At 44.6% G+C, this 115,343-nt stretch carries 101 protein-coding genes and 1 other annotated feature; of the genes, 76 read left to right on the forward strand and 25 right to left on the reverse strand.

The genetic code is table 11. The features are described 5' to 3' along the window. From dnaA to IGK85_RS00070, 14 genes are all read left to right on the forward strand, one after another. Positions 1-1,338, forward strand: coding sequence for a chromosomal replication initiator protein DnaA (gene dnaA, locus IGK85_RS00005; RefSeq protein ID WP_008376784.1), 1,338 nt, complete (start codon positions 1-3; stop codon positions 1,336-1,338). A 159-nt stretch (positions 1,339-1,497) separates the two neighbouring features. Next, positions 1,498-2,628: a DNA polymerase III subunit beta gene (gene dnaN, locus IGK85_RS00010; protein ID WP_005226354.1), complete on the forward strand. Its 1,131-nt coding sequence runs from the start codon at positions 1,498-1,500 to the stop codon at positions 2,626-2,628. Positions 2,629-2,850: 222 nt separating this feature from the next. After that, complete coding sequence (gene yaaA, locus IGK85_RS00015; RefSeq protein WP_008376781.1) at positions 2,851-3,090, forward strand: S4 domain-containing protein YaaA; 240 nt, start codon at positions 2,851-2,853, stop codon at positions 3,088-3,090. Then, positions 3,077-4,189 carry a DNA replication/repair protein RecF gene (gene recF / locus IGK85_RS00020; RefSeq protein WP_005232923.1) on the forward strand — a complete coding sequence of 371 codons (1,113 nt, stop codon included), beginning with the start codon at positions 3,077-3,079 and terminating at the stop codon, positions 4,187-4,189. Before yaaA ends, recF begins: the two co-directional genes overlap by 14 nt. 5 nt (positions 4,190-4,194) lie before the next feature. Beyond that, entirely contained in the window at positions 4,195-6,144 is a 1,950-nt protein-coding gene (gene gyrB, locus IGK85_RS00025) for a DNA topoisomerase (ATP-hydrolyzing) subunit B (protein WP_005232922.1), read from the forward strand. Positions 6,145-6,167: 23 nt separating this feature from the next. After that, the gene (gyrA, locus tag IGK85_RS00030; RefSeq protein ID WP_008376777.1) at positions 6,168-8,693 is read left to right on the forward strand and encodes a DNA gyrase subunit A; all 2,526 of its coding nucleotides are present in this window, start codon (positions 6,168-6,170) and stop codon (positions 8,691-8,693) included. Positions 8,694-8,956: 263 nt separating this feature from the next. Further along, the gene (gene rpsF, locus IGK85_RS00035) at positions 8,957-9,256 is read left to right on the forward strand and encodes a 30S ribosomal protein S6 (RefSeq protein WP_005226363.1); all 300 of its coding nucleotides are present in this window, start codon (positions 8,957-8,959) and stop codon (positions 9,254-9,256) included. 43 nt (positions 9,257-9,299) lie between these two features. Beyond that, complete coding sequence (gene ssb, locus IGK85_RS00040) at positions 9,300-9,824, forward strand: single-stranded DNA-binding protein (protein WP_005232920.1); 525 nt, start codon at positions 9,300-9,302, stop codon at positions 9,822-9,824. A 23-nt stretch (positions 9,825-9,847) separates the two neighbouring features. Further along, positions 9,848-10,084: a 30S ribosomal protein S18 gene (rpsR, locus tag IGK85_RS00045; protein ID WP_005226367.1), complete on the forward strand. Its 237-nt coding sequence runs from the start codon at positions 9,848-9,850 to the stop codon at positions 10,082-10,084. A gap of 239 nt (positions 10,085-10,323) precedes the next feature. Continuing rightward, positions 10,324-11,772 (forward strand): DHH family phosphoesterase, encoded by a 1,449-nt coding sequence (locus IGK85_RS00050; protein ID WP_005232918.1) that lies wholly within the window; start codon positions 10,324-10,326, stop codon positions 11,770-11,772. Between the two features lie 15 nt (positions 11,773-11,787). Beyond that, positions 11,788-12,240, forward strand: a complete 453-nt coding sequence (gene rplI / locus IGK85_RS00055; RefSeq protein ID WP_005226371.1) for a 50S ribosomal protein L9 — start codon at positions 11,788-11,790, stop codon at positions 12,238-12,240. 108 nt (positions 12,241-12,348) lie between these two features. Continuing rightward, the gene (dnaB, locus tag IGK85_RS00060; protein WP_005226374.1) at positions 12,349-13,719 is read left to right on the forward strand and encodes a replicative DNA helicase; all 1,371 of its coding nucleotides are present in this window, start codon (positions 12,349-12,351) and stop codon (positions 13,717-13,719) included. Between the two features lie 247 nt (positions 13,720-13,966). Then, the gene (locus tag IGK85_RS00065; RefSeq protein ID WP_005232916.1) at positions 13,967-15,259 is read left to right on the forward strand and encodes an adenylosuccinate synthase; all 1,293 of its coding nucleotides are present in this window, start codon (positions 13,967-13,969) and stop codon (positions 15,257-15,259) included. Positions 15,260-15,399: 140 nt separating this feature from the next. Then, complete coding sequence (locus tag IGK85_RS00070) at positions 15,400-16,275, forward strand: DegV family protein (protein ID WP_008376769.1); 876 nt, start codon at positions 15,400-15,402, stop codon at positions 16,273-16,275. 99 nt (positions 16,276-16,374) lie between these two features. Here the strand turns inward: IGK85_RS00070 and IGK85_RS00075 are convergent, their stop codons facing one another. Then, complete coding sequence (locus tag IGK85_RS00075; RefSeq protein ID WP_005226380.1) at positions 16,375-17,997, reverse strand: ABC-F family ATP-binding cassette domain-containing protein; 1,623 nt, start codon at positions 17,995-17,997, stop codon at positions 16,375-16,377. A gap of 208 nt (positions 17,998-18,205) precedes the next feature. On the opposite strand from IGK85_RS00075, the gene IGK85_RS00080 reads away from it, so the two are divergent. Then, positions 18,206-19,024 carry a ZIP family metal transporter gene (locus tag IGK85_RS00080; RefSeq protein ID WP_005232914.1) on the forward strand — a complete coding sequence of 273 codons (819 nt, stop codon included), beginning with the start codon at positions 18,206-18,208 and terminating at the stop codon, positions 19,022-19,024. Between the two features lie 57 nt (positions 19,025-19,081). On the opposite strand, the gene IGK85_RS00085 is transcribed toward IGK85_RS00080, so the two are convergent. After that, a complete protein-coding gene (locus tag IGK85_RS00085; RefSeq protein ID WP_008376766.1) occupies positions 19,082-19,285 on the reverse strand; it encodes a hypothetical protein in 204 nt (67 codons plus the stop codon). Between the two features lie 149 nt (positions 19,286-19,434). Here IGK85_RS00085 and IGK85_RS00090 point away from each other — a divergent pair, with 149 nt between their 5' ends. Then, positions 19,435-19,836 (forward strand): DUF4809 family protein, encoded by a 402-nt coding sequence (locus IGK85_RS00090; RefSeq protein WP_008376764.1) that lies wholly within the window; start codon positions 19,435-19,437, stop codon positions 19,834-19,836. A 106-nt stretch (positions 19,837-19,942) separates the two neighbouring features. Here the strand turns inward: IGK85_RS00090 and IGK85_RS00095 are convergent, their stop codons facing one another. Both IGK85_RS00095 and proB read right to left on the reverse strand, forming a co-directional pair. Then, on the reverse strand, positions 19,943-21,187 hold the full coding sequence (locus IGK85_RS00095) for a glutamate-5-semialdehyde dehydrogenase (RefSeq protein ID WP_008376763.1): 1,245 nt from the start codon (positions 21,185-21,187) through the stop codon (positions 19,943-19,945). Then, positions 21,184-21,999: a glutamate 5-kinase gene (proB, locus tag IGK85_RS00100; protein WP_008376761.1), complete on the reverse strand. Its 816-nt coding sequence runs from the start codon at positions 21,997-21,999 to the stop codon at positions 21,184-21,186. The genes IGK85_RS00095 and proB overlap by 4 nt, the downstream gene beginning before the upstream one ends. Before the next feature lie 188 nt (positions 22,000-22,187). On the opposite strand from proB, the gene IGK85_RS00105 reads away from it, so the two are divergent. From IGK85_RS00105 to IGK85_RS00160, 12 genes are all read left to right on the forward strand, one after another. Further along, on the forward strand, positions 22,188-22,697 hold the full coding sequence (locus IGK85_RS00105; protein WP_005232909.1) for a dUTP diphosphatase: 510 nt from the start codon (positions 22,188-22,190) through the stop codon (positions 22,695-22,697). Between the two features lie 44 nt (positions 22,698-22,741). Then, positions 22,742-24,112, forward strand: coding sequence for a DNA repair protein RadA (gene radA, locus IGK85_RS00110; protein ID WP_005226394.1), 1,371 nt, complete (start codon positions 22,742-22,744; stop codon positions 24,110-24,112). 163 nt (positions 24,113-24,275) lie between these two features. Then, the gene (locus IGK85_RS00115) at positions 24,276-25,415 is read left to right on the forward strand and encodes a PIN/TRAM domain-containing protein (RefSeq protein ID WP_005232908.1); all 1,140 of its coding nucleotides are present in this window, start codon (positions 24,276-24,278) and stop codon (positions 25,413-25,415) included. 169 nt (positions 25,416-25,584) lie between these two features. Next, positions 25,585-27,042 carry a glutamate--tRNA ligase gene (gene gltX, locus IGK85_RS00120; RefSeq protein ID WP_005232907.1) on the forward strand — a complete coding sequence of 486 codons (1,458 nt, stop codon included), beginning with the start codon at positions 25,585-25,587 and terminating at the stop codon, positions 27,040-27,042. Then, positions 27,039-27,237: a binding site (T-box leader), on the forward strand. Its footprint overlaps the gene before it by 4 nt. Before the next feature lie 65 nt (positions 27,238-27,302). Next, positions 27,303-27,839: a serine O-acetyltransferase EpsC gene (epsC, locus tag IGK85_RS00125; protein ID WP_034872105.1), complete on the forward strand. Its 537-nt coding sequence runs from the start codon at positions 27,303-27,305 to the stop codon at positions 27,837-27,839. After that, positions 27,832-29,244, forward strand: coding sequence for a cysteine--tRNA ligase (gene cysS / locus IGK85_RS00130; protein WP_008376755.1), 1,413 nt, complete (start codon positions 27,832-27,834; stop codon positions 29,242-29,244). Before epsC ends, cysS begins: the two co-directional genes overlap by 8 nt. Then, entirely contained in the window at positions 29,241-29,663 is a 423-nt protein-coding gene (locus IGK85_RS00135) for a Mini-ribonuclease 3 (RefSeq protein WP_008376753.1), read from the forward strand. Before cysS ends, IGK85_RS00135 begins: the two co-directional genes overlap by 4 nt. Continuing rightward, complete coding sequence (gene rlmB, locus IGK85_RS00140) at positions 29,629-30,468, forward strand: 23S rRNA (guanosine(2251)-2'-O)-methyltransferase RlmB (protein ID WP_005232903.1); 840 nt, start codon at positions 29,629-29,631, stop codon at positions 30,466-30,468. Before IGK85_RS00135 ends, rlmB begins: the two co-directional genes overlap by 35 nt. After that, positions 30,465-30,983, forward strand: a complete 519-nt coding sequence (locus tag IGK85_RS00145; protein WP_005232902.1) for an NYN domain-containing protein — start codon at positions 30,465-30,467, stop codon at positions 30,981-30,983. The genes rlmB and IGK85_RS00145 overlap by 4 nt, the downstream gene beginning before the upstream one ends. Positions 30,984-31,078: 95 nt before the next feature. Next, positions 31,079-31,642, forward strand: coding sequence for a sigma-70 family RNA polymerase sigma factor (locus tag IGK85_RS00150; protein ID WP_005232901.1), 564 nt, complete (start codon positions 31,079-31,081; stop codon positions 31,640-31,642). An 87-nt stretch (positions 31,643-31,729) separates the two neighbouring features. Continuing rightward, the gene (locus tag IGK85_RS00155; RefSeq protein ID WP_005226417.1) at positions 31,730-31,975 is read left to right on the forward strand and encodes a Veg family protein; all 246 of its coding nucleotides are present in this window, start codon (positions 31,730-31,732) and stop codon (positions 31,973-31,975) included. 61 nt (positions 31,976-32,036) lie between these two features. After that, positions 32,037-32,489, forward strand: coding sequence for a GNAT family N-acetyltransferase (locus IGK85_RS00160; RefSeq protein ID WP_005232899.1), 453 nt, complete (start codon positions 32,037-32,039; stop codon positions 32,487-32,489). A 96-nt stretch (positions 32,490-32,585) separates the two neighbouring features. On the opposite strand, the gene mscL is transcribed toward IGK85_RS00160, so the two are convergent. After that, positions 32,586-33,032, reverse strand: a complete 447-nt coding sequence (gene mscL / locus IGK85_RS00165) for a large conductance mechanosensitive channel protein MscL (protein WP_005232898.1) — start codon at positions 33,030-33,032, stop codon at positions 32,586-32,588. Positions 33,033-33,193: 161 nt separating this feature from the next. Between mscL and yfmF the strand changes: the two genes are divergently transcribed. From yfmF to rny, 7 genes are all read left to right on the forward strand, one after another. After that, positions 33,194-34,462 (forward strand): EF-P 5-aminopentanol modification-associated protein YfmF, encoded by a 1,269-nt coding sequence (gene yfmF, locus IGK85_RS00170; RefSeq protein ID WP_005232897.1) that lies wholly within the window; start codon positions 33,194-33,196, stop codon positions 34,460-34,462. Next, positions 34,455-35,753: an EF-P 5-aminopentanol modification-associated protein YfmH gene (gene yfmH / locus IGK85_RS00175; RefSeq protein ID WP_008376744.1), complete on the forward strand. Its 1,299-nt coding sequence runs from the start codon at positions 34,455-34,457 to the stop codon at positions 35,751-35,753. Before yfmF ends, yfmH begins: the two co-directional genes overlap by 8 nt. A 464-nt stretch (positions 35,754-36,217) precedes the next feature. After that, complete coding sequence (locus tag IGK85_RS00180) at positions 36,218-37,120, forward strand: helix-turn-helix domain-containing protein (protein ID WP_005232895.1); 903 nt, start codon at positions 36,218-36,220, stop codon at positions 37,118-37,120. 132 nt (positions 37,121-37,252) lie between these two features. Then, on the forward strand, positions 37,253-37,834 hold the full coding sequence (gene pgsA, locus IGK85_RS00185; RefSeq protein ID WP_008376742.1) for a CDP-diacylglycerol--glycerol-3-phosphate 3-phosphatidyltransferase: 582 nt from the start codon (positions 37,253-37,255) through the stop codon (positions 37,832-37,834). Positions 37,835-37,961: 127 nt separating this feature from the next. Beyond that, complete coding sequence (locus IGK85_RS00190) at positions 37,962-39,200, forward strand: competence/damage-inducible protein A (RefSeq protein ID WP_008376739.1); 1,239 nt, start codon at positions 37,962-37,964, stop codon at positions 39,198-39,200. Between the two features lie 102 nt (positions 39,201-39,302). Then, on the forward strand, positions 39,303-40,346 hold the full coding sequence (gene recA, locus IGK85_RS00195) for a recombinase RecA (protein ID WP_008376737.1): 1,044 nt from the start codon (positions 39,303-39,305) through the stop codon (positions 40,344-40,346). A gap of 243 nt (positions 40,347-40,589) precedes the next feature. Next, the gene (gene rny, locus IGK85_RS00200) at positions 40,590-42,164 is read left to right on the forward strand and encodes a ribonuclease Y (RefSeq protein ID WP_005232891.1); all 1,575 of its coding nucleotides are present in this window, start codon (positions 40,590-40,592) and stop codon (positions 42,162-42,164) included. Between the two features lie 302 nt (positions 42,165-42,466). On the opposite strand, the gene treR is transcribed toward rny, so the two are convergent. The 3 genes from treR to IGK85_RS00215 are packed head-to-tail and all read right to left on the reverse strand — an operon-like array spanning position 42,467 to position 46,530. Next, positions 42,467-43,183 carry a trehalose operon repressor gene (gene treR, locus IGK85_RS00205; RefSeq protein ID WP_005226457.1) on the reverse strand — a complete coding sequence of 239 codons (717 nt, stop codon included), beginning with the start codon at positions 43,181-43,183 and terminating at the stop codon, positions 42,467-42,469. Between the two features lie 54 nt (positions 43,184-43,237). Continuing rightward, the gene (gene pgmB, locus IGK85_RS00210) at positions 43,238-43,888 is read right to left on the reverse strand and encodes a beta-phosphoglucomutase (protein WP_005232889.1); all 651 of its coding nucleotides are present in this window, start codon (positions 43,886-43,888) and stop codon (positions 43,238-43,240) included. A gap of 14 nt (positions 43,889-43,902) precedes the next feature. Further along, complete coding sequence (locus IGK85_RS00215) at positions 43,903-46,530, reverse strand: glycoside hydrolase family 65 protein (RefSeq protein ID WP_008376731.1); 2,628 nt, start codon at positions 46,528-46,530, stop codon at positions 43,903-43,905. Between the two features lie 336 nt (positions 46,531-46,866). On the opposite strand from IGK85_RS00215, the gene treP reads away from it, so the two are divergent. Continuing rightward, positions 46,867-48,846: a PTS system trehalose-specific EIIBC component gene (gene treP, locus IGK85_RS00220; RefSeq protein WP_008376729.1), complete on the forward strand. Its 1,980-nt coding sequence runs from the start codon at positions 46,867-46,869 to the stop codon at positions 48,844-48,846. Positions 48,847-48,970: 124 nt separating this feature from the next. On the opposite strand, the gene IGK85_RS00225 is transcribed toward treP, so the two are convergent. Next, positions 48,971-50,344, reverse strand: a complete 1,374-nt coding sequence (locus tag IGK85_RS00225; RefSeq protein ID WP_008376728.1) for an MFS transporter — start codon at positions 50,342-50,344, stop codon at positions 48,971-48,973. Between the two features lie 259 nt (positions 50,345-50,603). Here IGK85_RS00225 and IGK85_RS00230 point away from each other — a divergent pair, with 259 nt between their 5' ends. Continuing rightward, the gene (locus IGK85_RS00230; RefSeq protein WP_005226468.1) at positions 50,604-51,089 is read left to right on the forward strand and encodes a hypothetical protein; all 486 of its coding nucleotides are present in this window, start codon (positions 50,604-50,606) and stop codon (positions 51,087-51,089) included. Positions 51,090-51,381: 292 nt separating this feature from the next. Here the strand turns inward: IGK85_RS00230 and IGK85_RS00235 are convergent, their stop codons facing one another. From IGK85_RS00235 to IGK85_RS00245, 3 genes are read right to left on the reverse strand one after another with little or no spacing between them, the layout of a single operon-like run. Beyond that, entirely contained in the window at positions 51,382-51,546 is a 165-nt protein-coding gene (locus tag IGK85_RS00235) for a hypothetical protein (protein WP_005232885.1), read from the reverse strand. Further along, positions 51,543-52,133, reverse strand: a complete 591-nt coding sequence (locus IGK85_RS00240; RefSeq protein ID WP_005232884.1) for a DUF1700 domain-containing protein — start codon at positions 52,131-52,133, stop codon at positions 51,543-51,545. The genes IGK85_RS00235 and IGK85_RS00240 overlap by 4 nt, the downstream gene beginning before the upstream one ends. After that, positions 52,120-52,446: a PadR family transcriptional regulator gene (locus tag IGK85_RS00245; protein ID WP_005232883.1), complete on the reverse strand. Its 327-nt coding sequence runs from the start codon at positions 52,444-52,446 to the stop codon at positions 52,120-52,122. Before IGK85_RS00245 ends, IGK85_RS00240 begins: the two co-directional genes overlap by 14 nt. Positions 52,447-52,670: 224 nt before the next feature. On the opposite strand from IGK85_RS00245, the gene IGK85_RS00250 reads away from it, so the two are divergent. Continuing rightward, positions 52,671-53,372, forward strand: coding sequence for a TetR/AcrR family transcriptional regulator (locus tag IGK85_RS00250; protein ID WP_035006404.1), 702 nt, complete (start codon positions 52,671-52,673; stop codon positions 53,370-53,372). A gap of 74 nt (positions 53,373-53,446) precedes the next feature. Here IGK85_RS00250 and IGK85_RS00255 read toward each other — a convergent pair whose 3' ends face one another. Beyond that, the gene (locus IGK85_RS00255) at positions 53,447-55,150 is read right to left on the reverse strand and encodes a sensor histidine kinase (RefSeq protein WP_101698727.1); all 1,704 of its coding nucleotides are present in this window, start codon (positions 55,148-55,150) and stop codon (positions 53,447-53,449) included. Beyond that, positions 55,144-56,649: a response regulator transcription factor gene (locus IGK85_RS00260; RefSeq protein ID WP_008376719.1), complete on the reverse strand. Its 1,506-nt coding sequence runs from the start codon at positions 56,647-56,649 to the stop codon at positions 55,144-55,146. The genes IGK85_RS00255 and IGK85_RS00260 overlap by 7 nt, the downstream gene beginning before the upstream one ends. Before the next feature lie 205 nt (positions 56,650-56,854). On the opposite strand from IGK85_RS00260, the gene IGK85_RS00265 reads away from it, so the two are divergent. The 15 genes from IGK85_RS00265 to IGK85_RS00335 all read left to right on the forward strand — a co-directional run bounded on the left by IGK85_RS00265 (position 56,855) and on the right by IGK85_RS00335 (position 74,626). Then, entirely contained in the window at positions 56,855-58,525 is a 1,671-nt protein-coding gene (locus tag IGK85_RS00265; RefSeq protein ID WP_008376717.1) for an extracellular solute-binding protein, read from the forward strand. A 148-nt stretch (positions 58,526-58,673) separates the two neighbouring features. Then, positions 58,674-59,606, forward strand: coding sequence for an ABC transporter permease (locus tag IGK85_RS00270; protein WP_008376715.1), 933 nt, complete (start codon positions 58,674-58,676; stop codon positions 59,604-59,606). Between the two features lie 16 nt (positions 59,607-59,622). Beyond that, positions 59,623-60,510 (forward strand): carbohydrate ABC transporter permease, encoded by an 888-nt coding sequence (locus tag IGK85_RS00275; protein ID WP_005232877.1) that lies wholly within the window; start codon positions 59,623-59,625, stop codon positions 60,508-60,510. A gap of 6 nt (positions 60,511-60,516) precedes the next feature. Continuing rightward, the gene (locus tag IGK85_RS00280; RefSeq protein ID WP_008376711.1) at positions 60,517-61,155 is read left to right on the forward strand and encodes a DUF624 domain-containing protein; all 639 of its coding nucleotides are present in this window, start codon (positions 60,517-60,519) and stop codon (positions 61,153-61,155) included. A gap of 40 nt (positions 61,156-61,195) precedes the next feature. Continuing rightward, on the forward strand, positions 61,196-63,217 hold the full coding sequence (gene pulA, locus IGK85_RS00285; protein WP_008376710.1) for a type I pullulanase: 2,022 nt from the start codon (positions 61,196-61,198) through the stop codon (positions 63,215-63,217). A 117-nt stretch (positions 63,218-63,334) separates the two neighbouring features. Then, complete coding sequence (locus tag IGK85_RS00290) at positions 63,335-64,342, forward strand: LacI family DNA-binding transcriptional regulator (RefSeq protein ID WP_016611647.1); 1,008 nt, start codon at positions 63,335-63,337, stop codon at positions 64,340-64,342. Between the two features lie 154 nt (positions 64,343-64,496). Next, positions 64,497-64,784, forward strand: coding sequence for a PTS family beta-glucoside porter (locus tag IGK85_RS00295; RefSeq protein WP_005232868.1), 288 nt, complete (start codon positions 64,497-64,499; stop codon positions 64,782-64,784). A 31-nt stretch (positions 64,785-64,815) separates the two neighbouring features. Beyond that, positions 64,816-66,234, forward strand: coding sequence for an L-fucose/L-arabinose isomerase family protein (locus IGK85_RS00300; protein ID WP_008376704.1), 1,419 nt, complete (start codon positions 64,816-64,818; stop codon positions 66,232-66,234). Next, positions 66,225-67,061, forward strand: a complete 837-nt coding sequence (locus IGK85_RS00305) for a transketolase (protein WP_008376701.1) — start codon at positions 66,225-66,227, stop codon at positions 67,059-67,061. Before IGK85_RS00300 ends, IGK85_RS00305 begins: the two co-directional genes overlap by 10 nt. Further along, entirely contained in the window at positions 67,048-67,989 is a 942-nt protein-coding gene (locus tag IGK85_RS00310) for a transketolase family protein (protein ID WP_008376699.1), read from the forward strand. Before IGK85_RS00305 ends, IGK85_RS00310 begins: the two co-directional genes overlap by 14 nt. 1 nt (position 67,990) lies before the next feature. Continuing rightward, entirely contained in the window at positions 67,991-69,439 is a 1,449-nt protein-coding gene (locus tag IGK85_RS00315) for an FGGY-family carbohydrate kinase (protein WP_008376697.1), read from the forward strand. A 12-nt stretch (positions 69,440-69,451) separates the two neighbouring features. Then, the gene (locus IGK85_RS00320) at positions 69,452-70,309 is read left to right on the forward strand and encodes an alpha/beta hydrolase (protein WP_008376693.1); all 858 of its coding nucleotides are present in this window, start codon (positions 69,452-69,454) and stop codon (positions 70,307-70,309) included. A 45-nt stretch (positions 70,310-70,354) separates the two neighbouring features. Further along, positions 70,355-71,635 (forward strand): DUF4038 domain-containing protein, encoded by a 1,281-nt coding sequence (locus tag IGK85_RS00325; RefSeq protein WP_005232856.1) that lies wholly within the window; start codon positions 70,355-70,357, stop codon positions 71,633-71,635. A 7-nt stretch (positions 71,636-71,642) separates the two neighbouring features. After that, positions 71,643-72,962, forward strand: a complete 1,320-nt coding sequence (locus tag IGK85_RS00330; RefSeq protein ID WP_008376690.1) for a PTS sugar transporter subunit IIC — start codon at positions 71,643-71,645, stop codon at positions 72,960-72,962. A 221-nt stretch (positions 72,963-73,183) separates the two neighbouring features. After that, positions 73,184-74,626, forward strand: a complete 1,443-nt coding sequence (locus IGK85_RS00335) for a glycoside hydrolase family 1 protein (RefSeq protein WP_005226517.1) — start codon at positions 73,184-73,186, stop codon at positions 74,624-74,626. 107 nt (positions 74,627-74,733) lie between these two features. Here IGK85_RS00335 and IGK85_RS00340 read toward each other — a convergent pair whose 3' ends face one another. Then, positions 74,734-75,090, reverse strand: a complete 357-nt coding sequence (locus tag IGK85_RS00340; protein ID WP_008376686.1) for an MmcQ/YjbR family DNA-binding protein — start codon at positions 75,088-75,090, stop codon at positions 74,734-74,736. A gap of 255 nt (positions 75,091-75,345) precedes the next feature. Between IGK85_RS00340 and IGK85_RS00345 the strand changes: the two genes are divergently transcribed. The 5 genes from IGK85_RS00345 to IGK85_RS00365 all read left to right on the forward strand — a co-directional run bounded on the left by IGK85_RS00345 (position 75,346) and on the right by IGK85_RS00365 (position 79,772). Then, on the forward strand, positions 75,346-75,675 hold the full coding sequence (locus IGK85_RS00345; protein ID WP_008376683.1) for an AbrB/MazE/SpoVT family DNA-binding domain-containing protein: 330 nt from the start codon (positions 75,346-75,348) through the stop codon (positions 75,673-75,675). Then, positions 75,665-75,955, forward strand: a complete 291-nt coding sequence (locus tag IGK85_RS00350) for a type II toxin-antitoxin system RelE/ParE family toxin (protein WP_008376682.1) — start codon at positions 75,665-75,667, stop codon at positions 75,953-75,955. Before IGK85_RS00345 ends, IGK85_RS00350 begins: the two co-directional genes overlap by 11 nt. A 150-nt stretch (positions 75,956-76,105) precedes the next feature. Next, positions 76,106-76,912 (forward strand): MurR/RpiR family transcriptional regulator, encoded by an 807-nt coding sequence (locus IGK85_RS00355; protein ID WP_008376679.1) that lies wholly within the window; start codon positions 76,106-76,108, stop codon positions 76,910-76,912. Positions 76,913-77,022: 110 nt separating this feature from the next. Then, complete coding sequence (locus tag IGK85_RS00360) at positions 77,023-78,288, forward strand: PTS sugar transporter subunit IIC (RefSeq protein ID WP_008376678.1); 1,266 nt, start codon at positions 77,023-77,025, stop codon at positions 78,286-78,288. 44 nt (positions 78,289-78,332) lie between these two features. Next, positions 78,333-79,772, forward strand: coding sequence for a glycoside hydrolase family 1 protein (locus tag IGK85_RS00365; protein WP_008376676.1), 1,440 nt, complete (start codon positions 78,333-78,335; stop codon positions 79,770-79,772). An 81-nt stretch (positions 79,773-79,853) separates the two neighbouring features. Here the strand turns inward: IGK85_RS00365 and IGK85_RS00370 are convergent, their stop codons facing one another. Next, entirely contained in the window at positions 79,854-80,606 is a 753-nt protein-coding gene (locus IGK85_RS00370) for an ABC transporter permease (RefSeq protein WP_008376673.1), read from the reverse strand. Next, a complete protein-coding gene (locus tag IGK85_RS00375; RefSeq protein WP_008376670.1) occupies positions 80,603-81,544 on the reverse strand; it encodes an ABC transporter ATP-binding protein in 942 nt (313 codons plus the stop codon). The genes IGK85_RS00370 and IGK85_RS00375 overlap by 4 nt, the downstream gene beginning before the upstream one ends. Positions 81,545-81,639: 95 nt before the next feature. Here IGK85_RS00375 and IGK85_RS00380 point away from each other — a divergent pair, with 95 nt between their 5' ends. From IGK85_RS00380 to cydC, 5 genes are all read left to right on the forward strand, one after another. After that, the gene (locus IGK85_RS00380) at positions 81,640-82,605 is read left to right on the forward strand and encodes an Rgg/GadR/MutR family transcriptional regulator (RefSeq protein ID WP_008376669.1); all 966 of its coding nucleotides are present in this window, start codon (positions 81,640-81,642) and stop codon (positions 82,603-82,605) included. A 182-nt stretch (positions 82,606-82,787) separates the two neighbouring features. Further along, on the forward strand, positions 82,788-84,218 hold the full coding sequence (locus tag IGK85_RS00385) for a cytochrome ubiquinol oxidase subunit I (protein ID WP_429968618.1): 1,431 nt from the start codon (positions 82,788-82,790) through the stop codon (positions 84,216-84,218). Beyond that, the gene (cydB, locus tag IGK85_RS00390) at positions 84,215-85,234 is read left to right on the forward strand and encodes a cytochrome d ubiquinol oxidase subunit II (RefSeq protein ID WP_005232836.1); all 1,020 of its coding nucleotides are present in this window, start codon (positions 84,215-84,217) and stop codon (positions 85,232-85,234) included. The genes IGK85_RS00385 and cydB overlap by 4 nt, the downstream gene beginning before the upstream one ends. Further along, positions 85,231-86,952, forward strand: coding sequence for a thiol reductant ABC exporter subunit CydD (gene cydD / locus IGK85_RS00395; RefSeq protein WP_008376663.1), 1,722 nt, complete (start codon positions 85,231-85,233; stop codon positions 86,950-86,952). Before cydB ends, cydD begins: the two co-directional genes overlap by 4 nt. After that, a complete protein-coding gene (cydC, locus tag IGK85_RS00400; RefSeq protein ID WP_008376661.1) occupies positions 86,945-88,705 on the forward strand; it encodes a thiol reductant ABC exporter subunit CydC in 1,761 nt (586 codons plus the stop codon). Before cydD ends, cydC begins: the two co-directional genes overlap by 8 nt. 54 nt (positions 88,706-88,759) lie before the next feature. On the opposite strand, the gene IGK85_RS00405 is transcribed toward cydC, so the two are convergent. Then, positions 88,760-89,740: a polyprenyl synthetase family protein gene (locus IGK85_RS00405; RefSeq protein WP_005226544.1), complete on the reverse strand. Its 981-nt coding sequence runs from the start codon at positions 89,738-89,740 to the stop codon at positions 88,760-88,762. Between the two features lie 93 nt (positions 89,741-89,833). Between IGK85_RS00405 and IGK85_RS00410 the strand changes: the two genes are divergently transcribed. The 3 genes from IGK85_RS00410 to IGK85_RS00420 all read left to right on the forward strand — a co-directional run bounded on the left by IGK85_RS00410 (position 89,834) and on the right by IGK85_RS00420 (position 93,054). After that, positions 89,834-90,736 (forward strand): prenyltransferase, encoded by a 903-nt coding sequence (locus tag IGK85_RS00410; RefSeq protein ID WP_008376658.1) that lies wholly within the window; start codon positions 89,834-89,836, stop codon positions 90,734-90,736. Positions 90,737-90,767: 31 nt separating this feature from the next. Further along, positions 90,768-91,976 carry an NAD(P)/FAD-dependent oxidoreductase gene (locus IGK85_RS00415; RefSeq protein WP_005232831.1) on the forward strand — a complete coding sequence of 403 codons (1,209 nt, stop codon included), beginning with the start codon at positions 90,768-90,770 and terminating at the stop codon, positions 91,974-91,976. Positions 91,977-92,112: 136 nt separating this feature from the next. After that, on the forward strand, positions 92,113-93,054 hold the full coding sequence (locus IGK85_RS00420; RefSeq protein WP_005232830.1) for an FAD:protein FMN transferase: 942 nt from the start codon (positions 92,113-92,115) through the stop codon (positions 93,052-93,054). Between the two features lie 65 nt (positions 93,055-93,119). On the opposite strand, the gene IGK85_RS00425 is transcribed toward IGK85_RS00420, so the two are convergent. Beyond that, entirely contained in the window at positions 93,120-94,034 is a 915-nt protein-coding gene (locus IGK85_RS00425) for a LysR family transcriptional regulator (RefSeq protein WP_008376654.1), read from the reverse strand. 263 nt (positions 94,035-94,297) lie between these two features. Between IGK85_RS00425 and IGK85_RS00430 the strand changes: the two genes are divergently transcribed. From IGK85_RS00430 to IGK85_RS00460, 7 genes are all read left to right on the forward strand, one after another. After that, complete coding sequence (locus IGK85_RS00430; protein ID WP_008376652.1) at positions 94,298-94,903, forward strand: NADPH-dependent FMN reductase; 606 nt, start codon at positions 94,298-94,300, stop codon at positions 94,901-94,903. An 18-nt stretch (positions 94,904-94,921) separates the two neighbouring features. Then, the gene (locus IGK85_RS00435) at positions 94,922-97,348 is read left to right on the forward strand and encodes a flavocytochrome c (protein WP_008376650.1); all 2,427 of its coding nucleotides are present in this window, start codon (positions 94,922-94,924) and stop codon (positions 97,346-97,348) included. A gap of 90 nt (positions 97,349-97,438) precedes the next feature. After that, entirely contained in the window at positions 97,439-98,668 is a 1,230-nt protein-coding gene (locus IGK85_RS00440; protein ID WP_008376648.1) for an L-lactate MFS transporter, read from the forward strand. A gap of 221 nt (positions 98,669-98,889) precedes the next feature. Then, positions 98,890-100,992: an SH3 domain-containing protein gene (locus IGK85_RS00445; protein WP_008376646.1), complete on the forward strand. Its 2,103-nt coding sequence runs from the start codon at positions 98,890-98,892 to the stop codon at positions 100,990-100,992. A gap of 242 nt (positions 100,993-101,234) precedes the next feature. Next, a complete protein-coding gene (locus IGK85_RS00450; RefSeq protein WP_008376644.1) occupies positions 101,235-101,738 on the forward strand; it encodes a general stress protein in 504 nt (167 codons plus the stop codon). A 266-nt stretch (positions 101,739-102,004) separates the two neighbouring features. Further along, a complete protein-coding gene (locus tag IGK85_RS00455; protein ID WP_008376641.1) occupies positions 102,005-102,571 on the forward strand; it encodes a hypothetical protein in 567 nt (188 codons plus the stop codon). A 297-nt stretch (positions 102,572-102,868) separates the two neighbouring features. Then, a complete protein-coding gene (locus IGK85_RS00460) occupies positions 102,869-103,282 on the forward strand; it encodes a phosphate-starvation-inducible PsiE family protein (protein ID WP_005232820.1) in 414 nt (137 codons plus the stop codon). A 33-nt stretch (positions 103,283-103,315) separates the two neighbouring features. On the opposite strand, the gene IGK85_RS00465 is transcribed toward IGK85_RS00460, so the two are convergent. From IGK85_RS00465 to IGK85_RS00475, 3 genes are read right to left on the reverse strand one after another with little or no spacing between them, the layout of a single operon-like run. Then, positions 103,316-105,187, reverse strand: a complete 1,872-nt coding sequence (locus IGK85_RS00465; protein ID WP_008376638.1) for a fructose-bisphosphatase class III — start codon at positions 105,185-105,187, stop codon at positions 103,316-103,318. Further along, positions 105,177-105,995 (reverse strand): pyruvate, water dikinase regulatory protein, encoded by an 819-nt coding sequence (locus IGK85_RS00470; protein ID WP_005232818.1) that lies wholly within the window; start codon positions 105,993-105,995, stop codon positions 105,177-105,179. Before IGK85_RS00470 ends, IGK85_RS00465 begins: the two co-directional genes overlap by 11 nt. 12 nt (positions 105,996-106,007) lie before the next feature. Further along, on the reverse strand, positions 106,008-106,643 hold the full coding sequence (locus tag IGK85_RS00475; RefSeq protein ID WP_005232817.1) for a helix-turn-helix transcriptional regulator: 636 nt from the start codon (positions 106,641-106,643) through the stop codon (positions 106,008-106,010). Positions 106,644-106,833: 190 nt separating this feature from the next. Here IGK85_RS00475 and ppdK point away from each other — a divergent pair, with 190 nt between their 5' ends. Then, positions 106,834-109,467 carry a pyruvate, phosphate dikinase gene (gene ppdK, locus IGK85_RS00480; protein ID WP_008376633.1) on the forward strand — a complete coding sequence of 878 codons (2,634 nt, stop codon included), beginning with the start codon at positions 106,834-106,836 and terminating at the stop codon, positions 109,465-109,467. Between the two features lie 82 nt (positions 109,468-109,549). On the opposite strand, the gene IGK85_RS00485 is transcribed toward ppdK, so the two are convergent. Then, positions 109,550-109,942, reverse strand: coding sequence for a YbaN family protein (locus IGK85_RS00485; protein ID WP_008376632.1), 393 nt, complete (start codon positions 109,940-109,942; stop codon positions 109,550-109,552). 172 nt (positions 109,943-110,114) lie between these two features. On the opposite strand from IGK85_RS00485, the gene IGK85_RS00490 reads away from it, so the two are divergent. Further along, positions 110,115-110,924 carry an aldo/keto reductase family protein gene (locus IGK85_RS00490; protein ID WP_008376631.1) on the forward strand — a complete coding sequence of 270 codons (810 nt, stop codon included), beginning with the start codon at positions 110,115-110,117 and terminating at the stop codon, positions 110,922-110,924. A gap of 283 nt (positions 110,925-111,207) precedes the next feature. After that, the gene (locus IGK85_RS00495) at positions 111,208-113,253 is read left to right on the forward strand and encodes a methyl-accepting chemotaxis protein (RefSeq protein WP_008376630.1); all 2,046 of its coding nucleotides are present in this window, start codon (positions 111,208-111,210) and stop codon (positions 113,251-113,253) included. Between the two features lie 146 nt (positions 113,254-113,399). Here the strand turns inward: IGK85_RS00495 and IGK85_RS00500 are convergent, their stop codons facing one another. Together IGK85_RS00500 and motA are read right to left on the reverse strand one after the other, a co-directional pair. Beyond that, positions 113,400-114,164, reverse strand: coding sequence for an OmpA/MotB family protein (locus tag IGK85_RS00500; protein WP_008376629.1), 765 nt, complete (start codon positions 114,162-114,164; stop codon positions 113,400-113,402). Positions 114,165-114,177: 13 nt separating this feature from the next. Further along, entirely contained in the window at positions 114,178-114,942 is a 765-nt protein-coding gene (gene motA / locus IGK85_RS00505) for a flagellar motor stator protein MotA (RefSeq protein WP_005232810.1), read from the reverse strand. Between the last annotated feature and the right edge of the window lie 401 nt (positions 114,943-115,343).

Here is a 115,343-nt window from a genome sequence, read left to right on the forward strand (position 1 = left end):
ATGCCATCTGCTGATTCTATTTGGCAAGATCTTCAACGTTCCTTTAAAGAAGAGCTGAATCCGGCCAGTTATAGTGCTTGGATCGAGACTGCCAATGTCTTGTCGTTTGAAAAAAATCAGCTGCTGATCGAAGTACCCAGCGATCTTCATAAATCTTATTGGGAAAAAAATCTAGCTGCCAAAATTGTTGAAATGGGATTTATGAAAACTGGTGAAGAATTGATTCCTAGTTTTGTGACTGTCGAAGAAGCAGAAGCTTTAAAAACAGCCCCTTCTACTATTCAAACAGCTGCAAAAGAAAACGAGCGGCCGCCGAAATCGATCTTAAATGAAAAATACACATTTGATACCTTTGTCATCGGGAAAGGCAATCAGATGGCCCACGCTGCTGCTTTAGTTGTTGCAGAAGATCCTGGGTCTATTTATAATCCGCTGTTCTTCTATGGTGGCGTTGGTTTAGGGAAAACCCACTTGATGCATGCGATCGGTCATCAAATGTTGCTGAAACGTCCCACTGCCAAAATCAAGTATGTTAGTAGTGAAAATTTCACCAATGATTTCATTACTTCTATTCAAAAGAACAAAATGGAAGATTTTCGAAACGAATACCGCAATGTTGATCTTTTGCTAGTGGATGATATTCAATTCTTAGTCAATAAAGAAGGAACCCAAGAAGAATTCTTTAATACCTTCGAAGAACTGTATCGCAATAATAAACAGATCGTCCTCACAAGTGATCGTTTGCCAAATGAGATCCCGACTTTGCCGGAACGTTTGGTTTCCCGTTTTGCTTGGGGCTTATCCGTTGATATCACCCCGCCGGATCTAGAGACGCGGACTGCGATTTTGCGGAAAAAAGCCGAAGCCGAACGCTTGGAGATCCCCGACGATACGTTAAGTTATATCGCTGGGCAGATCGATTCGAATATCCGAGAACTTGAAGGAGCACTCGTGCGGGTGCAAGCTTTTGCTACGATGCAAAACTCAGACATTACAACGAGCTTGGCAGCTGAAGCCATCAAAGCCTTGAAATCAAGCCATGGCTCGACCCAAGTTTCGATTTTGCAGATCCAAGAAGAAGTCGCAAAATACTATCACATTCATGTCAATGATCTAAAAGGGAAAAAACGGGTCAAAGGCATCGTTGTCCCACGGCAGATCGCGATGTATCTCTCTCGAGAATTGACCGATAGTTCTTTACCAAAAATCGGTGGCGAATTTGGTGGCAAAGACCATACCACGGTCATTCATGCCCATGAAAAAATTCAGCATTTAGTCGAAACAGATCCCACGATCAAAAATGAGATCGCTGAAATCAAACAAATTCTCTTCAGCTGATCTGTGGATAAGAAAAGAAGAACCAAAAAAGTTGTCCACAAGTTATTCACAGGCATTTTCGTTAGTCTAATCACTCTTTTCTCGAGTTATCCACATTACTAACAAGCCTATTACTACTATTACTTTTATTTAATAACTATAAATTAAAGGAGTATCGCTATGAAGCTAACTTTAAACCGAACAGAGTTCATGCAAGAATTACAAACTGTCCAACGGGCGATTTCAACCAAAACCACCATCCCGATCTTAACCGGAGTAAAATTGTCCCTTTCAGAAAAAGGATTGACCATGACTGGGAGCAATGCCGATATTTCCATTGAAACTTTTTTAAGTGTGGAAAACGAAAAAGCGCAAATGCAAATCGAAAAAACAGGAGCAATCGTTTTACAAGCACGTTTCTTCAGCGAAATCGTTCGTCGTTTGCCTGAAAGTACCTTAACGTTAGAAGTTTTAGACAATAATCAAGTAGCGATCACTTCTGGAAAAGCTAACTTTACCGTCAACGGCTTGGATGCCGATAGTTATCCACATTTACCAGTTGTCGAAAGTCAAGATTCGATCGAGATTCCAGCGCACGTGTTGAATAAGGTTGTTAGTGAAACGGTCTTTGCGGTTTCGCAACACGAAAGCCGTCCAATCTTAACTGGGGTCCACTTTGTCTTAGAAAATCAAAAATTATTAGCTGTTGCGACGGACTCACACCGTTTGAGTCAACGGGTGATTCCCTTGGAAAGCGGGGAAACAGCCTTCAATATCGTGATTCCCGGCAAAAGCCTAACGGAACTTTCTCGTTCCTTAACAGATGAAGAAGAAGCGATCCAAATCAGCATTATGGATAACCAAGTATTGTTCCAAACGAAAACTATGAAATTCTATTCTCGTTTATTGGAAGGAACTTACCCAGATACCAACCGTCTGATCCCTTCAAGCTTCAATACTGAAATTGAATTTTCTGTGCCAGAATTGTTACAGGCTATCGAACGGGCGTCATTGCTTTCCCATGAAGGCCGTAACAACATCGTTCGTTTGGCAATCTCCGAGGAAGCTGTTGTCTTATATGGAAACTCACCAGAAATCGGGAAAGTGGAAGAAGACCTTTCTTTTGAAAAAGTGACCGGCGACCCATTAGAGATCTCTTTCAATCCTGATTATATGAAAGCTGCACTACGAGCATTTGGTGACACCAGCATCGTGATCCGCTTTATCTCAGCGATCCGTCCCTTTACGTTGGAGCCAACAGAGAGCAAAGGCAGCTTTATCCAGCTGATCACACCGGTGCGCACCAACTAGTTTTTCATGTCTTTTGAAAAAAGTTGAAACAATCATCTGAAAATGAATAAATGAGTTAAAAGGGCTTAAAATCGTTTTTAAGCCCTTTTTTCTATTTTGGCTTCTTTTTTGTCTAAAAGCAGTAAGTCTTCTGAGAATGAAAAATATGCCGATGAATTTGTTTTCTTGGCAAAAAAAGAGTATAATAGAGCTAAACGCTCTTTGATAGAATTGAGGGGAATTATGAAAATGCAAATACCGTTAGAAACGGAATATATGACACTTGGACAAATGCTCAAAGAAGTCAGTGTGATCAGCAGCGGCGGCCAAGCGAAATGGTACCTTGCAGAGCACACCGTTTTTGTCGACGGCGAGCCGGAAAATCGACGAGGGCGCAAATTGTATGCGGGAATGCGTGTTGAGCTACCTGATGAAGGTACTTTTTTTATGGTGAAGAAGGAAGACGCAGATGCGGCTGAATGAGTTGCATTTAAGCAATTATCGGAACTATGATTCGCTGACACTGACTTTTGAGAAAGGTCTGGTCATTTTTTTAGGCGAAAATGCGCAAGGAAAAACCAATATTTTAGAAAGTATCTATGTATTGGCGATGACCAAAAGCCACCGCACCTCCAGCGAGCAAGAACTTATCCGTTGGGACACGGAAGGTGCGCGGATCTCTGGCAGTGTCAGTCGGGGACGCTCAACGATCCCGTTAGAACTGTTTTTGTCAAAAAAAGGACGAAAAACGAAAGTAAACCACATTGAGCAAAAAAAGCTCAGTAGTTACATAGGGCAGCTGAATGTCATTTTATTTGCTCCAGAAGACCTCTCCCTTGTAAAAGGAAGTCCCCAAGTACGCCGCAAATTTCTCGATATGGAAATTGGGCAGATCGATCCAATTTATCTCTATGATCTCGTTCAATACCAATCCGTTTTGAAACAGCGCAATCAATACTTAAAACAGCTGAATGAAAAAAAACAGACCGATGAGATCTATTTAGATGTTTTGACGGAACAGCTGGTGGCTTTCGGCAGTAAAATCATTTTAGCCAGACAACGGTTTGTTCAGCGCTTGGCGTATTGGGCAAATCAGCTGCACCAAAAGATCAGCCAAGGAAAAGAAACCTTGCAGATCGACTATTTATCAAATGTGCCCGGTGAGGCGACCTCGCTGGAGGAGATCCAACAGCAATTTGTCAAAGCCTTGGCACAAGTCAAAGACCGTGAACGATTTCGGCAAGTCACGTTGGCAGGCCCCCATCGAGACGATCTGGATTTTTTGATCAATGAGAAAAATGTTCAGACCTTTGGTTCGCAAGGACAGCAGCGAACAACGGCCCTAAGTGTCAAATTGGCAGAAATCGATTTGATGAAAGAAGAAACAGGGGAATATCCCGTCCTTTTATTAGATGATGTCATGAGTGAGCTGGATGATTCCCGACAACTGCATTTATTGGAAACCATTGAAGGAAAAGTTCAGACCTTTCTGACAACAACGACATTAGAACATGTAAAAGACAAAATGTCTGTGGAAGCAGAGATTTTTTATGTAGAGCAAGGACATATTAAAGGAGAATAGACTGAATGACAGAAGAAGAAAAAAGCTTAGTTGAACGTGCGAAAGCCTATGATGCCAGTCAGATCCAAGTGCTGGAAGGACTAGAAGCCGTCCGCAAACGACCTGGGATGTACATTGGTTCTACCAGTTCAGAAGGTTTGCACCACTTAGTATGGGAAATCGTCGATAACTCGATCGACGAAGCACTAGCAGGCTTTGCCTCAAGTATTCAAGTGATCATTGAACCAGATAATAGTATTACGGTCGTCGATGACGGTCGGGGGATCCCCGTTGATATCCAAGCCAAGACAGGCCGTCCAGCGGTAGAAACCGTCTTTACGATCCTGCATGCCGGCGGGAAATTTGGTGGCGGCGGCTACAAGGTTTCCGGCGGACTTCATGGGGTAGGTTCCTCCGTCGTTAATGCGTTGTCCACGACTTTAGACGTAAAAGTCTATAAAGAAGGCAAAGTGTATTATCAAGAATACCATCGTGGAGCAGTCGTTGATGACTTAAAAGTGATCGATGAAACCGACCGCCACGGAACGACCGTCCACTTTGTTCCAGATCCAGAGATCTTTACGGAAACAACGGAATTCAATTTTGATAAATTAGCGACGCGGGTTCGGGAATTAGCCTTCTTGAACCGTGGTTTAAAAATCTCGATCGAAGACAAACGGGAAGAAAAACCCGTTTTGAAAGAATATCATTACGACGGCGGGATCAAGAGCTATGTGGAGCATTTGAATGCGAGTAAAACAGTGATTTTCCCAGATCCGATCTATTTAGAAGGAGAACAACAAGGAATCACGGTTGAAGTCTCCATGCAATATACCGATAGCTACCATAGCAACCTGCTAAGTTTTGCCAACAACATCCATACCTATGAAGGCGGAACCCATGAATTCGGGTTTAAGACTGCCTTGACCCGGGTGATCAATGATTACGCCCGCAAGTCAAAATTGATGAAAGAAAACGACGAAAACCTGACCGGAGAAGATGTTCGGGAAGGCTTGACGGCGGTTATCTCCATCAAGCATCCAGATCCTCAGTTTGAGGGACAAACGAAAACCAAATTAGGAAATTCCGAAGTGCGGACAGTCACCGATCGTCTCTTTTCCGAACATTTCACGAAATTCTTGATGGAAAACCCGAATGTGGGTCGTCAAGTCGTGGAAAAAGGACTTTTGGCATCAAAAGCCCGTCAAGCAGCCAAACGTGCCCGGGAAATGACTCGCCGAAAAGGTGCGTTAGAAATCAGTAACTTACCTGGGAAATTAGCCGACTGTTCCAGTAATGATCCAGAAAAATGCGAATTGTTTATCGTCGAAGGAGATTCTGCCGGCGGTTCAGCAAAACAAGGCCGCAGTCGGGAATTCCAAGCGATCTTACCGATCCGTGGGAAGATTTTAAATGTCGAAAAAGCCAGCATGGACAAAATCTTAGCAAACGAAGAGATCCGTTCATTGTTTACGGCAATGGGTACCGGGTTTGGTGCTGATTTTGATGTAGCAAAAGCCCGTTACCACAAGCTAGTCATCATGACCGATGCCGATGTCGATGGTGCCCATATCCGGACCCTACTCTTGACGCTGTTCTATCGTTATATGCGTCCCATCGTTGAAGCCGGTTATGTCTATATCGCACAACCGCCATTGTACGGTGTCAAACAAGGGAAAAATATCCATTATATCCAACCCGGCAAGAATGCCGAACAAGATTTGAAAAATACGATTGAATCACTACCTGCGACACCAAAACCAACAGTTCAACGATACAAAGGTCTAGGGGAAATGGATGACCACCAGTTATGGGAAACCACGATGGATCCTGACAATCGGATGATGCTGCGGGTCAGCGTAGATGATGCCATTGAAGCCGATCAAATTTTTGAAATGCTGATGGGGGATCGCGTCGAACCAAGACGGGCCTTTATCGAAGAAAACGCGCACTACGTGAAAAATCTTGACATCTAGCCAATCGTAGAGGAGGAAACAGCTTGAGTGAAGAAGCAAAACAAAATATTCATGACGTCAATCTGACCAGTGAAATGCGCGAGTCCTTTATCGATTATGCAATGAGTGTAATTGTTGCTAGGGCTTTACCAGATGTGCGGGATGGCTTAAAGCCGGTTCACCGCCGAATTTTATATGGAATGAATGAATTAGGGGTCACACCAGACAAGCCCCATAAAAAATCAGCCCGGATCGTCGGCGATGTCATGGGGAAATACCATCCCCATGGTGACAGTGCGATCTATGAATCAATGGTGCGGATGGCACAGCCCTTCAGCTATCGCTACATGTTAGTCGATGGCCACGGAAACTTTGGCTCAGTCGATGGTGACGGTGCCGCTGCGATGCGGTATACCGAAGCCCGCATGAGCAAACTGGCGATGGAGATGCTGCGGGACATCAACAAAGATACTGTTGATTTCCAAAGCAATTATGATGATACAGAACGAGAACCAGCGGTATTACCAGCACGCTTCCCGAACCTTTTGGTCAACGGGACGACGGGGATCGCTGTTGGGATGGCGACCAATATCCCGCCTCATAACTTGAATGAAGTTATTGCAGCCATCGATCTATTGATGGAAAATCCAGAAGTCACGACAAGTGAATTGATGGAAGTCCTGCCGGGACCAGATTTCCCAACCGGCGGGATCGTCATGGGAAAATCCGGTATTCGCCGTGCCTATGAAACAGGGAAAGGTTCGATCACTGTTCGCGGAAAAGTCGAAGTGACTGAAATGCCCAACGGTAAAGAACGGATCTTAGTGACTGAATTGCCGTATATGGTCAATAAAGCGAAGTTGATCGAGCGGATCTCTGAGCTGCACCGTGACAAACGGATCGAAGGAATCACCGATCTGCGGGATGAATCGTCTCGTGAAGGCATGCGGATCGTTATCGACGTTCGTCGCGACGTCAGTGCGTCGGTGATCTTAAACAATCTCTACAAAATGACTGCACTGCAATCTTCTTTTGGCTTTAATATGTTAGCCATTGAAAAAGGCGTGCCGAAGATTTTGAGTTTGAAACGAATTTTAGAAAATTACATCGAGCATCAACAAGAAGTGGTAACTCGTCGGACACAGTTTGATAAAAACAAAGCAGAAGCCCGTGCCCACATCTTAGAAGGGTTACGGATCGCATTGGATCATATCGATGAGATCATTGCTTTGATCCGGGCATCAAATTCTGATGATGAAGCAAAAAATAGCATGATGGAGCGCTTCAAATTGTCCGATCGCCAAGCGCAAGCAATTTTAGATATGCGTTTGCGTCGCTTGACCGGTTTGGAACGCGACAAGATCGAAAACGAGTACCAAGGTTTGTTAGAATTTATCGCTGATTTGACAGACATTTTAGCAAATCCACAACGAGTCCTAGAGATCATCCAAACGGAGTTGCAAGAATTAGGCCAACGCTTTGGCGATGATCGCCGGACTGAATTATTGGTTGGGGAAGTCTTAAGTCTTGAAGATGAAGACTTGATCGAAGAAGAAGAAATCGTCATTACTTTGACGAACAATGGATACATCAAACGAGTAGCTAAGTCTGAATTCCGTGCACAACGTCGCGGCGGACGTGGCGTTCAAGGAATGGGGATCCACGATGAAGACTTCGTGAAGACGTTGATTTCTTGTTCGACTCACGACACATTACTGTTCTTCACCAATAAAGGGAAAGTTTACAAAGCCAAAGGCTATGAAATTCCTGAGTATGGTCGGGCAGCCAAAGGTATCCCTGTGATCAATCTGCTAGGGATCGATTCTAGCGAACGGATCGAAGCGATCATTTCGGCTTCTGGTGGGCCTCAAGAAGGACGCTACTTGTTCTTCACGACGCGTCTAGGTGTGGTCAAACGGACCTCAGTGACGGCCTTTTCAAATATCCGTGCCAATGGTCTGATTGCGATCGGTCTTCGGGAAAATGATGAGTTGGTTAACGTGATCGAAACCCATGGCGAAGATGTCGTGATCATCGGCACCCACGATGGCTACTCTGTGACTTTCAAAGAAGCCCTTGTTCGGGATATGGGCCGAACAGCTGCTGGTGTGCGAGGCATTCGTCTAAGAGATGGAGACTACGTCGTAGGTGCCGCTGTGATCACAGAAGACAGTGAAGTCTTGGTCATCACTGAGAACGGCTATGGCAAACGCACCAAAGGCTCTGAATACCCAATCAAAGGTCGTGGCGGAAAAGGGATCAAAACAGCCAACATTACGGCGAAAAACGGTCCATTAGCCGGCTTGACGACGGTCAGCGGTGAGGAAGACATCATGGTGATCACCAATAAAGGCGTCTTGATTCGTTTCAATGTAGCGACTGTTTCCCAAACTGGTCGGGCAACCTTAGGGGTTCGTTTGATGAAGATGGAAAACAATGCCAAAGTAGTGACGATGGCAACGGTTGAACCGGAAGTCGAAGAAGAACTAACGACTGCCGAAGAAACAGCGGGACAAGACGTGCCAGTTGTGGAAGAAACAACGGAAGACACCACGGATACACAAGAATAAGCAATACATTTTCTAGGAAGACAGCAACCTGCGAACCTGCAGCTTGCTGTCTTTTTACTCTTTTTCAAAAAATCGGCAGCAGCTGACGTATTTATCAGTGTAAGCGATTGTTTGCAGTGATGGGTAGATGCAGGGACGCAAAAAAATAGCTTGCAGTAGGGACGAAAAAAGTGTATAATAATTATTTGTGAGTAGTCTAATTAGACCACTCTCTCTGCTCCTAGAAAACTAGGGGCCAAAGTCCACAGGGAGGTGAAAAATCAATGGAAAACACGAAATATGAGATCTTATATATCATTCGTCCAAACATTGATGAAGAAGCAAAAGCCGCATTGATCGCTCGTTTTGACTCAATCTTAACTGATAACGGCGCTGAAGTTATCGAATCAAAAGATTGGCAAAAACGCCGTCTAGCGTATGAAATGGATGGATTCCGTGAGGGTATCTATCACATCGTTAAAGTTTCTTCTTCAACAACTGCAAGTGCAATCAACGAGTTTGACCGTCTTGCGAAAATCAATGATGACATTATCCGTCACATGATTGTCAAAGAAGAAGCATAATATTGTTTCACATGAAACAAAAGCGATGAGGAGATGATGAACTTTGATTAATAATGTTGTACTAGTAGGAAGACTAACCAAAGATCCTGATTTACGTTACACTTCTAATGGCACTGGTGTCGCAACCTTTACCTTGGCGGTAAATCGCAATTTTACCAACCAAAGTGGAGAGCGCGAAGCTGATTTCATCAACTGTGTTATTTGGAGAAAACCAGCGGAAACATTAGCAAACTATGCACGCAAAGGAACTTTATTAGGGGTTACTGGACGTATTCAAACCCGTTCATACGACAACCAACAAGGCCAACGTGTTTATGTAACAGAAGTCGTTGCTGACAACTTCCAATTATTAGAATCGCGAAATGCTTCCGAGCAAAGACGCACAACTGATAGCGGATCTGGCAGCAGCAATACGTATAACTCAAATAGTTCTTCTGGATTTGGTAACAATAACTCAAATCAAACTCAATCCTCTCAACCATCAGGAATGCCTAATTTTGATCGAGACAACTCCGATCCATTCGGAAACTCATCAATCGACATTTCAGACGATGATTTACCATTCTAAGAAATTGATAGGAGGGAAATAGGATGGCACAACAAAGAAGAGGCGGACGCAAACGTCGTAAAGTAGACTACATTGCTGCAAACCATATTGAACATATCGATTATAAAGATATTGAATTACTAAAACGTTTCATTTCAGAACGCGGTAAAATTTTACCACGTCGTGTAACTGGTACTGGTGCGAAAAACCAACGCAAACTTACCATTGCAATCAAACGTGCGCGTATTATGGGATTACTTCCATTCGTAGGCGAAGAATAAATCGAATGATTTTCATTGACAAGTTTCTTTTGAAGCTTGTCAATTTTTTTATCTACTGAAGAAATACTTGTTATTTTATATACAGATAAAATGACGAGTGACAGAAATTTTTCCATGATTATCTCACCAAAAAAGTTTCACGTGGAACTTTTTGCATCAATCGCCTATTTGATTGTTTTGTGGTAAAATAAGGAACAAAGCTTCAAAAAAATGGGATGATACATTGAGGGGTAAAAAAGATGGCAGCAATTGGGTTGATTTCAATTGATAATTACGATGATTTGATTGAGAAAAAAGACGACAAACAAGTTTCTTATTTGAACTCGCTGATCACGACACTGATTTCTGATTGGGCAAGTGAGAATCATGTTTTTTACAAACGAATCAATTCCGAGCGGTTTCTTTTCGTCGCGAAGTATTCAGATATTGAGCGGATGAAGGAAGAAAAATTCCAATTTTTGACTAGAGTACGGCAAGTTGCGGAAAAAAATGATCTGGCATTAACGATCAGTATGGGAATCTCCTATGGGGAAGAGTCTTTTGAAGAGATTGGTGAAGTGGCACAAAACAATCTCGACATTGCGTTAGTTCGTGGCGGCGATCAAGTCGTTTTAAAAGAAGCCAAAGAAGAAGCAAAACCGCAATTCTTTGGCGGTAATACGGATGGTACGCCGAAGAGAACGCGTGTTCGTTCTCGTGCCATGAGTACGGCGTTGAGAAAGATTTTTGCTGAAAACCAGCGGATCTTTATCATGGGTCATCGTTACCCGGACATGGATGCTTTAGGTTCGGCTTTTGGGGTGGCTTACATGGCGATGATGAGCGACAAAGAATGCTACATCATTTTAAATCCGAAAGAGATCACCGCCGACATTCAGCGGGCATTGGAAGAATTGAAAAAATACCCCGAGCTGGAACGATTTGTGATCACTGGGGAAGAAGCAGTCAATTTATCAAATGAAGAAAGTGTCTTAGTGATGGTAGATTACCATAAGCCGTCGATGTCGATCTCGCAAGCGGTCTATGATGAATTTGACAAAATCGCAGTGATCGATCACCATCGTCGCGGGGATGAGTTTCCCGATAAGCCATTATTGACGTATATTGAATCTTCCGCGTCTTCAGCATCGGAACTGGTAGCAGAATTGATCCAGTATCGCGCTTCTCGCAGATCGCAAGTCCCTAAATTTATTACGACTTCTTTATTAGCGGGAATCTACGTGGATACGAAGAACTTCACGGTGCGAACCACTGGTCGGACCTTTGATATTGCTGGCTATTTGAAAAATCAAGGCGCAGATACGTCATTGGTTCAATACATGTTGAGTACGGATTTAGATTCCTATTTGATGATCAGTGAACTGGTTTCTCGCAGCCAGCATTTCCGAGAAGATATCGTGATTGCTGCAGCGGATGAAGATCGGGTGTACGATAGTGTCACCGTTGCAAAAGCGGCCGATACTCTGCTATCGATCAATGGGATCCATGCCGCGTTTGTCATTACGAAACAGCCAGGAGATTTGATCGGTATCAGTGCTAGAAGTACCGGAAAAGTCAATGTACAAACCTTGATGGAGGCATTAGGCGGCGGCGGACATTTTACCAACGCAGCCACGCAAATAAAGAACAGCAGCATTGGCGATGTAGAAAACCAGTTGCGAGCGGAATTAACGAAAAATGAACAATAACAAGGAGTGACCAAGATGAAAGTTATTTTCTTACAAGATGTCAAAGGCAAAGGCAAAAAAGGCGATATCAAGGAAGTCCCTAATGGCTACGCACAAAACTTCCTGATCAAAAACAACTTAGCCAAACCTGCCAACAATGAAAGCATGGCAGAATTAAAAGGCAAACAAAAAGCCAAAGAAAAACAAGATGCGGAAGTCTTAGCAGAAGCGAAAGAGTTAAAAGCACTTCTTGAAAAAGAAGAAACCGTCGTGAAGATCAATGCCAAAGCAGGGGAAGATGGCCGCTTGTTCGGTTCGATCCCATCAAAACAAATTGCCGATGCCTTGAACAAGCAATACAAAATTAAGATCGACAAACGCAAAATCGAATTGGATCAGCCGATTCGTGCATTAGGGTTTACGCAAGTACCTGTAAAATTGCACCCACAAGTAACAGCAACGATCAATGTTCATACCATTCAAGAATAAGCATTACTCCCAACAGTCACATGTTGGGGTTTTTTTCGGCAAACGTCCAAGCAATCTTGTACTTTGGATGGGAATCTTGTAGAATGAATGGACGAAGGAGCGAATGGCATGAATGAAGTTTGGCAAAATCAAGTTCCCCCACAAGATATTGAAGCGGAACAAGCGGTCCTAGGGGCAGTCTTTTTAGATGCCGATGCGATCATCGATGCAATGGAAGTAATCGCCCCAGAAGATTTTTATCGCCGCAGCCATCAAATAATTTTTCAAGCAATGATCCAGTTGAACGACCGGAGTGAATCGATCGACTTGATCACGTTGAAAGCAGAAATTGAAAAAAGCAACAGTCTTGAAGATGTTGGCGGTCTGACGTATCTGACTGAACTGAGTCAAGCTTCACCATCAGCAGCAAGTATTGCTTATTATGCGAAGATCGTTGACGACAAAGCCACGCTGCGCAATCTAATCCAAACAGCGAGCCGTATCGTAACCAAAGGCTTTGAACAAGATGAAGATGTGCAGTCGATCATTGATCAAGCAGAAAAAAGTATTTTAGAAGTATCCGAAAAGCGCAACAGTAATGGCTTCCAATCGATAGCGGAAGTCTTGAATCGGACGATCGAAACGATCGATCAATTGGCGCAAAACAATGAAGAAATCACCGGATTACCTACGGGTTATGCGGCTTTAGACAAAATGACGGCGGGGCTGCAAAAAGAAGAGCTGATTATTCTGGCTGCCCGCCCCGCGGTAGGGAAAACCGCATTTGCCTTGAATATCGCACAAAATGTCGGAACGAAAACCGATCGTTCCGTGGCGATCTTTAGTCTGGAAATGGGGGCTGAATCATTGGTCAACCGGATGCTTTGTGCGGAAGGCTCGATTGAGGCCAGTCACTTGCGGACGGGGCAGCTCTCAGAAGAAGAGTGGCGGAATTTGATCGTTGCCATGGGCAGTCTTTCTAACGCCAATATCTATATCGATGATACCCCCGGGATCAAGATCTCTGAGATCCGGGCACGTTGTCGGAAACTCGCGCAAGAAAAAGGCAATCTCGGCTTGATTTTGATCGACTATTTGCAGTTGATTGAAGGAACGGGTCGCGAAAACCGCCAACAAGAAGTCTCTGAGATCTCTCGCCAATTAAAGAAACTGGCGAAGGAATTGAAAGTGCCGGTGATTGCACTGTCTCAGCTTTCTCGGGGTGTGGAACAGCGACAAGACAAACGTCCTGTTTTAAGTGATATCCGGGAATCAGGGTCGATCGAGCAGGATGCCGATATCGTTGCTTTCTTGTATCGGGATGACTACTACCGCAGTGAAGGCGACGATGACGATGAACCAGAAGAACAACAAAACAACAATGTGATCGAAGTCATTATTGAAAAAAACCGGAGTGGTGCCCGGGGGACGGTCGAACTTCTATTCATCAAAGAATACAATAAATTCTCCTCGGTCTCGCCACGAGAAGAGTTCGGGTAAGACACCAATTATTTGAAAAACAATGGCTCCTGCTGCCGTCTGCATCGCGCTGATGGTAGTAGGGCTTTCTTTATGTGCCGACTTTATTCGTTTTTACGTGTATAAATAATTATTCCAAAGAAAATAGTTCGTTTTTTACCCCTGAAAAATGAGAATTTAAAACGATTATTCGATTTTAGATTGAAAGAGCTTGCGAATCTTGTTACAATACTTAAGGAATGCACTAATTAAAGAAAGAGGTCATTATATGTCATCTGTAGTAGTAGTAGGTACACAATGGGGCGATGAAGGTAAAGGAAAGATTACGGACTTTTTGAGTGAAAACGCGGAAGTCATTGCACGTTATCAAGGTGGAGACAATGCCGGCCATACGATTAAATTTGACGGTGTGACCTATAAACTGCATTTGATTCCTTCAGGGATCTTTTATGCAGATAAAATCAGTGTCATTGGAAACGGGGTCGTTGTGAACCCGAAATCATTAGTTAAAGAATTAGCATACTTGAAAGAAAACAATATAATAACAGAAAACTTGAAGATCTCTGATCGTGCACATGTTATTTTACCTTACCATATCCATTTGGATCAGCTGCAAGAAGATGCCAAAGGTGACAACAAGATCGGTACGACAATCAAAGGGATCGGACCAGCCTATATGGATAAAGCAGCCAGAGTCGGCATTCGGATCGCTGATCTTTTAGACAAAGAAATTTTTGAAGAACGTCTGCGTATCAACTTAGAAGAAAAAAATCGTCAATTCGTGAAAATGTTTGATGCAGAGCCAATCGCCTTTGAAGATATTTTTGAAGAGTATTACGAATATGGCCAACAAATCAAAAAATATGTGACGGATACTTCGGTGATCCTTAACGATGCCTTAGATGAAGGCAAACGAGTTTTATTTGAAGGGGCACAAGGCGTGATGCTGGATATCGACCAAGGAACCTATCCTTTCGTAACGTCATCCAACCCCGTTGCTGGAGGTGTCACCATCGGTAGTGGTGTGGGCCCTTCAAAAATCAACAAAGTCGTTGGTGTCTGCAAAGCCTACACCTCTCGGGTAGGAGATGGTCCATTCCCAACGGAACTGTTTGATGAAACAGGTGAACAAATTCGTAAGATAGGTCGTGAATACGGGACAACGACAGGACGACCTCGTCGTGTGGGCTGGTTTGATACCGTCGTGATGCGCCATTCAAAACGGGTCTCAGGGATCACGAACCTATCCCTTAACTCGATCGATGTCTTGAGCGGTTTAGAAACCGTGAAAATCTGTACCGCTTATGAACTAGACGGCGAATTGATCTATCATTATCCAGCAAGCTTGAAAGAGTTGAACCGCTGCAAACCAGTCTACGAAGAACTTCCTGGCTGGTCTGAAGACATTACTGGCTGCAAAACATTGGCAGATCTGCCAGAAAATGCACGCAATTACGTTCACCGCATCTCTGAATTAGTCGGTGTCCGCATTTCGACCTTCTCGGTAGGGCCAGACCGCAGCCAAACCAACATCTTAGAAAGTGTTTGGGCGCAAATTTAACCTGACGCGAAAGCATCAGAACAAGACAAAGAACTTCTGTGTCAGAAGCGGTCAACGATAAGTTTGGCTGCTTTTGATGAGAATTTCTTCTGTCTTGTTCTTTTTTTGCTATAATAGGGGGTAACGAGAGGGGTGAAACCATGTTTCAAATCATGACAGATTCCTGCTGTGATTTACCAGCAGCAAGATTAGCGGAGCTAGATGTCGCCTATATTCCAATGCTGATTGAATTAGATGGCAAAGAATATATCGATGATATGGGCAAAGAATTTGATACGGAATGGTTTTTAGGAAAACTAAAAGAGCATGCGCAACCGACGACTTCTCAAATCAATGTCGGACGTTATATGGAATATTTTCGGCCATATGTCGAAGCGGGCACACCGGTCCTTTATTTAGGTTTTTCTTCAGGAATGAGCGGCTCATTCCAAAGTGCCGTCCAAGCCGTAGCCTTACTAAAAGAAGAATACAAAGAAGTCGCGATCACCTTGATCGATACGCGCTCTGCTAGTTTAGGCGAAGGCTTCTTAGTGGCTGAAGCAGCCCAACAAAAAGCCCAAGGGCGTTCGTTGCTGGAAGTCAGCCAATGGGTAGAAGAAAATAAACTGCGTTTAGATTCATGGGTCACCGTCGATGATTTAAAACAATTGGAACGCGGCGGCAGAATCTCTAAAACAGCCGCAGCGATCGGTGGATTGTTGAATGTGAAACCAATCATTACCGTAGATACCGCGGGAAAATTACGTAGCGTTGATCGAGTGCGGGGACGCAACAAAGCGATCCAAAAAATCGTGGATCAAACCATCGCCAATCTTCACGAATCAAAAACCAATACGGTTTATTTTGCCAATGCTGGCGATGCCGAAGCAGCGGAGAAACTCATCAAGCGTTTGACCGAAAAAGTTCCTGACATTATTATTCATCATTATCCATTAGGTCCAACGATCTCCAGTCATACCGGCTACGGCTGCTTGGCGCTGTTTTCATTCGGCAAAGCCCGTTTAGAACAAGCGTAACCTGCCCAACATGCCCGAAGTATTAGACAAAATAAAAAGAACGCTCCAGTTGCAGCCTTGGTGGCAGGCAACTGGAGCGTTCTTTTTTGTAGAAGCAGATTATTGATTCATTTCTGCTACGCGTTTTTGGACATCTTTGTTTTCTAAGAATTCATCGTAGGTCGTTTCGGCACGATCCACCACGCCTTTGCTAGAGACCGCAATGATACGGTTCGCAAGGGTTTGAATAAATTGGTGGTCATGAGAAGCAAACAACAATGAGCCGGTGAAGGCCATCAAACCATCGTTTAATGCGGTGATCGATTCTAAGTCCAAGTGATTGGTTGGATCATCCAACACCAATACGTTGGCTTTTGAAAGCATCATTTTCGACAACATACAGCGAACTTTTTCGCCCCCGGAAAGAACGTTGACGGGTTTTAATACTTCATCACCAGAGAATAACATGCGACCTAGGAAGCTGCGCAAGAAGGTATTGTCGTCTTCTTCTTTGCTTGCGTATTGACGCAGCCAATCAACGATCGGGGTATCCGTATCGAATTCGCTGGTCGTATCTTTTGGCAAGTAGGCATGCTGCGTGGTGACGCCCCAACGAACACTACCTGTATCAGGAGTGATTTCCCCCATGATGACTTTGAATAGCGTCGTGGTGGTGATATCGCTATTGGCAACAAAAGCGACTTTGTCGTCTTTATTCAAGGTGAAAGAGATATTGTCTAAAATCTTTTTGCCGTCGATCGTCACACTGACATTGTCGACTTGCAGCAAGTCATTCCCGATTTCACGTTCTGGTTTAAAACCAACAAACGGATAACGGCGGGACGAAGGTTGAATATCATCAAGGGTGATTTTATCCAACATTTTTTTCCGAGACGTTGCTTGTTTGGATTTTGATGCATTGGCACTAAAGCGTGCGATAAAGTCTTGCAGTTCTTTGATCTGCTCTTCTTTTTTGGCATTTGATTGTGATTGTAATTTCGCCGCTAATTGGCTTGATTCCAACCAGAAATCATAGTTGCCGACAAACAATTTGATTTTGCCGAAGTCTAGATCGGCCATATGGGTACAAACTTTATTTAAGAAGTGGCGGTCATGGGAAACAACGATGACAGTGTTGTCAAAGTTGATTAGAAATTCTTCTAACCAGTTGATAGATTGGATATCCAATCCGTTGGTAGGCTCATCTAGGAGCAAGACGTCTGGCTTACCGAAAAGGGCTTGTGCGAGTAAGACTTTTACCCGTTGACCAGCAGTTAGATCTTTCATCAAGACATGATGCAATTCATCGGGAATGTTCAGGCCTTGCAAAAGAACGGCTGCTTCTGGCTCTGCTTCCCAACCATCAAGTTCCGCAAATTCGCCTTCTAGTTCGGCGGCACGAATCCCATCTTCATCAGAAAAGTCTTCCTTCATGTAGATCGCGTCTTTTTCTTTCATCACTTCGTAGAGACGTTTATGGCCCATGATGACCGTTTCGATCACTGGAAACTCTTCGTAATCATAGTGGTTCTGTTTCAAGACAGCCATCCGTTCATCAGGACCTAAAGAAACGTTCCCGGTCGAAGGTTGGATCTCACCAGATAAAATTTTTAAAAAAGTTGATTTACCAGCACCATTTGCACCAATCAAACCATAACAATTACCAGGCGTAAACTTAATATTAACATCATCAAACAGTTTGCGGTCTGAAAAATGCAAACTTACATCACTTACTGTAATCAATTCTTTTCCTCACTTTATATAAATTGACATGGAGTCTCCTAGCATTATAGCGATGAATGTTGAAACTTTCAAGTAAAGCCGAGGATTTCGTCAGGAAAGGCATAGGCCTGGTGAAAGAAAAATTATGGTTGCTGCTGCCTTCCTAGTAGAACCTGACGGCTTCCTATGCTAGAGTATTGGTAGAATAGTTAGACAAAGGAGCAGACGAATGGTGGATTGGTTGGTTGGATTGTCGCCATGGCAGCAAGCGCTGGCGGGGACAATCTTTACGTATGGTATGACGGCGCTTGGGGCAGCGCTAGTCTTTTTCTTCAAAGAAATCAATAAAAATGTCCTGAATACAATGCTGGGATTTGCCTCTGGAGTGATGATCGCCGCTAGTTTCTGGTCGTTATTAGATCCTGCGATCGCACGAGCCGAAGAAAATGGCGATATTCCGTGGCTGGTGGTCAGTATCGGGTTTGGTTTGGGCGGTTTGTTTCTTTATGCAGCAGATAAGACGCTCCCGCATATGCATTTTGGTCCGAATCATGAAACAGAAGGATTGCCCAGTCATTTGAAGCGAACGATCTTGCTGGTTTTTTCCATCACACTACATAATATCCCAGAAGGCTTGGCGGTAGGGGTAGCGTTTGGGGCGGCGGCTAGTGCTGATGATCCACGAGCTGCGATCTTAGCAGCACTTTCGGTAGCAATCGGGATCGGGATCCAGAATTTTCCAGAAGGCGCAGCCGTTTCGATCCCCTTGCGCCAAGAAGGGTTAAGCCGAACCAAAGCCTTTATGTATGGGCAAGCATCTGGGATCGTTGAACCGATCGCGGGTGTGATCGGGGCTTTGTTGGTAACGAGTATGTCCGCTGTCTTGCCGTATGCGTTGGCTTTTGCAGCGGGTGCTATGATTTATGTGGTGGTGGAAGAATTGATTCCAGAAGCGCAGCAAACCTTGACGAGTCGCCGCCATTTTGCGGTTTTTGGCGTCATGTTAGGCTTTATCTTAATGATGGTTCTAGATGTCGCATTAGGCTGATGGGTAGAAAAAACCACCTGACTGTTGGAAAGTCAGGTGGTTTTGGTTTTCCTGCAATTAACGATAATATTTTCTTGGTTTTTGGCGAATCGAGGTTAACCAGCGAACGATCAAAACGGCCAGCAGTAAAGGAATCCCGAAACGGAAGATCAATCCGATCAACCCACCAACAATGCCTAATACGACAGATAAAACAAGAGATGCTGCGATTAAAACTGCCACGACAGTAACGATTCTTCCTAATAAACTTTCTGTATTCATAGCGACTCCTCCTAGACTTTTTTCTTATCCTTAGCATAGCAAGAAGGAAGAAGAAAAACATCCAACTTAAGGCGGAATAATTGCTCCGCCGTGGGCCATAGGTTTGTGATAAACTAAACATGAATGAATCATGAAAGGAGTCAAAAAGAATGAATGCAGAAATTCTCACGAGCCAAGTCATCACAGAAGGAGGGTGCAATGCTTGTTTGCCTTATGAACTCAATACCTTCATGCTGCAGCTGCCAGATGGTCGTTGTTTTTCGCTAGAAAACTTGGATGTTGCTTCCTTGGTGATGCCCATCGCCCAAATCAATCAGTGGCAAACTCGCTTATTATTGGAAGAAGACGAAGGGCTGATCTATCGCAAAGGAACACAAGAAGTGATTTTCATAGAAGGCAGCCGCCAGGATATGTTTTCCAGCAAAGGACAGACGATTGCTTGTCCGAAAAAGAGTTGTGAAGCAGACGTTTTTGCCACAACCAATCGGGTGCTGACAGAATTGTTTGGCATCGACCCGCTTTCCTTCGTTTTGCGGGCTGCACAAGCATAAGAAGACGCAAAAACAACCCCTTGCACGGGTGTACCGACCTCCAAAAGTTCGCTTTTGATCGAACTTTTTTGGGGACACTACAGCAGGGGGCTGTTTTTGCATATCGTTACTTACGGATCTGTCCTTCGCCATAAATAATGTATTTGGTGGAAGTCAGTGCTTCTAACCCCATTGGCCCACGGGCATGTAGTTTTTGCGTCGAGATGCCGATCTCGGCACCAAAGCCAAACATAAAGCCATCCGTGAAACGGGTCGAGGCATTGACGTAAACCGCCGCCGCATCAACTTCTTTCAAGAAGCGTTGGGAAGCGAAATAATCATCGGTGATGATCGCTTCAGAGTGCTTCGTATTGTAGCGATTGATGTGAGCAATGGCTTCTTCTAGCGAAGCCACCACTTTGATCGCTAAGATATAGTCTAAAAACTCGGTTGCCCAGTCCTCTTCAGTGGCAAGCTGTGCATTGTTCAAAAACGCCAACGCTTTTTCATCTCCTCGCAATTCGACTTGATCGGCAAATTGCTGTTCTACCATTGGCAAAAATTCCGCTGCCACTGCTTCATGGACGAGGATCGTTTCGATGGCATTGCAGACAGAAGGGCGTTGCGTTTTTGCATTCGTGACGATCGCCAGTGCCATCGGCAGCTGGGCGGCTTGATCGATGTAGATATGATTGTTGCCGGTGCCGGTTTCGATCACTGGTACTGTGGCGGTCTCTTTGACGCGACGAATCAAGCCGGCGCCCCCACGGGGGATCAAAACATCCAAGTAATCCGTCAGACGCATTAGTTCAGCCGCTGTTTCGTGGCTCGTGTCTTCGATAAACTGGATCGCATGGCGGGAGTGTCCATTGGCAGCTAATGCCTCTTGTAAAATAGTCACGAGGACTTGATTGGAGTGGAAGGCTTCTTTTCCACCACGCAAAATCACGGCATTTCCTGATTTGAAACACAGACTAGCGGCGTCAGTGGTGACATTAGGACGAGCTTCGTAGATGATGCCGATGACCCCTAAAGGCACCCGCTGTTGACCAATCAAAAGATCGTCAGCATTGCGCCACATTTTATCCACGGCACCGATTGGATCGGGCAATTGGGCGACTTCTCGGATGCCGTTAGCCATCTCTGTGATCCGTTGTTCTGTCAGCAACAGTCGATCCAGCATCGTTTGGCTGGTTCCTTTGGCTTTTGCGGCAGCTAGGTCTTGTTGATTAGCAGCTAAAATCGTCTCAGTAGCTTTTTCTAAAGCATCGGCCATCGCTGCCAGTAGGTGATTTTTTTCACTGGCATTCAGTAAGCTTAATGTCTGGGCGCTTGCTTGAGCTTGTTGACCGATCGTTTGCAAGTTGCTCATTGCTCATCCTCCGTTCGTTGATAAAAGTGGGTGCCGACAGGTTCCCCTGCGAGCAAGTCAAAAATAATTTTCGGCTGCTTGCCGTTAGCGAGCAGCATGTGACTGTTCAAGTCTAAGATGCGTTGGGCGGCTTTTAGTTTACTGGTCATACCGCCGGTTCCATAAGGACTGCCTTTTCCCGTAGCTTGTTCTAAAAGTTCCGGGGTGATTTCATTGATCTCGGAATACAAAACGGCATCAGGATCATTCAGCGGATTGGCGGAATAAAAGCCATCGATATCAGAAAGCATGATCAAAAGCTCGGCTTTCGTCAACTGAGCGACGATCGCTGACAACTGATCATTGTCGCCAAATTTGGTGAGATGGTCCAATTCATCTACTGCCACCGTGTCGTTTTCATTAATGATCGGGATGATCCCCATCGTAAGTAGTTGCTCTAAGGTGTTGCTAACGTTTTGACGGCTTTGGGGAAATTCGATGATGTCTCTGGTCAGCAGGATTTGTGCAGTCTGCTGGCTATAGCTTTGAAAACGCTGGTTGTAGATCGTCATCAGTTCCGATTGGCCAACGGCTGCCACGGCTTGCTGCTGTGGGATCTCCACGGGTCGTTCTTTCAAATTTAACTTGTTCATGCCAACACCGATCGCCCCGGAAGAAACTAAGATGATTTCTTTGCCTTGGTTTTGCAAAGCTGCTAAGACAAAGGCTAATTCATCGATGCCAGCTAGATTGATGGCACCATTGGGATAAATCAACGAGCTGGTGCCGATTTTTACAACGATTCGGTTTTTGTTTGAAAGATCTGCGCGCATATGCCACCGCCTATTTTTTGATATTTTTTCTATTGTACTCGCAAACGGGCGTTTCGTCATGCTCTTTTTTCTTTTTGAGCTATTTTAAACGAAGAAATTGTAAAGACTTTTCGATAATTGTGTTTTCCATGAAGAAAATAGTTCTTCCTATGCTAAAATAGCTATATGTTTTATTATTGGAGGAACCCATGAAATTACGAGGATTTGAAATTATTACATCATATAAAGAAAAAAGCATCACCTTGCCTCAACGTGCCACCCATCATGCGGCTGGTTATGACTTTGAAGCCGCGGAAGAAATCGTGGTGCCAAGCATTTGGAAAGCGGGCGTGATCGATGGGGTCAAAGCGCTTTTTGCGAAAGAGACCGCAAAACAGTTGAAGCCAACCTTGATTCCCACTGGGATCAAAGCCTATATGGGGGAAGACGAGTATTTGCAGCTGACAAATCGTTCCAGCAATCCTTTGAAACGTTTCTTAGTCTTGACGAATGGTGTCGGCGTCATCGACAGCGATTACTATGACAATCCAGATAATGAAGGGCATATTATGTTCCAGTTTACTAATTTCGGCCCCACAGATGTCGTCATTAAAAAAGGCGAGCGGATCGGCCAAGGAATTTTCTTGCCGTTCTTAAAAGCTGATCAAGATACAACCACTGCCAGCCGAACCGGCGGCTTTGGCTCCTCGAATCAGTAAATCCTGCCTGGGGGTCTGTTTGATAGAAGTAGTGGAGGAGATCAATGGCAAAAAAAGCAAAAAGTCAATTTGTCTGTCAAAATTGCGGGTATAGTTCCCCTAAATATTTAGGAAAATGCCCCAATTGCGGCAGCTGGAATTCAATGGTAGAAGAAGTGATCCAAGAAACCGCTGATCGTCGTGTACGTACGACATTGACGGGGCAAAAGATGCAGCCGACGAAAATTGCCGATGTCGTACCGAAAAAAGAACCGCGGGTCCAAACGAAACTCGCTGAGTTGAATCGCGTCTTAGGCGGCGGCGTGGTCCCAGGTTCCTTAATTTTGATCGGTGGGGATCCCGGGATCGGAAAATCGACGCTGCTCTTGCAAGTTTCCCAGCAATTAGCAGCGATCGGCGGAACGGTCTTGTATGTGTCAGGAGAAGAAAGTGCCGAGCAGATCAAAATGCGGGCGCAGCGCTTAGGCGCCATCGACACGGAATTTTATCTCTATGGGGAAACGGACATGTCAGAGATCAGTAAGGCGATCGAAAACATCCGCCCAGATTATGTGATCATCGATTCGATCCAAACCATGACCCAACCGGATATCACCAGTGTGGCAGGCAGTGTCAGCCAAGTGCGAGAAACGACCGCAGAATTGCTGAAAATCGCTAAAACCAATGGCATCGCCATCTTTATCGTTGGCCACGTGACGAAGGAAGGCTCGATCGCAGGACCGCGGATGCTGGAGCACATGGTGGATACCGTCTTGTATTTCGAAGGCGAAAAGCACCACAGCTTTCGGATTTTGCGGGCCGTCAAAAACCGCTTTGGGTCCACTAATGAGATCGGGATTTTTGAAATGGAAGAAGGCGGGTTGAAAGAAGTCGCTAATCCGTCACAAGTCTTTTTGGAAGAACGCTTAGAAGGCGCAACCGGATCGGCGATCGTAGTGGCAATGGAAGGCAGTCGGCCAATCTTGGTGGAGATCCAAGCACTGGTCACGCCAACGATGTTCGGCAATGCCAAACGCACGACGACGGGGCTAGACTTCAACCGGGTCTCGCTGATCATGGCGGTTTTAGAAAAACGGGCAGGTTTGCTGCTGCAAAATCAAGATGCCTACTTAAAAGCAGCCGGCGGGGTCAAATTAAATGAACCCGCGATCGATCTAGCGATCGCTGTTAGTATCGCCTCCAGCTATAAAGAAAAAGGCACCAGCCCGACGGAGTGTTTTATCGGTGAAATTGGCTTGACGGGTGAGATTCGCCGAGTCAATGCGATCGAACAACGGGTCAAAGAGGTGCAGAAACTGGGCTTTACAAAAGTTTATTTGCCTAAAAACAATCTGACTGGTTGGCAGCCGCCAAAAGGCATCGAAGTCGAAGGCGTGTCTACCTTAGCCGAAACCTTACGGAAAGTCTTCCGTTAAAGTGGAGTCACTGCAAGAGCAAGGGGCAATCTCCCTTCCTCTTGCCCTGACGCTGCTGGTTCATTCATTGAACCAACCGACAGCCGCTGACTGGTGGAAGGAGTCAGTTTGGCAGCACGGATTTTTGAACAAAAGAAACCTACTGGAGTATGGAGGAACATGTATGCAGAAACGAGTCATTACCGCACTAATGGTACTTGCCGGAGCAAGTCTAGGGATCTCACTGATGCCCATCGCATGGCAAGCCATTGGGCAAACCCAAAATGAATGGCTGAATAATAACATCACTAATAGTTTGCTTGGAGCCCTTATTTTCTTTTTATTATCTTTACTATTAGCGAAATATATTGCAGCCGGTATTCGCAAAATTGAAGAAAAACTAAGTGAATTGAGCTTAACCTATCTCTTGTTTGGCGCAATTGGTTCGATCATCGGTCTGATGATCGGTGTGATCGTGTCGATTCCTTTTTACAATTGGGATATTCCTTTTATCAACGGGATCGCCCCAATCTTAGTGATGGTCCTGTTAGGGTATCTCGGTTTTCAGATCGGGACGACACGGATCGATGAATGGAAAAAAGTCTTTGCCCCGAAAAACAAAAAGGCAGAGCCTCAAGAGCAAGATGAACAGCAGATGCTAGAAAGAAAAATCGCGGACCATTTCCACAAATACAAAATTTTGGATACCAGCGTGATCATTGATGGCCGGATCTATGATATTGCCAAAACCGGCTTTTTGGAAGGCGTCCTGCTGATCCCGAATTTCGTTTTGTATGAATTGCAATACATCGCAGATTCTGGCGATAGTTTGAAACGGGTCCGGGGCCGTCGCGGCTTGGATATTTTGAATGCTTTGCAAAAAGAAGAAGGCATCGCAGTTGAGATGTACGAAGGCGATTTTGAAGACATTTCCGAAGTCGACAGCAAGCTGATCAAGTTAGCGAAATTGCTGGATGGTGTCGTTGTGACTAATGACTACAACTTAAACAAAGTTTCTGAATTTCAAAATGTGCCGGTCTTGAATATCAATGCGTTGGCCAATGCGGTCAAACCAGTGGTGATTCCAGGAGAAAGCATGCACGTCTTAGTAGTGAAAGCTGGCACGGAGCGGCAGCAAGGGGTCGCTTATCTAGATGACGGGACGATGGTCGTGGTGGAAGATGGCCAGCATTACATGAACGAACACATCGAAGTGATCGTCACCAGCGCCTTGCAAACGGCAGCTGGGCGGATGATTTTTGCCAAACCAGCCCATTCTGGTCGCGGCATCGACAACAAAGAAGGATCAAAATCAGAGAAATAATCCTCGGCAGCTGGCGTAAAATATGCCAGCTGCCTTTACTAATTGGGTTATTGATTGTACAATTCAACTTGAGGGTTCTGTTTTTTACGCGGGTCTTTCCCACTAAACTGAACAATAAGCCCCAAGCAGCTTGGCTGGCTTGGAAATCAGATGAAGGAAGAGGAAAACAATGACAAAAGTACGTGTACGTTACGCGCCAAGTCCAACAGGACATTTACACATCGGGAATGCTCGGACGGCTTTATTCAATTATTTGTTTGCTCGTCACAATGACGGTGAATTTATTATCCGAATCGAAGACACCGATCAAAAAAGAAACATTGAAGATGGTGAAAAAAGCCAGCTTGAAAACTTGCAATGGTTAGGGATGGATTGGGACGAATCACCTGAAAATCCAGGGGAATATGGGCCGTATCGTCAATCAGAACGCGGCGATATCTACCAACCACTGATCGATCAATTGCTCGCAAGCAATCGTGCGTATAAGTGTTATTGTACGGAAGAAGAGTTGGAAGCCGAACGCGAAGGCCAAAGAACGCGTGGCGAAATGCCTCATTATGCAGGGAAATGTGCCAACTTAACACCGGAAGAGCAAGCCGAAAAAGAAGCACAAGGCTTGAAACCAGTGATTCGTTTCCGTGTCTCTCGCAATACTGAATACAAATTCCATGACATGGTCAAAGGCGAGATCGTTTTTGAATCAGATAATGTCGGTGGCGATTTTGTCATCCAAAAACGTGATGGCATGCCGACCTACAACTTTGCAGTAGCAGTGGATGACCATCATATGAAAATCACCCATGTGTTGCGTGGAGATGACCACATCGCCAACACACCAAAACAGTTGATGATCTATGAAGCATTTGGCTGGCAAGCACCGGAATTCGGGCATATGACGTTGATCATCAATAGCGAAACTGGGAAAAAATTAAGCAAACGGGACGAATCGATTCTGCAATTCATCGAGCAATACCGTGAATTGGGTTATTTGCCAGATGCTATGTTCAACTTTATTGCACTTTTAGGCTGGTCACCAGTTGGGGAGGAAGAAATTTTCTCTCAAGAAGAATTGATCAAAATCTTTGATCCTGAACGGTTGAGCAAATCACCAGCTGCTTTCGATGCCAAGAAATTGGAATGGGTCAATAACCAATACATGAAACAAATGGATTTGGATGAATTGACGGCAATGTGCGTTCCTTACTTGGTAAAAGCTGGCCGCATCGAAGAAACATTGACCGAAGAAAAAGCTGCTTGGTTGAAAAAAATCGTTTCCTTGTATCAACCACAAATGAGTTTTGCGGCTCAAATCGTCGATCTTTCGGAATTGTTCTTCGAAGAACATCCTGAATTAGATGATGCAGCCAAAGAAGTCTTGGCAGGGGAAACCGTACCGACGGTTTTAACAGCCTTTAAAGAAAAATTGCTGGCGATGCCAGTTGTTGAAGCTGCAGCAGTCAAAGCAGCTATCAAGGAGATCCAAAAAGAAACAGGCATCAAAGGCAAGAATTTATTCATGCCGATCCGAGTGGCAGTCTCAGGCCAAACCCATGGACCAGAACTACCGGATACCGTTGAATTATTAGGGAAAGAAAAAGCCCTTGATCATTTGAATAACGTGTTATAAACACAGCGAATAGACGAAGTACTAGCCGATTTTTTTCAGAGAGGCCACGGAAGGTGAGAGTGGTCAAAAAAGGCTAGGAAATGCACCTAGGAGTGGCTTTGGCGCAAGTCAAAGACGAAGCAGCGGACGTTACCCGCTTGAAGGCAGTGCCGAACTGCGAACAAAAGTGGGACCACGCAAAAAAGCGTCTTTTGAATAAGGAAACTTATTTGAAAGACGCTTTTTTCGTATCAAGAAGTTTGGATAAAGCAGGTGAGAAGATGACTTGGTTCAAAAAAGCAATTGCGGCAACAAAAAAACACGATCCGTCGGTGCGATCAACGTTGGAGATCATCATCACGTATCCGGGATTCCATGCCTTATTTTGGCATCGTTGGGCGCACTTTTTGTTTCAGCATCGCTGGTATTTTTTGGCAAAACTGACGGCCCAGTTTTGGCGTTTCTTGACCGGGATCGAGATTCATCCTGGTGCCCAGATCGGCCAAGGGGTCTTTATCGATCATGGGATGGGGGTCGTGATTGGGGAAACGGCGATCATTGAAGATGATGTCGTCTTGTTTCACGGAGTCACCCTGGGGGGAACCGGCAAAGAGCGGGGCAAGCGTCATCCCACGGTTAAAACCGGTGCGTTTCTCTCAGCCCATGCGCAGATCTTAGGTCCTGTCACGATCGGTGAATATGCAAAGATCGGCGCCAATGCAGTGGTTTTGAAGGATATCCCCGCAGAAGCAACTGCTGTCGGCATCCCGGCAAAGATCGTTCGAATCAAAGGAAAGAAGGTTACCCACGATGATTAAAATCTATAATACGCTGACACGAGAAAAAGAAGTGTTTCAGCCATTGGAAGAAAAGAAAGTAAAAATGTATGTTTGCGGACCCACCGTCTATAACTATATCCATATCGGGAATGGCCGCAGTACTGTTTCATTTGATACCGTACGTCGTTATTTCGAATACCGCGGCTATACAGTGGACTATTTGATGAATTTTACTGATGTCGATGATAAAATCATTCGTGCAGCAAAAGAATTAGGTACGACGGCCCCAGAAGTGGCAGAGCGTTTTATCAACGCCTTCAATGAAGATACTTCAGCGCTGAATGTCAAACCTGCTACGATGAATCCTCGTGTGATGGATCATATTGAAGACATCATTGCCTTTATTGCTGCTCTTGTAGAAAAAGGCTATGCCTATCCAGTCAATGGCGATGTTTATTACCGTACCCGTAAATTTGCTCACTATGGGCAATTAAGCGACCAATCCATCGACGAGCTGGAAGTCGGCGCAAGCCAGCGAACCGGTGAAGAACAAAAAATCAAGGAAGATCCGTTGGATTTTGCTTTGTGGAAAGCGGCAAAAGGCGATGAGATCGCTTGGGAATCTCCTTGGGGAGCCGGCCGTCCCGGCTGGCATATCGAATGCTCGGTGATGGCGACCAAACACCTAGGCGAGACCATCGATATTCATGGAGGCGGACAAGACTTGACCTTCCCTCATCATGAAAATGAGATCGCCCAAAGCGAGGCAAAAACCGGCAAGACCTTTGCCAACTATTGGATGCATAATGGCTATGTGACGATCGGTGAAGACGAAGAAAAAATGAGTAAGTCGCTGGGCAACTTCGTCACGGTGCATGAGATGGTCAAAAAAGTTGATCCACAGGTGCTGCGTTTCTTTTTGGCAACGACTCAGTACCGCCGACCAATCAAATACAGCGAAACTACCTTGCATGAAGCACAAACCAATCTGCAAAAATTGCGTACGACCTATGAAAATGCCAAATTCCGCTTGAATAGCAGTCACTATCAAGCCAGCGATGAGGAAGTCAATGCACCGGTTCTGGAAGAATTTGAAGAACGTTTCATCAAAGAAATGGACGATGATTTCAACGCGGCTAATGGGATCACAGTGGTCTATGAATTGGCGAAGTGGCTGAACTTAGCTAGCGAAGACCCAGAAACAGACTTGGCTTTATTAACCGCTGGATTAGCCAAGTTCAGCGAATGGCTGACGATTTTCGGGATTTATTTTGTATCAGAAGAATTGCTAGATGAAGAAATCGAACAGCTGATCAATGAACGAATCGCCGCCCGCAAAGCCAAAGATTTTGCCCGCAGCGACCAAATCCGTGATGAGTTGAAAGAACAAGGGATCATCTTAGAAGATACCCCGCAAGGAACCCGATGGAGACGAGAAATATGAGAGATTATAAACAATTGAATGGTTTGGCATTGGCCTATGTGGGGGATGCGGTCTATGAAGTCTATATTCGCGATTATTTAGTCGCCCAAGGCCAAACCCGACCAAACCAACTGCACCATATGGCGACCCACTATGTATCTGCCAAGGCCCAAGCAGTGTTGATCCAAAAGATGTTGGATGAAGAGATCTTGACCGAAGAAGAACATGATTTTTATCGCCGCGGCCGTAATAGTAAAAGTCATACGGGTGCCAAAAATGCCGATGTCACGACGTATCGCATCGCTACTGGCTTTGAATCGCTGATCGGGTATTTGCACCTCACGCAGCAAAAAGAACGCTTAGACGAGCTGGTAGACTGGTGTATAAAGAAAGTAGGAGAAGAAGATGCGAGAAAAACCGCAAAGAAAGCGTCCAAATAAAAAAACAGCTGGCCAATCAGAAGCCAGAAAAGAAAATAGACCGGATCGCCGCAAAGAAGCCGAGGGAGAAGCCATCGAAGATAATTTTGTCTTTGGCTATCATGCGGTTGCTGAAGCCTTGAAAGAAGGGCGAGGCAACAAGCTGTTTCTTTCTGAAGAGGCAAGGGGAGAAAAGATCGATCGTCTGAAAGAAATGGCACGGGAACAGGCAGTTCCTGTCAAATGGGTGCCAAAACAAAAGCTGGATACGATGAGTGACCAAGGGGTCCATCAAGGCATGATCTTGGCGATCACCCCTTACCAGTATTTGACCTTGGATGAATTGTTGGCCCAAACGAAAGAACAGCCGCTGTATCTGATTTTAGATAATCTAGAAGATCCCCATAATTTCGGCTCCATCATGCGAACCGCTGATGCCAGCGGCGTAGACGGGATCATCATTCCGAAACACCGTGCGGTGGGGATCACGCCGATCGTGGTGAAAACATCGACCGGCGCAGTGGAACATATCCCTGTGGCTCGAGTGACCAACTTGACCCAAGCAGTCCAGCAGCTGAAAAAAGCTGGTTTTTGGATCTTCGGTACTGATATGAGTGGCAGTGATTACCGCACATGGAATGCCCAAGGGGCGGTCGGTTTGATCATCGGTAACGAAGGTCGCGGCATGGGGGAAGGTTTGAAAAAAGAAGTGGATCAAATGCTGACGATCCCAATGACCGGGCACGTGCAGAGCTTGAACGCCAGTGTGGCGGCAGGCTTGTTGATGTATCAGGCCTTTACTAGCCGAAATGGGGCATCCCAATGAAAACCCCTTTGCTGATCGTGGATGGCTACAATATGATTGGCGCTTGGCCGGAGCTGGTTCTTTTGAAAAATCAGGACCGTTTAGAAGATGCGAGAGAAGCTTTGCTGAACCGGCTATCGAATTATGCAAAATATGAAGGCTTGAGAATCATCGTTGTTTTTGATGCCCAACTGGTGCCTGGTGTGACACAAAGTTACACCAAATATCAGCTGGAAGTTATTTTTACCGAAGAAGGAGAGACCGCCGACAGCTACATTGAACGAATCGCTGGTGAGTTAAACAATCGATTGACGCAAGTCACCGTCGCTACCAGCGATTTAGCCGAACAGTGGGTGATCTTCTCTCAAGGTGCTTTGCGAACTTCGGCACGGGAATTGTACAAAAGCGTGGAAAAAACAGAAAAAGACATCCACGAGCATCAAACCGATTTGCGGTTTGAAAATTTCCGGCGCAATTCCCCTTGGTCACCGGAACAATTAGCTGAACTTGAAAAGAAATTGCGCGACCTTAGTTAGGGACAAAGTTGGTCTGGTAAATTAGAAGATGTCCCAGCCATTTATGATACGCTCCTTTTGTAGCAAATGAAGCAAAAACAAAAGGAGTGATATCGATGCGCAGGGAAGAAGGACAAGTATCACACCCTTCTGATAGATTTGAAGAGTTGTTCAGAAAATATCGACCGATCGTTGAGATTTTGCATAAAAAATATTATCTGCGGGATTATGACTTAGATGATTGGCTGCAAGAAGGCCGGATCGTTTTTAATAAGTGTCTAAAGACTTACGATCAGGACAAAGGAACGACGCTGGGTATCTTGTTTAAGCGATCCTTTGAAAACCGTATCTGCAGCTTGTTGCGGGCGCAGCATGCCCAAAAACGCAAAGCCCAAGTCGATGCCTGCTCGCTGGAAGAAAAGCTTTCACAGGAAGGCAATCGGTTTTTGACCGATCATAATCGCTGTGCGGAAACTGCAGAGACCTATTTGTTTGTTAATGAATCGTTGGTAGAGTATCCGAAAAGTTTATCGTCTTTAGAAAGAATGGTTATAATGAATTATTTAAAAGGATTAGAACTTGATCAGATTGCGGCTCAAGAAAAGCTGTCTTACGAAAAAATAAAAAGCGCTTTCAGTCGCGGTAGGACAAAATTGATAGCGCTTATCAAAGACGTTTAACAAAAATCTTATTGAAAGTAGAATTATTTTATGGTAAACTTGAAATTTTCTGCATTTCGTGGTATAATGATGCTCGAGGTGAATGCGATGCCAACAACTTTAGCTACAATCAAGAAAGATTTAGAAGGCCGTATCGGTAGTGAGATTATGCTAGTTGCTCAGACTGGACGTAAGCGTCAAACTGAACGTCGCGGCGTTTTGACAGAAACTTATCCTTCAGTTTTTGTTGTAGATTTGGATCCAAACGAGAATTCATTCGAGCGGGTTTCTTATAGTTATTCAGATATTTTAACTAGAACTGTTGAGATTGAATTTTTATCGGAAGCTGTTTGAAACAAGAAGAGTTGACACTTTGTTGACTCTTTTTTGGTTCAACAAGATAAGGAGTGATGGGATGGCGTTTTTTCTAAAAGAGTTAGGGGAAATGACTGGGGTGGAGTTTTATCAACTTGCCCGTTTGCGCACAGCAGTTTTTGTGGTGGAACAAGCGTGTGCGTATCAGGAGATCGATGCGATCGATGCACAGGCCAAACATTTATGGGCCCTTGATGAGGACGGGCAGGTCGTTTCATACGCCCGTATTTTCCAGCAGGAACAAACGGTGCATTTTGGTCGGATCATTGTGGCACCGGCATACCGGGGGCAAAAAGAAGGCCATCGTCTGATCAAAGAAGTTTTGCATCGCATTGAGCAGTGTTATCCGGCTTTGCCTATTGAGATCGAAGCACAAGCCCACTTAGAAAAATTCTACGGCCAGTATGGCTTTAAAACCATTACACCGCCTTTTTATGAAGACGGGATCCTGCATGTCGGGATGAAAAAAGAAGCAAGCACAGCGACTCTCTAGAGCGGTTCGCCGTGCTTGCTTCTTTTAGTGCTATGATTGATGGATCGGATGAATCCGAATTGCTTCTTTTGTCCTTAATGACAAAGAGCCGGTTTCTTATCTGATCGTATCGTCCAATGATGTTGGACGTGGATCAACGGTGTTGGCAGTAGGCGTTTGCGCTTTTAAAAGATCACGAATCTCTTCTAAATAATCCTCTGCAGTGATTTCTGGTACTTCGTCTTCCTCAGGTTGTTGTTTCAGATTGCGTAATTTGTTCACTGCTTTGACAATCAAGAACAAGACAAATGCGGTAATCAAGAACGTAATAATGGCAGTGATGACGCGGCCAAAATCAAAGACTACATTTTTGGCGGGTTCAAAGACCAAGCCAGAAAAGGCATCGGCGTTACCGAAGAGTGATAAGATCCATGAAACCAATGGTGTCAGCAATCCTTCAACTAAACTAGTGACGATTGCGGTGAAGGCACTCCCGATTACGACCCCGATCGCCAAGTCAATGACGTTTCCTCGTAAAATAAATTCTTTAAATTCTTTAATCATCCTGTATCCTCCCTTCTAAATCTTACTGACAGTATAGCGAAAAATGCAAGATTTATAAAAAAAAACGCTCGCTGCAGCAGGTTTGATCAATGAGCCAAGGAGAAAGTTTGTCAGCTATGCTATAATTGAAGAGATAATTTTGCTTCTAGAAGGGGTGTCACATGTCTATTGAATTAAAAAAAGGTGTTCGGTTAACGGTGCTGCCGACCAAAAAGTATAAAACGATCCGTTTTTTCGTTCGGTTCACTGCACCATTGCAGGCCGAAATGACCGCCAAACGGACTTTATTGACTAGTTTATTAGAAACGACTAGTTTGGCTTATCCGACGCAGACCGCATTTAGCAGTCAACTGGCGGAGCTTTACGGTGCCAGCTTTGGAATGAATGTCAACAAACGGGGCAATCTGCATCAAATCAATGCAGCGATGTCCTTTGTCAACGGGAAGTATGTGTCAGATGAAGCAGTCTTGCCGCAAGCAGCCGCTTTTTTAGCAGAAGTTTTGTTCCATCCGAATGCCCACGAGGAGCAATTTGAGGAAAAGAACTTTACCATCGAAAAGCACAACTTGATCGCCTATATGAACAGCGTGGCAGAAGATAAGCAAGCATTGGCTTCTTTAGGGCTGCAAGAGTTGTATTTCGAAAACGATCAGAATCAGAAGTATCCGAGCTTTGGCCGTCCCCAAGACTTAGAAGCTGTGACCGCAAAAGAGCTTTACCAAACCTATCGCTCAATGATGGACAATGACCAAATCGATCTTTTTGTGATCGGCGATGTGGTTGAAGCAGAAGTCGCGGAGATTTTCCAGAACATGGCCTTTACCGATCGGCCAGACCAAGCAATACCGGTCTTTTATCAGCAAGCGGCGGAAAATATCATTCGCGAGAAAATCTTGCGGGAACCAATCATTCAAGCCAAATTGAACTTAGGCTATCATACTGGCGTGTATTATGACCAAGCCGAGCGGATCGCCTTTATGGTCTTCAACGGGTTGTTTGGCGGATTCCCTCATTCAAAACTGTTTATGAATGTCCGAGAGAAAGAAAGTTTGGCTTATTATGCTTCCAGCAGTATCGATACGTTTCGCGGGTACTTGTCGGTCCAAACAGGAATCGACGGCAAAAACCGCGACAAGGTCTTCAAATTGATCGAACAACAGCTGCAAAGCTTGCAGCGTGGCGAAGTCACAGCGGAAGAACTGGCACAAACAAAAGCGATGTTGAAAAACCAGTACTTGCTTTCGTTGGATAACCCACAAGCACTGATCGAAACAGCCTATCTGAATCAGTGGGTACCGAATACGAAAATGACGGAAGATGAATTTATGCAGAAATTGGCTCAAGTGACCGTAGCAGATGTCCAAGCATTGGCCAAAAACGTGTCCTTGCAAGCTGTATTCTTCCTGGATAAGGAGACGACCCATGAATAAAAAAGTCTATCAGCAAATCAATGAGACCCTTTATGAAGAAGTATTGCCAAACGGCTTGAAAGTTTATTTGCTGCCAAAAGCCGATTTCCATAAAACTTACGGACTTTTCAGTACGAACTATGGCTCTGTCGACAATCATTTCGGGTTTTCACCCGAAGCATTGCATCAAGTTCCAGATGGCATTGCCCATTTTCTAGAGCACAAACTGTTTGAAAAAGAAGACGGCGATGTCTTTCAAACCTTTGGTCAGCAGGGGGCTTCTGCCAATGCCTTTACCAGTTTCACGAAAACCAGCTACCTTTTTTCGGCAACCGATCAAATCAAGCTGAACCTTGAAACGTTGATTGATTTCGTTCAAGCCCCGTATTTCACAGAAGAAACCGTTGAAAAAGAAAAAGGGATCATTGGCCAAGAAATCCAAATGTATGATGACGATCCGAACTGGCAGCAGTTTTTCGGCATCATCAAAAATTTGTATCCGAAGCACCCCCTGCATATCGATATCGCTGGTACGGTGGAAAGCATTGCGCAGATCACCGCAGAAGACTTGTATCTTTGCTACAATACCTTCTATCACCCAAGCAACATGACACTTTTTGTGGTAGGCAATATCAATCCGGAAGAAACGATGGCGTGGATTCGGACCAATCAAGCGGCCAAGACCTTTCCAGAAACGCAAGCGATCATTCGCCAGTTTCCTGAAGAAACCTTTGCCGATATTCAAGCAGAATCAAGCCTTACCATGCCAGTGACACGTGCTAAAGGCGTGTTAGGGATCAAAGGGGACTTGAACAAACTGCCGGAATCAGGAAGAGAGCTCTTATGCTTCAAAAATGCGTTGAACCTTTTCTGCCAATTGGTTTTAGGCAATACTTCCGCCAATTATTTACGTCTGTATGATCAAGGCATCATCGATGACACGTTTGGATTTGAAGTGAACTTGGATCGCGGCTTTTACTTTGCCGATTTCTCGGGGGATTCTGAAGAGCCAAAAGAAATGTTGGCAGAGATCGAAGCGATCTTAATGAATTTCCAGCACGACCCAGGGATTAATGAAGAAAACTTGACGTTATTGAAGAAGAAAATGCTAGGGAAATACTTCCAATCACTGAACTCATTGGAGTTTATTGCAAACCAGTTTACCCAAAGCTTATTCGGTGAAACGACGCTCTTTGATCTACCGGAGGTGATCCAATCGATCACTTTGGAAGATGTTCAGCAAGCGGCTCGTTCCTTTATCGATCCTAAAGCGTTTAGCCGTTTTTACATGTATCCAACGGAAAAAGCCTAAGCGAAGGCTGGTTTTGTCAAATAGCTGTCATTTAAGCGACACTGAATGATTCAAGGAGGAAGGCCCAACAGCTCAAGGGCTGCCCAACTCCTAGATCATTCAGTGTTTTCTTTTTGCGTCAAAGGGTGTTTTTTTCTTGCATTTTGATGCCAATTTGGCGAAAAGTATTAAAATTTGTTTGCGAGTTGTGGTTAGGCTATCCTCAGACTTTTTCTTTTATGGTATTCTTTAATTATTGAAGCAAAATCTTTTTTTGTTTTTTTGCAAAAAATCACGGAAAAAATGTTATATTTAGTAGACGGCGCGCCCAGATGGAAATCGGCGTGACGGAGTTTTTTTTATTGACTGATACAGGGAACCCCTGTTTTAAAATGATAGAGCAGCTTTGCTGACCTTACGACAAGCAGCGAAGCGATTTTAGGGCTTTTTTTAAAGATGAATAAAAGACTGGAGTAGATGATCGAGTGGCCAACGAAACAACGATTGGAGCAAAATTACGGCAAGCCCGTTTAGATAAGAACATTTCATTGATTGAATTACAACAAATGACAAAGATCCAAAAACGCTATTTAGAAGCAATTGAAGCGGAGCGTTTTGATCAATTGCCAGGCACTTTTTATGTCCGCGCGTTTATTCGCCAATATGCAGCAGCGGTTGGAGAAGACGGCGACAAATTGGTGGCCGTTTTTGATGGCAAAGATACGTTAGACGCCCCCTTACCAAAAAGACCGCAGCCTGAAACCGTCAGCGGCTCACGAAAAGCACAGCACGTAGAAGAAAAAAGCGGCTCATTTGTCGTCCGCTATTTGCCGATGATTCTATTAGGCCTGGTTGCCATTACGATCGTGAGTATCGTGGGCTACATGGCTTGGCAAGACCGTAATACAACACCGATGATCCAAGGGAGTTCTTCTCTCGTGGTAGAAAATTCGGCGTCTACAGCTTCCACCACGACAAGTACGGAAGAAACCAGTACTTCGAGTGAAGCGACGGAGTCCTCAAGTACGACGGAATCCAGCGAAGCGAAAATGACGATGACGGCTAGCGATTCCACGCAATCCTCGATCACGATCACGATGAAAGATGCGGAAAACCCTATTGAATTGGCATTTACTGGGCTAGATGCTTCTTGTTGGGTCGGTGTACAAGTTGACAATGCTTATGTGTACCAATACACTCTACAAGCAGGGGAAACGCAATCAATGACGCTGCCAGAAGGCGCCACGAATGCGACTTTGACCCTGGGAGCAAGCCAAAATATCTCCATCAAGGCCAATGGACAGGAAGTGGACTTTTCTGATCCGCAATTTGAATTGTTACAAAAGACGGTCCGTCTCGTGATTGAATACCAAGACGATGCGGCATAAATCTGACAAATGCGCCTTATTGAGGTATCATTAGCTAAAAAGTTATCTGTTGCACCCGACTGGTGAAAAGCAGAAGTAGTGGCATGATTTGCCGTTATTTCGTACAATAGTCGGCAGAGAGGAGTCTATTTCGTGAATTTACCCAATCAATTAACTGTATTACGGATCATTATGATCCCCATCTTTATTTTGGTCTTGGTTTTGCCGATCGATCTTGGCACGCTGACCGTTGGTACGACACAATTAGAAAACACGCACCTTATTGCAGCGATCCTTTTTGCGGCAGCCAGCATTACGGACTGGCTAGATGGCAAGATCGCTCGTTCCAGAGGCCTTGTTACCAACTTCGGGAAGTTTGCTGACCCGTTAGCAGATAAAATGCTCGTCATGACGGCTTTTATCATGCTGGTCGAATTAGACAAAGCCCCAGGCTGGGTAGTTTCGATCATCGTTTGCCGTGAGTTGGCAGTGACAGGTTTACGCTTGTTGTTAGTGGAACAAAGTGGCGAAGTCATGGCTGCTGCGTGGCCGGGGAAAATCAAAACCGCGACACAAATGGTTGCGATCATTTTCTTGTTCTTGAACAACATTCCCTTTTCAATGATCGGTTTACCTGTCGATCAAATCATGTTGTATCTATGCCTGATCTTCACGATCTATTCCGGGGTCGATTATTTCATAAAAAATACGAATGTTTTTAAAGATTCTATGTAAAAGTTCTAGATCTAGATAAAGAAGCGATAAAAACAAGGATACAAGTCACGAAAGTTCAGAAGTTTTCTGGACTTTTTTTGTCAATATGAAAGACTTTTACGTATCTGATAAATGAAGGAGTAAAAGAATGAAAGCAGAAATTATTGCAGTCGGGACCGAATTACTTTTAGGACAGGTGGTGAATACGAACGCGACCTTCTTGTCAGAAGAACTGGCAAGTCTAGGGATCGATGTTTTTTATCATAGTGTTGTCGGGGACAACCCCAATCGCTTAGAGGAATTGCTGACGATCGCCGACAAACGCAGCGACTTGATCGTGCTGTGCGGCGGCTTAGGGCCCACCGACGATGACTTGACGAAACAAGTCACTGCCCGCCATGTGGGACAGGAATTAGTGCGAGATGAACCAGGTTATCACCAATTGAAAGCCTTCTTTGAAAACAGTCAACGGAGGATGACGGAAAACAATTTGCGGCAGACCTTAGTCTTCAAAGACGGTGTGTCTTTGCCAAATCCCAATGGACTAGCGATCGGGATCTTTTATCAGACAGCCGCTACCAGTTATTTGCTGCTGCCGGGACCGCCAAGTGAACTGCAGGCGATGTTTCTTACCCACGCAAAACCACTTCTGTTAGAGCAGTTTCCCCAAGAAGAAGTCTTGCTTTCTCGCGTTTTGCGCTATTACGGGATCGGGGAATCGGCGTTGGTCACAGAATTGGCCGATTTGATCGAGAATCAAGTCAATCCCACCATTGCTCCTTATGCCAAACCCAATGAGGTCACGTTGCGTCTGACGGTCAAAACCGCAGACGAGGCGCAAGGGATCAAACAATTGGATGCATTAGAAGAAACCGTCCAAGCACGGGTCGGTGCGTATTTCTATGGATATGGGGAACAAAATTCGCTGGCAGAAACAGTCGTCGAGCTACTGATCGAGAAAAAGAAAACCGTCACCGCAGCGGAAAGTTTGACCGCTGGTTTGTTCCAAGCGACCCTAGGAGGGATTCCTGGCGTCTCTGAGGTGTTTCCCGGTGGGTTCGTGACATATTCTGCTGGAACAAAAAGCAAGCTCTTAGGCATCGATCCAGCGCTTTTAGAAAGCTATGGGACTGTTAGTCAGGAATGTGCGGAAGCAATGGCCGTCTATGCCCGCAAACAAGCAGAGACCGATTATGCGGTGGCGTTTACTGGTGTTGCTGGTCCGGACGAACTAGAAGGCCAGCCCAAAGGCACTGTTTGGATCGCCTTAGCTTCTGACAAAGGCGTCTCGAGCCAGCTGTATCACTTCAACCGCGACCGCGCCTATATTCGGCATAGTGCTGTCATGGCAGGCTTAAATCAAATACGTAAGGAATTATTAAATTAATGCGAATGTTTGTTCGTTTTTTCTTGCAATTTCCCTTCAGAAGGACTATTATTATCTTATGAACGACACACGAAAGTGATGAATATAAGGAGGATTATCCGTTTGGCAGATGATCGTAAAGCAGCCTTAGATGCTGCACTAAAGAAGATTGAAAAGAACTATGGTAAAGGTGCCATCATGAAGCTTGGCGAAAAAGTTGATCAACAAATTTCAACGATCCCAAGTGGTTCATTGGCCTTGGATGTTGCATTAGGTGTAGGTGGTTACCCACGAGGACGGATCGTAGAAGTTTACGGCCCAGAAAGTTCTGGTAAAACGACAGTTGCTTTACATGCCATTGCGGAAGTCCAAAAAAATGGCGGAACAGCAGCATTTATCGATGCCGAACATGCGTTAGATCCTCAGTATGCGCAAAAATTAGGTGTAAATATCGATGATCTTTTGTTATCACAACCAGATACAGGGGAACAAGGATTAGAGATCGCTGACGCCTTAGTTTCAAGTGGTGCGGTTGATATCGTAGTTATTGACTCGGTAGCAGCTTTAGTCCCACGGGCGGAGATCGATGGTGAAATGGGTGATACCCACGTTGGTTTGCAAGCTCGTTTGATGTCACAAGCATTACGGAAACTTTCTGGTTCCATCAACAAAACGAAAACGATCGCGATCTTTATCAACCAAATTCGCGAAAAAGTTGGGATTATGTTTGGGAATCCAGAAACGACACCTGGTGGACGTGCGTTGAAATTCTATTCAACCATCCGTTTGGAAGTACGTCGTGCTGAGCAATTGAAATCCGGTACAGATATCATCGGGAACCGCACGAAGATCAAAGTAGTCAAAAACAAAGTAGCGCCACCATTTAAAGTAGCGGAAGTCGACATGATGTATGGTCTAGGTATTTCACAAGAAGGTGAATTATTGGATATGGCCGTGGAACAAGACATCGTTGATAAAAGCGGTGCGTGGTATGCCTATAAAGGGGATCGCATCGGTCAAGGTCGTGAAAACGCCAAAAACTATATGCGTGAACACCAAGAAATGATGCTAGAAGTTTCTGCTCGCGTCCGCGATGCTTACGGGATTGGAACAGGAGAGACCGTAACCCTCGAGGAAGCGCAAGAAGAATTACCATTAGACGAATAAGTCTTGAAAAAGCCAAACAACGAGGTTGTTTGGCTTTTTTGTGGCTTTTTGCTAGATTCATCTATTGTTGAAAAAACATCCGTAAAAAGGAAGGGTTGCGAAAGTTTACTTTATTATTTAAAGTTGACACTCTTGTGTTCAAACATTAGAATAAACGTATGTGGATTTCCACATAAGAAGTAGCGAATTGATAATTTTGTTATCCTTTGTTAATCAAAATTACAAAATATTTAAAAAGATAGTATGGAGGTGGATTCATTGGAACTACTTTACATTCTCCTCGCTATCATCGGTTTAATTGTCGGTCTTGGATTAGGAGTTTATGTGACGAAATCTCGTCATGAGAAAGAAATCAACGGCGCCCAAAATTCTGCAGCTGGAATTATCGAAAGCGCTAAGAAAGAAGCAGAAACTCTTAAAAAAGAAGCATTGTTAGAAGCTAAGGAAGAAAATCAGAAGTATCGGTCAGAGATTGAAAGTGAGTTGAAAGAAAGCAAACTTGATTTAAAATCACAAGAAAATCGTTTACTCCAAAGAGAACAAGTACTTGATCGTAAGGACGATTCTTTGGAAAAACGAGAACGCTCACTTGAAGATAAAGAAGGCAGACTTAGTGAGAAACAACAATTAATTGACGAGCGAGAAAAAGAAGTAGAAAACTTAATCGATGGACAACAGAAAGAATTAGAGCGCATCGCCGCGCTGTCTAGAGATGAAGCAAAAGAGTTGATCATGAAATCAACGGAAGAGGAATTGAACCATGAATTAACGATCATGGTCAAAGAATCTGAACAGCGTGCGAAGGAAGAAGCAGATCGAAAAGCAAAAAATCTCTTGTCCCTAGCAATCCAACGTTGTGCCGCAGACCAAGTGTCTGAAACCACGGTATCGGTCGTATCATTACCAAATGATGAGATGAAAGGTCGAATCATCGGAAGAGAAGGTCGGAACATTCGGACCCTTGAAACATTGACAGGGATCGATTTGATCATCGATGACACGCCAGAAGCAGTCGTCTTATCAGGATTTGATCCGATTCGCCGTGAAATTGCTCGTATGACCCTTGAAAAACTGATTCAAGACGGCCGGATCCATCCAGCTCGAATTGAAGAAATGGTCGAAAAATCTCGGAAAGAAATGGATGAGCATATTCGTGAATATGGGGAACAAGCAGCCTTTGAAGTCGGTGCTCACACCCTTCATCCAGACTTGATCAAGATTTTAGGTCGTTTGCGTTTCCGTACCAGCTACGGACAAAACGTCTTGAACCACTCGATCGAAGTCGCAAAACTAACCGGTGTTCTTGCCGCAGAATTAGGCGAAGATATTCAGTTAGCCAAACGTGCCGGACTCTTGCATGATATCGGGAAAGCCCTTGACCATGAAATCGAAGGCTCTCACGTTGAGATCGGGGCTGAGTTAGCTGCCAAATACAAAGAAAATGGTGTGGTGATCAATGCGATCGCTTCTCACCATGGAGATGTTGAAGCAACATCGGTTATCTCTGTTTTAGTTGCAGCCGCAGATGCCTTGTCAGCAGCGCGTCCAGGTGCCCGCAGCGAATCATTGGAAAATTATATTCGCCGCTTGCAAAACCTAGAAAATATCGCCAACGGCTTCAAAGGTGTCGATTCCAGTTTTGCCGTCCAAGCCGGACGTGAAGTCCGTGTAATGGTCAAACCAGAAGAGATTTCTGATTTGGATGCTGTACGATTGGTTCGCGACATCCGCAAGAAGATCGAAGACGATTTGGATTACCCAGGTCATATCAAAGTAACCGTTATTCGCGAGACCCGCGCAACGGATTACGCCAAATAGCAAGCAAAAGCAGTATCCTCTCAGAGGGTACTGCTTTTTTTGTGTGGCTGACTGTTAATAAGGACGACTGAGTTGTTCAAAATCAACTGTGCTTTTCATCAGTCCCATAAATGATTGAGCCTTTTTTGTTCGTCGGCAGCCAAACGCCGGGAAAGCAAAAGGATGAATCGTTAGCGACAGAGGCGAAAAGAGGAAGGATCGATCCAGCATCATCTCGAGAGGGGTGGATTGAAACATAAAACAGACCCAGACTTCTCGGTGAAGTCTAGGTCTGTTTTGTCTTTTTCAAGTCTATACGTCCATCAAATCTTGCGTCGACGGGCAAAGTCCACAAAGCGGAATTTATCCAGTCGGTGGATCGATTCGGTGTATTCAAAACAGCGCGTGTCTTCTAGATACACGAGGCTGCGAACCGTAACGACATGCTGATCTTCAGGACGCAGATCCATTAGATCCCGCAATTCTTTGTTGACGGGGTCAACAGTGATTTCTTTTTGTGCATAAGCGATCTCAAGGCCAAGATCATTTTCAAAGTAATCAAAAATCGATACTTTCGCTCGGTTTTCTGGCAACTCTTCGATGATAGAAGCATCAAGGTAATCTTTATCCAAAATCACCACTTCTCCATCGATTCTCCGCTGACGGATCAGTTTCCATGCCTCAGAAGCGACAGGCCAACCAGTGGTCTCGTGCAGCTTTGGCGAAACGGCGATCTTACGGATCTCGACAACCTTTGTTTCACTAGGAATGCGTTGGGTATCTTGCAGCTCACGAAAACTCGTCAAGCCGGAAATTGGGAAATCAAAGCGATTCAAGTCTAAAACGATCGAACCTTTCCCTTGTTTCTTTTGGATATAACCAGCATCCCGCAATAAATTCAATGCCTTACGGACAGTCTCGCGGGAGACACCATAAGTTTTGATCAATTGGTTTTCGCTAGGCAGCAAAGAATGCGGAGGGTATTCGTTTGCTAGAATTTTTTGTTCTAAATCTAAAAATATCTCTTTGAACTTGTTCATCGGATTGCCCCCTCTTTGGCTATTATAGCGAGGCCAATTTGGAAATGCAATCGACTATTTCGCCAAAAGTTCGTCAATGTTTAGATCCGTCAATTTTTCAACGATCACATCTGCACCGTGTAGTTCTTCTCCTGAATAAACGCCTACCGCGTACATACCAGCAGCTTTGATGCCGTCGATCCCTGCTTGAGCATCTTCAAACCCAACTGCTTCTGCCGGTTCAATGCCTAGTGCTAGCGCTGCTTGGATAAAGATTTCTGGATCTGGTTTGCCTTTTTTCAAGGTTGCTGGGTCAACGATCGTATCAAAGTCTTGCATGACACCTAGTTTGTCCAAAATAAACGGCGCATTCTTGGATGCCGAAGCGATGGCACAAGGAATATTTTTTGCTTTGGCTTCATCAAGGAACGTCTTTACCCCCGGCAATAGATCATCAGGAGTCAAGCTTTGTAATAATTGTACATAGTGGGTATTTTTCTTTGTCGCTAAGGCTTCTTTTTCGACTTCTGTGTAGGCATCATTTTTGTTGCCTAGTGTTAAGATTCGCTCTAAAGAATCCATGCGGCTAATGCCTTTTAACTGCTCATTGAATTTCAAATCGATCTCGATCCCAATCTCCGCAGCTAATTCTTTCCATGCGATGTAGTGGTATTTAGCTGTATCCGTGATAACGCCGTCTAAATCAAAAACAAATCCTTTTTTCATGTGTAAAACTCCTTTTAGTAAGTAATCGTTGCTTCTTTCTTTGCTTCTAGAGAAACTTGCTGCCCATTCACTAAGATCGTGACTGGCTGATCAGCGGTGATCGTCAATGTTTCATGTGTAACATTCAATGCAAAGCGGGTGCCGCGAACTTCTAGCTGAAAGGCTAAGCTGTCCCAAGCTTTTGGCAAGTTTGGTGTGATCTGCAGTTGCTCTTCTCGAATATCAATCCCAGCAAAAGTGGTTAACGGAATAAACAACGTAGCGGCCATGACACCGGCGTGAATGCCTTCTGCCGTGGTCCCGCCTTGGATATCACGATAATCAGAAGAGAGGGCTTCTTGGTATAACGACCAAGCCAATTCCTGATCATCCACCATTGCCGCTAACTGAGCGTGAACGATCCGCGACAAAGTCGAGCCGTGGGAGGTGCGAGCCAAATAATAATGGAGATTTTTTTCAATATAGTCTGTTGGCAGTTGGTAAGAAAGATCCGCCAAAATTTGATTGACTTGCTCTTTTGAGAAATTATAGAAAATCATCAAACTATCGGCTTGTTTCGCGACTTTGTAGCTGTCAGCACTCTTGCCTTCAGCGTTTAGGATGCGATCCATCCGATAAATGTTGCCATATTTCTCTTTATAATGGGCCCAATCCAGATCTTCCAACTGGAAGTACCCTTCAAACTGTGCGATGATGCCTTCGTGATCGATCTCTAAGCCTAATTTGGTACGAATATCTGCCATAGCAGCAATATCCGCTGGGGTTAAAGCCGTTTTCTCCAATACTGCTTGGAAGCTCTCTGCTGATAGTTGTTGTTGGAGGTTCTCGATCTCTTCAAACAACCATACTACCATCATATTGGTATAGGCGTTGTTTTTCAAGCCGCCTTGTTCACTATTTGGGTAGCTTTCATGAAATTCATCTGGTCCCATGACTTTATCGATAAAGTAACGTTGAGCAGTATCATCCCAGGTGGCAGCACTTTGCCAGAAATGGGCGACTTCTAACATCAATTCTAATCCATATTGTTCCATAAAGGGACGGTCTTGTGTGTTGTGCCAATATTGCCAAATGTTATAAGCGATCGCTAAGGAGACGTGGCGCTGCAAGCGACTGTGGTCTTCTTTCCATTCGCCGCTGATAGGATTCAAATGCAGTTCTTGGGATTGCTCACTGCCATCCAAGCCTGATTGCCATGGGAACATGGCGCCTTGGTAACCGGCTTTTTGGGCGTCTTTTTTGGCAGCAGCTAAGCGGCGGTAGCGATACAGCAAAATTTCTTTGGCGGTGTCAGGAAAATGTAGAATGTAAAAGGGTAAGATAAACAGTTCATCCCAGAAAATATGACCGCGATAGGCTTCACCATGTAGGCCACGGGCAGTGATACTGGCATCTAAGGACTCCTGATAAGCATTCGGTGCTGCGGAGACCAGCAGATGATACGTATGCAGATTCAGCATTTTTTGCGACATCAAGTCACCAGTGACTTCGATGGCCGCTTTCGCCCATAATTCAGCCCAGGCTTGTTTTGAGGCGGTATACATCGTCGCAAAATCAGGTAATGCTAAGGAAGAAAACGTAAATGCCGGTTGCGGATCCTCTTGCCGATAAGCGGCAGCAGTGACTGATTTTTCGACCCGATAAGTTTGTCCATCCGTCACCTCAAGGGCTACTTGCTGACGGACGAGCTGGTCGTTTGTTTCAGCGTGCAGCTCAGCCAATGGCAGGTCCTTTGAAAACAGTTCAGAGGATTGGACAACGGTAATCTGTGATTGGTTAGTGGTGACCACTAAATGCGCTTTGTTTTGTTCAGCTGCTGTCTCTTTCACGGTCAAATGCTGGTTGGTTAAGCTACGGTAACGAGCGACGTTATAGTTATAGACCGATCCGTCGGCTTCACTGACGAAAGTAACGGTGCCGGAAAAGTTCAGCGGGGTAAACTGATAGACCAAGCTATATTGGTGAACGTCTTGCATATTGGCGATTTTCTTCGTTTCGATTCGCAGACGCTTTTGTTTTTTTGTTTCAATTTCTGCCACTGATTGGAACAAGCCGGTCTTCAGATCTAATGTCCGTTTAAAGGAAAGAAGCTGATTGTTGGCAATGTTGATCACTTCATCATCGATCTTCACGTACATTTTTTGCAGATTCGGTGCATTGACGAAGTCTTCATTGCTGATGGTATGACCAGAAACATCCGATTCTACCGTATTGTAAAGACTTGCTAAATACAGCCCTGGATAGTTCGCTTCACAAATGGTCATCTCAGGCGTCGTGCCTCGCAGCCCTAGATAGCCGTTGCCGACGGTTAAAAGTGACTCCACCGAGTATTCATCTTTACCAGGGGTGTAGCCATAGTATTCGAGGTTCCAAGGAATTTCAGCACTTTTTTCTTCATACTGTTCTTTCGTGGTGCAAACAAAGGGACGATTCAATTTTTCTGTCAACCATTGGTCCAGTGAAAAAGTCCCTTCTTCATTCGTAAACACCAGCGATTCAGAGACGATCCCGCCACCTTCCATTTTCTGCAGCTGCGCGGTCAGTGCAGCAACTCGTTCACTGTCTGTCCCAGAAAACGGATAGGTCGTACCGGTTTGATCCGTTAACAGCCATTCTTCCTTAGACAATATAATCGTATTCACAATAGTTGTCCTCCTTTAAACTTGTCTATACATGCAAGATGATTATAACGTAATTTGTAAGCTATTTCAATTTATCTCACCTGTTTTTTTATTCTTTTTTGTTAAATAAACAGTAAATAAAGTCATTGGCAATATTATTTTATATTAATCAAATATTTTAAAAAACGTTTATTTATTAAGGTTTTAATACGGTACCTTTTCTATTCACTTGTATTGTTTGTAGAAAAAGTGAAAAAAATTGGTTTGAAACGCTTGCAATATCAAAACTATCAAGTTATGATTAGTGCGTAATTAAAACATATATATACAAGTGGATATGAAAGGGGTTTATTAATTATGGGAAAGTATCGTGATGATGCTGAGAAGCTGCTGGAATATGTTGGCGGCAAAGAAAATATCGCCGCAGTAACACATTGCGCGACACGGATGCGTTTTGTTTTGAACGATCAGACAAAAGCAAACGAAAAGGCAATTGAAGAAATTCCAAGTGTCAAAGGGATGTTTACGAATGCGGGACAATTCCAAGTCATTATCGGCAATGATGTCTCAACGTTTTACAATGATTTTACCGATGTATCAGGAATAGAAGGTGTTTCTAAAGAACAAAGCAAAGCGATTGCAAAAAACAATCAAAATATCGTGCAACGAGCGATTGCTACGTTAGCTGAGATCTTTACCCCGTTATTACCAGCGATTATTGTTGGTGGTTTGATGCTAGGGCTGAGAAATTTCTTAGAAGGTGTACCGTTAGAAGCTCTAGGTGGACAAACCATTACGCAAGCTTCTACTTTTTGGAACGGTGTCAACGGCTTTTTATGGCTGCCCTGTGAAGCGATCTTTCACTTTCTACCAGTAGGGATTACCTGGAGTATTACACGTAAGATGGGAACCACGCAAATATTAGGGATTGTTTTAGGGATTACATTGGTTTCACCGCAATTATTAAATGCTTATTCAGTAAGTTCAACTTCTGCTGCAGAAATCGCCCAAAATTATACGTGGGACTTCGGGTTCTTCACTATTGATAAAATTGGGTATCAAGCACAAGTGATCCCAGCAATGCTGGCAGGTTTCTTATTGGTTTATCTTGAAAGATTCTTCCGGAAATGGATTCCAGAAGCGGTTTCAATGATCTTCGTTCCATTGTTCTCATTGCTGCCAACTATTTTAGCAGCTCACATGGTATTAGGTCCAATCGGTTGGCAAATCGGATCAGGCATTTCTTGGGTCGTAAATGCTGGCTTGACCTCACCATTAAACTGGTTATTTGGTTTCATTTTCGGTGGCTTGTATGCGCCTTTGGTTATTACCGGATTGCATCATACAACGCTAGCGATCGACTCTCAATTAGTAGCGGATTTTGGGACAACAAACCTTTGGCCAATGATCATGCTGTCAAATATTGCGCAAGGTACGGCAGTATTGGCGATTTGGTTCCTTCACCGTGGCAATAAAAAAGAAGAACAAGTCTCTGTTCCAGCAACGATTTCTGCTTACATGGGGGTTACTGAACCAGCGATGTTCGGGATCAATTTGAAATATGTTTACCCATTTGTCGCAGCAATGGTAGGTTCTGCCTTCGGTGGAATGCTGATCACTGCAACGAATACCCGTGCATTAGGTATTGGTGTAGGGGGACTGCCTGGCTTCTTATCATTTAAAATTGAAAACTATCCAATGGTCTTCATCTCAATGGCGGTGACGATTGCGATCACTTTTGTTTGCACTATCGTCTTTAGAAAAGTTACCTTCTTAAATAAATTAGAACCGCAATTGGCTGCTGATACAGCTGCAGCAGCGGCTGTTGCACCAACGACTGCTGCACCGACAACTGCAGCCCCAGAAGCAACACAAGTTTCAGAAGAAACCCTTTATGCTCCAGCTGATGGGAAAGTAGTTGCCATCACTGAAGTTTCTGACCCTGTCTTTTCTCAAAAAATGATGGGTGACGGCTTTGCTGTTCAGCCAACGAACGGAACGATTTATGCTCCTGTTGCAGGTACGATCTCTAGCATTTTTGAAACGAAACATGCAATCGGGATTTTAACGCCTGGTGGCGCGGAAGTTCTCGTCCACATGGGCTTGGATACTGTAGAACTAAAAGGTGCGCCATTTGAGGTTCTTGTTTCTGAAGGTGATACGGTCACACCAGAAACGAAGCTTGCAGTGATGGATCTAGATGCCGTTATCGCAGCTGGCAAACAGACAGATGTTTTGACGGTCATCACGAATGCCGAAAAAGTGCGTCAGCTTTCATTGACGACTACAGGCACAGTGACAGCCAAAACAGCGGTTGGTTCAGCTGAATTAAACTAAAAAAATAATCCGTTTCCGAGAGCGCCCTTTGACTAAGAAGGGGAATCGGAAGCGGATTTTTTTATGGGCCGTCCTCAAGGGAGGGCGGCTTTTTTTCGTTGTTTTTCAATTGGCAAAGCCGCAGTTAGCTGACAGCTTTTTTGTCGGTGTTTTTGCGGAAGTAGTTAATCGTTAATAGGAAAGTCAGTAAGACCAAGGCCCACAAAAAGAATAAGGCGATTTGAGAGCCGATGACCGTCCCTTGGGTGTAATCGGTCGCCGCATTTTGTGCCAAATTGATAATGGTCGCCACCACAGCCGTCGCCACTGCACCAGAAAATTGCTGTAGCGTATTAAAGATCGCATTACCGTCCGCGTACAACGCAGGAGTCAGCTTGTTTAAGCCGGTGGTCATCATATTGCTGTAGGCTAAGCCGATCCCGATCATGTAAAAGACATGTCCAGCAACTAGGCTCCAAATGAAAGGCGAACGCAAAACGAGGGCTAAGGCAAGCCAACCGATGGCAATCAACGTCAAACCAGACAGGATCGGTTTTTTCGGTCCAACTTTATCCAGCAACCGACCAGAGATCGGCGCAAGGATCGCCCCGATGGCCGCCCCGGGCAGCATAACTAATCCTGCAGTAAAGGCATCTTTTCCCAAAGCGAGTTGGACAAAGTTCGGCAAGACAAAGGAAATGCCCAGTAAAAGGAACTGACAAACAAGAAAGCCAAACAGAAACAAACTGAAGCTACGGTTTTTCAAAACAGCCAAACGAATCAAAGGGTTCGGGCCTTTTGAGCGTTGATAAAACAAGCCAGCACCAATGAAACCGAAAAGCAGCGGCAGTAGACTCGCTAAGGTGCCTACTTGATTCAAGAACAATAAGAAGCCGCTGAACATCAAGACGATTCCTAATACACTCAGTAAATCCAGGGAAGTGTCTTTTGCCCCAGCCGTTTTAGGGATCGAGTAAAGGCCGAGTACTAGGGAGATCAGCAAGACTGGGATCAAGAAAAGAAAGATCGCATTCCAAGACCAATGGGCGGTCAATAAGCCCCCATATGTCGGTCCGATCGCTGGAGCGATGGAAGTGGTCAAATTCCCTAAGCCGATTGCCGCTCCCCGTTTTTCAAAGGGGGAGTAAGTCAAAATGATGTGGAACATCAAAGGCAGTGCGATCCCTGTGCTGGCACCTTGGAAAAAGCGGCCAATCAGCAAAATGGCAAACGTCGGCGATAAAAAGTCGATCACCAAGCCAACAAGGAAAAAGGCGTTGGCAGCTAGAAACAAGGTTCTCAATGAGAAGCGTTTCAAAAGGTAGGTCGATATTGGGACAATGATGGAGATGACCAGTAAGTAGATGGTCGTCACCCATTGAACATCGGATGTTGAAAGCGTAAATTGATCGATCAATGTCGGAAACGTTACATTCATGGCTGTTTCAATCAGCACGCCTGCAAATGACATCAATCCGGTTGCGAGGATCGCCCCCACGAGTTTTTTGTTGTTTTCCATATTCTCACCTCTAAAAAATTCGCAAAAAAAGAGACCGTTTCTATTCTCATAGAAACCGCCTCTCTCTCGACAAGCGAACCCGCTTGTTATCTGTACGATTTAATCTATCGCTATTCTACTGACTTCATAAGAAAGTGTCAAGAGAAGTGGATAAAAAAATAGCAAAAAACTTTTTTGAAAGTTTTCAAACTTTTACTTACACGAAAAATTTTCTTCTGCTAGAATAGTCGAGTACGAAAAAGAGAAAGGAAGTTGTTACATGCCCATCAACAAAAAAGAAAGTTTGATCTATACGACACTTATGTGTATTTTCATGGTGTATTTTATGAGTGTTTACAACCTCATGTTCCAAGTCGGTGTTTCTGCATTGGCATTCCAATTGGCGTGGAATGAATTGCCATTAGCTCTTTGTGTCGCCTTTATTTTGGATTGGTTCATTGTTTCGGGTCCAGCAAAAGGTTTGGCATTTCGATTTTTGGACCATCAATCAGCTACTTGGAAAAAAATCGGTTTGATTTCTTCATTGATGATCGCCGGCATGGTGATCTGTATGTCACTCTTTGGTGCGTTGATGCATCCAAACCCTGATCACTCGGTGTTCGTCAATTGGCTAAGCAACATTGGGAAAAATGTGATTGTCGCATTGCCATTGCAATTGTTCATTGCAGGCCCAATCGTTCGCCGGGTGTTTCGCGCCTTGTTTCCTATTGGCACTGTGCAAGAACAGCCAGTACTAGGGGAATAATCGATCAGTAGAAAAAACGTACTGCAGACAGGCTCTACCAAGGTTAGCTAAAAATAGCTGGCTTGGCGATAACTGGACTTGCGGCACGCTTTTTTGCTTTTATAAACAACAAAAAAACCCATAGGATGGTATGGGTTTTTCTGGTTACCCTATGAAATAGGATACAGGATGTACCTATATAGTAATATGGTGAGGTCAAAAAGGAAAGTTCAATTTTTTCATCAATACATGAAATTGATGAAAATCACTTGTTTTTATGACGAAAAAAGCAACTTATAATTGTTTTTGCCGATTAGTCTGTGTAGAAACCAATCAGTTGATACCAACGACGATGCTCAATATGGTAGGCATCAGGTGAGTACCCTGACATTGAAAAACCGATAAAGGTGATGACCAGTCCGAGAATAATAAACAACAGACTGAGAAAAACGAAAAAGCGCTTATTGATTTTGATCATAGGACTGCCTTCTTTCGATAGTTTTGAACAAATGATTTTGGCCAAACGACAAGGGAGTGGGTAAGACGTGAAAAAGGTCGGCTCATACTATAAGTGGCGATCAGACAAAGAAGCCCTAAACCAAATAAGAAAATTCCCACGCCTAACTGACTTAAAAAGAGATAGAAACCATCCGCCATCAGCATGGGACTTAAGACAACGCTAGCAATCCCACCGATAAACGTAGTGACACCAATCATGCCAGTGGTGAAAGGCACACACCAGATGATTATTAAAAAGCTTAGGATCAGCAAAGCGGCACTTAACAATAAGCTGCCCCACAATGGAAAGCCTAGCACTAAGATTAAGAGCAAAAAGGGATGAAAGCGGCGGGGAATCTCTACCACGACCTCTTCTGTTTCTGTGACTGTTTGGATCAGTTCTTTTGGGGAGCCAAGGCGTGCCACGGCTTCTTCTTCAGTGTATCCTTCTTCCATCAAATCTTCGATCATCTCGTCATAATAGTTGATCAGCTGATGAATCTCGCTAGGTCTGACTTTTTCAGATAATTCTGCAGCCAATGCCTTGATAAAATCAACTCTGTTCATCTAGTGTTCCTCCTTTAATAAATCGCTGGATCAATGTCAATTGGGGCCAGTCGTTGGTTAAAAAATCGTCGATCCGCTGTTTGCCAAGTTTGGTCAAGCGGTAATATTTTCGGGTCCGTCCTTGATGACTCTTGTTGTAAGTCTCAACCGCTCGGCTGGCTTCTAAGCGCTTCAAGATAGGGTAGAGGGTGGATTCTGAGATTGGTAGTAAAGGAGAAATATTTTTGACTAATTCATAGCCATAAGAGTCCCCGTGCTGCAAATAGGCTAAAACACAAATTTCCAATAATCCTTTTTTTAATTGGGCATCCAAAGGCTCTCCTCCTGTTCATATCCATACTATACATTACATAGTATCATTTCACAAGTAGTATCAAAAAAATCAGTCTTAAGACTTAGCCGAGGAAAACAGGAAGGTTTTTAGAAAAATGGTCAAAAATATAAAACAAAATTAAGAAATTCGGCAGAAAGTATATGTTAACGTTCTCTTTTTTGTTAAAGTAGAAGTATGCAGATTACTTTCAGTAAGAAAATTGGGTGTTGGTGGTGTTTCACTGGAAGAAAGCAAGTGAGAGTAGAGGAGCGTTAGCGAGAGCTGATCGCCTCAAGAAAGGAAGGGGTATTATGAGAAAAGCAACGATTACGAAAAAATATTTGATCAACTGTTTAAAAAAATATCTGGTGGAATATCTTTATCGGCCAATCACTGTCCGCGACATTGCTAAATATGCACGAACATCGACCCAACCAATCTATTTGAATTTTTCAAACATGCAAAATTATAAACAGGCAATGGTCGATGATGTCTTCCATGACATTCATGAAGCAAAAAAAGAGACGGTGATGACACTGGATCCTCTATACTGTTTTTGGCATGACTATTACGTGTTCGCCAGTCGCAATCGAGCCCTCTTTTTTGCATTATTTTTAAATGATATTGGTTGTGGTCCCTACATAAAAGAGTGTTCTTTTGCATATTTTCAAGAAGCAATCGCTGAATCAGCTGTTTTTCAATGTGAGCAAGAAAACGATCTGAGGAAATACCATGAAGAAGCCTTGATTTTTTTTAGCGGTTTGGTATTGCTGTTTATTCGTGAAGGGTGTACTGACGGCAACAAGGATTTTATAAAAGATACCATGGAGTATTGGGAACGAATGTTAAAGAAAGCAAAAGGCGTGACGCGAGACCAGGGTCGGCAAGGATTATTAGAGGTTGGTGCGTTTGCTGTAGAGGAATAGGTACTTGAAATCAAGCATTAAAATAAATATCTGAATATTTTGACACCAAAAAACCGTTAGTGATTAAACATTCTTCACTGACGGTTTTTTTGAGGAGGTAAGTCTTGCGGTATGAGTAGAACAATTGTGGTGTTTTCACCTTTTACTGATTGAATCGATAAGGAAGCTTGCGTGCCATAGTACAATGCTAGCCGCTGGCGTACATTGTTGATACCATAATGTTGATCAGAAGGTTCCTCCAGTTGTTTTAGCTGTTCAGGATCAATCCCGGGACCATTGTCTTGAATCTCAAACCGTAGCCATTGTCCTTCTTTGAGGCAGCGGATCGTCAATACCCCTCTGCGGTCATCTTCAATATGATCAAGCCCATGAAAGACGGCATTTTCGACAAACGGCTGCAAGAGCAGATGGATCATCGGATACTCATCGATATCTGAGTCAATTTCGAGGACTAAATCAAAGGAATGGTGATGCATTTTTTGCTGGATTTTAGCATAGGTGATTGTTAGATCGAGTTCTTTGGTGATGGATAGCCGGTTGGATCCTTGGTTTAGGCTGAGACGGTAGAATCGAGACAGCAGCTGAGCCATCTCACGGATCTCGTGATTGCCGTTTAGTGTGGCAGTATTGCTGATCAGTGCTAAGGAATTATAAAAGAAATGCGGATTGATCTGGGCTTGCAGAGCCCGCAATTCGTATTCTTTTTGTTTCAATTCGGCTTCATATACTTCATTGATCAGCTCAGCGATTTTATCTAGCATTTTTTGAAAATTGGTGTATAACTGTCCGACTTCATCTTTTGAAGAATATGTGTGCTGGATTTTGAATTGATCCATTGATAAAGAGGCCATTTGCTGGGTCAAAGAGTTGATCGGCTGTACCACGGTTTTAGCCAACCACCAGCTGGATAAAACCAATATCATTAATACAAAATCAAAGATAATAAGTGCCGCACCAACTAGATACAGTAAACTGCTGAAAAATGACTGTGCGGTTTTAACAAAAACGATTTGCCAATGATTATCCAGCAGTACAGGAGCCTCTTCAATAACTGCGTTTCCAACCAGCCACTGTTTTTGAGTACGTTGCTGCTTCGTCAAATAATCAATGCGGTAAAGCGTCTGCCCGGTCTCTGACTGAATGGTCAAATCATAAGGCTCCTCAGTGACTGCATCCAGATTCGTGAACAATGCTGCTCGATCGATGGTTAAAACGATGTAGTTTAAGGAATCTGCGGTATGGCCTTTTAAAAAAAGGTTGGTATAAAAAGAAAGTTCCTCCCGTTCTTTGTCAAAATACGTTCGAATCTCGGTCGAAGGTTTTTCTTTTAGAAAAGGCAGTGCTGTATCAGCCGTGATTTTTTTGACGTATTGCCCATGATCATAAAGATCGATCGTGGTGTATAGCGTGATGCCTTTAATATCTGCTTGCGGAAAACGAACACTGTGAAACAAAGGCACGATCGTATTTTGAAAGAGATTGTATTGATCAAAGTTTGAGAAGCGTTGACTAGAAAGCTCTTGCGTCAAGGCGGTATTGTTGGCTAAAAAGAGCAGGCTGTCCCGATAGGTGTGGATCTTGCTTTCTAACTGATAGCTGATACTTTTGAGATTATCGGAGTAAGCACTTTTTTCCTGCTGTTGGATAAAGGCTCGGATGATAGATACCCCGACAAAGGTCAAAACGATCAGAGGAACAATGCTTGAAAGAATTGAAATAAGGGCGATCTTTTTTTGAAAACGAAAATTTTTAAAACAATCGTGGACTTTTCTTAACAAGAGGGACCTCTCTTTCTATACGCATCCGGCGTCATTCCGACAATTTCTCGGAACGTTTTGCAAAAATAGGAATAATGATTAAAGCCAACTTGTTTGGAGATAGTTCGAATGCTGCAGTTCGAGTTCTTTAAACGCTTCTGAGCCTGTTTGATACGGTAAGACTTGATGTATTTGGTGATACCCATGCCTTCAGAAGTACTGAATAATTCGCTTAGGTAGTTAGGATTGATATTGACTTCCTTTGCTAACCGCTCCAAGCTCAACTCTTGGTGAAAATGAGCGAATATATAGGATTTTACTTGGCGCACATAGTCATTTGACTGGCTCCCGTTGATTTGAAGCAAGGCATCATGGATATAATGGAAGAGGGCATCAAAAATATCCGCAATTAGTTGCAGACTTGGCGCTTCCAGTATTTTTCCAATCTGATTAGCGCCACACTCCGCATCAAAAGTGATCGTGCACTGATCGATGATTGTTTGATAAAAGGTCGCAAAATAAAACTTGGCATTGGTTGGTTCCTCACGTCCATTTGTTTCAAAGCAGTCGAAAACTGTTTTCACAAGCGCGTGGGCTTTTTTACTTTCGTATTGATTCACATACGAAACGGTTTTTTCAAAAAGCGCTTTCTTGACGATGTAGTGATCTCCCGGAAGCAGCTGGCAGATTTTCCCTTTGTTTTGCTGATAAAAAGACCGCTGACTGGTTCTCAGTAAGTCATGATAGGTGCCATACACCCCTGAATGGTGGGGAACTGGTCCGCTGTCAAAAAGTGTTATTTTTTGCTGAAACTGTTCGGAAAAATAGGTAGTTAAGTTGTTTTTTCGCTCTTCGATTTCCCTTTTTGGCAAAGGTTCGTTAAAAAAGAGCAGTTGTGCTGGAGCTAAAAACAAACTGAACATTTCAGGAAATGCAGCAGATAGCGAAGGGACAAAATCCGGCGCATTCCAAGAATCCAGCGGCCAAGTAACGAGAAAAAAAGAGGGATGAGTCTTAAAAAAATCTTGTGCAATCGATTGCTCTTCCTTCGGCAGTGAATGCCAAGGATAGCCATAAAAAAGTTTACTCAAAATCTCTTTCAAGTAATGGGTTTGTGCGATTGTTTTTGTGTAAGCGCGCTGCTTTTGTTGATCAATAAAAAGAATGATTTTATTTATTTGTTCATAAAAATCATCAGGGTCGATTGGTTTTAAGAGGTAGTCAACCGCTTGTAACTGTATGGCTTTTTTTACATAATGAAAATCTTCAAAGCCGCTGATAAACATCACAGGAATTTCAGGAACTGCTTCTTTGATTCTCGCTACGAGGGCATGTCCATCCATAAAGGGCATCTTTACGTCGGTAATTATCAAGTCAAAGGGCTGTTCCTGAAAAAGTTGCCAGGCTTCGCGGCCATTTTTGGCTTCTTCGATCAGCCATTCTTTTTCATGCTGACTCAAGAAGTATTTGATCACTTCTCTTTGATCGTAGCTGTCATCAGCAAGCAGCAGTCGGTACATGGTTTTCGCCGTCCTTTCGTATAGAGAAAATTACGCAGTCGCTTCTTCTTTCTATAGTAAGCGATAAACAAAAAAAGCAACAGAGCGAATTTGTAAACGTTTTATTTTTCTGGAAATCGTGCTATGAATCTGAAAAAAGTGCTATATTTTCTGTGGAAGCGATTGCGTATAATAAGGATATCAAAAAAGTTTGAGGAGGAAAACAATGAAATTTAGGCGGGGGACAGCAATGTTAACAGCAGTTGCTTCAGCACTTATTATGACAGGATGCAGTTCAGAAGAAGCAAAGACCAATGAAAATGGGGATACCGTGATTACGATCGGACGCCAGACCGCACCGAACTCGAAACTGCCTGAGGGGGATTCTTACAGCAATAACGCATATACTCGATTGATTCAAGAACGCTTGGGCATCGAGCTGGAGAGTGCCTTTGAAGCCCATGGGGAAGACTATGATCGTCAAGTATCGCTAGCGATCGCTTCAGGGGAACTACCGGATACGATGATCGTCGGATCAAGAGATGAATTGGAAGAATTAGTTAACAATGATTTAGTGGAAGACTTGACCGAAGTATTTGAGGAGCATGCCGACGATTTTCTAAAAGACATCTATGATTCGTTTGATGGGATTCAGTTAGAAGCAGCCACGTTTGATGATCGCTTGATGGCGATCCCATCTACTAGCGATGACTTCGGGCCCAATCTTGTCTGGTTGCGCCAGGACTGGCTAGATGAGCTAGGTATTGAACTGGATAAAGATGGCAATCGCTCAATTACATTGGATGAGTTGAAGGAAACAGCGATTGCTTTTCAAGAAAATGATTTAGCCAATACCGGAAAAGCAGTTGGTTTGCCATTGGCCTTCTGGTTGTCTTCGCCAAATCATGGCGGCACGGCATATACCGGAACAGCCATCATGAATGCGTTTGGAGCCTACCCAAAATCGTATCTCCAAGATGAGAATGGGCAGATGTTTTATGGATCCAATACGCCAGAAATGAAAGAAGCACTAACGCTACTGAAGGACTGGCAAGATGAAGGGTTCATGGATCCGCAATTTGGTACCCGCACGTATGACGATATCCATGCCATGATGGTTAATGGAGAAACGGGCATCGCTTTTGGTCCTTGGCACATGCCTGACTGGGGCTTAGTACAAGCCAAACAAAATGATCCAAATGCTGAATTTGTTCCTTATGCCCTTGAAAATGCTAACGGCGATGGAGGGGTCAATGCCGTGGCTAACCGCGGCACTGGGCAATACATCGTGGTGCGCAAAGGTTTTTCTGAGCCGGAAAAAATCATGGAGATGATCAATCTGATTTATGGTGAAGTTGCCAACTCGGAAGATATTGAAACCGAGTTTCCGGAAATTTATGACTATGCGAAAGTGGATGTCGATGGGACGGTTCGTCCATGGAATGTTGTTTTCTTAAAAGCCTATAGTGAGATTGATGATGCAGTAGAAGCTTCCAAGGCGGCGGTTGGCGAAACATCTATCGAGGATATCTCCAACTTCTTCATCAAAGAAAACGCCGAAAAAATCAAGCAATATCTGGATAGCCCTGAAGAAACTGATCCGGTGGACTGGACCCGCTATGCCTCCCGCTATTTAGCCGTCAATAATGTGATGGGCGGTATCAGAGAGCAAGGACGCTTGAATGAAGTGAAACCACCGCGTTTTGATTCGATCAAAGCCAATGAACGAAACGGCGCACAAGTAGGGAAACTGGAGGAAGAGACCTTCATTAAGTTTATCACTGGAGAAGAACCCCTGGAAAACTTCGACAACTATGTTGAAACCTGGAATAGCCAGGGTGGGACAGCCATACTTGAAGAAATGCAAGAAGTAGTAGATCAGCGAGCAGATAATTAAGCGGCCACTCCAGCGGTTCTGACACTCGTCTTTCGAACAAAGAAAAGCAAGGTTGTATGCAGGAAAACCGACTGCAGGTGCCTTTTCTTTGTTCGAATTTTTTCATCAAGCGGCTGGTGAGGCAAAAAATTTATGGAGGAGTAAGTAAATGGAACTTTCTGTTGAAAAAGAAAGCAAAAAAGAAAAGAAAAAGTGGTTTTCTCGAGATCAGCTTTTCTTTCTAGGGATGATTTTACCAGGCATAATTTTTATTTTGATTTTTTCTTATGGTCCTATGTTTGGGTTGTTGATGGCATTTCAAGATTATGTGCCAGCGAAAGGTGTATTTGGTTCTGAATTTGTGGGATTCGAGCACTTTCGCTATTTGTTCAGTTTACCGGATATTTTCTTAGTAACTAAAAACACGATTTTCATCGCTTTCTGGAAAATTGTCTTTAATACGATCGTACCGATTCTTTTTGCGATTCTATTAAATGAAGTACGTGTAAAGTGGATGAAACGCTCCATTCAGACCATCGTATATTTGCCCCATTTTCTTTCATGGGTCATATTGGCTTCAGTAGTGGTCAATTTATTCAGTCTTGATGGAACGGTGAATCAGATTTTACAAAACTTTGGTGTAGAACCATTAAACTTTTTGGGTAGTAATCAGCTGTTTCCTCGTTTGCTGATCGGGACCGATGTTTGGAAAAGTTTTGGTTACAGTTCAATCGTGTACCTTGCTGCCATTACCTCGATTGATCCGGGATTATATGAAGCAGCAACGATGGATGGTGCTTCTTGGTCAAAAAAAGTCTGGCACGTAACCCTGCCGGGGATGATGCCTTTTATTTTGCTGATGACGATTTTGTCGCTGCCTAATATCTTGAATGCCGGCTTCGACCAAATTTATAACCTGTATTCTCCGGTTGTGTATCAAAGCGGCGATATTATCGATACCTATGTCTACCGAATCGGTCTGATCGGTAGAGACTATAGCTTAGGAACCGCCGTTGGTCTGGTCAAATCGGTGATCGGTCTATTCTTGATTTGGTCTTCCAACAAAATTGCGGAGAAGAAGACTGACAGAGTGATGTTTTAAGGAAAGGAAAAAAGAGATGAAAGAAAAATTTAGTATACGGCATGCAGTAATTTATTTGATCGTCATTGTTTTGGCTCTTTCTTGTTTAGTACCGATGTTGAATGTCGTGGCACTTTCTTTAAGCAGCAGCAGTGCCGTCGCGGCAAATGCTGTGGGGCTATGGCCAGTAGATCTGACCTTAGCGGCTTATGAGCGCATCATGAGCGATCAGCAGTTTTGGCGTTCTTTTGGTATTTCAGTCATTCGTGTGGTGATCTCTTTATTGCTGAATTTGGTGATGATCGTAACGATGGCTTATCCGCTATCTAAATCAAAAAAAGTATTTCGAACGAGAAAATTATTCATGAGTGTGATGGTTTTCGCTATGCTCTTCAGTGGCGGCATGATCCCAACGTATTTGGTCGTTCGCAATCTAGGATTATTGAATACGATTTGGTCCCTGATTTTACCTAGTGCAGTCCCTATCGGCAGTGTGATCTTGGTGATGAATTTCTTTCGGGGAATTCCCAAATCATTGGAAGAATCTGCTCGGATCGATGGGGCCAACCCACTGCAGATTTTGGGACGAATCTATATTCCAATGTCTTTGCCGTGTTTGGCAACCGTTTCTCTATTCAGTATTGTCGGTAGTTGGAATGATTTTTTCAGTGGACTGATCTATATGACCAAGACTGAAAACTATCCTTTAATGACCTATATCCAAACACTATCAGTCAACATTGCTGAAACAATGCAACAAGCCGGGAATTTGACTTCCGAGCAGCTACAAAGTCTACTAGCGGTCTCTGATCGAAACTTGAATGCAGCGAAGATCGTGGTGGCAGTGGTGCCGTTATTGATTATTTATCCGCTTCTACAAAAATATTTCGTTCAAGGAATCGTTGTCGGATCAGTAAAGGAGTAAACCCACATGATACACTTTTTTCATTCAGAAAACTTCTTCGCACGAATCGCTTGGAAATTCAGCCAGTTGCTCCTATTAAATGTACTACTCTTGTTTTTTAGTTTGCCGCTCTTCACGATCGGTGCAGCCATTACTGCGGGTTCTAAAGTGGCGACTGATCTGATAGAAGGAAAAGCACCGGCTGTTGTTCAGCAGTTTTGGTCGGTCTTTTGCCAAAGCTTTCGAAAGAGCACTCTTATCTGGCTCAGTCTACTTTTTTCTTTGTGGCTTTTGACTGCTGATTGGTTGTATTATTTCCAACTAAAAGGGACGCCTGATCTTTTTACCATAGGCTTAGTAATTTGTACGTTCATGTGGCTTCAATTTTTCCAAGTTTCGTTTTTCTTACTCGCACGTTACGATAGCGGAATCAAAACGATCCTTTTGAACAGCATAAAAGTCGCCGCAAAGCACCCTTTTAAAATACTTAGTCTTCATATTCTGACGGCAGCCCCTATTGTCATCATGCTTCTTTCACCCTATGCGCTGGTTTTCAGCATGTACATTGCCTGCTTTTTTGGTCTTAGCTGTTTTTTGTATGCACGCTGTCAGTTATTGTTGGCAATTTTCAAGAAATATGAGAAGGTAGAAATAGCAGAAAAGTAACTGGCTTTTATAGTTAGAAACGTTGAATGGAGGAATTTTGATGGGACAAAACACGCAGTATGGAGAAAAAAAGATTGCGATCGATCGCAGGATCGGTTTTTTAGAAGAACATACGTATCACGGGAATGATCTTGGTGTGACTTTTCAAGGACAGCAAACCACGTTCAAATGCTGGTCACCAGAGGCAGAGGCCGTTTCAGTATTGCTTTATCAAAGCGGTGTTGCTGGGACTGACGATCGTCTGCTGACGCTGCCAATGGTTCAAGAAGACAACTGTTGGCAAGTCACGACGGAAGAAAACGTCAAGGAGCTGTTTTATACCTTTGAGTTTCAACGAGATGGGCAGAAAATAGAAGCGATGGATCTTTATGCCAAGGCAGTAGGGATCAACGGAAACCGCGGTGCGATCATTGATTTAAAGGAAACAGATCCTGAAGGTTGGCAGGAAAGTCACGGCGTCGGTCAGCAGTCGATCACAGATGCCTATATTTGGGAATTGCATGTCGAAGATTTCAGTGGTGCCGAAAACAGCGGTATTTCACCAGAAAATCGCGGAAAATATTTAGCCTTCACTGAAAAAAAGACCCATCTGGTGGGAGATGAAAGTCAACCAACTGGCATGGCCTATTTAAAAGAGCTGGGGATCAATTATGTTCATCTGCTGCCGATCTTCGATTTTGACAATGATGAAACTTCGTCTGCCTACAATTGGGGCTATGATCCGAAAAATTACAATGTACCTGAAGGACGATACGCTTCTGATCCTAGTGATCCCAAGGCGCGGATTCGTGAATGCAAGCAAATGATCCAATCGCTGCACGAAGAAGCCATCGGCGTTGTGATGGATGTGGTCTTTAATCACACTGCGATCACGGAAGAATCATGGTTTAATTTGACGGTGCCTGATTATTACTACCGTCAAGATGATGCAGGGAATTTTGCGGACGGTTCTGCTTGCGGCAATGAAGTGGCTTCTGAACGGAAAATGATGCGTAAATTTATCATTGATTCAGTTTTATATTGGGCGCAAGAATACAAAATCGACGGCTTTCGTTTTGATTTGATGGGCCTGATCGATGTGGAAACCATGAACCAGTTGCGGCAACGCCTAGATGATGCCGGCTTCAGCCATGTGATTTTATACGGCGAGCCATGGGATGCCGGCAGCAATCAAATTATTCAGCCGAATATCCCAGCAAATAAAAGTAATGTTTGGGCACTGTCAGAAGGCGTTGCGGTTTTTAGCAATGATTTAAGAGACAGTATCAAAGGCGATGTCTTTGAAGAAACAGACGGCGCGTTTATTCAAGGAATGAATGGTCAACCGCAAGTCAAGCAAACCTTTTATGCAGCAAATTTGGCAACGGCGATTCAAGGAAATACGAAAGTTGCCGCACAAGAAGGCGCCGAGCGCTGGGCAAAATCGCCCCGCCAAGTGATCGCCTATGCCTCAGTCCATGATAATTTGACCTTATGGGACAAACTGGTGGCAACCATGCAGGCTTCAGTGAAGGAAAGAAATTATGGTTTTGATCCTGAGCTTTTAGCCCGCAACAAACTAGCAGCAGCCATTTTGTTTACTAGCCAAGGAGCAGTGCTGACTCAAGCTGGGGAAGAATTTGGCCGTACCAAAGAAGGCGATGAAAATTCCTTCCGTTCGCCACTGGCAGTCAATCAGCTGGATTGGTCACGTGCCAAAACCTTCAAAGAGTTGCGCGAGCTGTATCGGGGCTTGTGGGCATTGCGGCAGTCCTATGCACCATTGAGAGATGCCACGACCCAAACGGCTGAAAGCATGGTCTTTTATGAGACAAAGGATGAAAATCGCTTGGCGTATCAAGTACCCAATCGTGACGAACAGCATCCATGGCGTTCTTTATTCGTTATACTCAATAGCACGGAAGAAACCTGGTCCTTTGACTTACCGACGGCAACAGAAAATGCTTCTTGGCACATCATTGCTGACCCCAAAGGAGCTGGGATCACTTTTCGCGGCGTAGCAGCGCCAAGAATAACCATCGACCCCTTGTCCTTCTGCATTTTGGCGGAACAAAGTAACTAATCAAAGTAGAAGCTAAAACAAACTAAAAATTTTAGTTTGTTTTAGCTTTTTTGGTAGTAAAAAAACAATTCTTTTGCTATACTTTTAACAGAATGAGAAGCAGAAAGCGGTGAGCAAATGAAAGTTGTGATCTCTGATATTGCCCGAAAAGCTGGCGTTTCCAGCGGAACTGTCTCTAATGCAATCAACAATCGTAAGGGGATCAGTGAACAAAAACGGCAAGCGATCTTGAAGATCGCTCGTGAGATGGGGTATTTTGATCAGCGAGAAATTAAAAAAACGGAAAGCCAAAAGATCAAATTTGTTGTAATGAACAAACAAGGAAATGTCGTAGGGGATACGCCTTTCTTTTCTGAATTGATCCGGGGGATCGAAATGGAATGCAGCGCGTTAGGCTATGAATTGGTCATTTCCCATATCACATTGGCGCCAGAGGAAGACCCGATCGAAAAGATCCGCCCAGAATTAGTAGATGGTTTGCTATTGTTAGGAACGGAATTGGAAAAACAAGATTTAGCAGTCTTCCGTCATTTGGAAGTACCCTTAGTGATTTTAGATACGATTTTTAATTCGCAGGACTTTGATTTTGTCGCCATCAATAATCGTGACAGCGCCTATGAGATCGTTGAAAAGATGATCGAAAAAGGCCACCGAGACATTGGCATCATCAACTCAACCTTTCAAATCAACAATTTCCGTGAACGCAAGCAAGGGTTTATTCAAGCGATCCAAGAGCATGATCTGATCCATTATGAAGAGACGGAAGCCTTAGTAGAACCCACCTTGGAGGGCTCATATCAAGACATGAAGGTCTATTTGGAATCCTTGCGTGCCGATCAGCGGCCGTTACCAAGCGCCTTTTTTGCGGTCAATGACAATATCGCCATCGGTGCAATGAAAGCCATTCGCGAAGTGTTCCCCGATCATCCGTTGGCCATCGTTGGGTTCGATGATATTCCTTTGGCGGAATTTTGCAACCCACCGCTGACCACCGTCAAAGTAGATAAAGTGTACCTTGGTCGCCAAGCTGTGCGACGCTTGATCGAGAAAATCACCAGTGAAGATGAAAACCATCTGAAAATGCTGGTCGCCACGACGATCGTCGAACGCGAAAGCATCAAATAAGAAAAAATAAGAAGCAGGACAAAACGTTTAGAAAGCGTTTTGTCTTTTTTAGTTATTAAACAAAAATATTTATCTAAAACTATTGCAAAATATTTAGCTTATGCTATATTTAAGGTGTAAAAAGTAAGGGATTACATTTTGAGGAAGTGAATAGATGACACAGATCGGTCTCTTTTGTGCAACTGGGCTCTCCAGCGCACTGCTCGTCAAAGCGCTCAAAGAACAACTAGCGGATGATCAGCATTACCAAGTGAATTCCGCGCCTTTTTCAGAAATATTTATGGTGGGAAATGACTATGATTTTTTGATTTTAGCTCCTCAAACCCGCTTCAATCAAGCGAAAGTCGCAGCAGCCTTTCCTGATAAAAAAATCGTTTTACTGACGGATGAGGAATTTCTGAGCAGAAATGTAGTACGAGTCGCCGAAGAAATAAAAATTTAGCTAAATATACTAAAACGAAAAGGGTGGTTTTATGGATAAAGTAACAATCGGGTTCGCCCCGACTAGAAGAAATTTATTTAGTGCAGAAGCAGCCGTTGAGTACGCCAATCTGACACGACAAAAAATGGACGAACTGGCCATTGATTATGTAGATATTTTAGATATCAACGAAGACGGCTTGCTATACGATGATGAAGGGGTTGAAAAAATCGCCGAAAAATTCAAAGCAGCAAAAATCGACGGTCTTTTTCTAGCCAATGAAAACTTTGGTACGGAATATGCCTGTGCTCGTCTAGCCAAAAAACTAGATGTTCCCGTCTTATTATGGGGACCCAAAGACGAGACACCAGCCGCCGACGGTTCACGTTTGCGGGATACGCAATGCGGTCTTTTCGCAATCGGTAAAGTCTTGCGCCGTTTCAAGGTACCTTTCACCTATGTCAAAAATTCTGATATTGATTCACCGGAATTTGCCCGCGGCTTGCAAGACTTTATCAAAGTCTGCAATGTCGTCAAGACCTTCAAACAAACACGAATCTTGCAAGTTGGCCCACGCCCCTTTGATTTTTGGACCGTGATCTGCAACGAAGGCGAACTATTGGAGCGTTTCAATATCTCGCTATCACCAGTACCGATCCAAGAAGTGGTGCAAGAAATCAAGAAAGTCAAAGAACAGCAGCCAGATAAATTGCAAGCAGTCATTGATTATTTCGAAACCAATACGGAAGTCCAAATTTCGGCTAAAGATTTGGAGATGGTGGCAGCCCTTAAAGTGGCCTTGCAAAACTTATGTGAAAGCTACGGCTGCAATGCAGGGGTCATCCAGTGTTGGACGGCTTTACAAGACGAAATCGGTATTTTACCGTATGCCTCCCTGTCGCTTTTACAAGAAGAAGGTCTGCCTTTTGTCTGTGAGACGGATGTTCATGGGGCGATCTCGGAACTGTTGGTCGAAGCCGCTTCGTTGGGGGAACACCGTGCGATCTTTGCGGATGTCAACTGCCGCCATCCAGAAAACGAGAATGGCGAATTGCTGCAGCACTTAGGGGTTTTTGCTTATTCCACCGCGGAGACCAAACCCATTTTGCCGCAACGGCATTTTGTTTTTGACTATCCGGGATCAGTCGCTTTTCGGGCAATCAAAGACGAGTATACGTTGTGTCGCTTTGATGGAGACAACGGCGAGTATTCGTTGCTGATGGGCACCGGCAAAGGGATCAATGGACCATACAATCAAGGGACCTATCTCTATCTAGAATTTGCGAATTTGAATCGCTTGGAATTCAAACTCGTTGAAGGACCTTATATTCATCACGTTGCGGCGGTCAGAAAAAATGTGGTGCCGATCTTGTACGAAGCGTGCAAATACATCGGCGTGCAGCCAGATTTTTATGATCCGATCGAAGAAGACGTCAAAGCATACTTGAGAGGGGATCAATCATGGAAATAAACGAGCTGGAAATGAAGGCTTTAACGATTCGAAAATCCGTGTTAGAGCTGATCTATCAAGCAAAAACGGGTCATACTGGTTCGGATCTTTCTTGTACCGATATTTTAGTGGCCCTGTATTATCAGATAATGAATGTGGATGCGAAAGATCCCCAAAAGCAAGATCGTGACCAGTATATCCAAAGTAAAGGACATGCTGCAGAAGTACTATGGGCCGTTTTAGCGGACAAAGGTTTTTTGCCGAAAGAAGAATTAGCCACCTTTTCGCAATTTGGTTCACGACTGATCGGTCATCCAAACAATAAAGTAGCTGGGGTTGAGATGAATACTGGTTCGCTAGGTCACGGCTTACCCGTCGCAGTAGGGATCGCCTTGGCAGGCAAACTGGATCACCGCACGTATCAAACCTATACGTTGTTGGGAGATGGCGAATTAGCAGAAGGCTCGGTATGGGAAGGAGCCATGGCGGCTGCCAACTACCAGCTGGACAATTTGACCGCCATCATTGATCGCAACGGCTTGCAGATCACTGGAGCCTCGGAAGATGTGATGGCAGTGGAGCCGCTAGATGAAAAATGGCGTGCCTTTGGTTGGGATGTGCATATCGTTGATGGCAATGATATGGCTGCCTTGGTGGCTGCATTAGAAAAACCGCATCAGCCCAATCAACCGAAGCTGATCATTGCTAAAACCATCAAAGGCAAAGGCTATTCTGCAGCCGAAAATCAAGCGCAATGGCATCATAAAGTGCCAACGGCAGAAGAGCTTGCACAAGCTATTGCCGAACTTGATCAGCAAATGGAGGTTTTGACTCATGGGAAAAAATAATATTGCCAATCGCCAAGCGATGTGCGACGTATTGATTGAAGAAGGAAAAAAGAATCCTGCGATCACGGTGTTGACCAGTGATTCTCGTGGTTCCGCTTCGTTAGCACCTTTTGCCAAGGAATTACCGACACAATTGGTGGAAGTAGGGATCGCAGAGCAAAACATCGTCAGTATTGCGGCCGGCTTAGCCCATATGGGCAAACGCCCTTTCGTTGCATCCCCTGCTTGTTTTCTCAGCATGCGCAGTATCGAGCAGATCAAAGTCGATGTCGCGTATTCGAATAAAAATGTCAAACTCGTAGGCATCAGCGGCGGTGTCAGCTATGGGGCATTAGGCATGAGTCATCATTCCTTGCAAGACATCGCAGTGGCACGAGCGATCCCTAATTTGCAAGTGCTGTTGCCAGCAGATCGCTTTGAAACGATCCAAATGTTTAAAGCCTTAGCGGCATCAAATGAACCAGCCTATATCCGTCTCGGTCGCAATCCTGTTGAAGATTGTTATGATTCTGCAGATTATCCTTTTGAGATCGGCAAAGCCATTGAGCTGAGAAGCGGTCAAGATGTCGCATTGCTCGCCACTGGCGAAACCGTGCGCCAAGCGTTGGATGCTGCTGAGCTATTGGAAAGACAAGGTATCACTGCTACCGTTTTAAATGTTCATTCCTTGAAGCCCTTTGATTCAGAAACGGTCAAACGAGTGGCGAAAGAAACAGGCACCGTGATCACTGTGGAAGAACACAGCCGATACAACGGCTTAGGAGCTGCCGTGGCGGAAACGCTGGCAGAAGAAACGGGCATTCGACAAAAAATCATTGCTTTTCCGGATGAAGCCTTGATTACTGGTTCTTCGTCAGAACTGTTTGCCCATTATGGCTTAGACGGTGGCTCCATAGCGAAAACAGCGGTTGCGTTTCTAGGAGCTTAAGATGGACAAGACCTATCAGCTTGTTTTAGATCAGAGTACATCCGGTACCAAGCTCTTACTGTTTCAAGAAGGGAAAATCCTGCAGCGTTACGATAAAAAACATCGCCAAATTTATCCAAAAGTCGGGTGGGTCGAACATGATCCCCTTGAGATTTGGCAAAATGTCCAAGAATTGCTGGCACAAGTGTTGCAAGAACAAGCGATCACTGCAGATCAAATCGTTTCCTTGTCATTGACCAATCAGCGAGAAACGATCGTTGCTTGGGATCGATTGACCGGCAATCCCCTGTACAATGCGATCGTGTGGCAATGCAACCGCAGCGCTACGATTTGTGAAGAATTGACGGCACAAGGCTGGGAAAAGACGATCAATCAAAAGACCGGTTTGCGTTTAGATCCGTATTTTTCCGGCACCAAAGTGAAATGGTTGGCCCAAGAATTATCAGCCATCAAAGAAAAGTCGGGGACTGGCGAATTGGCGATCGGTACGATGGACAGCTGGCTGTTGTGGAATTTAACGCAAGGGACAGTATTTGCGACAGAAGCCAGCAACGCTTGCCGAACATTGTTTTACAATATTGAAGAGGGCCGTTGGGATGCAGAACTCGTCAAACTTTTTGGCATCCATTTAGCAGACTTGCCAGCGATCAAACCTGCTGATACGGTTTTCGGTAGCTATCACGGAATCCCTATCAAAGGGATCTTAGCCGATTCACAAGCGGCATTATTTGGGGAAGGTTGTCAAAGCCTTGGGGATGTAAAAATCACGATGGGCACCGGTTGTTCGATCATGATGCAAGTGCAGCAGGAGCAGACGTTGCGGGATCGCCGCATTTTGACGACGGTCGGCTGGCAAACTAGCCAGGAAACAGCGTTTGCGCTAGAAGGCATCATCCGTTCCTGTGGTGACGCCATCAACTGGTTCAGTGAGCAAGTGGCTCCGCTGCCAGATGTAGCTGAGATCTGTCAAGAAGTGCTGACCAGTGACAGTCAAGAAGACATCTATTTTATCCCAGCATTGCAAGGAATGGGTGCCCCTTTTTGGGATAATACGATGACTGCCAGCTTTGTCGGCATGAAACGCACAACGACGACTCATGAGCTGTTGAAAGCCGTTTTAGAAAGCATCATTTTTCAAATCAAAGCAGTGATCGATGTGATGGAAGAAGTCGCTGAACGACTGATCAATCAGGTAATGATCGATGGCGGTGTTTCGAAAAACCGCGCCTTGATGAGCTTATTGGCGACTTTGATCAATAAACCCGTCATCGTCAGCGAAGTCGAAGAATTTTCAGCCATCGGCACAATGCTTGTTGCCAAACCAACCATGAATGAACCAGCTATTCAGCAAACCACGATCGTTCCGCAAGCCGAACAGGCCGTGATCCGTTTGAAATATGAAAAATGGAAACGGTTCATTGAGAAGTCAGCTGCTTTTAGTGAAGGATAAAGGAGGAACTATATGGAGATTCAACGAATTCAACTGAATCAAACGGCTTACGTGGATACCTATTTATTGCACCAATCCAAAGAGTACAATGTCGGCAAGAAACGACCGCTAGTGATCGTCTGTCCAGGCGGCGGCTACGCCTTTACCAGTGATCGAGAGGCGGAAGTCATTGCCTTGAAATTCAATAGTATCGGGCTAAATAGCGTTGTTTTATGGTACACCACCGGTGATCAGGTGAAAAACGTTCCCCACAATGCCTTGATGGAAGCCGCCCAAACCGTCAAAATCATTCATGAGCATGCTCACGAATGGTTGGTGGATGAGGAGCAAATCATCGTTTGCGGTTTTTCAGCAGGCGGACATCTAGCGTTGCAGCTAGCGACGCGCTGGCACGATGCTGAGCTGGCAGAAGCGTTGGGCGTCAGCAGTGACTTACTGAAAGTGAATTTGGCGATCGCTGGCTACCCATTGGTTTATCAAGAGCATGCTTTCCCAATCGATGAGCTAGGCTTTGCCGCTCGTCTAATCGAAACACCTTTAACTGCCAACGAGCGCTTTTTTGGCAGTAAACAACCGACGGAAGAAGCCATTCAATCCATGAACATTTTGCATCATGTCGATCAGTGGACACCTCCGATGTTTCTCTGGCATACGACGGAAGACGTCTTAGTCGATGTGGCGCACTCGTTGAAGTTGGCGGTCAAATTAAGAGAAGCAGAAATTCCATTCGAACTGCATATTTTTGAAAAAGGCGAACACGGACTGGCATTAGCGGATCGAACAACGGCACGCAAGTCAAGTCACCTCAATGCCCATGTCGCCAAATGGTTTGAGCTGTGCGAAGGCTGGCTCAGTAGTTATATTGATTAATAACCGCCAGTGCACAACTTGTGCCGATGAAAGGAGAGCTCCACCGTGAAAATCACCGTAAACCAAAACAAACGCACCTTATTGCGAGACGGACAGCATTTCTTTTATTTAGCCGATACTTGCTGGAGTGCTTTTACTAGTATTCAAGAAAATGACTGGATCACCTACTTAGACAAACGCAAAGAGCAGGGATTCAACACCCTTCAAATCAATGTGTTACCGCAATGGGATCGCAGCCGTGGTCAATTTGACTGCTTGCCGTTTCCCCTTGATGCGGGTGTCTTTGATTTTACGGTTTGGGAGGATGCCTATTTCGAACGGGCTCAGCGTCTTTGTAAAATTGCCGATGAAAAAGGCTTTAATTTAGCATTGGTTGTCTTGTGGTCAAACTATGTCGCTGGCACTTGGGCTAGCCAGTTGGACAAAGAACGCAACGTGTTGCCGGAGGATTGCCGCCAGGCCTACTATCAAAAAGTGATTAAGACGTTTGATGCCTTCCATCCGATCTACTTTATTGGTGGCGATACGGACTTCCCAACACAGCCAACCATCGATACGTATCTAGAAGCCTTTGTTTTCTTTGAAAAGCATTCGCCCAATACCTTGAAAACGATTCATATCAAGGGACGTTTTGAAGAAATCCCTGAACCTATCGTCGAACATTTGGACTTATTTTTATACCAATCAGGTCATAACAGCGCCTTTTTGAATATGCCTTATTATTTGGCAGAGCGTTTTTATCAACGAGAACCGCAACTGCCGATCATCAACTCAGAACCTTGCTATGAACAAATGGGCTATGCCCGTCACGTATACGGTCGATTTGGTCAAAAAGATGTCCGCAAAGCAGCATGGCAATCATTGTTAGCCGGCGGCTCGGCTGGGATCACGTACGGTGCCCACGGCATCTGGAGTTGGCAAACCCCGACGGCAACCTTTGCGGAAGAAATCGGGGAAGCGTTTGATCGTCCGATGATTTGGCCAGAAGCTTTGTCTTTTCCTGGGGCAGATGATTATGGCTTTATCAAGCAATTATTTGAATTATTAAATATTCAGGAGCTTGTGCCTTGCCAAGAGCGCTTGATCGATGCAGATGAACAGATTCGTATGGCAGCTATCGCAGGAAGGAAGGATGCCTTGCTTTACTTGCCAAGCAATACAACAGTTCGCCTGCAAGGAGATCTTTCTACAGCGACCGTCACATTGATCGATTTGAACACCAATCGTTTCTTGAAACCAAAACTGACAGTTACTGATGGTATCACTGTTTTCCATCCCCACAATTGTCACGAAGATGTATTGTTCGTCATCCAAATAAAGGAGTGAAAAGAAAATGGATAAATATATGGATAAGGTATTAGTATTTGCAGATAAAATCTCCAACAATCGGTATTTAAAGGCAATTTCAAACGGGTTGATGGCGACGCTGCCGATCAACATTATTGGCTCGATCGCCTTGTTGTTAGCAGTTTTGCCGATTCAAGGGTGGACAGATTTTATCAACTCGATCAATATTGGCGGTTATTTTTCCGTCGGTTACAGTATGACCGTTGGGGTTATCTCAGTGTACGCTTCCTTTCTTGTCGGTCACCGTTTAGCGACAGAATTTAAGCAGTCGGCAGTCCCTGCCGGCATCGTTTCGTTGTTTGCCTTTTTGATGATGACGCCAATGGTCACCTTGGAGGAAACAACGACCCTCGACATGAGCAAACTCGGCGCTCAAGGCTTGTTTACCGCTATGATCTGCGGCTTAGTTTTTGCTCGTTTGTACTGCTTTATTTTAGAAAAAAATATCGCCATCAAAATGCCAGCAGGCGTGCCGCAATTTGTGACGGATACCTTCGCCGGTTTGATTCCAGCAATTATTTCTGGGTTTACCGCGATCGTCATTAGCTGGGCATTCAGTTTTACTTCTTATGGCTCATTTTCAGATTTCATCTATCAAATCTTGGCAATGCCGCTGCAAAGCTTGTCTTCTAGTGTCGGTTCGTTGCTATTTATTGTACTGATCCAAATGGTGCTATGGTTCTTCGGTATCCATGGTTCGTTGGTGGTGGGTAGCTTTGTCACCGCTTTGTACTTACCAATGGATGTAGAAAATATGGATGCTTTAGCTAGCGGTGTTGCTCGTTCCGAGCTGCCAAATATTTTGAGCAAGTCGTTTTATGATTTGTTTGCTGGTATTGGTGGGGCTGGGGGAACATTGTCATTGATTATCGTTATTTTGCTGTTGGCGAAATCAAAACAATCACGGACAGTCGCTAACCTAAGTGCCGTTCCTGGATTGTTCACCATTAATGAGCCGGTGATTTTTGGCTTACCGCTGATTTTGAATCCAATCATGGCGATTCCGTTCATATTAACACCATTGGTTCAAGTGCTTGTGGCGTACCTAGCGATCTGGAGTGGGATCGTTCCACGACTTAGTGGCGTACAAGTTCCCTTTGGCACACCGATTTTTCTAAATGGGTTTCTAGCTGGAGGCTGGCAGGTCGCAGTTCTACAAGTCGTTTGCGTTTTGGCAGGCTGCTTGCTGTACATTCCTTTTGTCAAAATATTAGATAAAGGAAAATTAAAAACGGAAGCAGAAGCAGCGCAAGCGGAGGGTCACCCACAAACTGAAAGTATCGATGCAACGGGGGAAACGGTTTAAAAGAAACCGATTTTATGATGACAAGCCAATGAGTTAGTGCTATAGTTAAAGAAAGAAAACCCACGTGGATTGTTACTGACTCGATCAGGCAAGACCTAAATAAGAAAGCGCTATTCTCGTTTTAGCAGCGGCTCTTATTTAGGTTTTTTGTTTTTTATCGGAGATTTTTCAGTAACCAGCTAGGTAGGTTTATCAAAAGAAAACAAAAGGAGAACGAGCAAATGGCAAAATTTCCAGAAAATTTCTTATGGGGCGGCGCGACCGCAGCGAATCAATTAGAAGGGGCGTTCGATCGCGATGGCAAAGGATTGTCAGTGGCGGATGCAATGCCTGGCGGCAAACAGCGTTTAGCGATTTTAGGTAGTGATACGTTTGATTGGACGATCGATGAGGACAAATACACTTATCCAAATCATCGCGGGATCGACCATTATGACCGTTTCAAAGAAGACATTGCGTTGTTTGCAGAGATGGGCTTCAAGAGCTATCGTTTTTCTATCGCTTGGACACGTATCTTTCCAAAAGGCGATGAAACGACACCAAACGAAGCTGGGCTAGCATTTTACGATGCGCTGATCGATGAATGTTTGAAATACGGGATCGAGCCAGTGGTTACGATCTCCCACTATGAAATGCCTTTGCATTTAGCCAAAGAATACGGTGGCTGGAAAAATCGAGCATTGATCGATTTCTATGAGCGTTTTGCAAAAGTCGTCTTGGAACGGTTCCACAGCAAAGTCAAATACTGGATGACCTTCAATGAGATCAACTCTGCTTTCCATTTCTCTGCATTGAGTCAAGGAATGGTCAACAGCACGGGTGCCAGCGACTTTACAAACGTGATCCAAGCGTGGCACAACCAATTTGTTGCCAGCAGTAAAGCAGTCAAAATCGGCCATGAATTAAACCCAGAGTTACAGATCGGTTGTATGATCATTTATGCAACGACTTACAGCATTGATGCGAACCCAGTCAACCAAGTGGCGACGATGATCCATAATCAAGCCTTCAACTACTACTGTGCCGACGTGCAGGTACGTGGAAAATACCCATCCTTTACGGATCGTTTGTACAAAGAACACGGCGTCAATAAAGAGGATCTTGAGATTACCGAAGAAGACTTAGCCTTGATCGCTGAACATACTGTTGACTATGTTGGCTTCAGCTACTACATGTCTTCTGCCGTGGATATCACCACAGAAGAAGCCGATGAAGTGCAAGGAAACTTGTTAGGCGGCGTCCGCAATCCATTCTTAGAAGCAAGTGAATGGGGCTGGCAAATCGACCCAGAAGGGCTGCGCATCGCGTTGAATGAATTGTATGATCGTTATCAAAAACCGTTGTTTATCGTGGAAAACGGCTTAGGAGCCATTGATACCTTTAACGAAGAAGGTAAGATCGAAGATGACTATCGTATCGATTACTTGCGCCGCCACATTGAAGCAATGGGGGAAGCGATTGCTGATGGCGTAGACTTGATCGGCTACACGCCATGGGGCTGTATCGACCTTGTCAGTGCTTCAACAGGCGAAATGAGCAAACGCTATGGCTTTATCTATGTTGACTTTGATGACGAAGGCAACGGCACGATGGATCGTTCCAAGAAAAAATCCTTCGATTGGTACAAACAAGTTATTGCAACAAACGGAGAAGAGTTGGCCTAAGTGTTTCGTTAGACTCACGGATGACGCAGGATCCGTTATAAAAGAAAACCGATCAACGGTGCTCCTATACTGGCGCATCGTTGATCGGTTTTTTGTGATATTTGGGTTTAACGGGTATGTTCATAGCTGTCTCGTAACAAAGATTGGAGTTGTTTTTCTGATACAGAGCCATCTAGTAATGCGGTGAGCCAATGGTTTTTATTCATGTGATAAGCGGGTAAATAGCCGTGACTTTGATTGATGATCGAAACCATTTCGGGCGCTGCTTTGACATCTAAAATCTCGATCATTCCCGTTCCTTTCAGACCTAATTTCTGCTTTTCTACAGTCATCAGCAAGCCAAACCATTTGCCGCTTTTACGGTGCCGCAAGACTTGGTACTCGGGAAACTTTGCAAATGGATGGTCGATCTGAACATCATTGAAGGTCTGAGCGAATGCGATCAGACGGTTTTTAAGATCCATGGGTATCCCTGCCTTTTTATTCATTCAACTCCAGTATACCGTATTTTTGCCAATATTTCGCTGGAAAAGGAGATTGGGCTCTTTGGTTTAATGAGCCGTATCACCTGCTGCATCGATAGTAATAAATAAGGTAAAGTAGCAGGCGGTTTATTTTCTCAATTTGACACTCAGCTTTCGGCATTACTTGTCATTACATTCGATTATGATATAATGTTCTTACAGAGTAATTACAAAAACAGAGAGAGGAGTGCAACGATGATTACGAAAACAAGAAAACAAGGGAATTCCATTATGTTGACGGTGCCCAAAGACTTTGGTATTCCCAATGGTGTGGAAGTAGAAGCAAAGCTAGTAGAAAATGGAATCTTGTATGAATTTATTGAACCGGTAAAACCATTCGATGATTTCAGTGAAGATATCTTGACTGATATTATTAATGAGGGATACGAACACGAAGATATTTTATCCGAATTTAAAGCGCGTAAGAGTAAGCTGATTTCTTCATTTAAGACAATTGCAAAGGATACTGCTACCGACGGGAAAGCAATGACCAAAGAGGAGTTGGCAACTGAAATTGGCTTATGAGGTGATTCCATCTAGACAAGTAGTGAATTATTTAAAAAAGTTGAAGGAGAAACCGCTGAAACAAAAGTTTCTTCATGTCATTTATGATGAAATAGCTGTCGAACCGTATAGCGGCGATCAAAAAACTGGCGATTTAGCTGGAATCTGGTCGAAGGGTTTTAAGTATGCAGGGACAACCTATCGTATTGCTTATGATGTGATCGATGACCAAGTGATTCCAGTCTTGTTATGTGGCACCCATGAGAATTTTTATGAACAGTTAAAGCAGTTAATGAAATAACTGGGGACCTGAATCGAAGAGTTGCGCGTAGGCGGACTCTTTTTTTTGATTTCTATTAAAAAGTACAATAAGTGAAAGGTTCTAAGAAATGGATGCCTATGCTAAGATAGAAGAAACCGGCAGCGTAAATAAGCAAGTGAGGTGGTCGCTATGAAAACGACAAGTCAAGTATACATTCGTTTAAATGAACATCTATTTAAATGCAAAAAATACGATTTGAATTTTTTGATAACAAAACTTTTAATTGAGCGAATCGATGAATTTCCTGCGATCTATATTGAAGAAATCGCCTATGCTGCACAGACGACCCCTGCCAGTATCACTAAATTTTGTAAGAAACTTGGTTATGCTAGTTTTAAAGAAATGCGTAATGACCTCACGATTTATTTTGAACAAGAATACCATTTAGCAAATACGATGTTTGAAGGGATGCTAGCGAATCTCGATACAAAGAGTAAAGTATCTGAAATGGTTGACCAATTTTTAGCCCGAGAGTACATGGTCCAAAAACAGATTTTTGACCAATTTGATCAACACCAATGCACACGGATCGCAGAAGAAATGAAACGAAAAAAACGAGTGGCGATTTTGGGTAACAGCTATTCTTTTTCGGTTGTTAATCTCCTGCGGGAACTGCTTAGTCAAATGGGCTATATCGTTTTTGAAGTAAACCGTAATGCGGAAGATCAGCTGATTGATCAAGTATTGCGGGAAACAGATATTTGTTTTGTGATCAATCTAACAGGCAGCTGGATCGATAAAAAGGCCTATTTGCTTGAAAAAACGGCCTGTCAGAAAGTTTTATTGACGTTCAGCGAGCAAGCCGCTCAAAGTAATCTCTTTGAAGAGCGTGTCTTGTTTAAAGAGGTCGTTCCATTGATGTCATCGAATTATTACTCGCAAAAAGTGCTTCATCTATGGATGATTTTTATGATTATGAATATGAGAAAAGAGTAAACGTAAAAAGCTATTTTCCATTTTTGGAAAATAGCTTTTATTGTTTCCTTATGAGAAAGCGCTTATATTCAAGTTAAGATATATCTTAAAAAATTTAGGAGGATTTACTGATGGATAAATTAATGCAATTTATTGAAACCAAAGTGATGCCGCCAATGATGAAACTTTCTAATCAACGTCACTTGAGTGCTGTTCGCGATGGATTGATCGCAACGATTCCAATCACAGTGATCGGATCGATCTTTTTATTGATACCGTACATTCCATGGCCTCAATCCTATGTATCGTTTATGGGCAATCATCCCGACTTAGTGGCAAAACTGATCATTCCCTTCAATATGAGTATGGGACTGCTTTCGATCTATGCAGCTTTTGGCATCGGCGCACGATTAGCGCAAAGCTACCAACTGGATAGTTTGGCAGGGGGCGTTTCTGCAATTTTTACCTTTTTTACTACATTGACCTTCACTTCTTTAGATGAAGGAACGTTTATCTCTACGCAATATCTTGGAGGAGAAGGCATGTTCGCCAGTATTTTGACCGCTATATTAGCAGTCGAGTGCATGCGCCTTTGTAAAAAATACAATATCGGGTTTAAACTGCCAGAGCAAGTACCTACGAATGTCAGCAGCAGTTTTGAAGTGATTATTCCCGTGTTTTTTTCAATGACGATCGTTTGGATCATTGTTCACTTGATCGGCTTTGACATCAATGCCCTGATTGCAAGTTTGATCACACCCTTATTAAGTGTTTCTTCCAACTCGTTAGCAGCACCCTTGGTCTATGTAGGATTGACTTGTATCATGTGGCTATTCGGGATTCATCCGCAAATATTAGCGACGGTGATGTTGCCGATCTGGCTAGTCAATTCTGAAGCAAATATGGCAGCAGCACAAGCCGGACAAGCGATTCCTAATCTGGGGGTACAGCCGTTTATCTTTACTTTCTTATGGATCGGCGGTGGCGGAGGAACCTTAGCACTTTGCGCAATGATGTGTTTCTCCAAATCAAAATTTTTAAAACAACTTGGTCGTCTCAGCTTTATTCCTGGGGTCTTCAACATCAATGAGCCACTGTTGTTTGGGTTGCCGATCGTTTTGAATCCAGCACTGGCGATTCCCTTTGTCGTGGCACCAATCGTGACCACTTTCGTGACCTATTTCGCGTTTGTGTCCAATCTTGTTCCCGGAATGGCGTATCCATTAGCGGCTGTGTGGACGGTTCCGAGTATTTTTTCAGCAGTGATCGCAACAGCCAGCATTCGCGGTGCTGTCTTAGTTGTGGTGAATTTCTTGATTTATTTGGGTATTTATTATCCTTTCTTCAAGGCCTACGAGCGCAAATTAGTGCTTGAAGAAGGTCAAACCGAAGCATAAGTCTATGAGATGAGCAATCAAATTTTTAGAAGAGGAGCAATGACATGAAGAAAAATAAGAAGCAATTTCCTGCCGAGTTTTATTGGGGAGGTGCAGTTGCCGCAAATCAATTAGAAGGGGCCTATCTTGAAGGGGGAAAAGGCTGGAGCGTGGCAGACATCAATCGCTTTCGTGATGATATCGATATAAAAAAGAAAAGCAACAAAGAGATAACGACGGCAGACGTAGAATTTGCTTTAAATGATCAAGAAGGGCGTTACCCGAAACGGGATGGGATCGATTTTTACCATACATTTCGTGAGGATCTGGCACTCTTGGCAGAAACAGGCATGAATTCGTTCCGAACATCTATTAGCTGGGCGAGGATTTTTCCAAAGGGAGACGAGCAAACGCCTAACGAAGAAGGGTTGCGCTTTTATGACGAATTGATCGATTGTATCCTTGAAAACGGCATGGAACCCTTGATCACCTTGTCTCATTATGAAATGCCGATCCATTTAGCGATGGCTTATGACGGCTGGTCAAATCGAAAACTGATTGATTTCTTTGTTCATTTTGCGCAAGTCGTATTCAAGCGATACCAAGGAAAAGTCAAATATTGGATCTTAGTCAATCAAATGAACTTGATTACCCATGAATCATTTAACCACCTTGGTATTCCCGCTGACCGAGTCGACAATCTGAAGCAAGCTAAGTACCAAGGGGTTCACAATGAATTGGTAGCATGTGCGAGAGCGATCAAAGTAGGGAAAGAAATTGATCCTTCTTTTCAAATTGGTATGATGTCTTATTATGGCAATGTTTATCCAGCTACTTGTAAACCGTTGGATGTTCTGAGTGCTCTCAAAAATAATCAAATGGAATATTATTATTCAGATGTACTTGCGCGAGGAACTTATCCGAATTATGCCTATCGTTTTTTTGAAGAAAACGGCATCGAGATTCAATTTGGGGAAAACGATGAAGCGGACTTCAAGCATACGGTCGATTTTGTTTCTTTCTCCTATTACTACACGCGAATCATTCATAGTGAAAACTACGGGAAAGAAGACGCAGCTTCGCCTAACCCTTATTTAGAAGCCAATGACTGGGGCTGGGCGATTGATCCAATTGGGTTACGGATTGCTTTGAATGAGTATTATGATCGGTACCAATTGCCTATCATGATCACAGAAAATGGTATGGGTTTTTATGAGACATTGAATGAAGAAGGAACGATCGATGATACGTATCGCATTGATTTTCTGAAACAGCACATTGAACAAATGAAAGAAGCAATCTATGATGGCGTAGAACTGATCGGCTACTATCCTTGGGGACCGATCGATCTTGTTAGCTGCTCCTCATCAGAAATGAGCAAGCGGTATGGGTTCATTTACGTGGATCTAGATGATTGGGGCAATGGTTCAGGAAAACGGTACAAAAAAGCCAGCTTTGACTGGTATAAGAAAGTGACGGCTTCTAACGGAGAAGTCCTCGATTAAAAAATAAGCGGCAACGACGAAGCAGAAGCTTGATCGTTGCCGCTTTTTTTATAAGAGAGTCAGAAAAGGGAGCCGGCGTCATTAGCGTAACCGTTTCTGATAAAGCATTCGTGCCAAGAACCAGCTCACGACTACGATACCACCGCACCAGCTAAAGGCACTGATCAAGGTGGTATCTTTCAAGTTTAACAAAAGCCCTCGCAAAGAATGGATGATCGGCGACATTGGTTGGTATTCAGCAAAAATGGCTAACGGGCGCGGCATGGTTTCCGTAGGGACGAAACCAGAGCTTAAGTAGGGCAACAGGGTGATCAAGACAGTAAACAAGGTAGCTGTCTCGGGGCTTTTGGCGATGAGACCAACCAGAACTGAGACCCAAGTAAAAGCGAAGGTGAAGCAAAAGATCAATAGGAAGGCGAGCCCCCAGCCAGCAACTGTGGCTTGAGGGCGAAAACCGATGACCATGGCAACGATCAATACGACCAAGGTACTGATCAAGCTCCGAAGGGTCGCGGCGAAGACATGGCCGTTTAAAAAGGCTGAGTTAGAAATATTCAAGGTCATCAGCCGTTCCACCATGCCGGATTTCAAATCTTCCGTCACCGTTACCCCAACGGAGGAAGCACTTTGGGCGATACATTGGACGAGGACACCGGGAACGACAAAATCGACATAAGAAGTATCGCCGACGTTCATAGCGCCACCAAAAACATAGACAAAGAGGATCATTAAAATCGCTGGGGTCAAAATTCCACTTAGCAGAGTCTCCATACTGCGAATCGATAGCAAGAGGTTGCGTTTGAATAAGGTGTTGGTTTCTATAATTGCTTTCATTGGTTTCCTCCTTGGACAAGTGTTAGAAAAATATCTTCTAAAGAAGCATTCTTTTGATTAAAACTGGTGATGGTGATCGGTAGTTGATTGAGTTCCTGCAACAGCGTGAAGGAATGCTGGAAGTCTTGACTGACGGGAAATGCCAGAGAGAGACTGGACTCATTGACTTGCAGCGGAAAATCAGACAGATGCTGACGCACGGTTTGCAAGTGTTCTTTTGTCACTACGCTGATTTCCATCGTTTGCGAAGGGTGCAGTGCTTTGACTTCCGTTGGTGTTCCTTGCAAGATGATTTTCCCTTCATGCAAAATGGCGACTTGGTCTGCTAAAAATTCAGCTTCTTCTAGGTATTGGGTCGTCAGGAAAATCGTTCGTCCTTGAGCGGCGATCTCTTTGATCATGTGCCATGTGGCTAAGCGGTTTTGCGGGTCTAACCCGGTCGTCGGTTCATCTAAAAAGAGCAGGTCAGGTTCGCCGATAAAACTCATGGCGATGTCTAAGCGCCGTCGCATGCCACCAGAATAGTTTTTGACTAGTCTGTTGCTGGCATCCACCAAATCAAAACGCTCTAACAACTGTTGGACGATCAACTGTTTGTTTTTGACATGGCGCAAGGCAGCAATCATCAGCAAGTTTTCTCGTCCGGTTAGTTCTTGATCGACGGCGGAAAATTGCCCCGTCAGACTGATTTTCTCGCGAATCGCTGCTGGATCTTTGGTCAAGTCGATCCCATCGATCAGCGCGGTTCCTTGATCAAAAGGCAGGATGGTAGACAAAATTTTGACTAGAGTGGTTTTTCCAGCACCGTTTGATCCTAATAAGACAAATACTTCGCCAGGAGTGACGTCAAAAGTGACCTCTTTCAAAACGGTTTTGTCTTTGAAACTTTTTTGTAAATGTTTCACGTGAAGCATTTTCTTTTTTACATGGGTATCCATAGCTTTTCCCTCGTTTCTATAAGATAATTCAACTATAAAGGCTCTTCGGGAAAAGCAACTGCTTATTTCAATATATTGAAAAAGAAGGTGAAGAAATGAACAATTATGGTGCGACAGTGAAAGAGCTTCGCAAAAGCAAAGGCTTACTATTGAAGGAATTAGTGGACGAACAATTGTCGATGTCTTTGTTATCGCAATTTGAAAATGGCAAAACGACGATTTCCTGCGAACGATTTCATCGTTTGCTAGATAAACTAGAAGTGAGTTTTGCCGAATTTCAACTGCTGCATACTGGGGAGCATCATTCGGAGGCTCAAAAGCTAATGGTCGACTATGTCCGTTCGATGGGGATCGAATCTATTGATGAAGTACCTAAACTAAAAAAGAAATATCAAAAGCTGACCGCCTACTTTCAACGACATTACTCCTTGGAGCTGGACCACTTCTTACAACTGATCCGTTTTGACTACTTGATGAAAGAGGAGCTTTTTAAAGGGATGCCCATCCAGGAGGCGTACCCGAAACACAATTATTGTTTGGACTCTGCGAAACATTACTTGCTGAATACCGATACATGGGGTGTTTATGAGCTGCGGCTATTTGCCCGCGTAGCAGTTTCGATGGAGCCAGCTTTGCTTTGGCGCTGTTTGACGATCGCCATCAAAAAGAGTCAGCGCTTTGCAAAAATCCCCGGCAACAAAGATATTCTATACAACACGTTTGAGACGGTGTTTTCCGTCTTTGCTGTTTTTGATGAGGTGGATTATGCGGAAAAGACCTTTCATTTATGGCGAGATCATGTTTATGAAAAAGAACACATTGAGCAAGCGATCTTTATGCCGTTTTTTGAAGGCTGGACATGTCTATTAAAACAAAACAAGCCAAAAGCGGCGGACTTAATGCAACAAACGTTAGATCAATTGGAAAGATTAGGGATGAAGACCACGTTTTCCATGTATCAATCATTAAGCACGTTTGTTTTAAAGGAGGATTTCCCGGGAATTTTATTGAGTGATCCTTTGCTTTCTGAGGGAACTCGTTACGGGTGGGAAGAGCCCTAAAAAGCTATATTCCGCTGATGAAAGCGCCTTATGTTTAAGAATCGGAGAGGAAGTGATTAAAAATCAGTAAATGCAAGCAATTTGCTTCTTTTTTACTGATTAGAGGAGTATATTCGAAGTTGGAATTTTTCTTTCTTTAGAATTATTTTAATGCACTTTTTTATGAAATAGGAGGATGTAGGATGGATATTGTGACACTAGCGCGAATCCAGTTTGCGATGACGACGATTTTTCACTTTTTCTTTGTACCGTTTTCGATCGGAACTGGTGTCGTCGTTGCAATTATGGAGACACTTTATGTGATCAAAAAAGATGAAAAATATCGCCGGATGACGAAGTTTTGGGGAAATATTTTTCTATTAAGTTTTGCTGTCGGGGTCGTGACAGGGATCATTCAAGAATTTCAATTTGGGATGAACTGGTCAGACTATTCTCGTTTTGTCGGGGATATTTTTGGTGCGCCCTTGGCTTTGGAGGCTTTGTTGGCGTTCTTCTTAGAATCGACGTTCTTAGGACTGTGGATCTTTACATGGGATCGGGTCAGTCCCAAGCTGCACGCCACCTTTTTCTGGTTGGTGACGCTTGGTTCGATGCTATCGGCGTTTTGGATCTTAGCTGCCAATAGTTTTATGCAGCATCCAGTAGGGTATACCTTGAACAATGGCCGGGCAGAAATGACTGACTTCGGTGCATTATTGGCAAATCCACAAGTGTGGTATGAGTTTTTACACGTGATCACCGCTGCCATCACGATGGGTGGGATCATTGTTGCTGGTTTATCAGCCTTTCGTCTGTTGAAGAAAGACAAAGACATTGACCGCGACTTCTTCAAAAAATCAATGCGGATCGGTTTTGCGGTGGCATTGTTCGGTTCATTCACCGTCTTGCTAGCCGGGGATGAACAAATGAAATACTTGGTTGAAGAACAACCAATGAAATTTGCCGCAATGGAAGGAACTTATGAAGATACCGGGAGTCCTGCGGCTTGGACTGTCGTTGCTTGGGCGAATGAAGCGGAACATCACCAAGTTTTCGGTATTTCGATTCCATATATGTTGAGTATCTTAGCCTTCAATGAACCCTTCGGCTCAATCGATGGGATGGATACGGTCAATCAGCAATTGATTGAAACCTACGGCGACCGTAATTACTACCCGCCGGTCAACACACTCTTTTGGAGCTTCCGGATCATGGCTGGTTTTGGTGCCTTGATGCTGTTGGTTTCTGGTCTGGGGTTGTATTTTACGCGTAAGAAGAAACCGTGGCTCTTTGAAAAACGCTGGTTACTTTGGGTAGTGGCAATCACTTTGTTCACCCCATTTATTGCCAATACAGCTGGTTGGCTGATCACGGAGTTAGGGCGTTACCCATGGACGGTTTACGGCTTGTTTACGATCGAAGATAGTGTGTCACCAAACGTTTCCGTGACCTCTCTCTTGATCTCAAATATCGTTTACTTCCTCTTATTCTCTGGCTTAGGCGGAACAATGGTCTATCTTGTGAAACGGGAAATGGATCATGGACCCGAAAAAGAAGTCTTTGGTGAAATCAGCCAAGGAGACAACCAAGATGGGTACGAAGACCCATTTGATAAGGAGGCGTTTGAAGGATGACCGGTCTGCAATTACTATGGTTCACGTTGATTGGGCTTTTATTTTCCGGATTCTTCTTCTTAGAAGGGTTTGACTTTGGTGTGGGGATGTCTGTGCAGACATTGGCTCACAATGAAGAGGAAAAAGACCAGATCGTTAAAACGATCGGGCCTGTCTGGGATGGCAATGAAGTGTGGCTATTGACCGCCGGCGGAGCGATGTTCGCCTCGTTTCCATACTGGTATGCTTCTTTGTTCAGCGGGTTTTATTTGATTTTGCTGTTGATCTTAGTTGGGTTGATCATTCGTGGTGTCTCCTTTGAGTTTCGAGCGAACTTCCCGAAAGAGCACAAAAACATTTGGAACTGGACGTTGACGATCGGCAGTACGATCGTACCGTTTTTCTTCGGTCTGATGTTTGTCAGCATGATACAAGGAATGCCTTTGGGTGAAGATGGCAACATGACCGCAACCTTTACGGATTACGTCAATCCCTTTTCAATCGTTGGCGGGATCGCGTTGACCTTGTTGTGCTACTTGCACGGATTAAACTATATCGCTTTGAAAACGGAAGGTCCGATTCGGGCACGGGCACGCAACTATGCAAGTATTTTTTATGGCATCCTATATGCAGGCTTAATCGTCTTTGCTGTGATGCTTTACTTCCAAACGGATTTCTTTGAGAATCATTTTGCGACAACGCTTGGTTTGTTGCTTGTGATCGTTGTACTGACACTGATTGCAAATATCGGCGTCTTTAAAGGCAAAGAAATGATGGCTTTCATTGCGAGCGGCTTGACGTTGATCGCTTTGGTGGCATTGATCTTCACAGGGTTATTCCCAAGAGTCTTGATCAGTTCGATCGATTCAAGCTATGACCTGTTGATCGCTGATGCGTCTTCAAGCCGCTACACATTGAAGATCATGAGTTATCTTTCACTGACGATCTTGCCTTTCGTCTTGGCCTATACGGCTTGGAGTTACTATATCTTCCGTAAACGGATCAGTCATACGGAGGCGTTGGAGGGGTATAAATGATTGATAAACAAATCATGAAGCTCCCAGGAATGAAACAACTTTTAGGGCTGCTTGCGGGACTTTCGTTCCTGCAGGCGCTCTTCATTATTGGGCAGGCGTATGGATTGGCACGTGCCATCACTGGCTTATGGGAAGGACGACCATTAGAGGAACAGTGGGGCTGGATTCTGCTGTTCTTTTGTTCGTTTATCGCCCGACAAGCCGTTATCTATTTCCGTTCCAAAAGACTTGATGATTACAGTTACCAGCAAGCCGCCGATCTGCGGGATCAATTGTTGGAGAAATTGTTTCGGGTCGGTCCTCAGATCGCACAACAGCAAGGGACGGGGAATGTAACAACGATGGTCTTGGAAGGGATCAACCAAGTCGAAAACTACTTGAAATTGATTCTTGCCAAGATCATGAATATGTCGATCATTCCTTGGGTCATTTTGGCACTCGTTTTTTATCTGGATTGGGAATCCGGCTTGGTCTTGCTGTTGGTGTTCCCCTTGATCATCATTTTTATGATCATCTTGGGCTATGCCGCGCAAAGCAAAGCGGAAAAACAATACCGAACGTTTCAATTACTGTCCAATCATTTCATCGACTCCCTGCGAGGGATCGACACGCTGAAATTGTTTGGGGTCAGTAAAAAATATGGCAAAAGTATCTTTGCTTCCAGCGAACGGTTTCGCAAAGCGACGATGGCTTCATTAAAAGTCGGTATTTTATCGACCTTCGCCTTAGACTTTTTCACGACCTTATCGATTGCCGTCGTGGCAGTCTTGCTAGGCTTGCGGCTGATCAATGAAGGAATCTTGCTGTTTCCAGCGTTAACCATCTTGATTTTAGCACCAGAATACTTCTTGCCGATCCGCGACTTTTCCAGTGATTACCATGCAACCTTAGACGGAAAAAATGCGATGACTGCGGTGACGGAGATCTTGCATCAGCCCGAAGCCCAAGTACCGGCAGTAACGGTGCCTCGTTGGCAGGAAGACGCCCAGTTAACGATCGATCAGCTGGCGTTTTCCTACGAGGAAAAAGCGGCTTTGACGGATATCAACTTGAACGTGACTGGCTTCAAAAAGATCGGGATCATCGGTTTGAGCGGTTCTGGCAAGTCTACCTTGATCAATACCTTGAGTGGCTTTCTCGTGCCAGACAGTGGCGAGATCACTCTCGGAGGGGCGAAGACCACGGCCTTTCGCCAAGCAAGCTGGCAAGAACAGCTGATCTATATTCCGCAAAATCCTTATATCTATCGGTTGACCTTGCAGGAAAATGTCGCGTTTTATCAGCCGACAGCTACCAAAGAAGCCGTACTGAAGGCCATTGAAGTGGCAGGCTTGACTGAGCTTTTGGCGGAGCTGCCGCAAGGGTTGGACACGATGTTAGGAGAAGGGGAACGGCATCTAAGTGGCGGACAAGCCCAACGGATCGCTCTAGCCCGTGCCTTTTTAGACCAGCAACGAAAGATTCTTTTGTTTGATGAACCAACGGCTCATTTGGATATTGAAACCGAAGTTGCCTTAAAGGAACGGATGCTGCCGCTGATGGAAAACCGTTTAGTCTTTTTTGCAACCCATCGCTTGCACTGGATGGAAGAAATGGATGAAATCATCGTGATGGATCAAGGAAGAATCGTGGAACAAGGCACCTTGACACAACTGCAGCAAAAGCAAGGTGCTTTTACAGAACTAGTCAATGGAATGAGGAGGGAACAGCTTGAATAAAATCGGCTTATTGCGCTCATTGAAAACCGATACCTGGGTCAAGCCTTTCTTGTCAAAATACAAAAACGTTTTGGCGTTGGCCTTATTCCTAGGCTTCTTGACCTTTTTCTGTGGCGGTGCACTGATGTTTAATTCGGGGTACCTGATCAGCCGCTCGGCGTCGATCCCGGAAAACATTCTATTGGTTTACATCCCCATCGTACTGACCCGAGCGTTTGGGATCGGCCGTCCAGTCTTTCGCTATTTGGAACGGTTGACCAGTCATAGCTGGGTCTTGCGCATGACCTCTAATTTACGTTTGAAATTGTATAACGTAGTAGAAAAAGATGCGATCTTCTTTAAGCAAGCGCATCGCACAGGGGATATCTTGGGCTTATTGGCAGAAGATATCAACCATATTCAAAACCTGTATTTGCGGACGATCTTTCCTACTGTGATCGCTTGGATCTTGTATGCGTTCTTGATCATTGGACTAGGCTATTTTTCTTGGTGGTTTGCTTTGGTGATGCTGCTGCTATTAGGGATCATCGTCTTTGTCTTGCCGCTTTGGTCGGTGATCATCAACGGCGCGCGGCAAGAAAAGCAAAAACACATGAAAAACAACTTGTATACGACACTGACGGATAATGTATTAGGGGTTTCTGATTGGGTCTTCTCTCAAAGAGGGAGCGAGTACGTGGCTGCCCATAAGGAACTGGAAACGCAGTTGCGGGCGGTGGATGAACAGATGCTGTCCTTTGATCGCCGGCGTGATTTTCTTTTACAAAGCATCTTTGGGGTGATCGCTGTCGCATTGCTACTTTGGACCAGCATTCGCTTTCCAGGTAACCACGGAGGAGCAGCCAACTGGATCGCTGCCTTTGTCCTGTGCGTCTTTCCTTTAGTTGATGCATTTGCGCCATTACCGTCAGCTGCTCAAGAAACCAATCGCTACAAAGACTCCATCGATCGCTTCAATGCATTACCAGAAGAAAATCGCCAAGAGGTCTCCATGGAGCAACCGTCAATACCTGAAGTGACGGGCCTCGTGTCGATCACAGTCAAGGACTTGCATTTTCAGTATCCTGAAGGCAAAGAAGTGCTTCATGGGCTGGATCTAACGATTCCTGCACATCAAAAACTAGCGATCCTTGGCCGCAGCGGTTCTGGGAAAAGTACCTTTGCCTCCTTGTTGCGAGGCGATCTGCAACCGACGCAAGGGGCGATCACCTTAAATGACGTGCCAGTGACGGCATTGAGTGAGTCAATCAGTGACTTGATCGGTGTCATCAATCAAAGTCCCTATCTTTTCCATACGACCGTCTTGAATAATATTCGGCTAGGCAATGAGTCGGCTTCGGAAGAAGAAGTCTGGCGCGTACTGGAGCAAGTCGGGTTGAAAGAAATGGTGGCAGCTTTGCCTAATGGTTTGGCGACGATGGTGGATGAAGCCGGCTTGCGTTTTTCTGGTGGAGAACGGCATCGTTTGGCATTGGCGCGAATCTTGCTAAAAGACACCCCAATCATCTTATTGGATGAGCCAACCGTCGGCTTAGACCCAATCACGGAGCAAGACGTACTTGAAACCTTTTTCCAAGTGCTGGAGAACAAAACGATCATTTGGATCACCCACCACTTGCAAGGAATTTCGATGATGGATCGTGTGCTTTTTATTGAAGATGGTCAGTTGACCATGAGCGGAACACCTGCCGAATTGGCCGCAGAAAATAAACATTTTCAACACTTATTGGCCATTGACCAAGGACGACGATAAAAAAGAGCGTCCATCAATCAGTGATGGACGCTTTTCTTCTCATTACGCTATGGCTCAGTAATTGCGCTGCAAGAGCAGTTCAGTTAATGAACGAATTTTGGCCTTGCTAGGTGCTTCTGGCAGCAGATCGATGTCGTCTAAGGCTTTTTGCGTGTAGGTGACCGCGAAAGCGCGCGCTTTTTCGACACCGCCGTAACGGACGACAAGATCCGCAACTTCTTGGGCTTCTGCCAAGGAGAGTGCTGCTTTTTTATTCAAATAAGGAGCGAATGCTGCAGGTGCCTGTTCTTTGGCAAATAGCAGCGGCAAGGTATAGACCCCTTGCGCCAAATCTTCTAGAATCGGTTTTTTCAAGGTGCCGCTATCAGAGGTGTAGTCGAGAATATCGTCGAATACTTGAAAGGCGATCCCGATGTTGCGCCCGATCTCACCAGCTCGTTCTTGGTTTTCTGTGTCGAGGCCGCCAAAATGAGCGCCTTCGAGACAAGCGAGCCAAAACAGTTCAGCGGTTTTGCCGTTGATGCTTTGTAGATAGTCGTCAATCGATTCATGGATGTTGTAGCGAGTGTGCATTTGATCAAGCTCACCTAAAAGGAGTCGTTTCATGGCTTGTGCGTTGGTTTTTAAAAACGGGGAGCCATTCATACTTTCGATCAAAAGCTCAAAAAATTGGGTGAACAGAAGATCACCCGTGTAGACCGCGATATCCTTGCCATATTTGGCTTGAACAGTGACTTGACTGCGCCGCAGCGGCGAATCGTCAATAATGTCGTCATGGATCAAAGTGGCCATGTGTAAAATTTCTAGAGAAGCAGCAATTTTTGTTAATTGGTCGGTTTTTTTATAATGGGGATCGCCTAAGTCAGCAAACAAAAAAAAGAGCGCTGGCCGCAGCATTTTTCCACCTGAATAAGTAAAGTCGATCAAAACATCTTGTATCTCTTTGTTACGAACAGTAACGTGTTCTTCAATGATGGAACATACGGTTTTCAATCGTTGTTCGATCGTCGGATAATCGATCCAAAAGTCAAACATAGTATAACCCTTTCTAACAGTCATTCAGCCCTTATTCTAGCGTAAAGGGGCGTGATTGACTAGTTTAATGCACTCACTAAAGGAGGTGAAGTTGTGACGCTACCTGTATTTTTAGAACTTGTCGAATTTAAAGCAAAAACCGCCAGTATTTTGCCATTTTTTATTGGTGTCTGCTACAGCTGGTACAATTATCAAACGATTCATCTTGGCTATGTCTTGTTGTATTTCATTGCCATGCTGATCTTCAATATGGCGGTGGATATTTTAGATAACTACAACGATTACCATCATGCCACAGAAGGGCATGATTACAAAGAAAAAACCAATATCATTGGTCGGGAACAATTGTCTGTCAAATTGGTTTTTTGGTTGATGGTCTCCATGATCATCCTTTCCGCTGCCATGGGGATCGCCTTGGCAATGGTGGTTGGCTGGCCGCTCTTTTGGATGGGGCTGTATTGTTACCTAGTCGGGATCTTTTATTCCTCTGGTCCACGGCCGCTTTCTAGTTTGCCTTTAGGCGAGTTCTTTTCCGGCTTTACGATGGGCTTTATGATCTCATTGATCTGTGTCTATCTTAATGCCTATCAAACCTTTGAATGGAACATTGCCACGATTGGCAGTATTTTCTTGATCTCATTGCCCAACACATTATGGATCGCCAACTTGATGCTGGCAAACAACATTTGTGATCTGGAAGAGGATGAAAAAAATGAGCGCTATACGCTGGTGCATTACCTTGGTAAAGCCCGTGCGTTGAAATTATTTATCGCGATGAACGTCTTGGCGTTTGTTGCGATCATTGCCTCAGTTGCCCTCAACATTGCGCCTTGGTCACTGGTTCTGACCTTTTTCGCGGCGCCCTTTGTCTGGCAACAGACAAAACGATTTATGCAAAAACAAATCAAAAGAGAGACCTTCATTTGTGCCGTTCGGATCCTTGCGGTCGGAGCATGCGTACAAGTGCTGAGTTTTGCGATTGGTTTGATTTTATAATTTTTACAGCAAAGAAAGGAAGTAAGGAAACATGAAGGAAGTTGTCATTTTAGGAGCAGGGTATGCTGGATTGCGAGCATTGCACGTACTGCAAGGAGCAAAAGAAGCGTTTCACATCACATTGATCGACAAAAACGATTATCATTATGAGGCAACCGATCTTCATGAAGTTGCGGCTGGTACGCAACCAAGAGACCGCATTTGCTATCCCATCAATGATGTCGTTCGTCCCCAAAAGACGAGCTTTGTTCAAAAGGAAGTGGCGTCGATCGATCGTAACCAGCAAGTGATCGTTTTTAAAGATCAATCCACGTGCACGTATGATTATTTGATCGTGGCGTTAGGCTTTGAATCAGAATCATTTGGGATCCCTGGTGTCGAGGAGCATGCGTTGGAAATGGTGGATGTCGACTCCGCAGAAAACATCTATCATCATTTGTTGAAACAAATGAAGGCATACAAAGAAACACAAAATCCTGACTACCTAAAAATCGTTGTCTGCGGTGCTGGTTTTACCGGAATCGAATTGCTAGGTTCATTGGTGGAAAACCGTAAAACCTTTGCGAAAGCAGCAGGCGTCAAGCCAGAAGACATCAAACTGTATTGTGTCGAAGCAGTGACTCGTTTATTACCGATGTTTGATGAAAAACTATCGGATTATGGGATCAAAAATCTCGTTAAATGGGGCGTGAACTTCCTGACTGGTAAACCCATCAAATCAATCAAACCGGGTGTCGTTGTCTATCAAGATGATGCCGATACAGGAGCAACAGCTGAATTATCAGCCAAAACCATCGTTTGGACCACAGGCGTCAGCGGCAGCCATGTGATGGCTGAATCAGACTTTTCTGCTCGTCGTGGTCGTGTGATGGTCAATCAAGACCTAACAGACCCTGATCATAGTAACGTCTATGTTGTCGGTGATGTTTCAGCAGTCATGGACCCAGCGACTAATCGCCCGTATCCAACAACGGCTCAAATCGCTTTGAAGATGGGGCAGCATGCGGGTAAAAATATCTTACGTCAAATGAACGGGGAAAAACCAACAGATTTCCACTTTGAATCATTAGGTTCAGTGGCGTCTATCGGCAATACCCATGCCTTTGGCTTAGTAGGGAAAATGGGCATCAAAGGCTATCCCGCTTCCGTGGTGAAAAAAGCCATTATGGACCGTTCCTTGTACCAAACCGGTGGGGTCAAAGAAGTATTGGCGAAAGGCCGCTTCGACTTTTATCATTGAGCAATAGAGACAGCAGACTGCGAGGGTGACCTCGCAGTTTTTTTTCAAAAAAAGCAGTGGCGGCATCCCGCAGACTACTTTTTTCTCCCAGAAACTGCTATGATAGCCAAAAGAAGAGGACAAAGGAGCAAGGACAATGGCAGAAGGTCAACGAGTGTTACAGGGAATGGGAACGGTGATCACGATTTGGGTGCAGCATGAAACCCCAGAAGTGATCTTAGAGGAAGCAGCGAAAAGAGCCGCGGCCTTTGAACAGCGTTTTAGTGCCAATGACCCTACGTCGGAGTTGATGCAGATCAATCAGCAGGCAGGACAAGGAGCGATCGCCGCCACACCGGAATTGGTTGAATTGATCGCACTAGGGAAAACCCATAGCTTGCCAAAAGATAGCTACTTAAATATTGCCATCGGTCCTTTAGTGCAGGAATGGCGAATCGGGTTTCAAGATGCCCATCTACCAACGCCTGAGAAAATCGCTGAACTGCTGCCAAAGACTGATCCCGCCAAGATCGTTTTGGATGAAACGCTGCAGACCGTTGGGTTAGCTGCCGGCATGAAGCTTGATCTAGGGGCCGTTGCGAAAGGGTATTTTGCTGATTTGTTGATGGCGTATTTCAAGCAGGTCGGTGTCACAGCCGCTTTGATCGATCTTGGGGGCAATGTGGTTACTTACGGCGATGCCCCGAGCCATGCTGATGGCTATTGGCGGATCGGGATCCAAAATCCTTTCTTGCCAAGAGGGAATTTTGTCGCCGCGTTGAAGGTACACAATCAGTCAGTCGTTACATCAGGGATCTATGAACGAACCTATCAGGTAGCGGGCAAGACCTATCATCATATCTTTGATCGAGAAACGGGCTATCCGTTAGAGTCAGCCATTGCCAGTGTCACGATTCTATCCGACAAATCGGTTGATGGAGAGATTTGGACGACCCGCTTATTCGGCAAAGAGCCACCAGCCATCTTGCAGGAGCTGGCGCCGTTAGAAGGGATCACTGGATTAGTCATTACCAAACAAGGTGAATTGATCTATCCGCAAGAATTAGCACGTTTGATCGAAACGCCAACAGCAGAATGAAAACAAGCAGCGACTACCTAGGAATATAGGTGATCGCTGCTTGTTTTTTTTGTAAAAAAAGAAAGTTAGACGTGGTGCAAAAAGGTCTCGATCAAGGCGCCTTCGCTGTTTGACAATGCCCGTTCGGCTTGGTGGGCAATAAAATAGGTGAGGGACAAGAGTTCCTCTGGCATTGGATAAAGATTAAAAGGGGTCGCGGTCGCTGCTTGTAGCACGCTTTCTGGTACGATCGCAATCCCAAGGTTGTTTTCTGCCAATGCCGCTGCTGTATAAATATTGCTGCTTTCTATGAGAACCGTCGCCTCTACTTTGTATTTTTGCAGCAATTGATCGATTTGGCGCCGAATCGCCGAGCCGCTGGCGGTCAAAATCAATGGACTTTGCAGCAAGTCTTTGACGGCCAATGAATCAGGCGCTAAATACCGCTTCCCTGGTTGATACAGGGAAGAACAAGGCGGAATGATCGCTAGATACCGTTCTTGATTGGTACTGTGGACCGTTAGATTCGGTGCGATCGTCTCAGGGTTTTGTCCGATAAAAAAGTCCAGCTGCCCATTCAGCAGGCGTTTTTCATTGTGCTTCGGCAGGTCTTCCCGCAAGAAAAAGTGCACGTCGGGATAGTGTTCATAATACGCAGGCAAAAAGAGCGGCAGCAGGTAAGAACCAAGGCTTGGCAAGATGCCTAAGCGCAAAGAACGCTTCTCGGTCGCGGTATACCAAGACAGCCGACTTTTCAATTTGGCAGATTCTGTTTCCAAGGTTTCTAGATATTGATAATAGATTTTACCAGCTTCCGTCAGTTGAAAATGTCCCGGCTGCCGATTGATGATGGGGGTCCCTAGCTCTTGCTCGGCTCGTTTCACGGTTTGCGTCAAGTAAGGCTGTGAAATGTAGAGATCTTTGGCGGCTTTGGTGTAGTTGCTATGCTTTAACAAGGTATCGAGGTATTGCAGCATCAGATGGGAATCTTTAAGTGCCATCGCGTTGTCCTCCTAGTCATTTTTCTCATTATAACAAATTTGTTATCGATGGATAATTAAATAAATATTTCACAAATAAAGAATTCAGCCGTACACTTAATGGGTACTTGGGGAAGATTTTTTTGTTTAGGAAGAAGCCTTTCATCTCAGTAGGTCGTAAAAAACAACTTGAGAAACGATTGAAAAAAGAAATCAAAGCCAATGGTCAAAAACTTTTTATTTTTTGTTAAATGTTAAATTATTCACAATTAGGAGAGATGATAATGAAATTGATTGGAATCGTAGGAACCAACTCGACGCGTTCGACCAACCGTCGCTTACTGCAATTTATTCAAAGCCATTTTAGTGACCAAGCGGAGATCGAACTTTGCGAAATCAGTGATCTGCCGGCATTTAATGAACCAGAAGATCGGACGGCACCAGCGGCAGTCCAAGCCTTGTCAGAGAAGATCGAAGCAGCAGATGGGGTAATCATCAGTACACCAGAATACGACCACTCGATCCCAGCGGTGTTAAAAAGCATGATCGAATGGCTTTCTTATACGACGCGGCCTTTGATCGATAAACCAGTGATGATCACGGGTGCTTCTCTTGGTGCATTAGGTTCATCGAGAGCCCAAGCCCACTTGCGTCAGATCTTAGATGCGCCTGAAGTAAAAGCCCGAATCATGCCGAGTGCGGAATTTTTGTTAGGGCATTCCATGCAAGCCTTCGATGAACAAGGAAACTTGATCGATAACGAAAAAGTTGCCGAACTAGAAGACTGTTTCAATGAATTTGTCTTGTTCGTCGAAATCACGAACCGTCTGGTCAGTGAATATTCAACGGCTAAAGAACGAGCAAAGAAATTTTCGTGGGAACAAGCATAAGAAAGAGAGGAACTAGTCATGAAATTTGTCGGCCTAATCGGAACGAACGCCAAAAAATCGACCAATCGCCAATTAGTAGCGTTTATGCAGCGAGAATTTGCTGCCCTAGCAGAAATTGAACTGCTGGAAATCAAGGATGTTCCAATGTTCAATGAAACACAAGATCAAACCAATAGCGAAGTGATCCAACGGTTAAATAGCAAGATTTTAGCAGCCGATGGAGTGATTATCGCAACACCAGAGCATAACCATTCGATTCCTTCCGCATTGAAAAGCGTCTTGGAATGGCTCTCCTTCAATCTCCATCCCTTTGATGGCAAACCAGTGATGATCGTCGGCGCATCCTACGATGTGCAAGGCTCCTCCCGAGCACAGCTTCATTTGCGCCAAATCCTTGACGCTCCAGGTGTCAATGCGACAGTTATGCCAGGAAATGAGTTCTTGTTGGGACGTGCGCATCAAGCCTTTGATGAACAAGGCAATTTAAAAGATCAACGAACGATCGACTTTTTGGAAAGCTGTTTCCGCAAGTTCGTTCGGTTTACGGAAGTCGCCAATTTGTTGAACGTACCAGAAGAAGTCGTTTATGAACCTGGTGAATACACCGTCACAGCACCAGGACATAACGGGGATCTGCCAATGGTCGTCAAATTAAGCGAAGAACGGATCGAAGCCATCGATATCGATACGTCTGGTGAATCAGAAGGGATCGCTGATGTCGTTTTCGTACGGATTCCTCAAGAGATCATTGAAGGGCAAACCTTGAATGTCGATGCGATCTCTGGTGCTTCGGTTACTAGTAACGGTGTCGTTGATGGCGTAGCAAAAGCCGTGAAAATGGCTGGTGCGAACCCAGATGTCTTGCGCAAACGTCCAAAAGCCGCCAGTGCTTTGCAAACAGAAGATGAAACGTACACTACCGATGTCGTTGTCGTAGGTGGTGGCGGCGCAGGTCTGAGTGCAGCTGCCAGTGTGCTGCAAGCCAATAAAGACGTGATCTTAGTAGAAAAATTCCCAGCGATTGGTGGCAATACTGTACGTACTGGCGGACCGATGAATGCTGCGGATCCAAAATGGCAAAACGGCTTCTCCGCATTGCCTGGCGAACGCAGTGCTTTAGAAGAAGTGCTGACGATCGATGAACAAGACATCGATGCAGAATACTTGCCAGACTTCAAAGCTTTGAAGGCACAAATCACTGCGTATCTTTCAGAAACGACGCCAGAAAAAGAATACTTGTTTGATTCTGCTTTGTGGCATCGAATCCAAACTTATCTAGGCGGAAAACGCAAAGATTTGAATGGGCAACCGATCTATGGGAAGTACGAGCTAGTGAAAATCTTGACGGATCAAGCATTGGCCTCAGTGAAATGGTTAGAAGAAATCGGCGTAGAATTTGATATGAACAATGTCGATATGCCAGTAGGAGCGAAATGGCGCCGTGGGCATAAACCAGTTAAAAACGAAGGGTATGCCTTTGTATCGGCTTTGCATCAATTCGTGAAAGAACATGGCGGAACGATCTTAACTGATACGCCTGTCAAAGAATTATTGATCGAAGATGGTAAGGTTACTGGAATCATCGGGGAAGGCCGTAACGGTCAAAAAATCACAATCCATGCCAAAGCAGTGATTTTGGCTTCCGGCGGGTTCGGAGCGAACACCAAAATGTTGAAACAATACAATACCTATTGGACAGAGATCGAAGACGATATCAAAACGTCAAATTCACCAGCGATCACTGGTGACGGGATCAAACTAGGGGAAAGTGCTGGCGCGGACCTTGTTGGCATGGGCTTTTCACAAATGATGCCCGTATCTGATCCGAACACAGGGGCTTTATTCAGTGGGCTGCAAGTGCCGCCAGCTAACTTTGTGATGGTCAATCAAAAGGGGGAGCGCTTTGTCAATGAGTACGAAAGCCGCGATGTATTGACCCAAGCGGCGATCGATAATGGCGGATTGTTCTATTTGATCGCGGATGAAGAGATCAAGAAAACCGCTTATAACACGAGTCAAGAAAAAATCGATAAGCAAGTAGCTGCTGGTACGCTGTTCCGCAGTGAGACCTTGGCTGGCCTGGCAGAGCAGATCAATGTTGATCCAGCCGTCTTAGAGGCGACTGTTGCGAAATACAACAGCTATGTGGATGCTGGGAAAGACCCAGAGTTTGGCAAAGATGTTTTCGACTTGAAAGTGGAAAAAGCGCCTTTCTATGCCACACCAAGAAAACCAGCGGTTCACCACACGATGGGGGGATTGAAGATCGATCCGCAAACCCATGTGTTGACGAAGGAAGATCAAATCATTGAAGGGCTGTATGCAGCAGGGGAAGTTGCTGGGGGGATCCATGCCGGCAATCGCTTAGGCGGCAATTCGTTGACAGACATCTTTACTTTTGGCCGGATTGCTGGAAATACAGCAGTCGCAGAACATCTCGAATAAAAAGCCTTGCGCGTTGTGACTTGTCACGCGCGCTAGCTTTTGAAAAAACATGTGAATAAAGTAACATGCATAAAACAAAGGAGAGAAAAAATGGAAACAAAAATCAATCGCTGGCTGATTCTGATCGCTTCGACCGCAGTGTTGCTGTGTACGGGTGCTGTATACGCCTTTAGTGTCTTTGCAGGACCTCTTAGTCAATTAAAAGGTTGGTCCATGGAAGAGATCATGCTAGCCTTTACCATCAATGCCGCAGTTGGCCCGATTACCATGATTTTGGGTGGTTTGCTGACAGACCGAGGAGCCGCTAGATGGGTCATCGCTGGCGGAGGCGTGTTGTTCGGAGCGGGTTTCTTCCTGACGGGTTTGGTCAACTCACCCGCTATGCTGTACCTGACTTATGGAGTCTTTGCTGGTTTAGGGCAAGGCTTTGCCTATTCGGCTTGTTTAAGCAATACGATTCGGTTATTCCCGGATAAACGGGGACTGGCTTCGGGCTTGATCACAGCAGGTATGGGTGGGGCAGCGATTATTGCCGCACCGATTGCGAATCGTTTGATCGAATCACAAGATGTCTTAGCGGCGTTTCGGATTTTAGGAATTGCCTATATCGTGATCGTCTTGGTGGCTAGTCTATTTATTCGTAAAGCACCAGAAAATTACCGTCCAGCAGGTTGGCAACCAGCGGATCAAGGAAAAAATGGTCCTCAAATCAATCTAAATTGGTTGGACATGCTGAAGACACCAACTTTTTACTTGATTATTGTTATGTTAGGGGTAGGGGCTTTCTCAGGTTTGATGATTGCTTCCAACGCCTCAGTGATCGGGCAAAGTATGTTTGGTTTGACGGCAGCGGCCGCTGCCTTTTATGTCAGCTTGTACTCATTGAGCAACTGTTTTGGTCGTGTCCTTTGGGGCACCGTTTCTGATAAAATTGGTCGGACGAATACGTTGATGATCATCTATGGCGTGGTGGCATTGTCCTTATTCTTATTGACGCTTGGTCAAACAACTGTGATCTTCACTGTCGGGATCATCGGTTTAGGACTGTGCTTCGGGGGCGTGATGGGGGTTTTCCCATCGATCGTTATGGAAAATTACGGACCGATCAATCAAGGGGTCAACTATGGAATCGTCTTTATTGGTTATTCTACGGCGGCATTCTTTGGCCCCAGAGTTGCAGCAGCAATCGCAGAAAGTAACCAAGGAGATTATACAAAAGCCTTCTATACGGCAATTTTCTTAGCACTTTTTGGGCTTGTTCTCAACATAGGCTATGCGATGCTAAAAAAAGCCAAAAAGCCCGCACCTGTTATTAAATAACAATTCACCAAAAGTAGTCTTTTTGATAAAGGCTGCTTTTTTGGTGCTAAAACAACTCTTTTTTCTTTTTTTAGAACAGAGTATTGGCTGATAAAGCAAAAGAGAAAACTGTTTCATAGCAAGAATTTATCTCGTTGATTTCACTGTTTTTTCATCTTAACCCCCCATTTTTTAATAAATCGTGTTACAATAAAAAAAGGCTAATACGACGGAGGGATTAAATGACAATTCGTAAAGAACGACGCCGCTTAGAAAAGCGCTTGAAGCGCACGCAATACACCCAAAAAAGTATTACGATGGCTACTACTTTAGTAGCGGGATCAACGTTTATCCCGACCTTAGGGCATGCGGCTGAAACGGCAACGACAGAAACCAGCAATGACCTTAAGGTCGTTGAACAAACAACAAACACTACACCAGAAACCGACAGCACGCCGGTTGAGGAAACGACAGAATCGACGACAGCACCTGTTGTGACCGAAGAAACTTCGGAAATAACGGAGGAGTCAGGAGCTGAAGCAGTTACTGAGGGATCAGAAACAGCGACGACAGAACGCACAACAGTCGCTAGTGATGAAGTCTTAGAAGCAGATGAAGTACCATCAGCCCTTTCTGATTTGACTAGTCGGGCATTATTTTCACGGGCAACGATCGATCCGGCTGCCTTTATCAGTCAGATTTGCGGCTATGCAACGGAAGTGGCGGCAGCAAACGATCTGTATGCTTCTGTTATGATGGCACAAGCGATTTTGGAATCAGGTTGGGGCGCCTCGACTTTGACGACCACAGCCAACAATATGTTTGGGATCAAAGGCAGCTACAACGGCCAATACGTGACGATGGATACCTATGAAGATGATGGTTCTGGCAATTATTATTTGATCAGCGCTAAGTTTCGGAAATACCCATCATTAAAAGAGTCTTTTGAAGACAATGCATATGTGTTGCGCAACACGAGTTTTTCTAGCGGCAACTACTATTACAGCGGTGCATGGAAAAGCAATACGACCTCTTACACGCAAGCAACCGCTTGGCTACAAGGGCGGTATGCAACCGATACTTCTTATGCCAGCAAATTAAACAATTTGATCAGTACGTATAATTTAACGCAATATGATACTGGCAGCTCAAACACAGGTGGCGGCAATAGCAATGAAACGATCGTCAGTGATGAAACAGCGATCAATCAGCAGATGAAAACCACGTCATCTATGAATATTCGTTCCGATGCTTCCACCAGTGCCTCTATTACTGGTTCGTTAGCAGCTAATACGACGTTTACGGCAACGGCGACCAAAACCGGCACCAGCGTCAATGGCAACACCACGTGGTATAAGATTTCTGGCAAAGGTTGGGTCAGCGGCGCGTATTTGACGAAGGTTTCGACCGACTCTTCAAACAACAATAGCGGATCAGGCAACACCGGTTCTGACAATGGCAATTCCGGTACGACGATCAACAAGCAAATGAAGACGACGGAAGCGATGAATATTCGTTCTAGCGCGTCCACTAGCGGATCAGTGGTAGGGTCACTTAGCAAAGGCACGACCTTTACTGCCACTTCCATGAAAACCGGCACATCAGTCAATGGCAACAAAAATTGGTATTATGTCTCTGGCAAAGGTTGGGTCAGCGGTGCCTACCTTACTGAAGTGACCAACAATAATGCTTCTGAAGCGGAAAAAGAAGACAATGGTTCAAGTATCAATCAACAAATGAAAACGACGGCCGCATTGAATGTCCGCTCCGATGCTTCTACCAGCAGCCGTGTCGTGACAACGCTTGGTCAAGGGGTGACCGTTACCGTGACAGCGAAAAAGAACGGCACTTCAGTGGAAGGCAATAAAACGTGGTACTACGTTTCTGGCAAAGGTTGGGTCAGTGGTGCCTACTTGACAACAACCAGCAGCTCTTCCAATAATAACGGTTCAACAACCACAAATCAGCAAATGAAAACCACCGAGATTTTAAATGTTCGTTCCGATGCTTCTACCAGCAGTAGTATTACTGGTTCTTTAAGTAAAGGAGCAACCGTCACGGTTACCGCAACAAAAACCGGGACGACCGTCAATGGCACGAACAAATGGTATTATGTTTCTGGCAAAGGCTGGGTCAGTGGTGCCTACTTGACGTCTGCTAGCAGTGGGTCTTCTAATACGAATACCAGCAGCAGTTCAACGAAGACGCACACGGTGAAATCAGGGGACAGCTTATGGTCACTGGCACAAAAATATAATACCAGCATCAGCCAACTCGCATCATGGAACAACATCAACAGCAGCTATACGATCTTTGTCGGTCAAAAACTGATCGTTTCCAAGTAACAAGCAAAAAAACCGCGTGCAAGCCATTGGCTCACGCGTTTTTTTTATGATGGATCCGCTTCTTCCGGAGCAGCTAGTTTTTTTTTCAAGAAACCGCTTGTTTTCCGTAAGCGCAATCAAACTATTTGGTCAATCATAGAACCCTGCGTTAGAATGAAAGAAGCAATAGAAATTGCTAGTTTTAAAGGAATTGCTTCAGAACCAGAACGATCGAAGCGTACACAAAATAAGGAGGATTTCACATGCACAACAGAAACCTAACGATTATTGGCAGTTACGACACTCGAACAGAAGTATTACCGGTTATTGAGCAATTGACAAACGAAGGCTATGGCAAAGAGGATATCGTGCTGTTTGCGAATCAAACAGTCATCGATCAATTTGGGTTAGAATCCATCGACGATGTGGAAGTGGAGCAGGCAGCTAGTGAGGATGAAGATCGTTCGCTTTGGGAAAAAATCAAAGATGCTTTTTCTTTCGGCGATTCCGATCATAGGCATGATGAGCATGATCCGTTATATGGTTATCGTGATGACCTTGAACGAGACAAACTCGTTGTCGGTGTCTACGATTATCAGCCGATGGACAAAATAACCGATCGTGATGCAGATACTGGTCCGATCATCGATCAACCGTTACCAGGCGAAACAGCAATGCCAGATGAGTCCGTCCATCCAACGCCCCGCATGGGAGACAGCGATATTGAAGCACCGATCCATGACCCCAACCATCTGCGTAACTTATAAATAGAAGGGGTTAAACAATAAAGGAATCATTAAAGCCAGAGGAACAAGCATCCGTCGTATCTGCCAACCCTTAGTGAAGGGATGGGCCCGCAGGTGATCGGCAGTTGTCCTCGGGCTTTTTTTGTGCAACAGACAATTATGTCTTTGTCATTTTTGAAAATAAAACTTAATTTGTTGACGATTGCTTTTTTTTGTATAATATAAGAATGAGATAGAGCGTTGTCGGAAGAGCCAACCACATTTTTGGGGAAAGGATGGGGAGTGCGATGAAATTTAAGTTCAATATGCAGTCGGCATTAGTCAGTTGTTTTGTTGCGGTTTTTTTGAGTGTGGCGATCAATCAAGACGCCAATGCCTTTGTGGCTGCGCCCTTTGTACGAGATTCTTCCAGTAGTTCCTCCGAGCCACCTTACCAGACAGCAAGCAGCAGTATCGAAGAAACCTCTGATTCCAGTCAGATTTTTTATGAAGCCAGTGTTAGTTCTTACACATCGCCTTCAACGACTAGTCGCTCGATCGAAGCGTCGACAAATGAAGGCACGTCTGTTTCCGTAAGTGAAGCAGAGACAGAGCCTAGCGTCAGCACTTCTGCAAGTAGCGAAAGCAGTTCGAGTACCGCGCCGAGTGGCGGATCAACCACCACCAGCGATACTTCTAGCAGTAGCGCTAGCAGCAGTTCTTCAAGCTCTTCCAGTACGAGTTCGACCAGTACTACAACAAGCAGCTCCAGCAGTGAAACGACTGAGCCGTCTTCAGAAACCTCCAATAGCGACGACGAAGCTGCGGAAGATACGAGTGAAAATGTTGATCTAACAGTCGAAGGGCCTCACTGAGCCTGACTGTAAAAATCAATCTCATCTAAAGGGACCATTTCAGCTAGGCCTTGAGCCTAGCTTTTTTATTTGCTTATGGTCAGAGCCACGAACACACCAAGTGTACGAAGGATGCGCGATTCCTCACTCTGAGACTTCAAAAAGTAGCAAAGAGGAAGGTTTTTTGGAGGATTGCTGGAACAGAAAAGAGCTGTCTTACGTTTTTATTCACTGCCTCCATAAAAAAAGCTGCACTTGCAAGCATATCATAAAGTGATTCTGAGTAGTTTCGCTATAATAAGTGCGAGGAGGGGTGTTATGGGAAAGTATTTTAAGCACTTCGAAAAATTGATTAGTGTTGTGGTTGATATTATGTTAGGACTGTTGGTTCTGTTGGTTTTGGTGGTGATGGCGGAAGCGATCTACAAAATCGTTGTCCATGTGATCCCACTGCATGAAGTTAGCGATCTTTCTTTATTGATCGAAGAGATCGCGACATTGTTTATTTTACTGGAAATTATTTTGATGTTATTGCGTTACGTAAAAGAAGGTCACCATATTCCGGTGCGTTACTTGATTTTGATCAGTATCACAGCAATTTTAAGAGAGCTGCTTTTAGCGCAAGGAAAAGGGTTAGAAACGCTCTTTTTGGCGTTAGCGATCTTGGTCTTGATCATTGTGCTGCAGGCGTTGGAAAAACTCAAAGCCTTTCATAGTTCCAAAGGACTGTAAAAAAAATCATCCGATTGGTTGACGAATGACTCGTCAAGGGATCGGATGATTTTTTAATTCTTCAAAAAGCACTCGGCTTTCTTGCTGCAGCCGCTTGCCGATATCTGTTTGGCCTACCGTTGTTCTTTCCGTTTGCCGCACGACGATTTTTTTCTGAGTGACGATGTCACGTCGCTGCTGGATGGCTTGCTGGCGATCTGTAAAGGGTTGATGCGCCGCCAAGGTCATGCCGAAGGAATTTGACAACAGCGTGTAACCGGCAATGCCTGTGACTGATTGGTAGGAGCGAGAGAGTCCGCCATCGATCACCAACAAACGACCATTTGCCTTGATGGGCGTCTCGCCTTTACGCACTTTGACAGGGGTATGGCCATTGATGATGTGGCCTGTCGGCGGCAGACCGAAGGCAGCTAGGACACGGCAGCAGAAGTCTTCGTTTTCCCTTAAAGAATAATAGGCATTTTTTTGTTCCGTATGAGTGTTGCGATCTGCTATAAAGTAGCGCTCAAAGGTTTTCATGGCTTTTTTGCCGAAGAGGGAAGAGCCTTCGCCACACCAAAGATACCAGATCATATCGGTGGCAAGGTCTGTTTGGTTTTCTGGTTGGGCAAAACTTTCCTGCAAACATTGCTGAAAAAAGTCCATCAACGCTTTGCCTGCTAAGGGCTGCTGCTGGAAAGTAAAGGCCAGGAAATCGCCGTTTTCCCGACAAGGCAGGCAGCCGTGATACAGTAGGTTGTCGTTGAAGCGCTGGTACAATGTGCCATGCTCGACCAAAAAGCGCATATGCGCAGCTAAGCGGGGCGAGCGTTGAAATTGGCTCAGCAAATCTTGCAATACTTCATGTTCTTCGGCTGTCAAACGGTAAGGATCATCGGGATCTACTAGTTGAAAACAGCCGTTGATCAAAGGATAGGTCTGGTCTAGCTGGATTTGTTGTCGATCTTGAGACAAGCGATGCAATAAGCAGCGCTCTGCCATCGCAAATGCCGGTCGCCGCTGGATCACGGCTGCTTCGACTTTGAATTGGATGATGGCAAATGCCTGCTGCAAAAGCATGGCGGCTTTTTTTTGCTGGCTTGATAAAGGGTCCACTGTTTTTTGCGGATAAAAGCCGGCATTTTCTGTGTAATATTTTTGGCTAAAAGCCAGTGCTTTTGATAGATCGATCCCATAACCATCTTGTAATAATGCCAAATTGCCGTAGCGAGCAGCGATGCGGATCGTATTGGCCAAACAGGGCAGCGAGCCGCAAAAGCTACCGATCCACAAGATATCATGGTTGCCTAGCTGAATATCCAGTGAAGGCAAAGTCATCAAGCGATCGACGATTTTGTCTGGCGCCGGTCCTCGATCATAGATATCGCCTAAGACATGGAGATGGTCCACTACGAAACGCTGAATCAAGTACGCCAGTTCTTGGCAAAAAAGCGGGGCTGCCTCTAATTCAATGATCTTATCAAAAATCGCCTGATAGTAAGCTTCTTTATTGAAGTCGGCATCATATTGGTACAACAGTTCTTCTAAGATGTAAGCAAAAGAAGTCGGCAATGCTTTGCGTACCTTGGAGCGTGTGTATTTACTGGAAGTAAAGCGGGCAACTTTCACTAGCTGTGCCATCTTCAAGCGCCAATCGGCAGGGGTCCAGGCCTGTTCTTGTAATAGCTCCTCTGGATAATAAATGACAAAACAGAGTTCGGTCTGTTCTTCTTTCGTCAAGACGCCGGTAAACAAAGTCTCGACTTTTTCTCGAATACTGCCAGAACCATTCCGCAAAATATGGTCAAAGGCATCGTATTCGCCATGCAGATCGCTGACAAAATGCTCGGTAGCTTTCGGCAGCTGCTGGATGGCTTCCAAGTTGATGATCTCGGTCAGGTTTGCCAAGGTGTCTTTATTGAACATGGGCCTGTTCTTTGGCTTGTTCTTCAATCAGCATCGCGCTTTCTTCAATGGAGCGTTTGCTGACATCGATCACCGGAATGTTCAGCTTTTTGAACCATTCATTCGCGTAGGCTAATTCTGCTTCGATTCGTTCACAATTGGTGTAATGGGTTTCTTCTTTCAAGCCCAATGAATGCATCCGGGACCGCCGGATTTCCGTAAGGGATTCTGGATTCGTAGTCAAACCGACCATTTTCCGTGGGTCTACTTGGTGCACTTCGGCTGGCAAAGCGACTTCAGGAATCAAAGGCAGATTCGCCACTTTGTAGCCGCGATTTGCCATGTATAGGCTCAATGGGGTCTTTGAGGTTCGCGAAACCCCTAATAGGACAAAGTCAGCATCGAGAAATCCCCGTGGGTCTTTGCCGTCGTCGTATTTCACCGCAAATTCCATCGCGGCCACCCGGCTGAAATATGCTTGGTTCAAGCGATGCAAGGCACCAGGCTCTTGGACGGCTTCTACACCGAATGTTTTTTCCAGCATCGTGGTCAAGGGCGACATAAAGTCGACATGCTGCAAGCCAGTCCGTTTGGCAAAGGCATCAACAAAAGCGACTAATTCTTTATTGACTAAGGTGGTAACGACGATCGATTTGTCTAGCAAGGCATCTTTGAGGATCTCGCCTAAGCTCTCTTCATCATTAGTAAAGGGAAAGAGCTGGATATCTGAAAGGTCGATCGTGGGAAACTGCGCGGAAACGGCGGCGATCAGCTTTTGTGCCGTTTCGCCTACGGAATCTGAAATCAAATATATTCGAACGTTCTTCATTGTTTTTGCCCCCTAAAAGTGTGTGTTGTCACTGTCATTGCCTGCTTGAATAAAGTAATTCATCAGCCGCGTCTTCGTGATTTTGCCGATGACTTTTTTTGGTTCCTGTGGATCGACCACTGGCAAGGTATCGACTTCATGTCGTCCTAACAACGTACCAGCCGTCAAGATCGTTTCTTCCGGTGTGATGGTCACGATGTTTGGCATGCGAGTCATGATCATCGCTACGGGTGTTTTTTCCGGTGCGGCATTGCTGATCGCAAAGCGCAGCAGATCTTTGCGGGAGAGTACCCCAATCAGTTCGTCTTGGTCATTTTTGACATAGAGGGAACCGACATCGTACATAAACAAAGTCGTGACTGCTTCATAAACGGAGACCGTTTGTGAGATCAGCAACGGTGGGATCATGACTTCTGCAACTTTGGTATGGTAGAGTTTTTCGAAAAGTAAAGGCTCAACGGTTTGTCCTGTATAGAAATAGCCGACTTTCGGTCGGGCGTCTAATAAACCGGTCATGGTCAAAATCGATAAGTCATTCCGCAAGGTTGCGCGGCTCAAACCCAACTGCTTCGCAATGGTCTCCCCACTGATCGGCTGATGCTCTTTGACGATCTCAATGATTTTCATTTGTCTTTGGCTTAATTCCAATGTGTCACCTTCTTTCTTTTATGTGCTATGCTATTGATTATATGATTTTCCGAATGAAAAGGCAATCCTTCTCTTTTAAAAAGGATAAATCCCTTAAAAGTTTTCTTTTTTTGGCTTGACGATTAAATGTGTCATACTATATACTGCTAATTAATCGAAATAGTATATAACATTTAAAAGGAGGAACATGATGGAAAAAGCAGTCGTATGGTTTTCAGAAGGCACGAAAGAGCAAAAAGCATTATTAGGCGGGAAAGGGGCAAATCTTGCGGAGATGACCAATTTGGGTTTGCCTGTTCCTCAGGGATTTATCGTCCCGGCCACCATTTGCCTGACCTATTTAGAAGAACAGGTTCTTCCTGAGGCGATCATCAAGCAAGTCAAAGCTGCCATCGAAGAATTGGCAGTCCTCAGGAACAAAACATTTGGCGGACTGCACTCGCCGTTATTGGTTTCTGTCCGCAGTGGTGCCAAGTTTTCCATGCCAGGGATGATGGATACGATTTTAAATCTTGGGTTGAATGATGAAACCGTCCAAGGATTGGCTCAGCAGACGGGGGACCCCGTCTTTGCTTATGATTGTTACCGCCGTTTGATCCAGATGTATGGGGATGTGGTGAAAGGTGTAGCAAAAGAACACTTTGAAGCCTATTTGACAGATTATAAGAAACGGCAGAATTATGTGTCAGACCAAATGATGACCGGCAATGACTGGCAAATGATCTGCCGCGTGTTTCAAAGTATTTATATGGAACATACCCAAGAAGCGTTTCCCCAAGACCCGTTTCAGCAATTATTGGCAGCCATCACGGCAGTTTTTCGCTCATGGAACAACCCACGGGCTAAGACCTACCGTTCCCTCCATCGGATCCCTGACGATCTAGGGACTGCCGTAACGATTCAAGAAATGGTTTTTGGCAACAGCGGGATAAATAGTGGGACGGGTGTCGCCTTCACCCGCAATCCAGCAACCGGGGAACCGGGACTTTTCGGCGAATTTCTAGTGTGTGCTCAAGGGGAAGATGTGGTTGCTGGCATTCGTACACCACAACCGATCCAAGCGTTGGCGCAACAACATCCTGTGATTTATCAGGAACTAAAGCAACTGGCTGAGGGGTTGGAGGATCACTATCAAGACATGCAAGACATTGAATTTACCATCGATGACGGCCAGTTGTTTGTCTTGCAAACAAGAAACGGCAAACGAACCGCCGCTGCGGCAGCGCAAATTGCAACGGATATGGTCGCAGAAGGTCGGATCACCATCAGGCAAGCCTTAGACCGAATCACACCAGAAATGATCGATCAATTGTTGCACCCGTTATTTGCCCCCGAAGCCTTGCAGCAAGCCGAAGCTTTTGCGCAGGGCTTGCCGGCTAGTCCAGGGGCAGCTTCAGGACATGTCTATTTCACTGCAGAGGCGGCGGAAAAAGCCAGCCGCACAGGAGAAAAAGTCCTGCTGTTGCGGCAGGAAACCTCACCTGAAGATATTGAAGGCATGGTGGTGAGTGAAGCGATCATTACCGCTCGTGGGGGGATGACTTCTCATGCGGCGGTGGTCGCCCGTGGTCTGGGGGTCTGCTGTGTGGTAGGGTGCGAGGCATTAAGTGTCGATGCATTTTTGAAACAGGCCCGCTGCGGCGAGCTGCTGATTGAAGAAGGTGACGTACTTTCCGTAGACGGCAGCACTGGCAAACTGTATCAAGGGCAGCTGCCTATGACCAGTGTACAGGAGCGGGTTTTGCTGGATCAGCTTTTGACGTGGGCACAAGCCCAGGCAGATCTAAAGGTTTACGCAAATGCGGAAACGAAAAATGACATTGAGGCTGCGCTGGCCTTTGGTGCAGCGGGCATCGGCTTAGCACGGACGGAGCATATGTTTTTTGGGGAAGCGCGTTTGTGGAAAATGCGGGAAGTCATCTTGGCAGAAACGAAGGCGGAACGATTGGCGGCTTTGGCTGAGATCAAGGCTTATCAAAAAGCCGATTTCCAAGAAATGCTGCAGGCCGCGCAAGGAAAGAAATGCACGATTCGTTTATTAGATCCACCACTCCATGAATTCTTGCCCCATGAGCATGAACGCCTTGAGATGGCCCGCCGCAGTAAAAAATCATTGGCAGTGATCGAGCGGCGAATTGACGAACTGCAAGAGGTCAATCCTATGATGGGGCATCGCGGCAGCCGTTTAGGACTCAGCTATCCAGAAATTTATGAAATGCAAACAGCGGCGATTTGTGAAGCGGCTGTGGAGTTGCGGCAGCAAGGAGTCGAGGTAGAGGCGGCGATCTTATTGCCCCTGATCAGTTTGCCCGCAGAGCTGCAGGTGTTGAAAGAGACTTTGTCACAGGTGATCGCTCAAGCAGAAGCAACCCTTCAGCAACCGTTGCACATCGAGATCGGGATGATGATCGAGACGCCTAGAGCGTGCTTGATTGCTGGGGAGTGTGCTGAAGAGGCGGCGTTCTTTAGTTTTGGTACCAATGACTTGACCCAAATGACCTTTGGCTTTTCGCGGGATGATGCCGGCAGCTTTATTCAAGTCTATTTGCAGTCGGGGATCTTACAAGAAGATCCTTACCAGCACTTAGATCAGGTAGGTGTTGGCGCGTTGATGCGTCAAGCGATCGCCGGCGTAAGAGATCGGCAGCCAGAGCACTCGATCGGTGTTTGTGGCGAAGTCGGCAGCGATCCCTATTCTATTGCATTTTTGCGAGAGATCGGCATCGACTATGTTTCTTGTTCCCCATACCGGATCCCTGCTGCTTGGTTAGCGATCGCCCAATCAGCCCCCATCATCGAAGAGGCGTCAGTGAGCACCCGCTAAAATAGGAGAAAAAAATACACCGCAGTCCACTAGCAAGGTTCGCTTGCTTGGTGGATTACGGCGTGCTCGTTTAGCGTCGTACTTACAGGGGCTGATCCGTTTTTTGGATCGCAGGTTTGCGTCCTTTTAAATACCAAGTGATCCCAATGACATGGGCGAGGTAGATGGCAGCGAGGACGAAACGTACCAGCAGATTGGAGATCAATAGTGCAGGAATTACAAAAACTATCAGCATCATGGCAAACATCCGGAGCATTCCTTTGGTGCTCAGCTGTTTTTGTACGAGTGGTTTTTCAATGTATTTTTGATAATTTTCTGATTGAACCAAGCGTTGATAATAGGTATCGGAACTCCGCAGCCAGAAATAAGCCGTCAGCAAGTAAAAGACGGTTGTAGGTAAGAAAGGCAAAAATATTCCTAAAGTACCTAAACCGAATGTCAGTGATCCACAAAGAAAAAACAGTGTTTTTTTCAAAAGTAACCCTCCTTATTTGGGTGTTTCGTATCTTACCCTCAGTATAACGGAGGAGGGGCTGCTTGAACATGCGTTTTGTGCTTTTCCCCGTTTTTTAGCGGCAATAAGAGTTTTTCTTCCCCTTACTCCTGCTTTTTTGATAGACTAGAAACAACACAAAGGGGGAAGCAGCATGGAAACGATTGAATTGAATACCGGCATTCAGATTCCAGTGATCGGCAGCGGGACGAATACATTTGGGAAAGAAAACCGAGAATACCAAGGTGCGATCAATGATGATACGATAGAGCTATTGACTGCCATCAAGCTTGGGTATCGGCATTTTGATACGGCGATTTCTTACCGCAACGAAGCCGTGGTTGGCAAAGCCATCAAGGAAAGCGGGATTGACCGCAGCGAATTTTTCCTGACTTCTAAGATTCCTGGCAAACCAGAGCATACGCAAGATGCAGCTGCCGTGAAAGCGTCTGTCGAAGCGAGTTTAGCAGCCTTGCAGACGGAATCGATCGATCTTTATTTGATCCATCATCCGTGGGACAACTTGGCAGAGATCGCCGCTGTCTGGGCGGTTCTTGAGGCTTATGTCGATAAAGGAGTCTTAAAAGCGATCGGGGTGTCCAATTTCCAAGAAGAAGAACTCAGCTATTTATTGGCAAACAGTCGGATCAAACCAGCGGTCAATCAGATCGAATCGCATCCAGGCAAGTGGAATGATGCGATCATCTCGTATTCCTTAGACAATCAGGTAGTTCCAGAAGCCTGGGGTCCGCTTTCCCGGATTTCGGAAGCGGCACGGGAAACCTTGACCCAAATCGGGGAAGCGCATCAAAAAAACTGGAGCCAAGTGGTCTTGCGTTACCAAATCGAGCGTGGGGTGATCGTGATTCCGAAATCCCATTCAGAAAAACATCAAGCCGAAAATTTAGCGCTCTTTGATTTCGCTTTGACGGCGGAAGAAAAAGCCGTCATCAAAGAATTATAGGCAATAGAAGCGGTCCTATTAAAGGGACCCTACAGCCAGTGCGGAAACTTCCGTGCTGGCTATTTTTATGCAGTCGTAACGCTCCTTGATGACTGAGGAGCTTTTCTATTCGTTACAACAGCAACCGTAAGCCTTAGCAAAAAAGAAAATGCGCTTGCAGCCGTTTCTGACAATGAATCCTCTTAAATATTCAAAGAAATGACCGATTATCCTTACTAAGGGTCGTCTACGGACGAGTCTTCAGTGGATCGTGTGAAATTGGAAATGAAGGAGTGGCACAGTTGTGAAAAAAAGAAAAAAGACGATAGGAATTTATGTGATGATCACCTTGATGCTGGTTGCGGGGATCCCGATCATTGTCATGCTGACAAGTTCCTATCTAACCACCAAGAACTTATTGATTGAACGAAATGATTTGAACAAAGAAAGTGCCGTCAATTTGATCTTGGCAGAAGAAAAGAGTTTGCGCCGATCGACGGAAAGCAAATTGAAATCAATGGCTGAACTGCCAGCGATGAAAACAGAATTCAGCATGGGACGTATCCGTTCAGATCTTTCTTTAGCGATTGCTGGGAGCAACAGCTTCTTAGCAGTAACTTTTGGGACAGAAGATGATGAGTATGTGACCTTCAATCCCTTACCGGATGACTATAAACCCACAATTCGGCCGTGGTACAAAGGGGCTGTAAAAGCCGAAGGAGAAGTGTATTGGACAGCACCTTATTTAGATACGGTGTCGAATCAATTTGTGACGTCGGCTTCGATCCGGGTCAAAAATTCCCATAATCAAGTGGGGGTTTTAAGCGTCGATGTTTCCTATGAAAGCATTCAAAACATCTTGTCTTCCTTTACCGTGGGGCGGACTGGGAATGTCACCTTAGTTTCAGAATCTGGGGTCATCGTGACCTCAAAAAATACCAAGCAAATCGGTAAGAATATCAAAGAAGAAGAAGTGTTCCAAAAAATCAAAGAAGCCAAAGATCCGACAGGCATGGTTGGTTTAGGCGACTCGAATAAAGTCAATGATGTGTTGTATGACAAGTCTGCTGATTCCAATGTTTGGGCGTACTCCGAAGTCAAAGCTAGTGATCTAGACAAAGAGTTAGGAGCGTTGGTCCGTACCACCATTATCGTTACGATCTTGATGCTGCTCTTTGTAGGACTGGTTTCTTATGCCGCGATCAAAGTAGTCGCAGCAATCATCGATTGCTTCAATCGCTACTTTAGAAAAGTCGGTGAAGGCAAACTAGAGAAGATGAGCAAAACCAAAAGAGCCAAAGGCGAAAAATGGACATGGGATCAATGGGCACGCCGAGTTGTTTATCCAGACAAAGCAGGCAATGAGATCCAGCAAATGGCGGACAATTACAATGTGATGATCGAAGGCACGGGTGCATTGATCCAAAAAGTACAAAAAGAAAGCAACAGTGTCGCAGGAATGTCGGATTCTTTATTAGAATTGTCAAAACAAACCAATATTGCGACAGAAGAAGTCTCTCAAACCATTACGGGTATTGCTGAAGTGACCGGTGCTCAAGCCCAAGAAACAGAATACAGCGTGTCTCAAATGCAAAACCTTTCGCAAGTCGTGAAAGAATTACGAGAAAATGTTGGCGGCATGAGCAGCAAGTCGCAAGAATCTACGAAGATCAATCAAGAAAACTTAACGATCATGGATCAAGTCGATGACAGTTGGCGACAAGAGTTGGCACAGATGGAGCGCTTGATGTCGAATATGACGGGAATGAATGATAGTATCCAAAATATCAACTCGATCATTGGGGTCATCAACGATATTTCTTACCAAACCAACTTGCTAGCCTTGAATGCATCGATCGAAGCCGCAAGTGCTGGCGAGTCTGGCAAAGGCTTTGCCGTCGTGGCTGCTGAGATCCGTAAATTGGCGGAACAAAGCAAAGCTTCTACCAAAGAAATCGAAGCGATCATTGAAGAAATTCGTGAGCAGTCTAGTCAAATGGTCAAACAAACGTCGGCGTCTGTCAAAGGCGGCGTTCGCCAAACCAACTTGATCAAAGAAGCGATCTCATCTTCAAAAGAAGTTTTCCAACGCAGCAGCTATATGATCGAAGGCATCCATCATATTGAAGCAGCCAGTGCCCGTATCGAAAATATTCAAAACAGTGTACTGGAAAACTTAGAAAACATTTCCGCATCAACGGAAGAAAATGCCGCTGGCACACAAGAAGTTTCCGCAAATGCAGAAGAAGTCTTGGCAACCATGGATGAATTTACCAACCATGTGGCAGACCTCAGAGACATTGCAGAAGAGTTGAAGCGATTGACCAATCGTTTTGAAGTGGAGAAATAAATCAAGCAAAAAAATCACTCATCAGCTATTCGCAAGAATGGCTGATGAGTGATTTTTGTTTGTTGAGGAGGAGACTACAAAAAAGCCAAGACGAATGTTGCTCATCTTGGCTTTTCATAATGATATTTATAAAACCTTATTACGGGCTATTGTGTCGTTTCGGTCCGCTGGATGATCATCTCCACGCGGCGGTTTTCCGAGCGGCCTTGTGGGGTGTTGTTATCGGCTTTCGGTTCGGTATCGGCAAAGGCTTGGATGGCAGCATTTTTTTCTAAAACGGCGCCTTTGCTGATGAAGTATTCCATAACGGTAATCGCACGAGCGGAACTAAGATCCCAGTTAGATTGGTAGCGGCCATTGCCTTTTTCCGGTACGTTATCGGTATGCCCGGCGATCACGATTTTGTTGGCTTTTAGTTTTTTCAGTGAGTCCGATAGTAGATCCAGTGACTGACGAGTGGTGTCCGTGATCTCGGCGCTACCAGAGGCAAACAAGATGCTGCTGGCTAGCGTGATATGCAAGCCATCGGATTCCAAGCGGACTTCTGTCTGGTCTTTTAAGCCAGAAGCGGCGAGTTCTTGTGACAGCTGGTCGCTGATTTTTTCTAGCTGCTGATTTTCCAGTTGGGTCCGGACCGCTGCTTCTTGCGCTTGTGCTTCGGCAGAAGTGGCGGCTTTTTTTCGCGGCGTGGTCTCGCCCATATCGATCACTGACCCGATGACGGAGGCGTTGCTGTGGTGGCTGGAAAGGATGGTGCCGAATTCGCTTCGGATTTCTTGAAACTTCTCATCATCGACTTTCGCCATGGCAAACATGACGATGAATAAGGCCAGCAGCAAGGTCAACATATCCGAGTAAGGCAAAAGCCACGCTTCGTCTACATGTTCTTCATGTTTCTTTTTTCGCTTCATGTCGCTTCACCCTTTATAATTGTTCTTGCCGTTTTTTCGGATCGATCAAGCTGTATAATTTTTTCTCAATACTTTTCGGCGATTGTCCGGCTTGGATCGCTAAGACTCCTTCAACGATGATCGACATCATTTGGACTTCTTGCTCCGATTTCAAAGTTAATCGTGAGCTAAAAGGAATGAACAGCACATAACCGAAGAAAATACCATAAAGGGTCGCCACAAAAGCCGCCGAGATCATATGACCCAGTGCTTCTACATCCTCTAAATTGCCTAGCGCCCCTATCAGCCCGATCACGGCTCCTAACACCCCTAAGGTCGGGGAACTCGTGCCGGCGGTTTTAAAAATAGCCGAGCCGATGCGATGCCGTTCTTCGATCCCATAGATCTCATTTTCCATGATTTCTTGGATCTGTTCGGCAGCGATGCCATCCACCACCATTTCCAAGCCCTTTTTTAAAAAAGGATCTTCTAAGTTTTGGATAGCACCTTCAAGAGATAGTAGGCCATCGCGCCGAGCTTGGTTAGCTAATTCAACGATGGTATTGATGGTTGTTTTTAAGTCGTATTCTTTATTTTTCAGCAGAACGCCGAAGATCTTCGGGATTTTTTTGATATCACTGCTGGGAAATGAATTGATAACGGCTGCGATCACACCGACGAAAATGATAATCGCGGCTGCCGGATTGATCAAAACGGCCACATTGGCACCTTTTACAATCATCCCAACCACCACAGATATCAATCCTAAAATAATACCGATCAGCAAGAAAAAATCCATTTGTTGCGTCCTCCTAAATTCTATTTCCAGGTTTTAAACCCTCATTTATTTTATCGGTGAATTAAAATCATTCTTAATAGCAAAAAAAAATAATCCAAAAAATAACTAAAATAAATTTTCTGTTTCTCCTTTTTTTGTTCTTTTTTTGACAAGTTTCGTCAAATTGTTGAAATGGTACAGCTTGCAATTTTTGTGAATATTTATAGATGGTACCGTTTTTTTTCGTGAAGCGCTTCTCAGGGTTTGTCATGTCATCAGGCACAAATGAAAATTTTTTAATCAATTTTTCGAATAATGCTTGTTTTTTTATCAAAAAACTGATTTTGATCAAAAGGCATAGATATGCTTGTAAAACGCTTTATATCGATCGTTTGCTTTTTATAACTGGGGACGAAATTGCG

Source organism: Enterococcus sp. AZ015 (genome assembly GCF_050499225.1).
Classification (GTDB): domain Bacteria; phylum Bacillota; class Bacilli; order Lactobacillales; family Enterococcaceae; genus Enterococcus_D; species Enterococcus_D entomosocium.

Excerpts from the sequence above, each read along its gene's own strand:
- dnaA (WP_008376784.1), top strand. The coding sequence starts at position 1 with ATGCCATCTGCTGATTCTATTTGGCAAGATCTTCAACGTTCCTTTAAA.
- dnaN (WP_005226354.1), top strand. The coding sequence starts at position 1,498 with ATGAAGCTAACTTTAAACCGAACAGAGTTCATGCAAGAATTACAAACT.
- yaaA (WP_008376781.1), top strand. The coding sequence starts at position 2,851 with ATGAAAATGCAAATACCGTTAGAAACGGAATATATGACACTTGGACAA.
- recF (WP_005232923.1), top strand. The coding sequence starts at position 3,077 with ATGCGGCTGAATGAGTTGCATTTAAGCAATTATCGGAACTATGATTCG.
- gyrB (WP_005232922.1), top strand. The coding sequence starts at position 4,195 with ATGACAGAAGAAGAAAAAAGCTTAGTTGAACGTGCGAAAGCCTATGAT.
- rpsF (WP_005226363.1), top strand. The coding sequence starts at position 8,957 with ATGGAAAACACGAAATATGAGATCTTATATATCATTCGTCCAAACATT.
- rpsR (WP_005226367.1), top strand. The coding sequence starts at position 9,848 with ATGGCACAACAAAGAAGAGGCGGACGCAAACGTCGTAAAGTAGACTAC.
- IGK85_RS00050 (WP_005232918.1), top strand. The coding sequence starts at position 10,324 with ATGGCAGCAATTGGGTTGATTTCAATTGATAATTACGATGATTTGATT.
- rplI (WP_005226371.1), top strand. The coding sequence starts at position 11,788 with ATGAAAGTTATTTTCTTACAAGATGTCAAAGGCAAAGGCAAAAAAGGC.
- dnaB (WP_005226374.1), top strand. The coding sequence starts at position 12,349 with ATGAATGAAGTTTGGCAAAATCAAGTTCCCCCACAAGATATTGAAGCG.
- IGK85_RS00065 (WP_005232916.1), top strand. The coding sequence starts at position 13,967 with ATGTCATCTGTAGTAGTAGTAGGTACACAATGGGGCGATGAAGGTAAA.
- IGK85_RS00070 (WP_008376769.1), top strand. The coding sequence starts at position 15,400 with ATGTTTCAAATCATGACAGATTCCTGCTGTGATTTACCAGCAGCAAGA.
- IGK85_RS00080 (WP_005232914.1), top strand. The coding sequence starts at position 18,206 with ATGGTGGATTGGTTGGTTGGATTGTCGCCATGGCAGCAAGCGCTGGCG.
- IGK85_RS00085 (WP_008376766.1), bottom strand. The coding sequence starts at position 19,285 with ATGAATACAGAAAGTTTATTAGGAAGAATCGTTACTGTCGTGGCAGTT.
- IGK85_RS00090 (WP_008376764.1), top strand. The coding sequence starts at position 19,435 with ATGAATGCAGAAATTCTCACGAGCCAAGTCATCACAGAAGGAGGGTGC.
- IGK85_RS00095 (WP_008376763.1), bottom strand. The coding sequence starts at position 21,187 with ATGAGCAACTTGCAAACGATCGGTCAACAAGCTCAAGCAAGCGCCCAG.
- proB (WP_008376761.1), bottom strand. The coding sequence starts at position 21,999 with ATGCGCGCAGATCTTTCAAACAAAAACCGAATCGTTGTAAAAATCGGC.
- IGK85_RS00105 (WP_005232909.1), top strand. The coding sequence starts at position 22,188 with ATGAAATTACGAGGATTTGAAATTATTACATCATATAAAGAAAAAAGC.
- radA (WP_005226394.1), top strand. The coding sequence starts at position 22,742 with ATGGCAAAAAAAGCAAAAAGTCAATTTGTCTGTCAAAATTGCGGGTAT.
- IGK85_RS00115 (WP_005232908.1), top strand. The coding sequence starts at position 24,276 with ATGCAGAAACGAGTCATTACCGCACTAATGGTACTTGCCGGAGCAAGT.
- gltX (WP_005232907.1), top strand. The coding sequence starts at position 25,585 with ATGACAAAAGTACGTGTACGTTACGCGCCAAGTCCAACAGGACATTTA.
- epsC (WP_034872105.1), top strand. The coding sequence starts at position 27,303 with ATGACTTGGTTCAAAAAAGCAATTGCGGCAACAAAAAAACACGATCCG.
- cysS (WP_008376755.1), top strand. The coding sequence starts at position 27,832 with ATGATTAAAATCTATAATACGCTGACACGAGAAAAAGAAGTGTTTCAG.
- IGK85_RS00135 (WP_008376753.1), top strand. The coding sequence starts at position 29,241 with ATGAGAGATTATAAACAATTGAATGGTTTGGCATTGGCCTATGTGGGG.
- rlmB (WP_005232903.1), top strand. The coding sequence starts at position 29,629 with ATGCGAGAAAAACCGCAAAGAAAGCGTCCAAATAAAAAAACAGCTGGC.
- IGK85_RS00145 (WP_005232902.1), top strand. The coding sequence starts at position 30,465 with ATGAAAACCCCTTTGCTGATCGTGGATGGCTACAATATGATTGGCGCT.
- IGK85_RS00150 (WP_005232901.1), top strand. The coding sequence starts at position 31,079 with ATGCGCAGGGAAGAAGGACAAGTATCACACCCTTCTGATAGATTTGAA.
- IGK85_RS00155 (WP_005226417.1), top strand. The coding sequence starts at position 31,730 with ATGCCAACAACTTTAGCTACAATCAAGAAAGATTTAGAAGGCCGTATC.
- IGK85_RS00160 (WP_005232899.1), top strand. The coding sequence starts at position 32,037 with ATGGCGTTTTTTCTAAAAGAGTTAGGGGAAATGACTGGGGTGGAGTTT.
- mscL (WP_005232898.1), bottom strand. The coding sequence starts at position 33,032 with ATGATTAAAGAATTTAAAGAATTTATTTTACGAGGAAACGTCATTGAC.
- yfmF (WP_005232897.1), top strand. The coding sequence starts at position 33,194 with ATGTCTATTGAATTAAAAAAAGGTGTTCGGTTAACGGTGCTGCCGACC.
- yfmH (WP_008376744.1), top strand. The coding sequence starts at position 34,455 with ATGAATAAAAAAGTCTATCAGCAAATCAATGAGACCCTTTATGAAGAA.
- IGK85_RS00190 (WP_008376739.1), top strand. The coding sequence starts at position 37,962 with ATGAAAGCAGAAATTATTGCAGTCGGGACCGAATTACTTTTAGGACAG.
- rny (WP_005232891.1), top strand. The coding sequence starts at position 40,590 with ATGGAGGTGGATTCATTGGAACTACTTTACATTCTCCTCGCTATCATC.
- treR (WP_005226457.1), bottom strand. The coding sequence starts at position 43,183 with ATGAACAAGTTCAAAGAGATATTTTTAGATTTAGAACAAAAAATTCTA.
- pgmB (WP_005232889.1), bottom strand. The coding sequence starts at position 43,888 with ATGAAAAAAGGATTTGTTTTTGATTTAGACGGCGTTATCACGGATACA.
- treP (WP_008376729.1), top strand. The coding sequence starts at position 46,867 with ATGGGAAAGTATCGTGATGATGCTGAGAAGCTGCTGGAATATGTTGGC.
- IGK85_RS00225 (WP_008376728.1), bottom strand. The coding sequence starts at position 50,344 with ATGGAAAACAACAAAAAACTCGTGGGGGCGATCCTCGCAACCGGATTG.
- IGK85_RS00230 (WP_005226468.1), top strand. The coding sequence starts at position 50,604 with ATGCCCATCAACAAAAAAGAAAGTTTGATCTATACGACACTTATGTGT.
- IGK85_RS00235 (WP_005232885.1), bottom strand. The coding sequence starts at position 51,546 with ATGATCAAAATCAATAAGCGCTTTTTCGTTTTTCTCAGTCTGTTGTTT.
- IGK85_RS00240 (WP_005232884.1), bottom strand. The coding sequence starts at position 52,133 with ATGAACAGAGTTGATTTTATCAAGGCATTGGCTGCAGAATTATCTGAA.
- IGK85_RS00260 (WP_008376719.1), bottom strand. The coding sequence starts at position 56,649 with ATGTACCGACTGCTGCTTGCTGATGACAGCTACGATCAAAGAGAAGTG.
- IGK85_RS00265 (WP_008376717.1), top strand. The coding sequence starts at position 56,855 with ATGAAATTTAGGCGGGGGACAGCAATGTTAACAGCAGTTGCTTCAGCA.
- IGK85_RS00270 (WP_008376715.1), top strand. The coding sequence starts at position 58,674 with ATGGAACTTTCTGTTGAAAAAGAAAGCAAAAAAGAAAAGAAAAAGTGG.
- IGK85_RS00275 (WP_005232877.1), top strand. The coding sequence starts at position 59,623 with ATGAAAGAAAAATTTAGTATACGGCATGCAGTAATTTATTTGATCGTC.
- IGK85_RS00280 (WP_008376711.1), top strand. The coding sequence starts at position 60,517 with ATGATACACTTTTTTCATTCAGAAAACTTCTTCGCACGAATCGCTTGG.
- pulA (WP_008376710.1), top strand. The coding sequence starts at position 61,196 with ATGGGACAAAACACGCAGTATGGAGAAAAAAAGATTGCGATCGATCGC.
- IGK85_RS00290 (WP_016611647.1), top strand. The coding sequence starts at position 63,335 with ATGAAAGTTGTGATCTCTGATATTGCCCGAAAAGCTGGCGTTTCCAGC.
- IGK85_RS00295 (WP_005232868.1), top strand. The coding sequence starts at position 64,497 with ATGACACAGATCGGTCTCTTTTGTGCAACTGGGCTCTCCAGCGCACTG.
- IGK85_RS00300 (WP_008376704.1), top strand. The coding sequence starts at position 64,816 with ATGGATAAAGTAACAATCGGGTTCGCCCCGACTAGAAGAAATTTATTT.
- IGK85_RS00305 (WP_008376701.1), top strand. The coding sequence starts at position 66,225 with ATGGAAATAAACGAGCTGGAAATGAAGGCTTTAACGATTCGAAAATCC.
- IGK85_RS00310 (WP_008376699.1), top strand. The coding sequence starts at position 67,048 with ATGGGAAAAAATAATATTGCCAATCGCCAAGCGATGTGCGACGTATTG.
- IGK85_RS00315 (WP_008376697.1), top strand. The coding sequence starts at position 67,991 with ATGGACAAGACCTATCAGCTTGTTTTAGATCAGAGTACATCCGGTACC.
- IGK85_RS00320 (WP_008376693.1), top strand. The coding sequence starts at position 69,452 with ATGGAGATTCAACGAATTCAACTGAATCAAACGGCTTACGTGGATACC.
- IGK85_RS00330 (WP_008376690.1), top strand. The coding sequence starts at position 71,643 with ATGGATAAATATATGGATAAGGTATTAGTATTTGCAGATAAAATCTCC.
- IGK85_RS00335 (WP_005226517.1), top strand. The coding sequence starts at position 73,184 with ATGGCAAAATTTCCAGAAAATTTCTTATGGGGCGGCGCGACCGCAGCG.
- IGK85_RS00340 (WP_008376686.1), bottom strand. The coding sequence starts at position 75,090 with ATGGATCTTAAAAACCGTCTGATCGCATTCGCTCAGACCTTCAATGAT.
- IGK85_RS00345 (WP_008376683.1), top strand. The coding sequence starts at position 75,346 with ATGATTACGAAAACAAGAAAACAAGGGAATTCCATTATGTTGACGGTG.
- IGK85_RS00355 (WP_008376679.1), top strand. The coding sequence starts at position 76,106 with ATGAAAACGACAAGTCAAGTATACATTCGTTTAAATGAACATCTATTT.
- IGK85_RS00360 (WP_008376678.1), top strand. The coding sequence starts at position 77,023 with ATGGATAAATTAATGCAATTTATTGAAACCAAAGTGATGCCGCCAATG.
- IGK85_RS00365 (WP_008376676.1), top strand. The coding sequence starts at position 78,333 with ATGAAGAAAAATAAGAAGCAATTTCCTGCCGAGTTTTATTGGGGAGGT.
- IGK85_RS00370 (WP_008376673.1), bottom strand. The coding sequence starts at position 80,606 with ATGAAAGCAATTATAGAAACCAACACCTTATTCAAACGCAACCTCTTG.
- IGK85_RS00375 (WP_008376670.1), bottom strand. The coding sequence starts at position 81,544 with ATGGATACCCATGTAAAAAAGAAAATGCTTCACGTGAAACATTTACAA.
- IGK85_RS00380 (WP_008376669.1), top strand. The coding sequence starts at position 81,640 with ATGAACAATTATGGTGCGACAGTGAAAGAGCTTCGCAAAAGCAAAGGC.
- IGK85_RS00385 (WP_429968618.1), top strand. The coding sequence starts at position 82,788 with ATGGATATTGTGACACTAGCGCGAATCCAGTTTGCGATGACGACGATT.
- cydB (WP_005232836.1), top strand. The coding sequence starts at position 84,215 with ATGACCGGTCTGCAATTACTATGGTTCACGTTGATTGGGCTTTTATTT.
- cydD (WP_008376663.1), top strand. The coding sequence starts at position 85,231 with ATGATTGATAAACAAATCATGAAGCTCCCAGGAATGAAACAACTTTTA.
- IGK85_RS00405 (WP_005226544.1), bottom strand. The coding sequence starts at position 89,740 with ATGTTTGACTTTTGGATCGATTATCCGACGATCGAACAACGATTGAAA.
- IGK85_RS00415 (WP_005232831.1), top strand. The coding sequence starts at position 90,768 with ATGAAGGAAGTTGTCATTTTAGGAGCAGGGTATGCTGGATTGCGAGCA.
- IGK85_RS00420 (WP_005232830.1), top strand. The coding sequence starts at position 92,113 with ATGGCAGAAGGTCAACGAGTGTTACAGGGAATGGGAACGGTGATCACG.
- IGK85_RS00425 (WP_008376654.1), bottom strand. The coding sequence starts at position 94,034 with ATGGCACTTAAAGATTCCCATCTGATGCTGCAATACCTCGATACCTTG.
- IGK85_RS00430 (WP_008376652.1), top strand. The coding sequence starts at position 94,298 with ATGAAATTGATTGGAATCGTAGGAACCAACTCGACGCGTTCGACCAAC.
- IGK85_RS00435 (WP_008376650.1), top strand. The coding sequence starts at position 94,922 with ATGAAATTTGTCGGCCTAATCGGAACGAACGCCAAAAAATCGACCAAT.
- IGK85_RS00440 (WP_008376648.1), top strand. The coding sequence starts at position 97,439 with ATGGAAACAAAAATCAATCGCTGGCTGATTCTGATCGCTTCGACCGCA.
- IGK85_RS00445 (WP_008376646.1), top strand. The coding sequence starts at position 98,890 with ATGACAATTCGTAAAGAACGACGCCGCTTAGAAAAGCGCTTGAAGCGC.
- IGK85_RS00450 (WP_008376644.1), top strand. The coding sequence starts at position 101,235 with ATGCACAACAGAAACCTAACGATTATTGGCAGTTACGACACTCGAACA.
- IGK85_RS00455 (WP_008376641.1), top strand. The coding sequence starts at position 102,005 with ATGAAATTTAAGTTCAATATGCAGTCGGCATTAGTCAGTTGTTTTGTT.
- IGK85_RS00460 (WP_005232820.1), top strand. The coding sequence starts at position 102,869 with ATGGGAAAGTATTTTAAGCACTTCGAAAAATTGATTAGTGTTGTGGTT.
- IGK85_RS00465 (WP_008376638.1), bottom strand. The coding sequence starts at position 105,187 with ATGTTCAATAAAGACACCTTGGCAAACCTGACCGAGATCATCAACTTG.
- IGK85_RS00470 (WP_005232818.1), bottom strand. The coding sequence starts at position 105,995 with ATGAAGAACGTTCGAATATATTTGATTTCAGATTCCGTAGGCGAAACG.
- ppdK (WP_008376633.1), top strand. The coding sequence starts at position 106,834 with ATGGAAAAAGCAGTCGTATGGTTTTCAGAAGGCACGAAAGAGCAAAAA.
- IGK85_RS00490 (WP_008376631.1), top strand. The coding sequence starts at position 110,115 with ATGGAAACGATTGAATTGAATACCGGCATTCAGATTCCAGTGATCGGC.
- IGK85_RS00500 (WP_008376629.1), bottom strand. The coding sequence starts at position 114,164 with ATGAAGCGAAAAAAGAAACATGAAGAACATGTAGACGAAGCGTGGCTT.
- motA (WP_005232810.1), bottom strand. The coding sequence starts at position 114,942 with ATGGATTTTTTCTTGCTGATCGGTATTATTTTAGGATTGATATCTGTG.